Below are 85,585 nucleotides of genomic sequence, written 5' to 3' on the forward strand. Positions count from 1 at the left end.
CCAGAAGTAAGAGTATCCAGTAATGCTCGTACCTTACCTTCAATAAAGGGAAGCTTTAAAAAAGTTACCTTTAATTGTAGTCGCAATCGTTGGACCTAGTGGAGCCGGAAAGTCAACATTAATCGGAATGTTAGCTCGACTATATGACCCGACTTCTGGGAATATTATAATTGATGGTTACGATATTGGCGAAGTGTCGATCGATAGCTTACGAACACAGATGGCTTTCGTAACGCAAGAATCGTACTTATTCCATGCTTCCATCAAAGAAAATATAACTTTCGCCAAATGGAACGCAACCGATGATGAGATAATTGCTCATCGCCTATCCACCATATTAAAAAGCAGACAAAATAATTGTTCAGAGCTTTGGCTCAAAACACTCTATACTCTAAGTTGTATCAGACGCAATTTGGTGCGAGAGCATAACGATATGCAACGCAGTCGGGCAGAGAAACCATTCCTGCACGACTGCGTTGGTGGAGATGAGCTAGTGATCTTGACACATCATCAAGGTGTTGCCGTCGGGATCCTTGAACAGGAACCACGATACTTGCGGACCGTGATTGATCTCATGCGTAACGGCGAACCCCAGCTGTTCCACATGTTCCTTGGTACGATCAATATCCGATGTAGCAAGCTTCAACGACACAGGTAACCATTCAGGCAGAGGCCTGTCTTCCATACCATGGGCATCCAACGCGATCCCGTTAGGCAAGAAGTACAAGTGATCGAACAGCAATCCATCTTCCCTGACCGGATATCCGAACAACTGGCTATACATGGAGATGGCCTGCCTAATATTGCGCACGTAGAAAAAAAGACCGAGGGAATAAGGCTGCACTAACGATTCAGACGACCGTTCCTGTTTGTCTTGCCGATCCAGCAATTGATCGAGGGGCTGACCATTAATGACCAAGCCGGTTACATCGCAGTTAAACAGCTTCGCATTCGTGAAATCACAATCCGTGAACACCCCTCGCTTCATGTTAGTATTGGTGAATTGTACCGGTGCTCGCCCACTTTGTTCCGATTCCGGCTGATCTTTATCCGAATACCCGATATGTTGAAAATGTGCTCCGCCCCACTGTGCGCCGTCAATCGCCAGATTACTCAGATTAGCGTCTGAGATGTTCATTCCGGTCAAATTCACGTCGTTCAGTCGAATGCCGGTAAGGTTAGCGCATTGAATCGTAACTTCCTCTGCCCTAACATTTTTGAAGCTCGATCCCGTTACATCTGAATTGACAACCGTAATTGCTTTCTTATCATTTTCGATTTTCATTTGTTGTTCCTCCTATAAGGTAGTGGGTCTCATCTATTAGATGCCAGGAATGGGAAATATCTATCATCGTAACCAAACATTTTGTATTCTGACGCTTCTCCACTCCCTCTACCAACCCTCTCTTGTTCTTCTTTCTTCCATGTAGTTAAGTCTTCCATGCGACCTATTCCGAATTCCGAAATGCTGCAAAAGTGCAGGTTTTTCGCCCCACCCTGTGTCAAGGCTAATGAATTCCTGCAAATGCGCAATATTCTATCGACAAGATCCCGATTTCGCCCGAACTACGGCTAAAATGTTGCCTAGGAGCTTTCGCAGCAATAGGGAACTTTCGGATGCAAAAGGATCAAATATCATATACTTTTGCAGGATTCTTGCGAATGAGCTCCGCAACAATCGCTTTCTGCATAATGCCAACTTCACGAATCAAGACCAAGGATAAAAGAAAAACCCGGCCAATAGAGGCCGGGTTCGAGAGCACTTGAACTTTTTCGTTCTATTGCTTCATTGTTTTGACAAGCCGCTTCGCTTCGCCGTTCGCCGTCTGGATCGATTCGTAGATCTTGATGGTGAGCGGCCATTCGAATTGGTCCGTGCGCAAGTTCTGGAACATTAGATGCTGTGCCCCGCTGATCAATCGGTTACGTCCCGAGAACGGCAGCGTCTCGGAGGCGATTAAGCGACCGCGCGTATCGTGCAGTTCAACCGTCATGTTGGCGGAGCTGGCATCAGTGACGACGTCCTCGGCCGACTGAATGTCGAGATCCATCTTCAGCTTGTACGTGTACCCCGCTGGACTACCTTGGGCCGCTAGATCCCACAGATTCATCTTAACCGTATACGGATAGAACTTTAACGTATTGTCGTCTGTCTCATCAGTCATGACCGCGGTCTTGAATCCGCCAATCGGAATGTTATAAGGTGCAACGGTCTGATTATCGAGCAGCTTGAGCAGCAGGTTGTCACCTTTCTCAGATGACGGGACTGCGAATGCATAGTTGACCACATAAGACAGTTTCGGCTCCAACTGCTGCACGGTCGTCGTCTGACGACTGCCCGTATAGCGGAAGCCGTCCGCGTTCGTCAGCTCCGTCTGGAAGGATGGCAGCGGCACTGGGCGCTCGCCCGTGTTGCGAACGAGGAACTTCGCGACGACCGTATTGTAACCCGTGGACTCGGATTCGTTCAAGCTCAGGTCCACGAGGGAGACCGTCGTCTCCTTATCGATCAGCTTGCTCATCGGGTCGAATAAGATTCGGTCGCCGATCTTATAAGCCGGGAGTGTGGCTAGGTCGATCGTATCTTGTTGTGGCAGTCCTACGTTAAGCCGTCCTACATTATAGTTCACAACAACAGGATTGTTGTTCTCGATGTCCACGAACGTCTCTGGGGTAAGCACGTTCAGGCTGTTCAATGTCACATTATTATCGGACAGGATCCCGTAATGCAAATATTTCTTCTCACCTGGCTTCAGTTGCACGTTCGTCTGCACCCGTTGGCCAGCATATACGCGGCTGTCCGACTTCCCGTCGATGCGGAAGTCCGGCACCGTCTCAGTGCGCGAACCCTTGTTCTCGGCGATCAAGGTGACGACTGTAACCGGACCTTGTGGCGTCTTCTCCCGAATCAACGTAACCGGTGTATATTGTAGCTCGCTAGCCAAGCCGGGGATCGTGAAGGACTCGCCCCATCGTTTCACTGCCGCAGCGTCGGTAATTACCGATTCCGCTCCGCCCCATGATAATCCCGTCACCGGAATAGCGAGGACCGCTGTCTCCAGCCTAGGGTACACGTATTCATCCACCTCGACCCAGTTCAACTCCGTCAAGTCCAATGCCGCTCCGTAGTCCAACGTCAGCATGTAGCTAAGCTCTGCCTTCTCCCGAGGCTGGATCGACTTAGCATTCGTGACGCTCGAACGCAGGGTATACTCTGTGCCATCGGCCGTCTTGACCCGCAGCTCGTAGTCCGGCACTCGGGTAACCCGGTTGCTTCCATTATAGAGCTGGACGATGGCAGCGATCCGCGTCTCCTCTCCCACGAGTTCACTGACCACACTCTTGACGTCCGCGCGGATGGAAGAGGTAAGCATATATTGGCCGCGCGCATCCTGTGCGGCGACGGTGCCGTCGGCCGCCAGGATGCTTGCAGGTGCCGCCGTCATGACGAGCGAGACGGTAAGTACGGCAGCGGTCAACGATTTTTTCCATGTCGGTTTCACTGAATTTCCTCCGTTTCAATCTAATTTCGTTTATTTGGATTCCGCGAGCTGCACTTTCTCTTTATCCTTCAACTGATTCTGACCGGAGGTGACGAGCTGCTCGCCTTCCTTGACCCCGGACAAGATTTCCTGGTTTAATTCGTTCAGACGTCCAAGCTGTACCTTGCGCTTCTCCACCGTATCGCCTGCGAGGACGAACACGAATGAATCTCCGCCTTCGCGTACCACGCTGAGCGTAGGGATTACAGTGACTATTTGCTCGTCTTCGGTTGTCAATTGGATCTGTACCTTCGTGCCCGGTTTGAGCGCCCCATTAGCATTCGCCGTTTCGAGTTCCAGCTCGTATGTTTTGCTCTGAGCGTCCATGGAGCCGGATAAATATTTGACCTTGGCCTTAGCCTTCTCTGTGCTGCCAGGTACATAGTACACAAGCTCTTGCTTGCCGCTGACGAGCTTAGCCGAGTTCTCCGTCAGTTTCGCCTTGATCACGATCGGGTCGAGTTGCTCCACGTGACCTACCTTGATCCCCGGCTGAACTGTCATACCGACCACAACCGGCAGCTCAGTCAAGATACCACTCACCGGCGTTTTGATCTCCAGATTGGAGAGGCTGCGGTCCAGTTCTTGCATGGACAAGGAGGCCGACTGGATTTGGTTGGTTAGCGCGGACAAGTTATCCGACGTTTCCAGTGTCTTCTGTTTTTGCTTCAGCAAGTCTAGATCCATCGCTTGGTTTTTCCACAGCGTCTCGGCTTGATCTAGCTGAGGCTTCGCAATCAGTCCTTGGTCGTAATCGTTTCTCGCTTTGTTGTACGTTCGGGTAACTTCGAGCTGCGCCTGTTCCATCTTCTTAACGCTATTGGCCATCTCGGTCTTGCTGGTAGCCAGTTCCTGCTTAGCCTTGACCAGGGCGTCCTGGCTGCTCTGTAGCTGGAGCGAAGCCTTATTCCGTTGCAATTGCGTGTCGGCAGTATCTAACTTCAGGATGACGTCACCTGCGTTGACCCGATCTCCGCGCTTCTTCAGAACTTCCTTCACATCCCCACTTGCCTTGGACATGACATCCAATTGCATCACTGGGACCACATCAGCCACTTGCTCGAGTGGATCACCTATTTTTTGCTTGTTTATTTTTTGCACCTTCACAGTCTTGATCGTCGTCTGCTCCTGGGCAGCCGCCGGGGTTGTCGAACCGCCTTCCGCCGAACAACCGGCCGCGACGGCGACTATCAGGACGAGGGCCGTGGCTAATTTGACTCTGCCGATTACTGATTTGCTTTTCCGCCTGCTATGTCTCATCTTCGCCTTAACTCCTTTATAAGAAAGTTCGTTTTACGCGGACGTGGTGTCCAGGGATTGCGCCTGCTTCGATTTGCGATGAACCATCCGCGACATGCGGTTCTTGAACGAATGAATCAAGTCATAGACGACCGGAACGACTAGCAGCGTCAGCAGAGTCGAAGTGGTTAACCCGCCGATCACGACTACCGCCAAGCCCTTCGAAATAATGGTGCCCTTGGACAATCCGAGCGCGAGCGGCATGAGTGCGAATACGGTGGCGCCCGCCGTCATGATGATTGGTCTCATCCGAGTCATACTTCCTTCGACCAACGCGTCATGTACGGAGTAATTCTCCTCACGCAGCTGTTGTACGCGGTCGATCAAGACAATGGCGTTCGTCACCACGATCCCGATCAGCATCAGGAAGCCGATGAGCGAAGTGATGTTCAGCGATTCGTTCGTCACGAGCAAGCCGATGAGGCCTCCGATCGCTGCCAGTGGTAGCGAGAACAGGATCGCGAATGGTGCACTGGCGTTTCCGAATGCAAGCACCATGACAAGATAGACGATGAAGATGGACGCTGCCATCGCCATGAACATTTGACCGAAGCTCTCGTTAATATCGTCGGATACACCTTTTACTTGGCGACTCACGCCCGGAGGCAGTTCGACCGTGTCGAGTTCCGCCGACACCTTGGTCGAAACTCCCCCTTTATCGGCATTGTTGATTTTGGCCGTTACTTGCAGCACTTGGGTTTGTTTCTCCCGGCTGATCGAGATCGGGGCATCGAGCTCGCTTACTTTGGCAATGTCCTTCAGATTAATCGTGCYTGCTTGTGTTTGGAGCGGAATGTTGGCGATGTCCTGAAGGGAATCCTTGAAGGACCGGTCCATCTCCAATTTCGTTTCATACGTAACGTTGTCCAGCTTGATATCTCCAAGCTCTTCTTTACGAATCCATGCGTTGACCGTTCCCATCACTTGTGCTGGGCTCAGTCCGTAGACGCGCGCCTTTTCGGCATCGACTACCACGTCCACTTCCATCTTTTTCTCGCCGAGCGAGTCCTTGATATCGAGTAACTCGGGGAAAGTTGCCATCTTCTCCTTGATGAGCTTAGCCGCATACTCGAGATTCAACAGATCGTCGCCCTTCAGCATGTACGAGAATTCGACCCCACCGCCTCCATCTCCACCGAAGGAAATCAATTGGGCTTCGACCCTCGAGCCACTAGGCATGTCACTCAGGAATAGTTTCTTGTATTGCTCTAGCGCTTCCTTCGCATTTGTATTCACGCTAACTTCGGTGAAGAGGTTGGCTTTGTATGGAATGCGATCCTTCCCGAAGTCATATCCAATCATCGATTCGACGTATGTAAATTTCGGTGCACCTGTATGGTCCTTTTCACTCTGCATGAACTTCTCGATCTCGCCGACCTTCGCGTTCATCGTCTCCATCGAAGTTTCGCGCGGCATCTGCAGACTGAATAACATCTGGCGGTCGGCTGCACTTTCCGGCATGAACGTCTTGGCAAGCTGTGGCACGATCAGAATGACGGATACCACGAACAGTAGGAAGGACAGTAGCAGCATCTTGATCCGGTTCTTTAACGACCAGACCAACAGGCCTTTATAAGCCTTCAGTAGCTTCCCGACCTTATTCTCGTCGTGAACCGGTATGTTCTTCTGCTTCATGACCATCAGCTTGGCGAGCATAGGAATGACCGTTAAGGCGACGACTAGCGAGGATAGCAAGGCACAGGCCAGTGTCAGCGCGAACGGACGGAACACTTCCCCCAACATGCCGCTAACGAAGGCGATTGGAGCGAATACCCCTACAGTCGTAATTGTCGAAGACGTAATCGCGGCGGAAACTTGTTTCGTCGCCAACTTGATGACCGATTCGTTGCGCTCATGTGCTTTTTGCAGCTGGCTATAAATGTTCTCGATCACGACGATGCTGTCATCTACGACGCGCCCTACGGCTATCGCCATCCCACCCAGCGTCATGATGTTAAGCGAGATACCAAGTCCCGACATGAACAAGAGGGTGATTAGAATGGAAAGTGGAATCGAGACTAAAACGATAATCGTCATACGAATGTTTCTAAGGAAGATCAAAATCATTAGTGAAGCCAGAATGGCGCCCAGCCCGCCCTCGCGAACCATACCGTCAATGGAATGCTTAATGTCCGTCGCAGCATTGTAGACCGAGTGGAATTTCACGGACGGCAGCGTTGTCGACCATTCCTTCATCAGCTTGTCAGCGGAATTACCGAATTCAACCGCGTTCGCATCTTTCGTCTTATAGAGTAGAATGCCGATTGCCGGCTGGCCATCGAGTCTCGTGATGAACGGGGACTCACTCACCGAAGCTATCTTGGCGATTTGCTTCAAGAGTAGTGTCTCACCTTGCATAGTACGGAGGGGTAAGTTGTCCAAGTTATATACAGTGTCTATCTTGCCTCGGACCCGCACCATCTGGTTTCGGCCTTCGAATTCGACCGTGCCGGCAGGGCTCGACATGAGTGCCGCACGTATCATATCCGTCACTTCCGATGGAGACAGTCCGTATTGATTCAGCGCGTTCGCGTCCAGGCGGATCGACATCTGCGCTTCGTTATTGCCTACGGAGTCCACATGGTCGACACCAGATATGCCGTTGAAGCCTGGTAGAATGATGTCTTTATACAGCTTCTCGAGCTCGACCTGGTTCATGTTGTTCATCCCAGTGACGGCCAAGTAATAGACCGGCTGAGATGCAAAGCCGAACGTCGCGACATGTGCCTTCTCTGCGCTCTGCGGGAGCTTCACGTTCGCGACCAGGCTTTCTACTTCTTTCTTGGCATCCTCCAGCTTGACGCCCTGCTCCAGCTCAACCGTGATCGACGAGAAGTTATCACTCGAACTGGAGGTTAAGTTTTTGAGCCCCTTCGTTCCGGACAGTGCTTTCTCTAGTGGTTTCGTCACTTGATCAAGTACGTCCTTCGGGGGAGCTGAGTACTGGGTCGTTACGAACACCGCCGGGAATGTGATGTCCGGCATGCTCTCCACCTTAAGTTGCCCAGCCGAGAACGTTCCCCCGATGACTAGCAACACGACCAAAATGATGACCGCCGCTATGTTCTTCATAGAAAAATCGGTCAAGCGATTCATTCGGTTTCTTCCCTCCTTTACGAGCTGGCCGATTTACGATTCCGCTCGTTTTGTGTCTTTCATTCGAACAATGACCTGCCTCTTAATGGTAAAATCTAACGACTTCTTGCAAAACAGCCTAAGGGCGGTATTTTACCTAGACTTAAGTCCGGTATTGTTGAAGAAGGGCAAGTTTCTTCTCAACAATCTTTATTAACTCTATTAACGTTATCCTACTAATCGTACTCAAACGCGGACGTGCCCGTCAACATTTAAAGTACCAACAATCTAGTAGGCGTATGTACTTCACACACAACAACCATACGTACGAAAGCAGCATATGGTTTCTCTGTTTTGATGAGATTCGAACCACTCGCTCTTCTACACCCACTATACTCCCTCATGATAGCGTCCTAGCTTTGTCTCCTATTCGGGGTTTGCCTTCCATCCTCTAAACTAGCTACCAAACACACGAAAAGCCCACCGCTCGGAAGCGATGGGCTACAGGTGCACAAACCTTATTCAACATCATATCAGAACGGCCATTATAAGTCTATATTTTTCTGAATTTTCGTGCCACAATTTGACTGTAACTACAACAGCTCGTGGAGGAGGAAGATCAGTTGAGTCACATTGCTGTAATCCCGCTAGAGGCAGCACAGTTGGAGGAAGCGAGCTTACTTCTTGCCGAATACATGAAAGATTCATATGGCAAAGTTCTCAGTCAGGCACTATGTCGAGCAAACTTGGCTGCCCTACTGGATGTGAGCTACGCTCATGCGCTTCTCGCTTACACCAATGGCGTTCCTGCAGGATTCCTTACTTACAGCTGGGCATTCTCGACTTCGAGCGGGCGGCCACTCGTGCGTATTCAGGATGTGTTCACCTCAGCAACATCCAGAAGGCAAGGTGTCGGACAAGCGCTGCTGCAGCGTTGCGCGGACATCGGGCGGGCGAACGGAGCACATCGGCTTCAGTTGGAGACGGATACAGATAATGAGGCAGCACGTCCACTTTACGAGAAAGTAGGATTTCAGTGGATCCCGCAAAAGGAAGTGTATATGCAGCCGCTGAGTGCAGCTAGTCTTAGAGAGAAAGAGGCGCGAGGATGATGAGGCAAGCCACACCGGAACGGTTGACTGCTTTTCGAAGAAAGCTGCCCGTATTGGATGAAGTCGAGGATTGGCAGTTGCTGCGTAAGTGGGCACTATCCGAAGTATACCGGGCTACGATGCCTTCAGGGGAGACGAGGATTATAAAGTGGGGCGGCGATGATATGGCGCGGGAAGCCGCTGTATACTCCTCATTGTTAGTCCCGCTCGGGATTCGTACGCCAATCGTATATGCCTTCGCCCAACATCACGACAGCGGATTGATAGTAATGGAAGATGTAGGTCTGCACAACCTTGAGCAGCAGCATGAGAGCACTTACTTTCTGGAGGCTGCTCGAGAGCTGGCACGATTCCGCACTATGGCTACAGCCCAATTAACTCGAACAAATGATGCTGTACGCTGGCTGGACTCTTACGTCTTATCGGCTGAGCATTTCATTGAGCTGTTGAATGATTTGCTCCAGGTCGAACGTTTGTGTAACAATGCCACCCTACTACGAGCGGCTGAATATGTTCCCTTGCAATTCGAGCACCTGTACCGCATCATACCGCCTACCCTAATCCACCATGATTATCATGCTAAGAATCTGGTCATCCAAGGGGATCGCATCATGCCGATTGACTGGTCGATCGCTTACATTAGTCCGCATCTGGGCGACTTGTACTGTCTCCTGATGGAAGCTCGCGGTTGGTGTGACATGCCGGAAAGGGACGTGTTGGAAGCGTATCAAGCGGAGCTTGACCTGATCTCACCCAACAAGGCCGGGTTAGACATTTCCAGCTTGCAGTGGCAGGTTCAAATAGGCGGTCTGTGTTGGCTGATCAAATCGTTACGCTGGCTCGTATATGGAGGTACAGATACGATTCCTGGCTCTGAGGAATGGATTCCGGACTTGTTGGGGGATATGGAGCAGCTGTTGAACCGAAGCATGCAGAACTAGACTCTCCACCTACAGAAAGGATTAGCGGAAAAAAGTTCCGCTAATGCTGAGATGTCCATCACTAATCTCGAATTAACGGCAACTATTTCCGCTATTATCCTGCTTCATTAACCACTCTACGATTTAACTTGATTTAACGGAAAAACCTTCCACTAATCTAGCTGGTAAATCGGCTAGTAGGACAATAACGGAAAAAATTTCCGTTATCTACCTATCCTACAACATCAGCAAATACAAGTCTTCCTCTTGGCTCCCAGCTTGCCGGCTGCCGTTACTTTGTGAATATAGTCCGTAGCGAGCGGCACCTTGCAAGCGGTGTTGCCGACATCGACGCGAACCGCACCGATGCGGTCCGCCACTTCAAGCGCCTCCTCGTGCAGTTCCACTACATAGGACCCGACACAGATGACGAACATATTCATTGTATAGCGCACTCGGTTCTTCGCAGTATGAATGGTCTCCTGCATTTGATTCATATAGCGGCGGATCTCGTCTAAGTCCAACTGATCATCGGGTGTCACGGACAAGTGGTTGGCGTATGTGCTCCAACCACAGGTGGCAATATATTCATCGTCAGATGAAATCCATTCTTTGGCCAGCTCAAGTGCAAACGGGCTTTCCGCCGCAATATTCGCCACCGTATACTCAGCCAGCCCATAGCAATAGGCGGACTTGACCCATTCTTGAAGCCGAGATTTCGTCATGGCCTGCGGATCGACGGTCAGCCCGGCCAAATACATCGCATCGTAATTACCGGTGTCGAACAGCGCTAACGCAAGCTGCTGATCCTTCTTCACCGTCTTCACCAGCTTCTTCATATCGCCGATCCTCACCCCGAATATAGGCTCCATCGCTCCATGACGAATCAAGGTCATCTTCGTCTGTTCAGTGCCCATAGCCTCCAGCTCCTGCATAACTCCTTGCACGGCTTGCTGCATGTCTCGTTGCTGTTCTTGCTGAAGCATCATCAACCAACCCGCTTCCCATCTATAATCTAACCATTGTACCATACAATGGGTCGAGGTGTGATTGGGGCGGAATTGGGAGTGGGATTGGAGTCTATTCATGAAACAATTCATATCGATTAGCCGGCTTCTTCCCAAGCCTGAGTGGAAGATGCTTCCCCTCCGTCTCCAACGAACCTTGAACTTCATGTTCAATTGCATGTACCGCTGCTGCCGCTTCCAGCTGTTCACCATGCTCGGAGAGGTCAAGCGAGAATAGCAGGACTGCTTCTCGCATAGCATGAAAGTCGATTTCGGTTGATTCCCCTTCATACAGCACATAATCCAGCCCAATCGTTGCCCCGTCCTCGACGATCTCCCAGCGGAAAGCCATTCTTGTCCGAAACTCGTGGAACACAGGCAGCTCCTGCTTCAATTCCCGCTCCTCTATGTCGGTGAACAGCTTGAGCCAACGATCCGGGCAGCGAACGCCTTGACCATACCAGTCTGGCTCATACACAAACGGTTGTTCATCGGATATAAGCACAGCATCCCCGCTGTCCAGCAGGGCCAACGCGTAGTCCAACGATTCCCTGATCGGATGAACATACTCCGCATTCTTGATCGTGGTATGGTAGCCTGGACTTGAGAATGGTCGGCGCAGCTTGACTTGTAGTTGCTAATTATTCAATTGCACCTCTTCTCTTGGGTTAGGAAACGGCCAAGCGCTTCTCCGGATGCCCTTCTTATCCGAAATAAGCGCTTGGCCGTGCATGGCTTGACCAATTCCTTATTTAAAATCGCCTTTGTTCTTCTGATACCAGTCTTGAACTTGCTTATCCACGTTATCTCCGCCAAGACGCTTCCATTCCTTACGAAGCTCGGCCATTCCATCCTGTGGCGTCATGGACTTCCCGCCGGTAATGACTTTCGTCTCAATCTGAATGGCGATTGGTGAGAATGTAGCAATCAGCTGCGTGAGCTCCGGAATATCCGGGCTGTACGGAATATCTCTACGGTATTTGTTCTTCATCGCTAGCTCAAGCGACTTCGCTTTCAGCTTGGCATACACTTGGGAGACGTCGTCTTTCGCCGCCATAGCCGGAATCATCTCCGGTTTCAAAACCGCATCGATCATAAGCGCGTACTCACCGGCATACCCGACTTCCTTGGTGAATTTGGCCTGGTCGATCGTCTGCCGAACACCGTCAGCCATCTTGAAGTGTACGTTCTCCTCTCCATTTTTCAGAGGGACCCAGCCATCTTTCAGCATCCAGTCTAGGAATTGAATGGCCGTTTTGATCTGATCTTCCTTCATCTTGCTGTTGAATACGGTGAACACACTCGGCGGAGCTTCCTGATACAAGCCGTTCTTGCCATATTTGGTGCTGACCGATTCCATCGGAACCATCTTCGCCTCCGGCACATTTTTCAACAATTCGCGATATTGGGCGTCGATCCCATAGTTGCTTAGGGAGATGCCTGCTTTACCGGTAGTCAGCAGTTGGGTAGAACGTTGGAAATTGGTGTCGGTAATATATTCCTTATCAATCAAGCCTTCGTCGAACAACGTCTTCTGGAAGGCAAGCGAATCAGTATAGCGATCGAGAAGTCTGCCGAATTGCAGCTTGCCGTCTTCCAAGTACCACTGATTCTCCTGAGTGAAAAATAATGTACGGAATATACTGCTGGCACTGGTGCTTAATGCGATCGGTACGGTATCTGCCTTGCCATTGCCGTCCGGATCTCCGTCTCTGAATTTGCGGGCGACATCAAGAAATTCGTCTGCAGTAGTTGGCATCTTCAAGCCGAGCTTATCGAGCCAGTCCTGACGAATCCACATCCCATGGTTAGCAACTGTGTCTCGTGCGAACGATACCGCGTACGTCTTACCGTTAACGTTCAGGAATGGTTTAAGCTCCGGATGCTTCTCCAGATAAGCCTTGTACGTCGTGCTGTACTTGTTGATATAATCGCCGATCGGCTGAATGGCACCTTGATTGGCCAGTTGGCTAATGTAATTCCGGTCGTATTCCCAGATTAGATCAGGCGCTTCGCCGGAAGCGATCAAGGCGTTCAGCTTGGCCTGCGCCTGGTTACGGGCAACGGGAACCCACTTGACATTCACAGGCGCCTTCTCATTGATCCACTTCGTCCACCGGTTGCTCTCATACGTGCCTTCCTCAGTCGGTACCGTTCCACGATCGAACATCGATACACTGATTTCCTTCTTAGGCCCTGCGCTCGCTGCAGTGGTTGCGCTAGGTGAACTGCTTGGTTGATTTGACGTGGATTTGCTAGTACTGCAAGCGGCAAGCAGGGTCACAGACATCGTGGTGGCGAGAACCGCTTTTCCTACATGGTTCAACTTCTTGCTCATGGTTACATCCCCCTATTAATAAATGATAGTAACAACTCAACCCTTCACGGATCCGATCAATACGCCTTTGACAAAATGTTTCTGAAGAAACGGATATACGAGCAAAATCGGTGTAACGGCAATAACGATGGCTGCTGCTTTGATCGCTTCCGGAGTCAGATGAACCCGATCTGCCGCATCGTTGCCCCCCAAGTTGTTCAACAGACTGTCATCTACCTTGCTGACCATCTGATACAGCTTCACATTGACGGTCAGTTTGGTCGTCTTGGTAATATAGAGCATTACGTTGAAGTAGCTGTTCCACCAACCTACCGCGTAGAATAATGACAATGCAGCCAAGACGGGCTTGCAGAGCGGCATGAAGATTTGCATCAGAATCCGCCAATCGCCAGCTCCGTCGATCGAGGCAGACTCTTCAATTTCTTCCGGTAAACCTTCCATGAACGTTTTCATCACGAACATGTTGTACGTACTGATCAATCCAGGCAACCATACGGCCCAGTACGAGTTCATCAGCCCCAACGTCTTGATAAGAATGAAGTTGGGGATAATGCCGGCGACGAACAACATCGTAACCGTAATCAACATCAGAAGCCCATTGCGACCGACCAATCTTTTTCTGGAGAGCGGATAGGCGGCGAGAATGGTCATGACCATGTTCAGCACCGTCCCGACAATCGTAACGATAATGGTATTGCGCATGGCCACGAATAACTGACCGTCTTTAAACAAACTACGATACGCATCGGTAGTGAACTCGACCGGCCATAAGAACACTTCACCGGATGTAATCGCTCTGGTACTGCTGAAGGATGCCGCAATCTCGTACCAGAACGGGAACAAGGTTGCTAATGAGACAACGCCAAGGAAGACATAAGCACATACCATTGCCAATCGATTCGAGCCTTTTATATTCGTCGTGTTCATCGCTTACCACAGCCCCCGTTCCCCGGATAGTCGGATCAGTCGGTTAACACCGACGACCAGAATGAGGCCGACTATGGATTGGAACAGTCCGATTGCCGTCGTGTAGCTGTAGCTCATGTTCTGCAACCCGACCCTGTACACATAAGTGCTGATCACGTCCGCCACATTCAGCACGGCATTGTTTTGCAGGACAAGTGTTTGCTCCAGTCCAACATCCATCATGTACCCCATTCTTAGAATGAGGAGAACAGCAATCGTTCCACGGATGCCGGGTAATGTGATATGCCACATTTGCCTCAGCTTGGTCGCTCCGTCCATCTTGGCCGCTTCATACAGCTGCGTATCAATCGAAGCCATTGCCGCCAAGTACAGAATCGTTCCCCAGCCCGCTTCCCTCCAGATGCCCGCCACCGTATAAGCAATCGGCCACCAGAACGAATCGGCCATGAAGTAGATCGATTCCCCGCCGGATATCTTCTTGAGGATAAGATTCACGATCCCTGTGCTGGGCGATAAGGCTGCAACAACGATTCCCCCGAGCACCGCCCATGACATGAAGTGCGGAATGTACAGCATGTTTTGCACAATACGCTTGAACCCGTTCGAACGAACTTCATTCAATAGAAGCGCAAGGACAATCGGCACAGGAAATCCGAATACGAGGCTGTACAAATTAAGCACGAGCGTGTTTCTTAATATCCTCCAGAAATCCGGGCTTGTAAAAATCATTTGAAAATGTTTGAACCCCACCCATTGACTCCCGAATACTCCGTCCGCGAACCGATAGTTTTTGAACGCAATGATTTCTCCGACCATCGGAGCGTACTTGAACAGCAGATAAAAACCGATTACAGGCAGCAGCATCAAATATAAATGTTTATCCCGCCCGATCCTTCTCCATACCGGCTGCCTGAGCATTCCAGTCGTCCCCGTATGCGTCCCGGTCCGCCCTTGTGTCTCCGGAAGCCTCCCTTTCATACCGTATCACCCTTCCCTGTGTCGTGCTGACCACGCTATCGTTAGCTTACGATTTTGATTGTAGGAGAGGGAGCTCGGGATGGAAATAGACGTGTTATGTGTTGCGTGTCAATTCTTACAAAAGCGATGTTACATTTCTTATGGCACGTGCATTTATTTGTGGTGTAACCGCTGTGAAGCCTACTGGGATGCGGATTTCTCTTCTGACGCAAGCGCCCATTCCCTGTATTCGGTCGGCGTCATGCCGGTATATTTCTTGAACGTTCGCAGGAAACTGCGCGTATTCGTGTAGCCGACACCCTCGGCAATATCGTTGACTTTGCGATTCTTGTCCGCCAGCAGTTCCTTGGAAGCGTGGATTCGGATTTCAATTAAGTAATCGATGAAGTTCTTCTCTGTATGTTCCTTGAACAGCTTGCTGATGTAAGTTGGCGTGAGCTGGAACTCCTCAGACAACCGATCCAGGGAAAATCCGCTATCCTGGTAATGATGCTGAATAAAAGCGAGCATCTTCTCGATCACCTTGTGAGATCCCCGCTGACTGCGTCGTTCTTCCACCTTATCGGCCAACTGCTCCAGCACCGTATGCACGATCCGCTCAGCGTCCTGCCAATTGTCGCAGCGGTTGATCTGTTGATGGAGATTGCCCATATTACCTTGAGCTGCATCCATGTCTATGCCGGTAGAAGCGACGGCTTGCATGGATTTCATAATCAACTCATAGGAAAGCTGGCGGATCATATCGGGGGATACCCCGCCGCCTACCGCTTCCTGAAACACACCAGCCACATAACCTTTCAGCTTGCCATATTCCGACTGCTTCAGAGCTTCGACGATCCGATCGGTCATCTTGAGCATACGGTAGTAATCCTGATTGTCCGACCCGATCAAATCTTCGACGGAAATGACGGAATGGCTGCCGAATATCATTTTGTATTGCAGCGCTTGCCGCGACTCTTCATAGGACTTGGGGATGAGCTTCATATCCCGATAACACCGGCCCACGCCGATTGTCACTTGCAGCCCGAACTGCCGCTCCATGACGTCCAGGACAGATTCGAGTACAGCCAAGGCTCGCAGATGATTTTGTTCCTCGTCTCCTTCGGCGAAGCTGAACAGAATGGCCGCACAGCCCGCTCCCAAGTCGACGGCTACACCCGCATTCTCCATATGCATCATCTCTTCCGCTACATTGCACAACGCATATGTGTATAACGTCTCGTCCTTCGGACTGAACCCGCCCGTTCTCCCGATCTCGGCTGTACAGACGACGAACATTTCCGGAAACAACCGAATACCCGTGTACTCCAGCTGAAGATGAACCGATGCATACTCCGCTCTGTAGCCTGACAGCATGTCCATAACAATACGCCATTTCAACACGGGCTTTGAATCCCGGACCTGCTTCTCCAATTGTTCGCGGTCCATATACATTTGATCGAATACCGTCTCCAGATAGCCAAGGCCTGTTGCCTTTCTTACCGATTCGTGTTCCGACTGAGCCGTCTTGACCGATCCCGATATTTTCCCGATTAATCGGTCAAGTGGCTTGAACGTACGGCGGTTCACGTAGAAGAGAACGGACAGAGCTATGATCATCATGCCAACGGCTATAACGATCATTAATTTACGAGTCGATTCCAGCGGCTGATACACTTGAGATTCGGGAATAACACTGACGATTCGCCACCCTGTATTAGGGGACACTGTATAAAACACCGATTGCTGGATCCCATCCATCTTCATCACGAATTGTCCGCTGCCACTCTGACCCATAATCCGTCCGATGTAAGGGGCATCGCTCAAATTCATATACAATTGAGATTTGTCATCATGGGTCACGATGTTCGCCTGGTCATCGATAATGAACGTATGTCCGCCTTGTCCATCCTCATACACGTGCTTGATCATCTGATATAGAACGTCTTCATTGATATTGACGGCGACGAGACCTTTGCGGTATCCCGGGCTACTAATCGATGGATAGGAACGAATTAGCGTTACGACGTCCTGTTCTTTCACGCCATCCCATACTTTATGCGTGGTCACCCACTTGGAATACCCGATCATATTTTTGTGGTCAGACAACCAACTGACGTCCGAGGCATTTTTTTTGATATACGTTTTGTCCGTCAATATATCGCCGCTAACATCGGAATACAGGAAGACCGAAGAGAACTGTTCGTTCGCTTGGATTAACGTTTTGAGCTTATTGGATAAGGCAAAAAAATTCGCATATTTCTGAGCGGCATCGTCGTAGCTGTCATACATGAAATACACATTCTCAAGCTCCTGCGACATATTCAACAAATCTTTCTCCGTCTGACGGAATACGATCTGGATCTTATCATCGATCTGTTTCAACAACGCGATATGCGTATTCTTCAAATCCTGCTCCAGGCGCCCTACCGTTCCGGTGTAAGACAACCAGAAGGTCGTTATGATGATCGTGATAAAGACCAAGCTGTAAATGAACATGACCTTCCCGGAAATACTGAATTTCATATAAGACCTCCAATAAAATAGAAAGCCAGGGCGCAATCCCTCTGTCACCAGAATACAGGGATCGACCCTCGGCTTTGTATGCGTTTGCACATTCCTTTTCTTCCAATGTAACTGATTTAATGAAAATTGACTTGGTTTTCTGATTGTTTTTTATGGGGAATTGTCCAAACAGCTGACTCCCGTCCCCACACGTTATGATACAATGATACCTACACATTGAACAGCGGAGTTGATCGTATGGCGTTTCAAGCGGATACTTCCGAATTATATCTGGATACTGTAACGAATCAACTGCTGGACGATTTCCCAGTCCATTGTCATTTCCGTGACGGTGTAATTGGTCAAGATCACAGACATTCCCATCGCGGTTACGAAATTTATGTATGCTTGCAAGGTGAGGGCAGACTGCTGGTAGGAGACCGAGTGTACACGCTTCAACCAGGTATGCTCGTGATTATGAGGCCCCATGTACTGCATTGGGCACGAGTCTCCGGAACGAAGCCTATCCATCGTTTCGTACTCTCCATAGATGAGAACTATATCCATTCATGGGTCAATACGATGYCCGCCATAGCCGATTGCCTCCACAGTCTGTTCATCCAATCCGAGTCCGCTTCCTTGCACTGGCAGCTTTCTGTGTCTAAGGTATCCTCTATCCAGCATACGCTTGTTCAGCTTGCAAGAGAAATTGCCGATAAGCCTCCCTACTATGAGTCCGCCATGATCCATCTGCTGGGCGAATTGTTCGTTCTGCTCGCTCGTGAGCAGATAACCACCCAGAACGAGTACGAATCTAACACGGGTCCCCTGCATTTGGCGGAACGGATTCTTCAATACTTTGCCGACCATTATGCTGAACCAATCGAGGTCAGCCGGCTGAATGTACAGTTTAACGTCTCCAGATCCCATATGTACGTTCATTTCAAGCAATGGACCGGTCATTCCGTGAACCGCTACTTGACGCTGTTACGAATCGATCACGCCAAGCGGCTTCTTATGGATACGCCGCTCTCCGTTACGGAGGTCGCCTCYGCTGTTGGCTTCAACGACCTCTCGCACTTCTACCACACGTTCAAGACCGAAACCCGCATGACCCCGAACGAACACCGCAAGCGACACAGGAAGATCACTACCTTGTGAACTTGTGAGTGAGCAAGTTCGTGAGCGGCATGCTGAACTGTATCACTAATCACGGGAAGTTTATCGTGTTTTTACAATACAGGCCTTCGTGATTTTGTTACATTAGGCAAAGAACAATCTTGCCATTCTGTAGAGAGAGGTAGTGGAACCAATGAAGCTGTCGCAAATCAGATTGATTACCAATGATTTTCATAAGAGTGTGGCGTTTTACAGAGACGTGATGGAGTTTTCACTAGGAACGTACGTTGAGGGGATGCAGTTCGCATCGTTTCATACCGGCGAAACTAAAATCGAAATCTTTTCCCGTCAACAAATATCCGAAGTCATCGGCGAAAGAAATCTTCCGATCGACGTGGAGTCACAATCGAAATTCTTACTCAGTTTTGAGGTGGATCAAGTCGATGAGGTTTGCATCGGTTTGAAAAATAAAGGGGTATTATTCCTTAACGAGCCTTATGATCGAAAGGACTGGAATGCTAGAGTCGCTCATTTACGAGATCCCGATGGCAATGTGATTGAGCTATACAAACATCCGCTTTAATGGACCCTACCGTAGGAGGAGTTTTATTGTGGAAATAGCAACGGATATTCCTGAGAATCACAGACTATTGGCTTTTCCATCTTGTAGCAAAATAAATTGATTTACTTCTAACTTGAGTTGTTCGATTCGTGTGAAAAACGCTAATAAAGCTCGAAGAAATGTTCAAGTATGATCCTATACGTCGCCCACCGACCTGAATGGTGCATCACCCTGCTGCGCATGTGCTCAGCCGCGATCAGCCTATGGCTTCACCCTTCAGTCGATCGTAATACAGGGCTTGTGGAGCGAAAAAACTGCAATTGTACATCATTATTTTGTATTTTCCCTGTGTTTTGGGGACAATCCTGCAAATATACATGATTTCTGCTTGAATCGATCTTAGCGGGCGAATTCTGACTAAAATTAATGTACTATTGCAGGATTCCTCATAAAACTAACTAATTCGTTAAAAATGTTGCACATTCGCAGGATTTTTACATTTACAGGATTTGTGTACGTCCATTCATAGAAGACAGCCCTACAGCGGACCTTTGAACATTTGTAATCGCTCTACTAGTCGTTCATAAGCGGCCAGCGCGGCGATCTCCGCCTTCTTCGCCTCCCGCAGCAGCTCGGCCGCCGCATTTCGCCGCTCGGTGTCTGGAATCGGCCCGAACGGCTGCATCCACGGGAACATTTCGAACAATCGGGCGAAATGGCGGTGCAACCGTTCCGCTGCAGCAATCGCGGCGTCTAGTTCATCGGCGGCGTCAATGTCGCCGGTCAGTCGCTGCTTCGCTTCGAGCAGGAATTGCCAGGCGTGATAGCGTAGCTCCTGCCAGCCGTTGGCATGCAGGCCGAGGTACCAGCCATCCATCTTGCCCTTCTCCAGCGCATGGATGACGGTATCATACGCTTCCGCCGCCGTACGCATGCCAGGCTTGGCCCAGGGGCCGTCGGGTTTCGCGAACTCCACTGCGAACTCTAACGCGTCAAGCACGATGGTCCGCTCATCCGCAGGCTCAGCTGGACGAGACCAGTAAACCCGAACCTCTCCTTCCTCCTGGGGAGTCGTATAAGTACCGTGACGTTGAATGTGTTGGCAGCTATTGCAGCGGCAAACCGTCTTGACTGGGCCTTCTGTCCGCCAATCGTTACGTCGGATCGTGCACGGTTGGCACTGACATTGCCCTAATCCGTACATGTTCCATGGAATCGCGGTTGCGGATCGACCATGCCATCCGCTTGTGTAATAACCGTCCTGATCGTACCCGACGAGCAGCGCATACTCTCCACCCGAATGCTCGACAGAACGTCCGAAGCTGGCTAGACCGGCATCAATCGCTTCGCGAGTACCGTCCCATGCCCGGTGAAGCAACTGTTGGTAAGCCTTGCCTTGCGCCCTGCCTTCGATTCCATCAATCTCTAGTCCCAGATTGGCGAACAGTTGAATCATCCGCTCCTCAGGGATCGGCAAGCATATATCGTGAACATTAACCTGTTCCTGGATCGCGAACTGAAACGCCCGCCCGGTTGCCCCCTTCATCCACGATTCTGTGCAGGGGATATTGTAATATTTCAATACGCCCATGAACGTATTGAACATGGAGATGCAGCTAGTATAATGCACATTCAAGCCTGCTAGCTGCTTCTTCCCCGCTAGCTTCTCGGCTATTACGCCGAGCATTCTAGCAGCTTCTCGTTCTGCTTCAACAGCTTGATTCAGGTCAAGCTTGGCGAGTGAGTCCGCTGTAGACTGATACAATCGAATCGCCTCCTCCAACAGACCGGAGCACGAGTCACCGACATGTTCACTCTGTTGCTCGAGATAGTGCACAACAACAGAACGGGCTTCACACCAACTAGCAACTATAGCGGCTAGCGAACGTTCCTTGGCTTGCTGTGCATCGGGAAGTGAATCGGCAGGTGAGTCGATACGCGAGTCAGATAACCAAGCCCGATATAGGACCTCCCCCACTTCCGCGAAATAGTCAGCCACATGGCGGAATGTCTGAATCACCCCTTCCCTTGCCGACATCGGCGCAAGGGACCCGACCGCATACATCTGTACTCCGGCATACCCGGCAGCCTCTGAACTACTGACCCGCCGCCTCCGGCCACCGCTCTCCACCGTCAACTCCACTCCCGAAATCGCGGTAATTGCGGCATATCCTTCCCCCTCCGCAAGCTGGCCGAATACAGGCAATCCTTCGGCCAGTGCGCCACGTATAAAGGAAGCTATTCCTACTGGATCGCTGTCTGATCTGTCCGCTTTGGCTGTGACTACGCCTGATCCTGATCCTGATCCTGATCCTGATCCGTCCACTACTCCATTTGCCCCGCCTACTTCGTTCACGCCTGCCCAACGGATCAACTCCAGCCCAAACACACGAGCAAGCTCAATAGTCGATGGTTCGAGCATGTCGAACGAATCCTGCCCATCTAGCGCAGGAACCCGGAATGCAATCCCCAGTCCTCCGACGAGCGCTGCCCGGTCCGCATACCGGTTGTACGTTTGCATCGCGCCAAGTAGGCAGCCCACTGAGGACAGTGCTTCTGGCACAGCCTGATAGCCTTGCAGCACGATGACTCCCGGTACTTCCTCCCCCTCTCTAGCAACCGGGTAGCGCTCCGTGATTTCAAGCGAGCCGACCGACAAGTTCGCCCGCCAACCCGTGTGAATCCCGACTTTACCGGATAGCCCCCGGTAATTGCCCGGCAACAGGAAACGTTCTTCGCCATCAACAAGTAGGCGCATGACATCCTCCGCGATGATCCACTCGACGTAATGCCAACGCCCGACCGGGACATGCCCGGCCCCCTCTATATTGAAGATTTGGCCCGTAGCCGGGTGCCTTACATGCAGCAAATCCTCGCGCCGGTCCCAATTCAGAATGATCTTACCTTTGGCGTATACGAGACATATATTCGTACTGTCCGTCATCACAGTCGCTTCAATAGTCATAGGCGTCTTGTATTCCCGCTCCGTCCAAGCGGTATGAATACCGAACGAATCCGTGAATTGGATGCCATCGGGCGTTCGAACCGGGGTACTCGCTGGTGCTGCCATAAGCCGATCAATCGTCTGCCCCCCACTGAATACAGGAATATGGACGGGACCGGAACCCACTTCTGATTGTGCTGCATACTTATTCATAAACATTCACTCCTTCTCCAACTGGTGTAACAACCGTGCTAACGCTTCTATGCCTGCTTCTTCATGTTCCTTAAGCTGACATAACCATCGAACCGCCTCTCGAGCCGATTCACGATCCTTAAGATGGCCTCCCTGTGGAAAAGGAAACAGATGTGTCAATTGAGCCAAACAATTCGCCGCCTCATAATAATGCCCCTCCGCACGAAACAACAACGCATTCCGCTCCTTCCCCATACGGGTAGTTAATCGGCGCAAGAAACGGATCGCATGCTCTCTCGCGTCAGCAACGACGCGCAAATTGTACGCATTGCCCAGAGGATTTGCCGTTCCATCCACTATCGCCGTCTGCCACGCTTCATACCCGGCCAATCCGCCTATATAGCCTGGGAACGTCGGCTCCCCGTAAGCATGGGCGATGATCATCCGCAGTGCGCCCTGCAACGCTTCCTCCAAGGGAGGCTTCTTCGCTATCGGCCGCAGCATCATCACGAACAACCCACCAGCTCCGCCCCGCCCAAGCTGGTCGTAGGACAACGTATGCATTCCTTTGCCATCAACTCCCGTGAATTGCTGACTGTTGTCGTCGTACCCGACAAGCAGCCCGAACTCCGGCGAGCCCAAGTCCCAGGCAATAACCGGTATCCCCTCGCCAATCGCTTCTCGAGCGTGGGCAACGGCTTCGCCCAACATATACGCAGTTGGCGGCAGTCCGCCGTCCCCAACGTGCTGGAAGCGAAGCCCTAGTGGCTTGACCCCCTGCGCAAAAACCGGTTCCCAGAAATACATAAGCGGCCCAGATACATCGATTCGACCCGCCTCTAGATTCAATCGAAACGCCTGACCGGTCAAGCCTATCACATCACTCAAAACCCACTCGCTTGCACCGCGGTGAAGCAGCGATAGATGTACACAAGCTGCGAACGAGTTCAGTCTGGACGGCCACCCGTCCTTCGGCACACGCAGCGGAAGATGAACCTTCGCCTTATGCTCGGAATCCGACTCGTCGATTCGTTCACGCAAGTAATGGCGTACCCGCTCCATCTTCACCTTCTGCCGGGAGCGGGTCAGCAGCTTGTAGACGCCTCCCTCCGTCATATCGAACAAGTGAGCGATCTCTTGCGGCTTCAACTGCCCGAAGAAATGCGCTTCGAACACATCGCGTTCACGCTTGGACAAGCCTTGCATCATACTGCGCACAGCCACGAACAATTCCCGCCGCATGAGCTCCCGTTCTGGCTCAACGAAACTGCCCAGCTGCGGTTTCGAGCGCGTCATATGGTACAGGATATGGTCAAGATCATCCCAGTTCACATCCGAGGAAGCGCCACTCTCGGCCCCATCCTTCTGCCCTCTTTCTCGTCCAGCCATGATAGTAATCAGCATCTCCGGCGCCGAACGCTCCGTCTTCCTTACTTGCATGAGCGCCTGATTGCGGACAATTCGACTTAACCACGGCGCGAACCGCTCCACGTCCGTCAGTTGGGTGATATGCACGTAAGCCTGAAGCAGTGCCTCCTGTACGACGTCCTCGGCGGTCACCGGGTCCCGAACGATGCGCTTCGCAATTCCAAACGCCTTCTCCCGGTACAGCCGAACCAGCTGCTCGAACGCCTCGACTTCGCCTTGCTGAGCCCGTGCTGTGAGCTTATCTTCACCAAGTTCGTGGGGATCAAGATTCATACGTCCCTCCTTTTCTTCCGTCTATTAGGTTTGATGCTGACTTGAACTTTTTTTGGACATCGAAAGCAAATATTTATTGTTACATTACCGCCATTGCCAGCCGATAACTATTTTGCTAAAGTAAAGATATACATAATCATGATTTAAGTTACCTATTTCAAAAATAAAGGACTGACAACTTGACCAAGTCGAACGAGCAAACGAAAACGAAGCTATTCATTCCTAACCAAGAAGGCCAGCTCAGCCTTCTGCTAACTAAGGGCGGGCCTAGACCGGGAGCCGGACGGAAACGAATCGGAATCACGAAGAAAGTATCTATTACCTTGCCACAAGAAATGTGGGATGCCTTGGAACAGCGGGTCTTGGCTGAGCAATCTACCAAATCCGAAGTCATCCGAAAGATGATTGAACAGATCATGTCCAATTAATAATCCGAAAGCTAGGTGAAGTCGATGTTCGCCATCTTATCCCAACATGATCTACTGAAGGCGCTCCAGCATGTGACCAGAGCTGTCGAAGCTTCCAGTCCGCTCCCGATCCTAGCAGGCGTGTTGCTCGAAGCATATTCCGATCATCTCAGTCTAACGGCTAGCAGTACACGGATGCGAATTCAAGTCGATATTCCACTGGCAGTGAATTCCCATCAGAGGAGCCAGATAGTGGCCCAGCCAGGCCGTATTGTAATACCAGCTCGCTACATGTTGGAGATGCTCCGCAAGTTCCCTCACGGCGATGTTGTGATTGAATCCGATGAGCAGCTAATCCTGACCATCCGTTCCGACTCCACCATATACCGTTTGTGYGGGATGGAAGCTGAACAGTTTCCTGTCATGCCTCGACCCGATTCCTTCGATTGCACCATACAGCTTCCCAATCGTTTGTTGAAATCAACCGTAAGACAAGTGGCCTTCGCCGTCTCGACCTCAGAAGCTAGACCCGTCTTAACCGGGGTGCTATGCCGTGTAGATGCTGGCGCTCTTCGATTCCTGGCGACGGATGGCATCCGGCTAGCTTCTCACACCGTTGAACTCCCCACAGAGCCTGTTACTGGGTCGCCCATTCAAGTCGTCGTTCCTGGCAAGACGCTCTCCGAATTATGCAAAATGTTGGACAACGAAGATGAGGTAACCGAACTGTCGATCAGCCGTAATCAGATCCGGTTCAGCAATCCCTCCTTCCAACTGCTGTCGGTGCTTCTGGACGGAACGTTCCCTCCCACAGAGAAGCTCATACCTCAGTCGTGCTCGACCGAAATCACGGTGAGCTCTACGTCCATGTTGCAAGCGTTGGAAAGAGTTAGTCTACTGGCCGGAGAAGATCATCTTGTCAGGTTGTCCACCGTATCTGCATCCTTCTTGCGGATCAGCACCGTGTCCAGTCCCATTGGCGATGCAGTCGCTGAAGTTCCATTGCTGAGCATGAACGGAGAACCTGCAACGATTTATTTGAACAGCAAATATATGGCTGAAATTATGCGCGTGATGGAAGGCGTCGATGTACGCATCCGATTGGCCAGTAGCATGAGTCCGCTGGTCATTGTACCGGTTGGCGCCCAAGCGCCCTTGTATTTGCTTACCCTGATTCGTCATCGGGATGCACAGTCCGCTTAATTAGCTAATTCGTTCAACGGCGCTTTTTTCCTTCCACGTCCGCTTTTGATACAATACAATTAGGTATAGGTTTGTTCAAGATTAGGAGACCGATGCACGATGGCCAATAACCGCCGATTACTGACCGATCAGGATTTTCAGGAAGCGCTGGACAAGCAAGTGCTTGTCCGTGTGTTCCAGCACGATCATATTGTGGATTCCGGAGCGGTCATTACGCGCTTCGACGAGCGCACCGTTGTGATTCAAGCCGGGGTCAGCGACGTCTCCTACCATTCGAGGGAAGCTTGCGAATTTTTCGAGATGAAGCGAAAGTAGGAGCACACACAAAGAAGGAGCTTGACCGCATGGCGCGGTCGAGCTCCTTCTTTGCTACGAGAGTGGGGGCTAGAGCTATAAGCGACTCAATCGCCTTACAGCACTCCCTAACCCACTTTATTACCATGAACCAGCAATGCTACATATACAATTAATAACGTGACTGTAATGAAGCCCAACCCGATCGTTACGTACATAGTAACATCAGAACTCATAATCAATATTCCTGATAATAGTAATAATCCAATATTCTCTTTGTTGTATCTTTTTGCACCGTTCTTTATCAATCTGAAAATTACTATTGAACTAATGAATGTATAAACAATCATAGCAAAGGTTGTAATCATGTGTCCTCCTAAAATTCATCAGAGGTAGTCAGCCCGAATCCAGTAATGTTATTTCATTATAGCATGCAATTTAGCTCATCTCAGATAATAGGTTGAAATTTCTCTCCCTCCACGCGAACCTGGAACCCTGCTCCTCCATCTAATCCTTAGAATGCATTCGAAACCGCAACACGACAAGGAGGAATGCCTGTTTGCAGGAGCTAGTACCAGATATCCAGCTTGCCCGCAAAGGGGACAAGGAAGCTTTTATTAGACTGATCCGGGTGGCACAACACAGTCTCTACGGTGTGGCTCGATCAATCGTCAAGCATGACGAGGATTGCGCCGACGCCATTCAAGAAACGATTCTCAAAGCCTGGAAGGCGCTGCCTTCGCTCAAAGAAGCTGATTACTTCAAAACATGGCTGTTCCGCATTCTCATCAACGAGTGCAATCAAATATTGCGCAGAGAGAAGCGGACCGTCCCGTCGGACAATCTGCCGCTGGAAGTGACGACTGTCGACAACTACGAGAACATCGACCTGCTTGAAGCGGTCAATCGACTCGAAGAGACGCTGCGGCTCGTGGTGAAGCTGCACTATTATGAAGATATGCCGCTCAAGCAAATCGCGGAGGTGTTAGAAACGCCGGAGGGAACAATCAAGTCAAGACTTCACCGGGCTCGCTTGCTACTAGCCGAATACCTCCAAGGACCTGACGAAAGGAAGATCAGCTATGAATCCTGTTAACATAGATATAGAACTAACGAAGCTGCTGAGGAACAGTCCAGCCGAGATGCCGGAGTTAGTCCTGAGCCGGATCGATCAAACGTTGGAGCATCTGCCTGCACGGCAGCACAGCAAGAAACCGGTTCGAACGGTCCTATGGGCATCCACAGCCGCGGCTATGGTGGCAGGCTGCATCGTCGGATCGGCCTTCGTCTCTCCTAATTTTGCCATGGCTTTGCGACAGGTGCCCGGGTTGGAATCGGTGTTCCGCATCGTAGGCGATTTGGGGCTGAAGACGGCAGATGAGCGTGGCCTCGTATCGAACATTAACCAGTCGGTTACGGATCAGGGAATCACTCTGCGAATCTTGGAAACGATGTATGATGGGTCCCGGCTAACGGTCGGATATGTGCAGGAATCGCCTGGCGGCATTCAAGAGCTGGATGACGTGGAATATGCCATCAATGGGACGCCTATGCATTTTCCAGGCAGCGGCTCGGGCAGCCGGATTGACGATCACACGTATGCGGGCGTGCTGAATATAACGCCGGAGAAGGAGCTGCCTGACAAATTCCGGCTCACGGTAACCGTCCAACGCATCGGAACGACGGATGGTCGCTGGCAGTTCAGCTTCCCAGTTCGTAAGATGGCGTCCAGCAACAAAGTCGTCATTCCCATGACGACCCGAACAGCGGGCGACCTTACCCTGACGGTGAACAAAATAACGTTCACTCCGAGTGCAACCGAGCTGAATCTACAGATTAAGCAGCCGAAGCAAGTCCAGCGATTCATCGACTACGAGCTTGTGGACGACAAAGGTGCCGTGTTCGAACGCCGAGGAGGAAGTGGCGGTGGACGAACCGAAGGCGACGATGAAATCATGGACTTCAAGCAAATGTTCGGTCCGGTCCAAGACGTTCCCAAGACGGTCACGGTTCGACCTATCCTAAACACGCTTACGACCGAACCTCTGAAAGAAACTAGAGTTGCCTTGGAACAAGCACCCGATGAAAGCCACCCTCTCTTACTATCTCAAGGACCTAGCGGATCGCTGAAGATCACGCAGGTGGAGTATCGCAAAGACAAGACGTTGATCCATTACCAGACCGAAGGAGTCCAACCTTTCATGCAGAGTACGCAGCTATGGATGGAGGACGAATCCGGAAAGAAGCATATGCGGTTGGATAAGCCTACCGAGACGGTAGATCCGATCCACTACAAATTCATACGTGAATTTCCAGCCTTCCGCCCGGATCAGAAGCTCACTGTCGTAACGAGAGAGCTGCCTGTTCCGAATTATATCAAGGAATTGGAGATGACCATTCCGATAGCCCCGTAAGACGACAACGAGCTCAGCGCTCTCTTAGACATAAGAGAGCGCTGAGCTCGTTGTTTGTTTAATTAGCCATCCAGCATAGCTGCCTGGCGTTTATAGTGATCCTCAATTACAAGGCAGGCCATAGCTTCCACAACCGGAACAATTCTGGGGCATATACATGGGTCATGCCTGCCTTCAGTAACAATGACTCGCTCTTCCCCGTTCACCCCTATGGTTGATTGCGGAACGGTTATGGAGGAGGTCGGTTTAACCGCCACGCGGAACACAATGTCTTGACCTGTGCTGATTCCACCGATAATCCCACCGGAGTGATTGCTTATGAATCCAGAGGCATCCATGGCATCGTTATGTTCACTCCCGAGCATGCGGGCAGCCGCGAAACCTTCCCCGAACTCAATCCCCTTGATCGCTCCAATCGAGAGCATCGCCTTCGCCAAGTCCGCATCGAGCTTATCGAAGACAGGTTCGCCCAAGCCAGCAATCGCGCCTCTTATCCGGCATTCGACGATACCTCCGCAGCTATCCCCCTTGCTCGCGAGCGTTTCAATCATCGCTATCATCTCGTTCGCCGCTGCCGGATCGCATGCTCGGACCGCGTTACGTTCAATCTCATCCTCGTCAAAAGCAGTACATGCAATGCCGCCAATCTCTTGCGTATAAGCGACGACACTGATCCCTCGACGTTCAAGCAGCTTACGGGCCACTGCTCCAGCGGCTACTCTACCTGCCGTTTCTCTACCTGAAGCTCGACCGCTGCCACGATGATCCCGAATGCCGTATTTCTTCACATAAGTAAAGTCGGCATGTCCCGGGCGAAAAGCGAATTGGATGTCATTGTACGCCTCCGGTCTCATGTCCTTATTGTATAAGATAACGAACAACGGCGTTCCCGTTGTCTTCCCTTCATACATACCGGAGAGAATGCTTACAAGATCATATTCTTTTCTAGGTGAAGTAACCGAGGATTGCCCCGGCTTTCTTCGATCCATCTGCACTTGGATATAGGCAGGATCGAGTTCAACACCAGGCGTCACCCCATCGATAATGACACCGACCGCCTCACCATGCGACTCACCGAATGTGGTCACTCTGAACATCTCGCCGAATGAATTCCCGGCCATACGACCACCTCCTCTAGGGGACTTTTCCTTTTCTACTATCATAACGACTGCGTTGTGATAGTAGAAATTGAAATTCCCGATCCTAGCCATAGAGAGATTCTATGCCATCTAATGCGCAAAACAAAAACGAAGCAGTTCTCACCGCTTCGCCTTTCCATTCCCGCTATCATATTTGGCGCGCTTCTCCTTCAGCAGCCTGAACATCTCCAGACTGTCCTTCAGATGGTTCGCCTCATCTGGTGTGAGCTCCTCCATCTGACCGTCAATATACACTTTCGCTTTCCCGTACGGTTCATCCGATACCGGCTTCAGCTCGCCCAGGAGCAGCCAGTCCAGCGAAACATCGTAGAGTTGGGAAATTTTTTGCAGGGTATCGTTATCGGGTTGCGATTTATCATTTTCATACTTCGAAATCGTCGTAAAATTCAATCCGAGGATCTTTGCAACTTCGTGCTGCGTCATTCGTTTGCTGTTACGGGCTTTCTTCAATCGGGCGCCGAATGTCATGCCAGTCTCACCTCTGACCCCCAGTATAAAACATTTGAAATATCTTCAAAATAATGTTGAAGATTATTCTATTGTTAGGTTATAATTTGAAATATATGCTAGTATTATATGGAAATTCCTGATGGTTTCCATCAAAAAAGGAGAGCGCTCATGTTATTTATGTCTGTGAACGACCCCATGTTCAGATGGGTCCTACTCGCTGGCCTTCTGACATTTGCATTGTGCATCGTATTGGAAATTCGTATGAGACGCCAGCGCAAGCACAAGAGACAGCAGCCAGTTGAACGTAACAGACACCAAGATCCTACTAAGAGAATGTAGCAAGGTACGTCTTTACTATCCCAGTTAGGAGGACGATGCATGCGGTCAATCTTCGGTAATCAGGCCTTTGCATTCGCATGGTTGCGTAACTCGGCCCAGGACGATAGCGAGAGGCGTCAAGAGTTATTGAACTTGGAAGAAGCGATGAGGGAGGCACTTCATCAGAAGGATGTGCTCGAACTTGCATACGCATCAGGACATTGGACGGAGTGGGCCTTACCTGTTGTGAACCGGATTACATCAGTCGATATCGCCTATTCAGCGATGGACTATGATTTGGCAACGATTCCTGGTCACTACAATGCAGGGTTGGGGAATTTCTGGCTATCTCGAACTCCAGAGCTTCAGATTAGAAGTGTATTGAACGCTTTGCATGAACGGATCAGCTATGGAGCGACCGTCTTCATGGCTGACCAAGTACATGCAGATTGGAACGGAGGTGAATTGATACAACAAAGCTCGAATCCCTATGTGTTGGAGGATCAGCTGCTGGAATACTTCGGTCCTTATACGAAGGAACTTCATCTTCACATGGGCAAATGCTTCTGGTATGTTATTTACGAAGCATTCCCCTGCAAAGGGAGAAGAAACTGACGATCACTAAGGGCCGAGGAGAATACATACTACCATGACGACGATGGATACGCATGAAGAGCAACTTGATATTTATGATGAAAGTGGTGTTCATCTTGGTGTTGCCGCTCGAAGTGTTGCGCATGCCAAGGGTTACTGGCACCAGACGTTTCATTGCTGGATCTTGAAGCGTGAGCATGGCGAGGAATGGTTGCTATTTCAGAAACGGCACTCCAACAAAGATACGAATCCGAACAAATTCGACATCACATCCGCCGGACATCTGCTAGCTGGAGAAATGATAGCGGATGGTATCCGAGAGCCTCAGGAGGAGCTCGGCATCGATGTCACGATGGACGAGCTGATCCCCCTCGGTGTCGTGCGATATGAACAACAAACGGCCCATATTGTGGACCGGGAGTTGTGCCACGTGCACCTGCTGTTCTGCGATCTACCTTTCGAGGCTTACCGGCCTCAACTGGACGAAGTAGCTGGGTTGGTGCAGATCCGCTTGTCGGATGCGCTAGCTCTATTCCAGGGAAATGCGGACGAGGTGTTGGCTTCTGGAGTAGAATGGCAGGAGGACAGCGGAATACGTAGAGATGTACAGTACATGCTGCAACCAGATGACTTCGTCGCTCATGGCAGCTACTACGTATCGATGCTGGAGCAAATCTCTCAGTTGGCACAGAAGTGAAATAACGTCCTTCAATGCGCTCGGCGCTCGGTTTGGCGGATCGTACTTCAAGTTTATCGGAACCGTCGATTTGGAGTCGAATTATTCAAGAGGGAACATCATTCCGCTATCCTCCCAATTTCATTCGATTTCAACTCTGAGGAGGAACGTCATTCCGCTATGAGCTTGGTTTCCAGTCGAAATGTAGGTGAAAAGCCGAAATAGCGGAATGACGTTCTCTTCCGTCCCTCTTTTCGCACAAATTAGCATAACATAGGGGAATCTCGTTCCCATAAGCCAAGTCATCCTCTCCTGTTCCACAGAAGATCCTCTGGTACAGGCGTTTCGTTAGGCGCTTGGGGACACCCTTATGCAGGGCTCTAGGAACTTAAACTCTAATGATAAATGGACGGATTCGTAACCGAATCCGTCCATTTAGCTTCCTAACCGGATAACGTTGCCCGGAAGCTCATAGCTGCTAGCCTGCCACAACTCGCCTTGATTGTTCTGCGCAGCCAGCCGCTGATAGGCTTTCTCGGCCAACAGCTTCATCGGCTGCTCATACACCGTGATCGAGTAGTTCACCATCTCCGGAAGATAATCGATTGCGGACAATGCATTACCTTCGAGTCCCTGGTTGTGCAGATACTTGGCAGCAGCCAATCCGATCGGACCATTGCAACACAGTATCCCCGCGGGCAACACTTGCTCTTGCCGGAGCCGCTCCAACAGAAGGAACGTCTCCCGCTCAACCTCTCCTCCCCACGGGATCGTGTAGATGCGTCCTTCGCCTCCGCTCACTTCCTGGAAAGCCCGTTCCCTCATCAGCTCACTCGGAAGAGCCATCCCATGATACCCGATGAAGATGATATTCGCTTGATCGCGCGTTCGCATCTCCTCATACAGCGACACCACCGCATGATGATTATCTACGCAGACGATATCCGCGACATCGGTCTCGTACATCTGATCGAAGAACACCATATTCACGCCAACTGACCTCAACCGCTTCAGCAGAGCAAAGTCTATCTGTTCCGTCTGCGGCCAAAACACGATATTGCGGATGTTTTTCTTAACTAGCCGAAAGAACAGCTCTTCGGATTGAAGCGCACGACCTTGAAAATCCTGCTTGAATAAAACGAGGGAACCGTTCTCCTCTGCCGCTCGTTCGAAATGCTCCATAAAGGAGGAAAAAAAAGGATTGTGAACAGCGGCAACCAGGGCGATCAGATCGAGCGAGCTCTGGAATCCTCCCTTGCGTCGGGCAACTACAGTTCCCTGGCCTTGCACACTCGCAATGAGGCCTTCCTTCTTCAGTTCGTCCAATGCCTTGCGCACGGTCACGCGGCTAAGCTCGTAAGTCTCACACAGCTCATGCTCGGTCGGAAGCACGAATCCGTTCGTATACGTACCGGCTATAATATTTTTCAACAGTTGGTCTTTCAGTGTGAGATACAACGCCATCTGGCTACAACCAGCCTTTCACTCTACATGCTTCCTATTGGAACACAAATCGAAACTCAGCGCAACAGCCTCCTAACGGTTCAGGTCTAATCTGCGTCTTGGTTCTATACCTCGTCTGTGCTGCTGATATGATCCTCGGGCGACAATCTGGCGAAACGTTCGGTCGGTATGACCCCTTGCGGGTTATGCTGGAACTCGTCTACTCCGCGAACCAGATAAGCTTTGAACTGGGGAGCTTTTGACAGGTCACAGCGTACATTCGTACCGGAATAGCGGACCGTTAACCCAATTCTCCAACGATCCGAGGTATTGGCCGGAGAGCCGTGCACAATCGCATCATCGTGTAGCGACACTTGCCCGGCTTTAATAACAAGCGACTGGGCATCCGCTTCATTGAAAGTACCCTGCTCCAGCTCAAGCGTTAGCACGGAATCGCCGGATATACTCTTATGCTTGATCAGCCCCGCCTTATGGCTGCCCGGAATGACCTGCATCGCCCCATTGTCCAAACCTACATCAGTAAAAGCCAGCCAGATCGTTACCGAGTTATGAGGGTGCAGCGGCCAATAATAGGCATCCTGATGCCAAGCTACGGTGTCCTTCGTGTTCGGTGCTTTGGCAAAAAATTGTGAGCCCCACATATAGAAGTTAGGTCCGAGTATGCCTTCCACATAATCCAGAATCCGCGGATGCGTGCAAACATCGTATAACCAACGGCTGGACATATGCCACTCGCGGATGACCATCATTTTCTCGTCTCCTTGAAGATGAGCCATCAGCTCCTGCAGCTCTGCATTCAGCTTCACCATCTCGTCTTCACTGAATGCCGGCGGCAGTCCGATCAAGTAGCCTCTGTCTTTGTAGGATTGCTTTTGCTCTTGGGATAACTGGTAACGATCCATAAATAAGATCACTCCTCATAATTTGTATTATTATATAATACAAATTTATCATAAGTCATCATTTCTGTCTCGTCAATTGTTTTCAAGCAGGACAAAGAAACCTAGCCAACGATGACTAGGTTTCTTCGAATGCAGACGTAACCGCTAAGACATCCGGTACTCCCTTATTACATGCAGGAGCAGCCGATACAACCCGTATAACCCCAAATACGAACTTGCCCATAGAAACAGGCCGTTGTGCAATATCTTATGGACATCGGTCGTAAAAATAGTACCGTTAGCAATTGATTGTTCCACGACAAGTGCAATCTTCCCTGCCACAACAAAAGCACATAGTACCGCTAACACTTCCATCGCGATCTTGATTTTGAAGGAGAACCATTGCAAGCCTAGCAGAATGAACGGGAACACGATGGTGCCCGCCACGATCAGGAATGTCATGCCTATCACCTCGTTACAAGCATGGACACTTTTCCTCTCGCTAATACGGGTATGCTCCTGCGACTAGATCGGCCATTTCTCCAACCGATAGGCCATTTCCCAGAAGCTGTACTCATACTGGCTGCTGATGAGAAAATGACGCTTCATCCGCTCCCGATCGTATTCCGTGACTTGGGCAGCTATCGCATCCAGACGATCGATCTGCTCCTGCACGGTCTCCCGGAATCGCTCCGACCCATAAGTGCCAATCCATTCCCGATAGATCGGTTCATCAGGCGTCGCTCCCTTCAGCTTGTCGCCAATCTCCAGATACAGCCAGTAGCAGGGCAGCATGACGGCGACAATATCGCCTAGATGACCCGTATAAGCAGCTCGCAGCAAATGCGAAGTGTAAGCGTAGGCCGTCGGCGAGGGCTGGAAAGCCGCCTTCTCCTCCGACGTAATGTTCAGCAGGCGGGCGAATTTCTCGTGCATCGCCAGCTCCGTGTTGTATGTGCCCTGGATGTGCAGCGCCATCCGGCCTGATGTGTGCAGGTCATGCGCCTTGGCCGCGCCTAAGCCTTGCACTTGAGCGAAGACCGACAAGTAGTACGAGTCATTCAGAACGTAATAGCGAAAGCAATCGAGCGACAACGAGCCGTCGGCTATGCCTTGCACGAACGGATGAGCGAAGCTGGCTTCCCAGCTTGCATTCGCCTCTAGGCGAAGTTGTTCGGTGAATTTCATCTATGTTCTCTCCCCAATCTATGTGTATATTCGCTACCTATTCAACCAATTAACCCATTCAACCCGCTAACCGTTGTAACGAACGTCCGTTATCGACAAGAGTGGACTATGCCAACCTAGTTGAATCGCAATTGCACCAAGGACGAGCCAGTACACAACGAACCAAATATCAGCCTGTGAGAATCCAATCTTATAGTAATAGGTCCGGGCTCGAGCCGAAGTGAATCGCTTCGCTTCCATCGCCACGGCAATACGTTGGGCACGGCGGATCGCTTGGGCTAGCATCGGCACCGCGTACGCCTTCAGGGTTGCGAACGGCGCCTTCCAACTGCTGCGCGGCGGCACCCCCCGAACGATCAACGCGTGGCGCAGCGTCTGGAATTCCTCGAACATCATGGGCAGCAAGCGAAGGGCCGCCATGAAGCTGTATGCGTAACGAGCAGGCAGCCTCAGTTGCTGCATCAGCGAGTAGAACAACGCGACCGGTCTCGTCGTTAAGCCGAATAGCATGCCGATCAAGGCAAAGTGCAGGGACTTGAGCCCAATATGTAGCCCCCGATAGAAACTCTCTTCCGAGATACGGATCAGTCCCCATTCAAACCATGTCTTATCCCCTAAGCCATAGAACATCATGGAGGACATCGAAGATATGACCAGTATTATAGTCGGAAGACTGAACAACCCCAAGCGCTTCCCAGATTGACCGGTCGAGGTGACATATAGCAGCAGCGGAATGGCTGCTCCGTACAACAACACATTAATGTTGTGCTGAACGAGCACCGCAATGAAGATCGCCACCGCCGCAAGCAGCTTCAAGGAGGGATTGACCCGGTGCAGCCAGGTTTCACGATTCGTCCACTTTATGTCCATAGCTGCAGGCCTCCTTCTTGCTCGGTTAACGTGCTGGCATATTCGTCCACCAGCACATCCCGATCCAGTTGTCCTGCGCGAATCGTCCAGACTCTTGTAGAAAAGTGTGTGACGATATGCGGATCATGCGTGACCATCATAATTGTAGTACCGCCCTGACGGTGGCGTTCCAGCTTCTCCAGGATGGCGAATGTATTGCGCGCATCCTGACCGAATGTAGGTTCATCCAGCAGCAATACCCGGTGCTGCTTCACTGCGGTAGCCGCGACACTAAGACGTCGCTTCTGGCCGAGCGAGAGCTGGTACGGATGATGGTGACGGCGATGCGTAAGCTCGAACTCCTCCAGCGTCAGCTCTACTTGCTGTTCGATGATCGGCTTCGGGACATGAGCCGTCTGCAACGTATAGGCAATCTCCGCCTCGACGGAATTGGTGACGAACTGGTACTCCGGATTCTGGAACACGAGTGCCAGCTCACGAGCCGCAATGCCGGACTTGTGGGTAACGGCCTGTCCGAGCAAGCTATACGTACCTGTCGTATGAACGAGCTGGAGCATAGCGAGCAACAGTGTGCTCTTGCCCGCCCCGTTCTCGCCCACAATCGAGATCCACTCCCCTGAGTGTACGTGCGCTTCTTCCACGAATAGCTTCCTATTCTTCCCACGGTAAGCTGACCATTGATGAACGGATAATAACGGCTCAAGTGTAGGAATCTGATCTTGTCTACTCTGCATGAGCTGCCGATACCGTTCGCTACCCAAATAATCATCCCATATACCTGGCAGCCATATCCCATCCGTCGATAGCTCTCGCCTCATCTGCGCGAAGATGGTATCTCGAGCCCCGTCAGCGATGATCGTCGCATTCGCGTTGAACACAACGACTCGATCCACATAATCGGCTACTTCCTCGATCTTATGCTCGACGATTATCAGCGTCTTGCCCGCTGTCGCCGCCTTAAGTGTATCCCATACTTGCTTCGTCCCTGCTTCGTCCAGCAGAGCTGTAGGTTCGTCCACGAACCAGACATCCGGGTCAAGAGCCAGCACACATGCTATCGCGAGCCGCTGCTTCATCCCTTGCGACAACATCTGGATCGGGGTATGAATAGAATCGAGGCGCAAGCCCACTTGCGCAAGCAGCGCCTCGATTCTCCCTTTCATTTGGTCACGCGGCACTTGCAAGTTTTCCAATACGAATGCTAGTTCCTCATCGACATATGGCATACAGAACTGGGTATCCGGATCCTGGAATACGAAGCCCCACGAAACCGGGATCAGCTGACGCTCACTCTTGACAGGCATCTCTACTGAATTCGGAATAATCCCGGTCAACACTTGCAGCAGCGTAGACTTTCCGCATCCGCTCGGGCCGAGGAGCAGCACCTTCTCACCAACCTGCACCGACAGAGATAGATCATGGAACAAGAGCGACTCTCCACCGGGAAAAGCAAGCCTAAGTTTCTCGACTGCCGCTACTTCACTCATGGTCGATTAAGCAGATCGTAATCCGCTCGACTAGGGGGACGAACCAGATTCGTTACACCTGTCGCTTCCAGTGCTTTCACTAAGTAGTAGGCGAATACTCCACAGATCACGATGGAACCGGCCATTCGGCACACAAGAAGTAAGGTTACATTCCACACCGACAGATCGTCGATATAGTTATAGTACAAATCCATTAACAAGGAACCGACGGCCGCCGCGACTCCAGCCAGAGAAGCGACGCTGACGGAATACTTCCGATAACGAAAAGCGGCGAAGATGAGCTCTGCGAACAACCCTTGCAATACACCCGCCATGAACACGGAAACGCCCCATTCCGAACCGGTCACGAATTCGCCAGATGCAGCCGCAAGTTCTGCTAGCAGCGCTACACCTGGTTTGCGGATAATGAGGAAAGCGACCGTTGCCGCCATGAACCACATGGGGTAGATCAGTTGATCGAGTTGGAAGCCCAAGGGCTTTACCGCATAATACAGCGGGGACCATAATTTGTACACGATGCCGAACACGACGGCGATCACGATTGTGACGAGAATATCCGTCAACTTCAACTTCTTGGACATAAGAATACCGCTCCTTTGTAATGGGTTCATACGTGGTCATGGAGAGGGAACAAAAAAATCCACCTTCGCTAGAAGGTGGATGACTATTCGACAGCTGTTCGAATGAGTGCGTTCCACTTCCCTACGCTGGTACAAACCAGATCAGGTTCAAAGGGTCTAGGATGCGAGCATCCAGTCTCAGCCTTATTAGGCTCCCCCAGTGACACATTTATCTTAACATGCATTTTCTTTTTGTCAATTGCGTTGTACTAGTAATAAAATCTTATAAGTGCTTAGCCACGAAGCTCATCATAGCTTCCTCATGGAACGGGAGTCCTTCATGTCCATAATCGTGATAAATCTTAGTTTCTTTCACATCAGTTAACAGATGGTTATAGGCGGCAAAACAAGTAGAAGGCGGACAAATCAAGTCCTGCAGCGTAATCGCCATCAGTGTCTTCGCCTTAATCCGAGTAGCGAGGTTCATCCCATCGAAATAGCTGAGTGTGCGGTACACTTGCTCTTCCTTCTCATGCTCGGGGTCGTAACGGCGGAACCAGTCGATAATTTCTCTGTAAGGCCCGGCTCCGTGGTGGGCGACCGATCTTTGAAAATTACACAAGTAAGGGAACACCGGCATAGCTACCTTCGGACGAGAATCAAGCCCCGCTACGGCTAACGTCAATCCGCCGCCCTGGCTGTTCCCGCATACCGCAATCCGGGAAGCGTCGATCTCTTCACGCGAACATACGAAATCAATCGCACGTACGCAATCCAAGTAAGCTTGCTTGAAGTAATATTCATTCGGGTCCAGAATCCCTTTCGTCATATGCCCGCCTACACTTCCGGCACTGTAGGAAGCACGGTCCGGCGTGAGACCGGATTGACCGCGAGTATCCACAGTCAGCGAAGCATAACCCATAGCTGACCATTGCAGCAATTCATAGACTCGGCTGCGACTCCCGCTATAGCCGTGGTAACGTACGATAACCGGCATCGGCCGTTTTGCAAGCGCTTCCTTAGGCACGACATACCAGCCATGCACCTTCGTTCCGTCTGCACCATCATACACAATATCGTATCCGTCAACCGATGCGACCGGATAATCGATCCGAGTGAGCTGGGCATTTAATGGGATCGCGCTCGACTTCGCCAATTCCTGTTCCCAGAACGCATCGAAGTCCTTTTCTTTCGTCAAGCTAGGCTTGTACTCCCGTAGTTGTGCTAAGGGCATATCGACCAATGGCATACTAACAGCTCCTTATTCGTCCTTTTTTACAATTAGTGACAAGTTCTCATTCCATATGGTACTATATTCCTGATGTTTCGTAAATATTGATAAAAGGCAAACCCGTCCGAAAGGCGGGGACGCAAATCCACGGGTCTTCCGAGCCGGACGTCTGGTACAGACTTCAGGTTCTATGATAGCCGGGCTGCTCATTCGAGTCAGTCGCTGCCACCGGTAGCGGCTGTTCTTTTCAATGATGCCTGAGCGCAAGGGAGCCTTCTCGATGGATGAATTGAACCGGATCAAACATCTGACATTGTCGGTTACGAGAGAGCTCGTAGCCAACTGCCGATTCTGCGTTGAAATCGCCCTCGACCCCGATGACAAGACACCCATTCAATGCATCAAGTTTTCAGGAAACTCAACACCAATCAGCGTTAATGCTACAACTTGCCTTACTTGTAAAGAATACTTGAAGAAGCGATTGCCTGTTCCAGATGAAGGGTGGGCAAAAGTGGAAAATGACCTGTAGAAACAAACAGGTAGTACGACCCAGAATGGGTCGTTTTTTGTTAGGGTGCTTATTGATTTAGAGCGGCTTCTGTGTCAATATAAGGCTGATGAACTTACTGATACGAAGAAACAGGTGACTCCCAGCGAAAATGATGAATCAAGCCTTTTTCCGATTGTTAACCGAGCTATCCTCCCGAAAATGGATTTCCAGCATTACCGGTGCATTCGCCCAATCGAGCGTGAGCCGTCTGCTAATCCCCCGTTTCGCCAAGCTGTATGGTATTCGACTGGATGATGCAGAGAAGGCGGTGAGTGAGTATCGTTCGCTGAATGAATTTTTCACGCGGAGGCTGAAGCCAGGCTTACGGCCGATTCATGAAGCAGTCGACTCCCTGGTCAGTCCGGTCGATGCCTTGATTACCGGTATCGGACGGATCGAGTCCGGTCAACTCCTGAACGTGAAAGGGCAGGATTATACGATTGAGGAGCTGCTCAACCAGTCGCCTCGTATGGTGAACTACAAGAACGGATTCTATTATGTCCTCTACTTGAGCCCGACCGACTATCACCGGATCCATGCTCCTGTCTCGGGCCTTATATTGGAAAAAGAACATGTGCCGGGCAAGGTGTATCCTGTCAATGATTTTGGCTTAACGCAGATGAGACGCGTGCTGAGCCGCAACGAGCGACTGATCACCTACATCGAGCATGAGCACGGAGAGATCGCGGTCGTGAAGGTCGGTGCGATGAATGTGAGCAGCATCCGCTACTCGGAAGCGCTGCCTGATCGGCTCGAACGAGGCGGCGACCTTGCGTACTTCGAATTCGGCTCGACGGTCGTCTTGTTGACCGAGACCGGAATCTTGACCCCTCGAGCCGACTTGCAGGTCGGTTCTAAAGTCAAGATGGGCGAATCACTCGGTACTTTGCATGATAAGTAAGGCGGGCGGTGTGCGGATATTGAGGCTGTCGATTAACTGTTGATAGAGGCTAAGACGGCCGTTCCGAGTGAAAAAGGACCCTTAGTCATCCCCACAAAGTGAAGCTAAGCTCTGTAGTATTTCCGAGTACTTTGTGGGGGGCCCGGGTTTCAAACATCTTGTTTGAACCTCCTTGATTGTATAAGAGATTCAGCGGTGGGAGGTTCAAGCCAAAACTCGCCAGGGTCCTCTTTTTCACTCTCCACTTCCCTTGTCCACAGTTAATCGACAGCCTCATATTTCATGTTACAGCTCGCTCGGCACTGCCTTTAAAGACGAGCAGTAACATAAGTACAATCAGAAGCACAAATGCCATCGAACAAGCACAAAACGGTGCCATCCTGTACAGGGACGGCACCGTTTTGTGCTTGAAGTAGACAATTCATTACTTTCCAAGATGTGCTTCCGCTTGCCGATATACAATAGCCGCCACACGCATCCGTTCCACTCCCTCCTCAATTCGCTCTTCCGATAAGTGGGAGAATATGAAACACGCGCTAGCATATGCATTTTCGTAAAAGTAACTCCTTCCATCTCCCCATACAACTCCCGCCTGCTTACAATGTGTCTGGTATCGTTCGTAGCTGGCCTCGTCACCGCGCCAGCGGGCGAACACATGCAGACCGGCATCGGAGGGCACGACTTCGAACAGTGTGCCCAACTCACGATCGAGCAGCCGCCGGAACAGCTCGAATCGGCGACTATACACTCGGCCCATGCGGCGCATATGACGCTCGTAGCCGCCACTCCCCATGAATTGCGCTAACGCCCGCTGCTCCAGAAGGGATGCGGGGTACGGCTCATATAGCCGCAGCGCCCGAACAAACGGCTCCAGGAGCCGTTTCGGCAATACGGCGTAGCCGATACGCAGCTGCGCTTGCATCGTTCGCGAGAAGGTGCCGACATAGACGACGCGCCCGGCGCGGTCGAGCACCTTTAGCGGTTCAATCGGCCGCCCATGGTGGCGGAACTCGCTGTCATAGTCGTCTTCGACGATGACAGCGCCGCGCTCGGCGGCCCACTGCAGCAGCGCCTGCCGACGAGGCAGGCTGAGCACCGTCCCAGTCGGGAATTGCCGACTGGGCGTCACGAACGCGAGCCGGGCATCCCACGGCTCGATCACCAGCCCCTGGCCGTCCAATTGGCCAGGGACAGGCACGCCGCCGGCGGCGCGGACGGCCGAGACAATCCCGGTGTAACCGGGATTCTCGATCACGGCCGGCTCGCCAGCGTCCAGCAGCAGCTGCGCGGTCAGCGCCAGCGCTTGCATGGACCCATTGACGATGACGATCGCGTCCGCCGTCACCGTAATGCCCCGCGCCCGCTTCAAGTGGCGGGCAATTGCCTCGCGCAGAGGCAAATAGCCTTGCGTGGGGGCGGTCGCGCCCGGCGTTTCCGTCTTCTCGCGGACTTCCGCGTACAGAAGACGGCGCCATTCAGGCGCGGGGAACGGCACAGGCTCAACCTGGCCGAAATCGAACACTATGTCCCCGCTGTGGAGCTCTCGCACATGCTCCAACGGACTGCCACCCTGTTCTTCTTGCCTCAACCCAGTATCACCCGCCCGCCCCTCTCTTCGCGATGGCTGAGATAGTTGGCCAAGGCGGCTCCCCCAGTCTGACAGTCGAATGTGCATAGGATCCCCGACTTCCCCATCAGCGGCTGCTTGCCGGAACCGAATATACGTCCCGCTCCCCGGCTCCGCCTCCACATAGCCTTCAGCGGCGAGCCGCTCGTACACTTGATTGACAACGCCTCTAGACAACACATATTGACGACCGAGATCACGGCTGGACGGCAATCGGGTTCCATACTCCAATCGCCCGCTTGAGATCGCTTCCCGTAGTGCATAGTACAGCGCCGTCTGCTTGTAGCGGTGTGTCTCCAAATTCAATTCAAATGGGATATGAAATTCCATTCAATCCTCCCCTAACTTATCCGCCGCAAAAAGTGGTCCATTCAAATCCATCATAATTGGTGCTTTTTATTTGTCAATCCACTTTATAAGATAAGACAAACAAGGAGAGGGTGATCGTCGTAAGAAGAGAAGAATTTGATATGGCATCCATCGAGGAGACGGAGTCGTTCCTGCAAGAAATGAGCTTCGGGGTGTTGGGCTTGCACAATGGGGAGTATCCGTACTTGGTGCCACTAAATTTCGCCTATACCAATGGCAATATTTATGTATACGGCAGCAAAATCGGGCTTAAAATGGAGGCGCTCGGGGAAGATCTGCGTGTCAGCTTCAGTGTGGCCAAGGAATATGCAATAATCCCATCTTACTACTCGGACCCTGTATTCGCTTGCCCGGCGACAGCTTATTTCAAATCCGTTCTGATTCGGGGGAAAGCGGCGGTTGTGGTGGATTTGGCGGAAAAAGCGGAAGCCCTATCTGCTCTGATGGAGAAGCTTCAGCCAGAGGGCGGATATGACCCAATTGATCCAAACATTCCTGCTTACGCATCACGGGTAAAAGGTGTGGCCGTTGTGCGGATCACCCCCGAGCACCTATCGGCCAAGTTCAAGTTCGGTCAGAACCTGCCTGAAGCGAAAAATGAACATATCCGCAATGAGCTGCTTCAGCGGGACAAGCCGATGGATGCGGAAACCGCCGAGCTGATGGCCCGCTACTGCCCCGCACATCGTAGCAAAACCTAGCCTACTGCTGTCTAACTTCTCATCAAATCGAGGAATGTGCAGCGATATGGGGTCCAGATAGAAGACGATTCATGAACTCAAATAGTGGAAAATTCATCCGTTATTTTTATATTAAATCCCAAAAGCGAAGGCAAAAATAAAAATAAAGGAAAATTCATCCGTTATTTCAGGTAAAAAAACGATCTTCTCAGCAATAGCGGAAATTTTCTCCACTAATTTGCTATTCTCGCAATATTCGCGTACAACAAAAAGGCCAACAGGGAACTCAGTTCCCTTATTGGCCGTTCAGCCCTTCAGCCCTTCAGCCCTCCAGCCCATCGCCTCAGCTCAAGACTTATACCCCCGGCCCGTCACCAAGTGCGTGATCGCCGGAATTTCCTGCTCCAGCATAGCGAAGATGCCTTCCGGATAGACCGGCCGTTTCTTCAACTGAGATAGAGAGCGCCACACCAACTTAACCGAGGAATGCTCCTTGTGCCACAACGGTTCGGGAATATCGTTCGTAACCAGCAGCTCGCACCTGTGAATCAACGTAACCTGATGGTGCTCCTTGCCATAATATTGGAAAAAATGTTCGTTCACGACCAGCAAAGGCCCCACTACGACCTCAAGGTCATATTCCTCCATAAACTCACGGATTATGGCCTCGGATGCGGTTTCTCCGTACTCTACAGTGCCTCCGGCGAACCGATAGAACGATTCGTCCTCATCGCATTGCACGAGCACTTCTCGCTCTCCCGCTCGATCATTAGCCGAACGGCCTTGCCGGAGCATAATACCCGCCGCTCTAAGTTTCGGATTCATAATCGCATGCTCCCTTCGGACAAAAAGGACATAATCGAGGCTGTCGATTCATAGTCGATTGAGGCTATGACGGCCGTTCCAAGTGAAAAAGGACCCCTAAGTATACCCCGCAAAGTGAAGACAATGCTCTGTCGTGAATTCCTAGTACTTTGCGGGGGCCCCGTAAGTTCTAACATCTTGTTTGAACCTCCTTGGATCGGCTAAGGGGTCTAGCGGTATGGAGGTTCAAGCCAACTCGCCGGGATCCTCTTTTTCCATTTCCACTCATGTGTGCGCTATGTATCGACAGCCTCTAATCTCCTCTGTCATAATCCAACTTTTCTCTATTGTACATTACACGGGCACGGAAAGAAATTCCTGTTTGTTCTCTAATTGCTTGTATCGGTAAGTTTTCAGACTTCTATACATGAAGTGCACTCGGTGGTGACGCTCCTCCTCACAAGTGATATAATAGCGACATAAAGTCGAACTATACGATTGGAAGGATGACTTGATTCAAATGAACCCAATGGTGAAGCAGCTTAATGAAACGATTCAGAGAGAGAACACACATGTATTCGACATGCTATCAGGACTAGGCAAAGCGATTTATTTCCCCAAAGAAGGCATCTTGAGCCAATCGGCCGAAGCTAAGGTTAAGGCTAAAACCTATAACGCGACAATCGGGATTGCCCTCGAGAACGGTCAGCCGATGCACCTGAAATCCATTCAAGATACACTTAGCGCTTATTCGCCCAAAGATCTATACGAGTACGCCCCGCCTGCGGGCAAGCCAGAGCTTCGCAAAGCTTGGCGCAGCAAGATGATTACCGAGAACCCTTCCGTTCAAGGCAAAGGCTTCGGGAACCCGGTTGTCACGAACGCGCTGACACATGGACTGAGCATCATTGCCGATCTATTCGCCGATGCGGGCGATGCGGTTATATTCCCCGACAAGAACTGGGAAAATTACGAGCTGACCTTCGGCGTTCGCCGTGGAGCTGAGATCGTCAACTTCCCTCTCTATAATGAGCAGAATAAATTCAATTCCGATGCCCTGCGCGAAGCCATTCTGGCCCAACGCAATAAAGGCAAAGCGATAGTCGTACTGAACTTCCCGAACAACCCGACTGGCTATACGCCGACTCCGGCGGAAGGCAAAGAAATCGTCGCCGCCTTGCTCGCCGGTGCCGAAGCCGGCATCAACATCGTTGCCGTCACTGATGACGCCTACTTCAGCTTGTTCTTCGAAGATTCCGTCACAGAATCGCTGTTCGGCCAACTGGCCAACCTGCACCCGCGTATTTTGCCAGTCAAGGTGGACGGTGCTACGAAGGAAGAATACGTGTGGGGCTTCCGCGTCGGTTTCATCACATACGCTTCCGAGAGTGAGGCGCTCTTGAACGCGCTAGAGCAGAAGACGACTGGCATTATTCGTGCCACGATCTCGAGTGGCCCGCACCCCTCGCAGACGTTCGTCCTGCATGCGTTGCAATCACCGGACTTCGAAGCGCAGAAGCAAGAGAAGTTCGACATTATGAAAGGCCGCGCCAATAAAGTGAAGCAGCTGCTCGACAGTGGCAAATTCGAAGGCGCTTGGACCTACTACCCGTTCAACTCCGGCTACTTCATGTGTCTGAAGCTGACCACCGTTGACGCCGAGACGCTCCGCGTTCACTTGCTGAACCAATACGGGATCGGCACGATCGCCTTGGGTACGACCGACCTGCGTGTTGCATTCTCTTGCATCGAGGTCGAGCATCTGGAGGATCTGTTCAATCTGATCCACCAAGGTGTCAAGGATTTGGAGCAAGTCGCCGCCAAGTAAATCCCCACACAGTGTCGCGGGACCTTCCAAGAGTATTCCTATTACTTTACGGGGGTCCCGGACTCTAGCCCCACAAAGTGACGTGGGACCTTCGAAGAGTATTCCTATTACTTTGCGGGGACCCCGGAACTTACTAAAAAAAACGTCTCGCAAACCATTTTCACAATGGCTTCGAGACGTTCTTTATTTCCAGAATAGTCCTTGTTATTCCCGAGTAGTCCTTCGAAGTTCCAATTCTTTCTTCAGCGCCTTTTCAACAGAGGCAGCGAGAATATCAAATTTCTCGGAAATGGTGTACGCCAGGATTTCCCCACAATGAGAACAGTGTTGCTTCTGGAGTTCCGTCATTTTCGAGCAAGCCGTACACTTTATCATTCGGATGAATACCCCCATACTATCATGATCGCGCTCTATTCATGCATCGCCTTAATAATTATTCATCGTCAACTCCAAGTCAGTAGTTTATACCGAATATGGAGGAAGGGCAAAGAAACGAGGAGTTTATGAAAAGGGATAGCGTGGATCACGGAGGGCATGATTGGAACTTCCTAGAAGGACGCAGTGAACCGAAGGTTTTTTGGACGAGCACCCGATGATATGCAAAGCGGAGTTGCTGAGGCTCTAAAGAATAAGTATGCAAAGCGCTTTTATGGTCGCTATAATAAAGGAAATCATTAACGTAACGAATATGGAGGAGAAGCATGCGTGCGATAAGAGATGCCATCCAATCATTTCTCGCAAGAGGAATGTATTTCAGGAGGTTGCTGGGCTTCGGGATTGTTGCTCTATGCATCCCCATTCTTCTTGCCGCTTTTTTGGCATATGCGATTGTCTCCAACCATTTGGAGCGGCAGGTAAACGTGGCTAATCTCGAAATGATCGAACAAATTCAGGAGCGCGTCGACAGCGCTTTGAAATCCATATCGAAGTCATCTCGTGGGATTACGCTCGACCCAGGCGTGCAGCAATATTTGTACCAGACTGATAGACGCGATTTCGTCGAGATGATCGATCTGCTGGACAAGCTGACCGCAGCGTCAAGATCGATTGAGTTTACGAATACGGTCAATCTGTTTTTACCGGAAGAGCGCTTTGTGCTGTCCAGCGAGAAAGGGTATCAGAAATTAGACGCTTTGCGGGACAGCTACCCGTTCCTCAATGCGGTAGGATCCATGTCCAAGCCAAAGTGGATGTTGCTGAAGAAAGGCTCGAACGACGTCATTGCCTACGTGCAGCCGCTACCCATTTTTACCGACACGCCGCGAGCTTATTTGACCGTCGAGGTGGATGAAAGTTCTTTTCATTCGACCTTGCGTGCGGTGGAAAGGTTCAAATCGGGAAGCCTGATGCTGTTAGACGAAACGGGCGCAGTCATCTCCCATAATGATAAGTCTCAGCTTGGCTCCATCCTTGGAGATAGTCTGGACGGTTGGAAGAAGAAGCTGGATGCGAACGGGCAAGCAGGCTTTTTCAAGCATACAGGAGCCGGCATATACACGGTTTACGCAAAATCGAATTTGAACGGATGGATGACGGTTCTCAATGTTCCGCTTTCGGTAATGGGTTCGCCAAAAACGCAGGTTGCGCAAATGACAGCGCTCGTTTGTCTGGGTTCGCTCATCTTGGGCATGCTGCTCATCTACTTGAATTCGAGAAGACTTTATGCGCCAATCCGCAATTTGTTGAGGCAGGAAGCCGGAGCACCGTCTGTGCTGGGAGGAACGAAAATAGATGAATGGACGCTCATACGCAATCATTGGGGCAACTTGAAAGACGAGATCGGCAAATATCATGACGTATCGAGCAAACAGACGCTTTCTTTGCGTGAATCGTTTATGATGCAAATTATTTATGGGTATTACGATAACGAGCAGCCGGATCGGCTTCGGAAAATGGCTTTGCAGTATGGCATTCAAGCCGATGCATGGTGGGACGTCATCTTAGTAGAACCTGAAAACTACGAGCAGTACAACAGGTTTAAGAAGGATGACAGGCACCTCATTCTATTGGCTATATCGAGCATTTGCCAGGATATGATGAAGCAGCACAATGTAAATGGCTATTTCGTCTTCGGCCCGGATGCGGCCCGGTTGATTGTTGTCGCGCAAGTACCGATTGAGACGAAAGCGACGCAGTGCCGGACGGTCCTCAACCAGTTAGCCGAATCGGTACGGATTTCCGTAAGCACTTATTTGAAATTCGATTGCTCGATAGGAATTGGGACGATATGCGACCGGATGGAAGGAATCCGCCATTGTTATTTGGAAGCAGATGAAGCACTCGCGACGAGAGTCATGGTGGGTGGAAACCGGACGATCGCATTTGCGGATTTGCCGGCCTTACAGCACGAATTCGTCTATCCGTACGAGATCGAACAATCATTATTACAGGAACTGCAAAAAGGAAACCGGGAAAGATTCGGGCACCAGTTTGAACAGTTCGTTCAGGCCATTACGAAACGCAGCTATCCGGTTTCGGCGGTTTATGAATCATTTCACGCCTTGTTCGTGCAGATTTCGCACAAGGCACACGAGCTTTCACCCGAGCAGGCGAGGCTGCTGTCAGGAATGGAAGCGATGAAGCACATTTTATCCTGTCGGATGGCCGGAGATATGGTGCGATGGTTTGAAGAAAAGGTGTTCCCGGTTTTGCTGCCCATATTCGAGGATGCGGCGGACGACCGGGGCAAAATCATGATCGAAGCAGCCAAAGCATACGTTCTTGAACGGTTGGAGCTCGATCATTCGCTTACGTCGATGGCGGAATACGTGGGCGTCAGCCCTGCTTACTTCAGCAGGCTGTTCAACAAGCATACGGGCCATAACTTTATTCAACATGTGGCCGAGCTTAAGGTAGAACGCTCCAAGGATCTTCTACTGCACACCGATACGACGATCTCCGTAATCGCCGAGCAGGTTGGTTACAACGAACGAACGTTTCGCCGGGTTTTCAAGAAAATGACTGGTTATTCGCCGGCCAGTTTCCGCAATCAGCAATAAAGCGATGTGGAAGGCATGTATACGCACGTAATATTCCGTCCATTTGGGCGGTCATTTTTTTATCCGGACGAAGTTCCTGCAGTGTCGAAAATGTCCGGCGATGCTGAGAAAGCCTGATAGGACGCGTATTTTCGGGAGTGTCCACTGACGACAACGATTGAACCTATTCAGCCGCCCTGTTCCCGGATTAAGCTGTTTGTAGCCGGCTAACCAGAACGAAGGGAGAGAGGACAATTCGAAGCGCAGGTTCGCTAGAAACCGTTCCCGTTGCCGTCAGGCGAGATCAAACCAAGCGTCTGATGTGGAAGCGGATGAAACGGTACAAATACATCTACATGCTGGCGTTTCCGACAGCGCTGTATTTTCTCGTTTTTAAGTACGTTCCAATGTGGGGCATCTTGCTTGCTTTTCAGGAGTACAGTCCATTCCGAGGATTTTGGAACAGCGAATGGGTTGGCTTCGAGCATTTTGCCCATCTATTCGCGAGCAATCAGTTTTGGAACTTATTCCGGAATACGCTGCTCATCAATTTGTTTGGACTCGTGTTTTATTTTCCGCTGCCGATTGCGTTGTCGCTCATGCTTAACGAAGTCGGGCGAGAGTCGGTAAAGCGGGTTATTCAGTCGATCATTTATTTGCCACATTTCCTGTCGTGGGTCATCGTCGTCAGCTTTACTTATTTTTTTCTATCCGTTGATTTCGGGCTGGTTAACAAAGGGTTCGCCGCCTTGGGGTGGGACAAAATCAGCTTCATGTCGGAGCCGAACTACTTTTGGGGACTGCTGACCGCTCAAAGCATTTGGAAGGAAGTCGGCTGGGGGACGATCATCTTCTTGGCCGCGATCGCCGGGGTCGATCAGCAGCTGTATGAGGCCGCTTACGTAGACGGAGCGGGCCGTCTGCGGCGGATGTGGCATATTACGCTGCCTGCGATCCGCAGTACCGCCGTTATTCTGCTCATTCTCCGGCTTGGCCATATGCTGGACGTTGGATTTGAGCAGGTGCTGCTGATGCAAAGCCCGCTAGTGCTTCCTGTCGCCGAGGTGTTCGACACGTATGTATACAAGCGCGGGGTGCTTTCCGGTGAGCTGAGCTACAGCATAGCGGTCGGTTTGTTCAAATCGGTGGTCGGGCTGCTGCTTATCGTGTCGGCGAACCAGCTTGCCAAACGTTCCGGCGAAGAGGGACTTTACTGATCGGGAAAGGTGAAACCAATGATTGGATCAAAAACTACTGCCGTTTCGAGAGCAGCCGATGCTTTAATCTACATCCTTCTTATCGGGGGCGCACTTACGATGCTGTTTCCGTTCGTTTATATTTTGGCGGTTTCGTTCACGGATGAGAGTGTCTACGTAAGCGGGGAGCTCATGCTGCTGCCCACAAAATGGTCGCTGGATGCCTACCGGTACGTCTTGTCGACAGACAGCTTCTTTCATTCCTTTCGATCGACGGCATTCATTACGGTTGTCGGAACGGTTCTGAACCTGCTCTTTACAACGACATTCGCTTATGCGATGACCAAACAGGAGTTGCCTGGACGCCGCTTCCTGCTTCTGATGGTGTTGATCACCATGTTGTTCAGTGTGGGAATCGTGCCGAATTATTTGCTGGTCAAGGAGCTTGGGCTGATCAATTCGCTCTGGGCGCTTATTTTGCCAGGGCTGACCGGTGCGTGGAGCGTATTCGTTCTCAAATCGTTCTTTCAGAGCTTGCCCGCCAGCCTGGAGGATGCCGCCCAAATCGATGGCTGCAACGACATTCAAGTGTTCGTGCGGATTATTTTACCGCTGTCGCTGCCTGCGATCGCCGCTTTCTCGCTGTTTTTCGCAGTGGCATTATGGAATACGTATTTCAGCGGTTTGCTGTATATAAGAGATGTAACAAAATGGCCGCTTCAGGTGCTGTTGCAGCAAATCGTGCTCGAACCGAACAGCAGTATGGTCGGGGACGCTACGCAATTCGATTCGGAGGCCAAGCTGCCTCCAGAGACGATTAAAATGGCCGCCTTAATGGTCGTTATGATGCCGATTTTATTGGTGTATCCGTTTTTGCAAAAATATTTTACCAAGGGCGTTCTGCTCGGATCGGTTAAGGGCTGAAAAGGGATGCCCTTCTCATGGATCGAATGACGAATATCAAACAAAAAGGGGAGTAAAAAAAATGATACGTAGAAAGCGCATGTTGGCATTATCGATCGCAGGTTCGTTATCGCTCTCTTTGTTAGCCGGCTGCGGAGGGAAGAACAATACCCCTTCGGATATTAAAGGAAGCTCGCCGTCTCCAACTGCCGCCGCTATGAAGCAGGTGGAACCGGTCGCAATCAGCTTCACGACCCCGCTCTATAACGAGCCACCAAATTTCCAGAGCGACTATTACAAGGAGTTGGACAAACGGGCTAACGTTAAGCTGACGATCAAGGCGATTCCTTTTAATGCTTACAAAGAACAGCTGAACTTGGCGTTGTCCTCGAATGAACTGACTGATGTCGTCGTCAATCTGGAGTTGTTCGATCCCGTTACGATCGGTGCGGTACGCCAGGGGGCGTTTCACGATTTGACGCCGTACCTCGGGGATTTGAAAAAGTATCCGAATCTGGCGAAAATTCCGAAGCAGATTTGGGATAATTCCAAAATTGACGGCAAGGTATTTGCCATACCGCGTCCACGCGGACTGACCGATCAGTCGCTGCACATCCGTAAGGACTGGCTCGACAAATTGAATTTGAAGGTGCCTTCGACCGTAACGGAACTGCGCGACGTGCTGAAAGCTTTCGTCGAGAAGGATCCGGACGGCAACGGGAAGAACGACACGTACGGGCTGGCGGTGTTCGGTGCTACGCTCAATTCCGCAAGTGCGCCGCTCAGTTCCGCGTTCGGGGCCAATAAGCCGACGTTCGAGGGAGACAAGATGCTCATTCCGTGGATGACCACAGGCTACCGTGACATGCTCGAATATTTCAGGGGACTTTACGCAGATAAAATCATTACCCAAGAGTATTCCGTGCAGAAATTCGGCCAGGATACGGAAATGTTCCAGAGCGGCAAAGCCGGAGTCGTCGGCAGCTCGATCAACGGGGCTTGGGACATTTGGACGAATACGAAAAAGACGGATCCGAAGGCGGAAATTTTGACGCTGCCTCCGCTCAAAGGTCCGGGAGGAGACGGGAGCTTCCTGCCGTCGGGTTACTTGGGAGGCATCATGATTTCCTCCAAGGTGCCGAAGGATAAAGTCGAGATCTTGTTGAAATACCTGGATCAGTCCGCTTCCCAGGAGTTCGTCGATTTCGAGAGGTACGGCATCGAGGGCAAGCACCATACGAAAGAAAACGGCGTTCCGAAAGTGAACGACGAGATGTTCAAGAAGGAAATCGGCAACGCCAGCCTGATGGTCGGCTATTACGATCCTTACAACAAAGCGCTGCATGCGAAAGCGACGCCGGAGTTTAACGAAGTTCAGAAGAAAGTATCCGATCAATATGCGGCCAAAGGCGTGCCAAATCCGTTAGAAGGGCTCATCTCCGATACGAATGCGAAGCGTTCAGCAGATTTGTTCAAGGATCGTAACACGATCCTGACAAAGGTTGTCGTCGGCCAAAGCACAATGGAGGAGTGGGATGCGTACTTGAACCGTTTGAAGGCGGATCCTGACGTTCAAAAAATAATGAAAGAGTATGCCGATCAATACAAGCTGAAATTCGGGGAGAAAAAATAGCTTTGCAGGTACCAGGGAACAGTCTCACATCGCTAGACGAGGATGGCGGGACTTTTCTTTCCTGCGTATAGTAAACGTTTTCATGCAAGTGAAGAGAATCATGTAATGGAGGTAAACTTATGAAAAAAATGAAATGGTCTGCAATCGTAATGCTGATTGTTACATTCCTGATCGGCCTGATTGCTCCTACGCCGTGGTCGAATTTTCGGGTCGAAGCGTCAGGGGGCGCGAACATCGCTCCGAGCGCAACCGTAACGGCCAGTACATACGGAGCGCAGGACACGCCGGACAAAGCCACAGACGGGATTAAGGACAATAATGCGAGCAGATGGAGCTCCAAATGGTACGCAACGCCACCGGCAGGCACGCCAAAGACTCCGCAGTGGCTTCAACTGGAGTGGAATGCTCCCGTGAGCATCGATAACGTCCGGCTGTGGAGCGGCAACATGACGTCGCCCGGCTGGCAGCTCGTCGATTTCGAGATTCAATATTGGGACGACTCCAGGTGGGTGACGGCAGCTGCGGTTTCCGGCAATACTATGGACGGCAAGCTCGGGCAGTTCAACGATTTGACGTTTGCGCCCGTTCTGACGCAAAAGCTTCGTGTATATGTGACGGATGGCTGCCAATTCGATACAGTGGCGCGCATATTCGAGATCGAAGTGTACCAAAGCGGTGGACCAAGCCTGGAGACCGTACATATCAATACGAACGAACGGCACCAGACGATCGAAGGCTGGGGCGGCAATGTGTATCCGCAATTTATTCCTCTGTTCGCGGCGAACGATCCGAATTACATGAACAAGATGCTCGACGAGTTGAAAACGACGAATATACGCGTTCGCAGCTACTGGTATTTGATGGAGGAAGTGAACGACGATGGCGAATCGCAAACATTCAATTGGAGCGAGTTTCAAGCGGGAGACAAAGGCGATGTACATCAGGAACTGCTAGCCTTGCAAATGCTCTATAACCGGGGCGTGAAGCTGACGCTCGGTTCGTGGCGGTTCCCGAACTGGATGGCCGGCAAGCCGCCGGGGTACAACTGGTCTGGCGCCCAGATGACACTGCCGGCCGATATGGACGACGAATACGTGGAAAGCATGGCAGGCTATTTGCTATATGCTCGCCAGCATTACGGCGTGACGTTCGACTATATTGCGGTCGCCAACGAGCCGAACGGCGGAGGCGTTTATATCAACGGCATTACGCCAGCACGATACGCATCGCTTACGCAAAAGCTTAAACAGAAGCTGGAATCGAATGGCTATGTTGCTGAGTATTTGGCCGGCGATACGAATGCGGCGACCATATCCGCCGCGCAGTATGCGGAAAGCGTCTTGTTTGAAGACGCTTATGCGAATCCGGAAGGGCAAAGGCTTTTTAGCACTCTTTCCTATCACGCTTACGAGCGATCTGTCGCCGGGCTGCAGCGGTACGAGGAAGCGGCCCGGACTTACGGCGTCAAGCTGCATGTCGGCGAACAAGAAGACCAGATCATCGTAACGGACAAGGACAAATGGTCACGCGCGATGAATAACGCTGTAGCCATTCACGATTCGCTCACTTACAGCAGGGCGAATTTGCTGCAATATTTCGCGTATTCGGCGACGGATAGCGGAGGCTTGGTCATTTATAGCTACAGCGGTAAAACGTGGTATCCCGTCTATGACATGCTTAAGCATTTTTATGATGCGGCGCCGCCGGGCTCCGTCATGATCGGGGCTCATCCTGATGCTTCGTCGGCTTCCGATCTGTACACCGTCGCGTTCGAAAAGCCCGACAGAAGGCTGGAAATCGTCCTGATCAACTCCGTAGCCGAAACGCGCCAAGTGAAGCTTACCGGGGTCGGAAGCCGTATGTTTTCCGTGCGCAGCAGCGGCGAATTCGCACGGAACTCGCCGGGACAGGACATCGCAGGCTCTGCGGCCGGAGAGGTGACGGTTACGGTCGCACCTAACAGCATCGTTTCGCTTTCGGAGAAAGCTGGAGGGGGAACGGTCCAAGCGCTTAAACTGAGCGCGGTCTCTTCCGCTCCGTTAATCAAGGGAGATCGGGTTCAATTGTCGGTCGCAGCAAGCTATGATAATGGAACGGAAAGCAATGTGACGGACGACGTGCAGTATACAAGCAGCGACAAGGCGGTAGCGACGGTGACGCGTTACGGTTTGGTAACGGGATTAAGCGCGGGAGCGGCTGCGATATCGGCAACGTTCGGAGGAAAAACCACCGTCTACGAACTGACGGTCGAAGCTGTCGGGGGGCGGTTACTGCAGCTTAGTGGGCTTTCCTCTCCCGTTGACGTAGGCAGTGAGCAGCAACTGGCAGTAAAGGCACTCTCTTCAGACAACACATCTCGGGATGTGACGGCTTATGCCCAATTTGCGAGCAGCAGCCCACTCATAGCCGGAGTGGATGCTACGGGTAAAGTAACCGGCTTGTCGGCAGGTTCGACGGTCATTACGGCAACTTACAGCCATTTGTCTGTGGCTGTTCCTGTGACGGTGCAGAGCGGCAATTCCAGCACAGCTGCGTTATCGACGTTAACCGGCGCCGGGGATGTAAACCCGGGAAAGGAGTTTGCGGTACAGTTCGGGTTAAAGGGAGTAACAGATAGCATATACGCTCAAGACTTTATCGTCAACTTCGACCCTACTTTGTTGAAATACGTTTCCGTTCATTCTTTACGGGAAGGCATTAGTATTGTCAGAACCGTAAAGCAAGCTGAAGGCAAGCTGCGGGTCATAATAGCTAGCCAAGGGTCCTGCTGCGGGTTCACCGGCGATGGCGACATAATCGAGATCGTGTTCAATGCCAAAAACATTCAACAGACGGGTACAGCGAATATTACGGTATCGAAAGTAATGCTGGGCGATGCTCTGGGCAAAGAAAGTGAAGCGGCTTCTGCCTCGTTAGACATTCTCGTGGAACGTGTAATACCCGGGGATGTAAACCGGGACGGCAAAGTGTCCGTCGGCGATCTATCCGTTGCTTCCGTAAGCCTGGGCAAGGGTAGCAGCGATCCGGACTGGAAGCACATCAAACCGGCCGATCTGGATGGAGACGGTGTTCTCTCTCCTGCCGACCTAATCTTACTCGCGAAGCTGTTGGTGAACTGAGGGGATGATGCGACAAGCCGGCGGGATGAGATCCTGCCGGCTTTTTAGCTTGAGATTTTTTGTTATTCCCGACTATCTGATATGCGCCAGCTTCTCCGGATTTCGAACGATGTAGATGTTTTGCAGCAGTCCGTGCTTGATATGGAGAAATGTAACTCCCGTAATGATGCCTCCTTCTCGGAACACAATACCGGTCTGGCTGTTCATCGCTGCAAACTCGATGGTAGGGTCGACGCTCCCATCTAGTTTGCGGATGATACCGAATAGGAAGCGAGCCACAAGCTCCCTCGTCTCGATCGGACGAGCTGCAGCGGACACTTTACCTCCACCGTCGGACACGAGTACGGCATCTTCGGCAAGCAAAGACAGCACCGTGTCGACATCTCCCTGGGAGAGGGCAACGAGAAAGCTTTGTACCCATTCTTCTCCGACAGAGCCCGCACCGATCAATTCCTCTTCGGAGATTCCCATCTTCCCTCTGGCTCGGCTCATCAGTTTGCGGCAGTTCGTTTCGCTCTTGCCGATTAGTTCCGCAATGGCCGGATAATCGAAGCTCAGCGCCTCCCTCAGAACGAATACGACCCGTTCTGCGGGAGACAACCGTTCCAGTAGGGCAAGCATCGCATAAGAGAGCAAGTCGTTGCGGACGACTGCTTCGAAGCTATCGGTATCCGTCGTCGGAACAGGCTCCGGCAGCCAAGGGCCGAAATATTGTTCGCGGCGTTTCCTCGCCGATTTGAGCTGATCGAGACAATGATTCGTTATTATTTTGCACAGATACGCTTTCGGTTCCTCCAATCGTTCTGGGCTTATGCCCTGTATCTTAACGAACACCTCTTGTACGGCGTCCTCCGCATCAGATACCGAACCAGTTAATTGGTACGCCAGACGGAACAGCAGACCCTTATACCGTTCATACAACTCAATCATATCGTGTCTCCACCCTCTTTGGCGTCATGGCCCCTCATCCTCGTAGCATACTGGAAAATTCCCACAAGAATGTTTTGATTTTATAAGCGAGTTTACCGGTTAGGATCACATCCAGCCCCCATTTGTGCGCCCACATGACGCCACGATCCGGTCCCAAGCCTACTGTGAAGGACTCGATCACCGACTTATGTTGCGGAGCTGGACGGCCAGCCAAATCTGCACATATGATATTGCCTAGCCGCTGGGCTTGAGGTATTGCTTCCTTGCAAGTCATTCGGTCGGCCTTCCCGCTCGTCGGATCGACGATATGCGCGCAATCGCCAATACCGTATACGCCAGGCATTTCCCGGACACGATAGCATTCGTCCACGATCACCCGACCGTCCTTCGTTAGGGGCAACGCCATGCTGCGGAGAGCTGGATTCGGAACTAGACCAAGCGTCCATATCGTTAAGCCAACAGACAACGGAACGCCTTCTGCGAAAATAACCTTACCGTTGTGCTCACGTAACACATTACGCCGGTGATGGACTGTAACACCACCTTCAGCCAAGTAGTGTTCCAGCTTGCGGCCGACTTTGGCTGGCCCCTCCAGAAATAACCGCTCTTGCCTATTCAGAAGGTGGATTCGCACCGTTGCCGGATTGATTCCCATCAACGTAGCCTCAGCCCGAATGGCATAGGCCAGCTCTGCGGCCGTCTCGATACCGGTAATACCCGCACCCGCGACGGCTATAGACAACAAACGCTGCCTTTCATCCTCTGTGGCCGCTCCAGCGGCAAGTTTCAAATTCTCACGCCACTGTTCCCGAATGCGCTCCGCCGATTCCAAATCGGTCAACGCGATACCGCCCTGATCCGATTGCGGTTGCCGGAGGATGCTGCCGACCGCTATGACGAGAACGTCGTACTCCATCTGCTGATCATGTCCTGCGGCATCCTGGTACAGCAGGCGTTTATTCCGATTGTCTACATTTTGAACGGTTCCTTGCACAAAATGCGTCCCTTCCGGCAAGATCTGCTGCCAAGGGACTGTAATATTCTCTCCCCCAACAGCTGGCCGGAATAGCAATACCTTACGCAGGTGATAAGGCTGCTTATCGAGAAGGATCAGGCGAAGCTTGCGACCGTCCTGTTGTTCCTGGTACGCTTTCCGAATCGCCTTGACGGCGTGAATACCGGCGAATCCTCCGCCCACTACGGTACATGTCAACTCTTTCATTCTAACCCACTCCTTATTCGCGCATTTGCAAATATAACGAGGGGCGGTTGATTATTGTGACACGTTAAGACCGTCCACTTCCCAGCCTCACTTCGTCGATGATCGCCTTAACCCCCTCCTCGATTTGCTCAGGCCGCGCTCGTGAGATGCTGATCCGCAGAAACTTCTCGCGCGCTAGGTAATTGGACAAATAAAACCCTTTTCCGGATACAACGCTGACTTTTCTAGCGGCGAGCCGCTTCGTTAGGCGATCCAGGTTGACGGTCTGCGGCAGCTTGAATTGCACATAAATACCCGAGCGAACGTCCGATATTTCGATCAATCCCGCCTCATTAAACCGCTCTACAGCCTCATTCAGCGCGCGAATCCTTGCTGTGTACTGGCTGCATATGTTGCGCTTGTGGCGCTCGTACATGCCGTTGTTAATGTACACCTCGAGTGCAGCCTGGGATAATAGCGAGGTGTCGGAGTACTTTTTGTGTGCGTGGAACGTCTCAAGCAGCAGCTCCGGCAATACGGCTGCGCCCAATCGCAAGCCCGGGAAGATGATCTTGGAAAAGCTCTTCAAATAAACGACATGCGACGTTCTGTTGTACGCATATATGGGATCGAACCCTCGTTCCACACCCAAGTCGGCCATGTAATCGTCTTCTACGATATACACGTTATATTTGCTAGCCAAGCTGGCAATTGTTTTCCTCTCCTCCACGCTATACGAGGTTCCCAGTGGATTGTGGTATCTGGACATGATGTAAAAAAATTTAATCGTGCCGGTCTTGAACTTCTCCTCCAATTCTCGCAAATCGATCCCTTTCGCCGTACGGGCGATTCCGCTAACCGGTATGCCCTCTTTCTCGAGAAATCGCAAATAAATATCGTAGCTTGGCTGTTCGACCAAGATAACCGAGTTCCCATTCGGAAACGGCATTTTCGCCAAAATATCCAACGCCTGCTGCACACCCGAAGTCACCACAATCCGCTCCGCATTCGCAAACACCTGATCTCCTGCTAGGTGAGAAACAAGCGTATGACGAAGCTTCTCCAGCCCTTTGGAATCACCATAGGTGAACAACTGGTGTTTGTACAGATCAATCGCCTTGTTCAAGCAATGCTGGAAATCCAAATACGGAAACACGTTTACATCCGGCAGTACCGATGCGAAATCTATGATTAGATCTTCCTTGTCGTTAGGCCCTTCTCCCTGTCTTTCGACTACGTAATAGCCGCTTTGCGGGATCGAATAAACGACGTGCCGCTTTTCCAATTCTGCGTATGCATGTATGACCGTACTGATGCTGCATCCGTACAACTCCGCGGCGTTGCGAACGGAAGGCAGCTTTTGGCCTGGGCGGTATTGCCCTTCTACAATATGGCGTTCGATATCGGAAAGTATAGACAAATATTTTTTCATTTCATGCCACTCCCCCCGCCTTTCTCTACTCATTATATAAGACTTGGTCAACTGTATCGATACAGTTACAATAATTCGAACTTGTTCAGGTGATGATTTCGCTCTATCATTTCCAGTAACGGATACATGTTCGTGAACGTGATCCTGTATTCTAAATAAAGGAGGAAACCGTCATCTATCCAAAAGAACGTAAGCTTGCATACTTAGCAGCGATACTCAACTCAATCATAATCGGATTTTCGTTTTTGTTTACGAAGATAGCACTTGAACACGCCCAACCTATTGATACGCTGACGTACCGTTTTGCCATATCGTTCGCAGTCATGTCAATTCCGGTTATGTTCGGCCGAGTTAAGCTACACTACCGCGGTAAACCATTATATAAAGCGCTGCTGCTCGCAACCATGTACCCACTTGGTTTCTTCACGCTTCAATCATTTGGTTTGCAGCACGCCACCTCTTCCGAGGGAGGCATCTTGTATGCCTTCACGCCGGTCTTGACGATGCTATTAGCCGCCCTATTTTTGAAGGAAGCGACGAACGTCCTACAGAAGCTATCGATCTTCCTGTCCGTATTCGGCGTTGTATTTATCTTCTGGATGAAAGGCAGCAGTATCGATTTGTCGAACATGACAGGGATATTCCTGTTGTTCTTCTCGTGCCTGGCATTTGCAGGATACAGCGTGTTGGCCCGATCATTATTAAGAACCTTTAGCCCTGCGGAAATCAGCTATTTGATGCTAGGCATCGGCTTCGTCACTTTCCTAGTAATATCGCTTACGGATCATGCGACCGCCGGGACACTCGACCAGTTGATCGCACCACTCGCCAGCGGCACCTTTATCATGTCGATTCTCTACCTGGGTGTGATGTCTTCGCTTCTAACAGCACTGATGGCCAACTATGCCTTGTCCCAGCTAGAAGCTTCAACAACAAGCGTATTCTCCAATCTGGCGACTGTCGTCTCGATCATTGCTGGGGTGATGTTCTTCAATGAAGAAATCACGATGTATTCCCTTATCGGTTCGTTGATGATCATAATTGGGGTTATTGGAGCGACTCGATTAAGTCGAACAAAAAGCAAAGGCGCAAAAATGGAGGAATGAGTAATGAGTGAACTTAATACTTTATTTCGCAAAAGAATCGGTCTTTCGGTGAACGAATCTATTCCTTTCGAAGACTTGGATAACGTTCTGGAAAAAATGGCCAAAACTGTTCCTTTTGAAAATTTGCGTATATTAGACAATCAAACCAGCCTGATCTCCGAACAAAGCTTAGTGAACAAAATACTAGTCAATCAAGAAGGCGGACTTTGTTATGAACTCAACTCGATTCTCTATCTCTTCTTAATCGAAAATGGGTTTAACGCCGTTCTGACGCGTGCGGTTGTCTATAATAATGATACTGGGGCGTATGGAACAATTGGAAGAACTCATGTAACCATTCTTCTCACTCACGAAGGACAAACGTATGTCGTGGATACTGGATTTGGAGGGAATTTACCACTAAGGCCTGTCCCCTTAAACGGAGAAACCATAACTTCGGGTAATGGACAATTTCGCACCCAACCGGTGGATGGTGAGCTCGGAGACTATGTGATTGAAATGAAATTGAAACATAAGGATTCCGATTGGAGGATCGGATACGTCTTCGATTCCAAGAAGTCTTTAACCAGCATATCGGAATGTAATGCCGTCCAGAAAATTATCGTGGAACACCCGGAATCCTCATTTAATAAAAATCCGTTAGTCACAAGACTAACGGATGGTGGAAATCTAACCTTAACCAACACTACTTTCACACAATGGGAGGATGGCGTAGTTACCAAAGAGAACATTGACAGCGTGAGATACAAGGAGCTGTTGAATCAACATTTTGGGATGTAACGACAAGCTAAGTCCTATTCTCCACAGGACTTAGCTGTTATCATGCATATTCATATTGATCATTTGATGCTGCAAAGTCCAATTACGCTATTATCACAATATTGAATCGTAGTACCTTTTTCCATGCAAAATACGTCTGATCTGTACTACATCGCCCTTGACCACATAAAACACTAGATAGCTATGCACGGCTAAAACACGATAACCCTTCAATCGAAGCGTAGAATTTTTGATCAAAGGGCATCGAAACGGCAGTTCTCCAAGTGATGCAACCTGATCACTAATGTCATCGTATAGCTTGAATTTATCAAAAGATGATTGTTCGTTAAGATAATCGATGATCTCCTGTAAATCCCTCTTCGCGGCTGGGAAAATCAGCACCTTATATTTTCCCACGAATATTTGACCTTAACTTCCGAGACACTTCCATGAAGTCCTCTCCAACTGCGCCGTCTGCAATTTCAGCTTCAGCTTCGGACAACTTGCTATATAGTTCAATCAAGGCTTGCTGACGTTCATATTCTTCGATACTCATGACCACCATGTCACCAGTGCCATTCTTTGTTATAAATACAGGCTCCCGCTCCCTGTGGCAAAATTCGGATATTTCATTCGCGTTATTACGCAAATCTGAAATCGGGCGAATTGTAGGCATATAAGTACCCCCTCAACGATATCTTACGGGATCAATTATAGCACAATTACGAGTAAATTAACCGCCATATTAGGAGTAAACATCACCACAATAGATGATTGAGGGTAATTTCACACGCCGTATACCGCTTCCCGGCCCGGCTTCCCCCATCGGCGAATCGCACGGTCGATCAGCAGCCGGATTTTATCGTCCATCACGTTGCGGATTTCCGAGCTTCCTTTAAAGGAAATGACCAGAGATCCGTCAAGCTGCGACAAATATTGTTCGAACGCTTCCGCGATTGCAGGCCGTGTCTCCTCGTGGCAGTCTCCGATGGAAGATAGTGCTATCAGAGCATAAGAGACGTATTGGAAGCGCAAATCGTGCTCATCGGACAAAAACTCTTTGTTGCGGTCGATATAGGTAAAGCCTTGCCGCGTCTCCAATATTCGCAGCAGCTCGGGGACCGCCTCCTTGTCCGTCAGCTTGCCCAGCAGGTACACCGCCGCATATCCGCGTGCCTGATTATATTTCAAGCTCGTCAAGGGCACGAACGGATCGCGTTCCCGAACCATCTCCCGCAGCACGGGAGCCGCTTCCGGGGAATCCAGCAGCGCGAGCGCCATGGCGCTGTGCTTGCGCAGATGCTCCGAGTCGTCTCGGTCGATCCATTCCAGCAGGTGTGGCCGGATCGCCTCTCCCAGTCGCCGGGCCGACCAGATGGCCACGCCCGGCTTCGTGCCGGAGAGTCCGACCCGGATCTCCTCGACGTTTTCCTGCCATCGAATCGGACCGTTTGCTTTCTCCCCCTGGGCGAGCCTGTGCTCGAAGTACACTTCGTCGCGCTCCGACAAGCAGCCCGCTTCTCGCAGCAGCCGCGCCAGCTCCGGATACGGTACGTCCTTAAGCGGAATTTGGTTCGTGATGGCTACGGAAGCGGCGTAGGCGGCAGCTTCCCCGCATTTCTGCATATCCCGCTTCATGCGGACGCAGGAAGCCATGTCGTGGTCCACCGCGAGGCAGCGTCCCGCAGCCAGCAGTCCGTCGTAGCCTTTGGGGATAAGCGCTCCGAGCGGAATCGGCACGGTGAATTTCAATCCCCACAAGCTTGCGGCCACGGTCCAATCCCGCTGCAGCGCGCTTTCGAAGGCGACATCCTTGCTGTGGTTGTCCAGATTCGAGTAGGCCATGAACAGCGGTTCCCGGGAGTAGTCCTCCTGCAGAAATCCGGCCAGCGTAACGTTGTCTTCCCCGACGATAAACTGGCTCTCACGAACTCCGAGCTGCGGAGCGATTCGCATATAATGCTGATCCTCGTCGTAATGCGCCCTGAGATGGGTGGACAACAGAGCGGATTCCACGATTGCCGCCGACATGCTGTCCGGATTTTCCGGAAAGACGTACCCGGAATCGGTATAATAGGCGCGTACCCGCTCTCCATCCATCCCGAACAAGGCGTTCGAGAAAGGCTGCGCCTGACCGTCGAAGTCGCGGCCGCCGCGCAGCTCGCAGCCGGCCAACCGGCACACGTCCGCATTGCCCGTGCTGTCGATGACGACGCGGCTCTCTGCCGTATAGCGTCCAAGCTCCGGGGAGAAGCATTCCAAGCCGGTTACGGTCCTGCCTTCCATCCGTACGCCGACAACGGTCGTTTCGTAACGAATCGCCGCCCCGGCCATGACCGCCTCCTGCTCGAGTACATATTGCTTGCCTTCGGCATTGACGCCGAAGGAGGGGGTGTACACGCTTTTTTCCGTAGCCTGTACCTGGAAGTCGATTTCCTCGAATAAGCCCCCCCGGGTACCGAAATAGTAGCCGATCACTCCTCCGGCCGTACCGGCGCCTCCCATGCACGTATGCCGGTCGATCCCGAGCACCCGAAGACCTTGCCGCGCCGCCGCGATGACTGCGACAGCGCCCGCCGTGCCCAAGCCGACGACAATCACGTCATAGGTTTCCCGAGCAGGCCTGTCAGCCGGGACGCTCCTCTGCATATCCGTACTATTCGACTCTGGCCGCATCGCGCATTCCCTCCGCCGTTCTATAATAATCGTAGCCTTGATCGATCGCGGCCAATGGATTTGAAAGCGTTTCCGAAGGGAGCCATATCCATCGCTCACCCTGCCGATGCGGGCCGCCCGGAACGTCCGACTCGAATTCCCCCGCCACAGCCGCGATCGTCCATGGCGCCCATTGTGCTGGTCTCGCCTGCCAATATTGATGGAGCTTCTGCCTCGCTTGCAGCCAATCGTCCTCGGGAGCGACCGCCGCTTTCAGGATGACCTCGGAACGAAATCTTCCCCTGTAAACCGACATCGTTTCGTCGATCGGGTCCGGCATGGCCGCATTCCGGATATCCGAATGATGGAGATAAGCGTTTACCCGTTTGCGCTTCGGTACGACAAGACTCCCCGGAACCGTAAGACGCTGCGTCGACGTATCCACGATTCTCTCGGCGAACACCGGGCGGCATCCGGAAGCGTCATGCAGCAGCACTTCGTACCGTCCGCCCCGCTCGGAAACGCCCACAATCTCGGTCAGAAACTTGACCTTCAGCCCATATTGCTTGATGAGCAAGCACAATACGGGATGCACACCCGGCAGGTGAACCGGGCCGCTCTCCTCCATCAGATTGCGCCCGATCAGCGCTTCCCGGAACCGCTGTCCGAACTCCGTAGCCGGCAGCCCCCATCCGAAGCCCGGATTGAATGCTTCGATAAATTCCCGCCCGACCGAGGCGGTGCGCTCGACGACGATCACGTCCCGCTTCGCCTCCAGCGCGGCCACTGCCACGCCGAGGCCGGCTAACGTAGCGCCGCATACGAGCAATGAGCACTCTGTGCGATCCACCTGAACAACCTCCTCCTGTACCACTCGTTAATTGGGCCCAAACGTTCCTAACCTTACCCAAAGCCGTGCGAGCTACGCCTTCCTGTACTCCCGGGGCGGCATGCCCGCATGGCTCGCGAACACTCTGGCGAAATAGAGCGGATCTTGAAAGCCGACCTTCCGCGAAACTTCCGACACCGTCATATCGCTGCTCTGCAGAAGCTGCTTCGCCTTGTCCAGCCTGATCTTCGTAATGTACTGCGTCGGTGTGCAGCCCGCCACCTTTTTGAACATGATCGAGAAATAGCTCATGGACAATGCGGCTACTTCGGCCAGCTCCTCCCTTTCCAAAGGCTCGGCGTAATGGCTTTTAATATATTCCATGCTTTTGGTTATGGCGCGACGGACAAGGTCGCCTTCATTCCTTTGCAAGTACAGCTTGCGCACCTCGCCTACGATGTTCTGGAACATCAGTCTAGCCTGCCACTCGTAATCCACGTCCTTCTCGTGCCACAGATCGTACAGACGCTTCATATGAAGGGCAAAGCTCTCGATGTCGGCCGTTTGCGTTACCATCGGCAGCGGCAGGCTGTCTTCCTGCGGGTCGAGACAGGTGATGGAGTTTGCGTCCCACTCGATCAGCTTGTAGTCGTAATGCACGGAATAAAACTGTAGCGGCTGCTCCGACGTATACGTGAGCTGACATTTGCTGCTATGCGGAAAATAAAACACGGAACCGATAGACAGCGGATAATGGACGCCGTTAATGATCACCACCCCCGCTCCATGGGTGACAAACATGAAATTTCGCAGAGAAGTTTTCTCATACGTTACCGTACGAGTATGCTTGCCTTGAATCTGCCAAAATTTGCGGTCGCGCCACAACACGCCGATGACCCGAGGATGAAATCGCGAGAAGAAGGCATTGTCCATAAACGACCCTCCTGTTCCGTAACGTTATTATAGTTGCTACTCGATGCGGATAAAATGGAATTTAAAACTGATATATGGATTTATGTTTTATGATGCAGAGTTCAAACATTTGTCCATGTATCTATTTTTTTATCCATTTACTAGTGTTATCGCTTACATATACAGTGAAGCCATGGAAGGATAAGGGCTTTCCATACTTGTGAAACAAGAGAAAAGGAGATTGACCGACAACCTGCAAAAAAAATCAAAGGAGATCGAAATATGAAAAAGATACGGTTATGCACGATTTTATTGCTTGCGCTCTTGATGCTGCCCGCTTCATTTCCTCCGCTGCAAATGAGAGCGGTTTCTGCCGGCCCTGCGGCGCAGCTAGCTTCTCCAGACATTTTGCGCGGATTCATGACAAACGGAAAATTGACCGATAATGACTTCGAATCGATGAAAAGCTGGGGCGCGAACGGAGTACGCCTGCAAGTTTTGGTGCTAAGAGAAGCGGAAAAACTGAAGAAACCGTTGTGGGACGCTTGGCCGACCATTCTAGATATGTTGGAGCAGGAAGTCGTTCGCGCCCGAAATGCCGGGCTGAAAGTAGTGATAGACATGCATGGGCCCCCTTTGCCGAATGTCCAAGCCAATCAGCCGGAAATGTGGTCGAGCCCAGACCTTGTTACCGGTCTGAAGAAAGTATGGAAAGATATTGCACAGCGGATGGCTCCATATAGAGACTCTATCTGGGGTTATGATTTGCTGAACGAACCGCTCGATCGCACGCAGCTGCCCAATATGCCATCCCAGTGGCCGGCCATAGCTACCGAGATCATAACCGAAATTCGTACCGTCGATCCGGATACGTATATTATATTCGAGACAGGCCCGGGGTTTTATTTTACAGGCTTCCGCAATTTAACGCAGCCGCTGCCGGACCCGAAAGTCATCTACAGCGCTCATTTTTACGCGCCGAGTTATTTTACGCACCAAGGAATCCTGACGACGGACGTAAACCAGCATTATCCGGAATTGCGGCTCGGGGAGTTATGGGACAAACAACGGCTCGAGCTGGAAATGCAGGCAGCCGACGATTTTCAGGCGAAATGGAATGTTCCGATTTACGTCGGCGAATTAAGCGTCATTCGCTGGGCTCCGAAAGAAGACGCGCTGCAATGGCTGAGAAACGTGTTGGACCTTATCGAGGAACGGGGCTGGTCGTGGACGTACCATGCTTTCCGCGAGTTTAACGCGTGGAGCTTGGAGCACGATGAAACGTACTATAATTACAAAGACGCAAGCATCCCCTCGCCCCTGCCCGTAAATTATGAAACCGAACGCGCGAAAGTCGTAAAGGAGTATTTGCGCAAAAATAACACGATTAATACGACTTTGCAAGGGCCAAAATCGGTCGAGGCCGGCCGCAAGTTCGCGCTTCAATACGGTTTGCAGCAAGTGACGGGTCATGTCTACGGTCAGGACGTTGAAGTCGCTTATGACGAGCATGCATTAAAGTTTGATTCGGTCGATTCGCTGCAGAACGATTTCAAGATTACTAACGTACAGAAAAACATTCCCGGCAAAGTCCGTTTCTCCATTACAGGGAAAAGCAACCGGGATTCCGTATCGAGTGACGGAGTCGTCGCAAAAATCGAATTCAAAACGTTGGAGCCCGGCACGACTGATATCAAGGTCAACAGCGCGGTGCTGTCCGGCGGAGCCGGAGAAATGTGGCATGCGGGTTCTTCTTCCTTCCATCTCTATATCGAGGACGACGGCAACAATGCCATGGAATGGAACTTCAATCGTATAGGCGAATGGGAAGGCTGGACCGTGCAGCAGGATGCCGTCGGCGCCGTCAATATCGGAACGCTGGACTGGGCAACGAAGACGAGCGGGTTTATACAGTCGCCGGAACTTGATGATCTGCAAGCAGGGAAATTGTCCTATCTCAAAATGAATATAAAAAACAGCAGGCCGGCCAGCCACGCCAAACTGTATTTTATAACGAATTCGGACTCGGTCTGGAATGAACAAAAATCGGTAGGGATCACATTGATCCCATATAGTCAAGGGTTCGTCCAGCATACGGTAAACATGGGGGAGAACCCGCATTGGAAAGGGAAAATACGGCAGATCCGGCTAGTTCCGGAACCGTCCAACGGGACCCTTTACGTTGACTACATCCATTTGACACGCGATCGGGACGCGGATCGGGAAGCTCCGTCTGCCTTATCCGATCTTTCCGCGAAGGCGGTAACCCACAATTCCGTCCAGCTGTCGTGGACTGCACCCGGAGGAGACGGGAATACGGGGAAGGCCGCATTTTACGACATTCGTTTCGCCGCCCAGCCGATTACCGATGCCACTTGGGACAACGCGACTCATTTGACCGGCGAACCGCTGCCCGCCGCTGCCGGAACTGAACAGAATTACACGATTAACGGTTTGAGCGAACATACAACCTACTATTATGCCATTAAAGCGGTAAACGATCAGGCGAAGGTGTCCCCTCTTTCCAATGTGCTGACCGTTACGACGAACTCACGTCCGGAGATCATCAAACAATGGGAGTTCGATACGGCCGGCAGTACGGAAGGATGGACTTTGAACAGCCAACTCGGCGGCACCGTTTCTGGCGGAAGCTTGGCGCTCACATCGAGCGGTAACGATCCGTACCTGCTCTCTCCGGATAATTTGGCGATTGCCGATTCGCTTACGTACCGGAATATCCGTATCCGTTTGAAAAATGATAGTCCTTATACGAAATCGCAGTTGTTTTTTACAACGTCCGGAGATCCGTCATGGACATCCCAAAAATCAGTTACGTTTACGCTCACGGCTCAAGATGGGCAGTACAACGAATACGTCATCAATATGGGTCAAAATACGAACTGGAACGGAGTTATCCGCCGGCTCAGATTCGATCCGATTATCGGACAAGGTACGGTCCATGTCGATTGGATCCGAGTGACCCAGTAAGCTTAAGATCTATATTTGACAATCTAAGCGGCAACCATTTCTCCATGTATTCATTTTTTTCTCTATTTCACATAAGATACCGCTTACATATAATTAAAGTTACCGAAGGGTAAGGGCTTTCCTTACCTGTGAATCAGTATCCATATATAGGGGGAATGATCCGATGAATCGTACAAAAAACAAAACAAAACGAATGGTTCCATGGATGACCGTTGCCATATGTTTGGCGTTACTTCCTGCATGCTCCGGCAGCGGCTCTTCCGGCAAACCATCGGCGCCTGAACAAACCGATCCGGTCGAGCTGACCATCTTCTCCGGGGTCTCCTCCATTACCCAAGAAGAGTTTCAACGGACGATCGAGGCTCCCCTGCGCGCCAAATATCCGAACTACAAATTGAACTATCTCATCTCGGGGCCGCAGGCGAAGCTGGACAATATGGTGGTGACCGGAAGCGCGCCGGACATCGTCATCACCTCGATCGGCGGGTTATACAGCTCTGTAATCCCCTACCAACTCCAATATGATGTTACGGACCTGATCAAAAAGCATAAATACGATCTGGCGCGCATCGAGCCCTCCACGATCGATTCGTTAAGAAACGCCTCCGGCAACGGCGCCTTGTACGGACTTCCGAAATATACGAGCACTGTTGTGCTGTTTTACAATAAGGACATTTTCGACAAGTTCGGGGTCGCTTATCCGAAAAACGGGATGACTTGGGACGAGACGTCCAAGCTTGCCGCGCAGATGACGCGGACGGTCGACGGCGTCAATTATCGCGGCATGTCTTTTTTCTCCAGCAACATGATCGGGGATAACCAGCTTTCTTTGTCGCCGATCGATGCGAAGAGCGATAAAGCCTCCGTCAATAGTGTGGATTACCAGAAGTTGTTTCAGACGTACAAAAGCTTTTACGATATCGTGGGCAACAAACCGGCAGCAGCTTTTAATGGGGACAACGAGTTGAACTCTTTCTACAAAGACAAAAACATTGCAATGGTCATAGCCCCGTTGTCCGGGTACGGACGATTCGAGAACGACAAGGAGCTCAACTGGGACATGGTCGCCGCTCCTACCTTCCCCGACAAGCCCGGCGTCGGCTATCAAGCGAATACGATCTACTACTTCATAAGCAACACGAACAAAAAAGCGGAGCAGGCTTTTCTCGCCGTCACGCAGCTGCTGACAGACGAGGTTCAACTGATGAGCAACAAAGAAGGTAGGGCAACTATTCTGGTCAGTGAAGCGATACGCGCCACATTAGGGGAAGAGAGCAAGTCCAAAAACAAAAATTTCAAAGCTCTGTTCTACAACAAGTTCGCCACGACGCCGACTCCGAACACGAAGCTGGCCCCGCTCGTCAACGCCGGATCGATCTTGGACAAAGAATTCGGCGAGATGATCAAGAGCGGAACCGATGTGAATACGATGCTCCGGCAGGCCGAAGACAAAATCAACAAGGCGATTGGCGAAGCCATGAGCAAGTAAGCATGACTAAGTAACGTCCGTGAATCGAGATTCGCGGGCGTTTTGCTGTCTGCTCCGGTTGAACGGGACAGTCGAGACGATGAACAATCAGCGAAGTTATACTGAATCGTTAATAAAAAGGAGCACGAATGCCCCTTCACAGTCTTTCCCGCTATACTGTTACCGGCAATACTTTTCTCTCAAAGCCAGCGTATACTTGACGGATTGCTCCACGCCTCTCTCTTGATCTGCAATCATTTGCTCCAATAGTTCTTCCGGTGGATAATAATAATCGAGCGGTTTGATGACGGACAAGTCATAAGGCGGCTGCCCGACTTTAAACGCGCCTTCACCGACTTCGAATACTCCTCCGGCTCCCCGTTCTCTTTTGAAAGCAGTAGCGTATGGGAAACACATTTCCACGTTAATCCGGGTCAGGGTCGACTGCTCGACAAGAATTTTGAAAATTTGCTCCAAGTCGATGTTGCCGGTCCCGACAGGAACGCCGCATACCCGGTAATCGTCACCGTCATGAACGATGATGTGATCTTTGAAATGGGTGGTGAATGCATACGGCGCCAATTTTTTGACAGCTTCGACCGGATCTTCCCATGCCATCATGCTGTTTCCTACATCGCAATGCGCGCGTACCCAAGGGCTGCCAACTTCCTCGATGATACGGATAACCTCGCTTGTCAGCTCTTCCTCATGGTTTTCCACAGCCAGCTTTATTCTGTACTTCTGTAGCAGCGGCACGATTTGCTTAATGTTTCCGGGTGCAGCAAGCAGCCTGTTGGGGTCGTATGTCCCCATGCAAGTGTATGTCCGGATAACATCCGCCCCGATCTGGTGGGCGACATCGATCACTTGTGCCAAATGCGACGGGTCGGTACCGTTCGTATCGATTTCGGCAAAAAATCCGTATTTCTGAATTTCGGCCTTTACCCTTTTCAAATATTCGGGTTCGAACGATTCGAGTGTCCCCCATCCCGGCAGTTCGGGCCACTTCACAATATTGATCATGACCCCGTCCAAGCCCAGTTCGGCCGTCTTTCTGATGAACTGAAAAATATCTATTCTTCCTGTAATAAACTGCAGATGATAGCTCTCTGTTTCCAAACCGATTTTCATGCACACTCTCCTATCAGTCTGTCTGCCAGATCAACCGTCCGCCCTCCGCCACGATGTCTCCGACGGAACGGATCACGTGATCGGCACCCTCCAGCTCGGACCATCCGCTGACGCCGGATAGAACGCCAATGGCAAGAGCGGCCGAACCGTTTCTGGCAAACTGTATATCCGTCACGGTATCACCCGCTACGGCCACTTCTCCCGCACTCATATCGCAGGCCTCGCAAAAAGCGTGAATCATACTTGGACTCGGTTTCTTTTCGTAGCAGTCCGAAGTGCCGATAAAGTCGAAATAGGCTGATACACCCTCATGCTCCAGAAAAAAATTCGTCGATTCAAGATCGTCCGCCGTTGCAATGCCGATTTTAAGTCCGTGGCTGCGAAGCTGCCCGAGCAACTGATGCAAATCCGCGGTCGGCTTTAAATTGTGCCGATTCGATTGGGTCAGCCGGTAAAGCTCTTCAGTCAGCCAACCCTGCAAATGCTCCAGTTTATCCAGATTCACCTGTCTCTCTCTGAGCACTCGAACGAACGCTTCCGATAGATCCTGTGTGGTACCGCTGGCGAGAATCCCTTTCGGATCGACTTGATTCCCGTGCAAACCGATGGCGCCGAACAAGCTTTCTTTGGCCGAAGGATCTTCTTGCAAGCCGAAGTCCGCCAGCACACGATCGGCCATTTGCGTCGCCACCGGTACCCAGCCGGAATAAAAGTCGATTAAAGTGCCGTCTTTATCGAACAGAATACCTTTGATCGTTTTCAATGTAGGTTCACCCAGTCTATTGTTGGTTGTTTATCCGCACTCCGTAGTGTCCTCGTCCGCTATGATCCAATCGATGTTTTCAAGGTAAGGCTTCCACGATGGCGGCGCAGCCTGATCGCAAACGATCGCGTGTATGTGATCCAGCTGTGAAAATTTGCATAACGCTTCTATGCCGATTTTGGAATGATCCGCTAGAATGATCGTCTCTTTTGCGACCTGAATCATTTTGGAGGAAATCGAATAATCTTCCAGGCTGTACTCCGTAACGCCTGAAAGCGAAATGCCTCCAGGAGAAATGAACGCTTTGTTCACGCTGAACAGATCCATCATTTTCTCGCATACCGAACCTCTTGCCGAATATTGCTCCGCATCCAATTCTCCCCCCAGCAGAATCACCCTTCCATGGAACAAGCCTTGGTTTACGGAATCCATTAAGGCGTGGGCCGCAGGCACCGAATTGGTCAGAATGGTTACTTTATTCACTCCGCGTATGCAATGGGCCATTTCTAGGATTGTGGTTCCTACGCCCATCACGATCGTATCTCCGTCTTTTACCAGCTGCGCGGCTCTTATAGCCACTTTCTTCTTTTCTTCCAGGCGAACCTGTCTTCGCTGAACGAACGGGGGCTCCCCCAGCTGAAAATTGATTTTGACGGCTCCTCCGTGCACACGCTTGAGCAATCCTTCCTTCTCCATCACATCGAGGTCCCGCCGGACGGTTTCCATCGATACGTCAAGCAGGCGGGCCAACTCAGCCGCGTTCACCTTCCCGTAAGCTTGCAGCCGATCAAGAATTGCGGTTTTTCGTTCAACGGACAATACGGACATTGTGCTCTCCCTCTATTCCAATAAAGTACAAGCTTCTTCCGGAATTCGCACGCTAATGAACAATCCTTCGTCCAAAGCGCCTTTGTGCGGAACATTCAGTTCGTCGATCGTTAGAGTCACATCCTGAGACTGAACCTGGTAACGGCGCACATTGCCGCGAACGGTCGTGCTCTGAATGACCCCTTCCAGCCATAATCCGCGGTTCCGCAGTTCGGACTGCGCTTCTCCGTTCGGATAAAGCTCCATCACTTCCGGACGGACCGCATACGTTCCGGGCTTCACCGAATGTCCCGTCAACCGGAACAGTTCCCTATCTGTCCATACATTATAGCTGCCGATGAAACGGGCTACAAATTCGTTCTTCGGAGAGGCGTAAATTTGCTCCGGTTTGCCTTGCTGGACGATCTCGCCGCCATTCATTACAAAAATGCGGTCCGAGATCGTCATCGCTTCCTCTTGGTCATGTGTAACGAAAATCATCGTCATCTTCAAATCCCGCTGAATGCTGCGAAGGTCGCTTTGCAAGCTTTTTCTGATTTTGGCATCCAGCGCGCTTAACGGTTCGTCCAGAAGAAGGATGTCCGGTTCGGTGACAAGCGCTCTGGCGAGGGCGACGCGCTGCTGCTGGCCGCCGGAAAGCTGGTGCGGATAAGCCGACTCTTTGCCGGACAAGTGCACCAGTTCGACCGCTTGCTTCACCTTAGAGGCAATCTGTTCGCGCGCTAGCTTTTGCATTTTCAGCCCGAAGGCGATGTTGTCGAAGACCGTCATATTCGGAAACAGGGCGTAGGATTGAAATACCATGCCCACATTCCGGCGCTGCGGAGGCAGCTGGGAAATATCTTTCTCGTTTACGCGAATCGTCCCGCCGTCCAGTGTTTCGAGTCCGGCTATGCAGCGCAGCAGCGTGCTTTTGCCGCAGCCGCTCGGCCCGAGCAGGGTGACGAGCTCCCCTTTTTCGACGCTCAGGGATACCTGCTGCAGAACAGCGGTTTTCGCGAATCGCTTCAACGCCTGATCGATTTGTACGTAGCTCATGCCTCATTCTCCTTGATTTCTACTTTGTTCCGGAAACGTGTGCCCAGCCTCAGCATCAGCCAGGAAATGAACAACACGATCAGGAAGTATGCTATCACGATGGCACTCGATATATGGCCGTTTTCATTCAACCGCCGCATCAAATAAATTTGAATCGTTTCATAATGCCCGCCAATGAGAAAATTGGCCATCACAAACTCGCCGATCAAGATCGAAAACGATAACAGGGCCGAAATCATAATTCCGTTTGCGATGTTTGGCGCAATGACAAGCAAAAATGCCTTGATTTTGCTTGCCCCGAGTATTTCGGCCGCTTCCATAAGCTTTCTCGCGTCAATGGAGCGCAGGCTGTTTCGGATGCCTTGATACATATAAGGAATAACGAGCACGTAATACGCGCCTACCAGAATCCAGATCGTCCCCGACAACACGATGGGGCCGCTCGAGTACACTTTGATCAATCCAACGGCGGCTACTACGCCCGGAACGGCGAAAGGAATCATCGTAATGATTTGAAGCAAACGCTCAAGCTTCGGCACATACATGAAAACGACGAATACGGTCAGCGACATGGTCGTCACGCTCGCGGCAAGGGCGATGAGCGATACCGTCATCGTTCGCCCGACGGCCGACAGGAAGCGCGAATCCGTAAACAGATCCTTGTACCAGTCAAGCGTATAGGAGACCGGGAGAACCGTATGGCTCCAATCTTTAGCGATCGAGTACATGAACGTAGCCGCTAAAGGCAGCACAAGATAAACGATCGTAGCGAAAACGACAAGATACGAAATCCATTTTTTGTTCATGGCAAATCTCTCCTGAACCGCCGCATCAGGCGTTCGTTACACCACATGGCCCCGACCATCAGCAGTCCCAAAATGACGGCCAGCGCGCTTCCGAGCTGCGGCTGGGCGGCTACGTCTCCGGCTACCAAGGCGCCGATGCGGATCGTCAACAAGTTGTAGTTGCTTCCGACGAGTGCATAAGCCGTTGCGTAAGTTCCCATCGCGTTAGCGATCAAGATGCTGAATGTTCCGGCCACGCTTGGCAATAGTACAGGTATTCCGACATACCGCCAAAATTGAAACGACGACGCCCCGAGCAAAGCGGCGGATTCGCGCCAGTTCTTATGAATGCCCGAGTAGGCCGGGTAGAGCAGCAAAATGGCCAAAGGAATTTGGAAGTAAACGTAAACGGCCACAAGACCGCTCCAGCTGTACAAGTTGAACGACTCCGACACATTCCATCCCCATTCTTTGAACAGAAGTGTAAAAAGTCCGCTGTTACCAAGTAAAATAATATAGGCAAACGCAAGCGGCACACCGGAAAAGTTGGAAGTCAGATTGGAAAACGTAATCATGAACGTTTGAATCTTTTGGGGCATTCGCGTAATGGAATACGACGCCGCCAGAGCGATGACCATACCGATGACACTGGAATATAACGAAATGAGCAAGCTGTTGACTATGCCTTTTGAATAATAAGGACTGGTCAAAGCGGTTATATACTGCTCGAACGTATAGGTCCTGCCGTCGTCGGCAAGGAAGCTGTCATGGATCATGGCAATCAACGGCAGCATCAAAAATCCGGCGACGAGCAGGGCAAACGGAAGCAGCGTAACGACGACAAACAGCGTTACCTTGCGATTCATTCGGATTTATCCTTTCATAAAGCCATGTAAGCTAGTTGATGTGAATCAACACTTGTTCCTGCCACAGCTTCGGCAATTTTTTGGATGTCTCTCCCCAAGCGTTGTAGTCCTTGATCGGCCTTGCATTTTTGTACTGCTCAGCAGGAATCAGCTTCTTGGCGACATCCTCCGGCAACTTCACGTTTTCCCGGATCGGTCGGGCGTAGCCTTTGGCCAGATTGATCTGTCCTTCATCGCTCAAAATAAAATCGCGCGTAACCTTGGCCGCATTCGGATGTGGTGCGTACTTGTTAATAATGGTGCTATACCCGCTGACGACGCTGCCTTCCTGCAAAATGCTGACTTCAAAACGGTTCGGATCGATCTGGTCGCGGTAGCCCAAAGCGTTAAAATCCCAAAGCAACGCAACAGCTACCTCTCCCTTTTCCAAAACTCCGGTGTTGATTTCGAAGGAAGCCAATCTGCGCTGCTTGGCCAATTTCGCAAAAAAGTCCAAGCCGGGCTGAATGTTGCTTTCGTCTCCTCCGTGCGCGATTGCCGACGCCAATACGGCCATTTGTGCCTGCGTTCCTTTGGCTACATCCGTAATCGAAACTTTGTAATCCCCTTTAAGCAGGTCGTCCCAAGTTTTAGGTGGATTTTTCACCTGCTTCTTATCGGTAATTACCGCGATTGTACCTTGATACGCCACCATCCAGTGCCCGTCTTTGTCTTTTGCCCAGTCCGGGATATCGTTCCAGTTGGACGGCTTGTAAGGCATCGTTACGCCTTTATCCTTCGCAATCGGTCCGAACGAAATCCCTACATCCCCGATGTCGGCCGTCGGATTTTTCTTTTCTGCTTCGAATTTGGCGATTTCCTCCGCGCTCGATAAATCGGTATCCGTGTGGGATAATCCGTATTTCGTTGCGATATCGCTCCAAGTTCCCTTCCAGTTGGCCCAATTATCGGGCATTCCAACACTGACGACCTTCCCTTCTTTTTTGGCTTGCGCTTCCATCTCCTCTAGCGTCATTTCCTTCGCCGGAGCCGGGCTATTGCTTACCGCTGGTGACGATTGCTGCCCGGAGCCGCACGCCGATATTCCTAAAGTCATTACGCTGATTGCCAGAGCTGCTTTCCATGAGAGATGTTTTTTCACGATATTCTCCTCCATATTTTGGTCTTTTGTGTGTATATGTTGTTTTAAGGTACATTTTTATTATGCAATCGCAATGTTAACCACATATCAACTGCATGTGAATAGTTTGTAAAGATGAGGTGATTGTTTTCATCGGTTTGCAAAAAGACATTAAGAAAAACCCGACTTACGGCCAGGTCCTTGGTGGTTGTGTTCAGTTTGGTGTGTGGGGAGGAAGTGAACAGGAGGTTCCACCCGCTGTTGAAAACGATTCCTTTGATTGAAATGTTGTCGTGGTTAGGAATCGGTTTCAAAGGCGGACGCTTCGCTTCTCCACTCTCCTGCTCACTCCCTTTTTGTCTACTTTCCGTTAACTCATCCAGCCTACCGTTTCTGACTCCCTCCCAGCCAAGATAACCGAACCCCTTACTCCCAGGTCATCAGTTGAAAAAGGACTGCCTGAGGCGGCAGCCCTTATTTTTGCCAAACTCGTTCCATCAATCCGTTTATCAACTGTGTTGGTGTTATGAACTTCACATCCTTCGCCACCAGGATGCCAAGAACGACGTTTCAAATCGTCCAGCAAGACGAGGATAACCGCTTCCTTACTTGGAGTATTTAGGCAATTTCACACCGCAAATCTCCTTGTAAGTGGATAATAGATATTATTCCGATTTTCAGGAAAATCATGTATCACCAATGAAATCATATATTCCTATAAACGTACTGAAGAGCGTATTCCGGCTTACCCTAACATTCGTTTGGAAATCCATCCTGATCAATTCTTCGCAAAAAGCAGGCACAAACAAACTTCCGCTCTTGGAAATTTGACCGCCGATCACGATGGTGTCCGGCGCAAAAGCCCGGAGCGACGGGGTAACAATAGCGGCCATTCGTCTGCCGAACTCCTCAAACAGCCGAACCGAGGTCCGATCCCCTGACTTGGCTAAATTCGATAAATCATGAACGTCTCGACCCTCGAGTTCCAAGCCCATCTCTCCAGCTAATTGCAGAATCCCTCGTCTTGAGATCCAATCATCCGCAAGTTTGCCCTGATAGGGAATGTTGTACAGCCATCCTTGCTCCGGAACACCATCGCCACGCTTGACTAAACGTCCGTTCTCCAAGAAACAAGAACCCAGGCCGGTACCAATCGTAAGGCACACGGCTCTTTCGGAACCGCGCGCTTCGCCATAGCCGGCTTCACCGAGTCCGAATAACGCGGCGTCGTTCTCGAACCGAATTCCGAACGATGGGGCGAGCCGAGCTGCCAGTTCCCCGTTTGATCGAATGGCTTCCTCCAATCGTTTCCCAACGGAAAGACCGTACAGGGATTCAAATTTGCCCAATCCCCGGATGCCGCTGACCCCGTTCTCGTAATCGAAAGGACCGGGAAACGCCATGCCGAGTCCTCCGACCGGCAATTGTTCCCGACCTGCCTTCACGACCATATCAACGGCAATTGCCGCGAAATGCGCGATAATCTCCTCAGCGCTTCGATCTGCATGCGATTCGTAATGAGAGACCGTCGATTCGACGATTGATCCGCCGATAACCGCCGCAGCCTTGATCTGCGTTCCTCCGACGTCGAAGGCTAGTATGATGGCCCGATTCATGTCATCCGCTCCCCCTAAGCTCTTACATAAGCTTTGATGATGCCGATCGTCTTGCCTTGACTCGGACCGCTTGGCCGTATCCAATATGCGTTTACCGAAGCCGGTACGATGAACGTCTCCGCATATCGGACGACAAACGGCTCGAACTCTTCTGTCGGACTTTCGATAGTAGCTTCTTCGCCTTCGACCAGGTTCAGCATCTGAACGCTGCCGTTCGCTTCGTGCAATAGCCGCTCCGAAAACCAGTAACGACGGGTTTCAATAAACTGGAGCTCGTGCAGTCCCGTGCGCTMTTCCTTCCAGCCCTCCCCTTCCGCAACGGCCTCCACGCGGTCCACGCATTCGGAGGATATCCATTCGGTCGTCCGGTTCCATTGAATGACCTTGCTTCCATGCTCCAAGTGAACCGGACGCGGCTTTCCGTCGAGGCCGAGACGATCCCAGTCCCATAGCTTGAACGTGAAAATGTAAGGTGTAGCGCTAATTTCCAGTACCATGCAGCCCGATGCCGAGCAGTGCACCGTTCCGGCGGGAATGAGGAAATGGTCGTGCTTCGCCGCGGGATACACGTTAACATATTGCTCTGCGGGGAACGTGAAGCCCCCATCCTGCGCCTTACGCAAATCCGCCATCATCGCATCCGGATCAACATTGTCCTTTAGCCCCAGATACACTACCGCCCCCGGTTCGGCGTCGAGAATATAATAGCTTTCGTCTTGCGTATACGCCATACCGAACGTATCACGGATATATTCGGTCGTAGGATGAACTTGCAAGCTGAGGTTTTGCCCCCCGATCGTATCCAGAAAGTCGAACCGGATCGGGAATTCCGCACCGAAGCGCGAATAAACTTTCTCACCTATCAGCTTGACCGATTCGAAAAAGACAAGATTGATAGCAGGCAGTTCTACTCTGATCTCACCGTATTGAAAATAGAGGCTATTTTCCTCCGGAACCCCGTCGAAACCCCAAGCATACGGATGGTCCCRCTTGGGCAGGTCTATATTCGCTTCCAGCCATGTTCCGCCCCATACGCCAGGATCGAAATAGGGAACGAGTCGGAACGGCTGGCTTGCCGTTTGGGCGAATCCGGCGAACAGCGCTTGCTGGGTGATCATCTTCGGCTCATCTTTAACATTCGTGTCCAAATAATAATCGATTCGGTCGAATAACGATTTTTTCAGCCGGTCCGCCATTCGCCATTCGAAGAAGAACCCTCGCTTATAGAGGCGCAAAATATCGTTCTCAACATGATTCATCCGCCAGTTGCCGACCTCCTTCGCCCGATAGCGTTGTTGGATCTCCCAGCGGRCCAAGTCCGCATAGACGAGAATGTCGCCCTGGACGATCAGCGAAGCGCCGAACCCGATCACGACCGTAATCTCGTCCTCCGCCGTTCCCAAACGACGCCGCATCTCTTCGATTTTGCTTGAATCGTAAAATTCATCGATCACGAACGGCGCCATGTAACCGAATACCCGATCGTCCGTTATGTAGCGTTCGACTATACGGTCAACCTCGGACGGCTCCAAAGCTGCGTCTTCCGAATGGATCACCATTGCCGGCAGGAGCGAAGCGGTCAAGCCTGCCACAATCTCCTCCTGCCTGACACCCGGGTAACATTCCACGACGACGATTGCCTTCTGCCGTCCTTTTTTCTCAAGAGCTTCTTTTATCATCGAACCGATAGCCTCATAACCCGCCCAAACCTCGTTGTCCCAATGTCGTATCCGAATAAACGGATCTTTGTTGTATAATCTGCGCATTCGCTCCCAGGGCTCCTTTATGTCTTTTTTTATCATACACAATCATAATATATCATATATTAACATATATGAACACATTCTGTTCATTTAATCGGTATGTTCGGATAAGTCCGCGACCGTTCTTTCATAAATGATCAATAACGAAAAAAAGTCCGATCCTTGATCGACACTGTGTCGCATGTTTTAGTAACAACATGCTTCCACAACGGTTAATACCAATCAATACCGAACACCTTCTCCGTAGTCTGCGAATTTCACTCGCTATAGTATTGCAACCGACCAGCTTTACCTATGTCTACTGCAAAAGAAAAAAGCAGACCAAAACCGGCAATGCCGTCTTGGTCTGCTTATACTGTTATGTCTTACCCTGCGTCAGATCTTAATCATTGCGTGCGTGTCCGATCGTTATATTATTCTTCTCTCTCCCGCTCTCGGTGCGGAATCGTCTCCCTGCTGGCGCTCCTCTTCGCTAGCAGCCGGCACATTTGCCGCCGATTCCTCCCGCCAAAACTTGCCACACTCTTCTTTATTTTTGTTCGGCAAGAACTGCCGATGCGCTCAGAGCCTTGGCATCTTTAAATTTCTCTTGAATCTGTGCGACGATTTTCTCGGTCGAATCTTTTAGCGATATCGTCAACTTTTCTTGCCCCGATTCGGAAGCATAGATTACAACCGCTGTCTGATTTCCTGTTTTTGCTGCATTGTCCTTCAACTGATCAATGATTTGCGTGAGAACTTCACTCGGAGGAAGGCTTCCCGCAAACCCAATCGAGTTTTCGGCCGCTACTCCCGGCTCCAATTTTGCAGACGCACTTCCCTCGCTTTTCCCGGCTGAATTGCTCTTTTCCTGTTTTTGTTCGGCGGCAATTGCCGATGCGCTCGACTCCACAACACCTTTAGAGTTATCGACGACTGTTCCCGGAGTCAATTTTGCGGACGCCTCTGTTTTAGTGGCGCTCCCCAGAGAATTGGTGGCAGCATATGCGCTTAATGGGACGAGTGCGACTGCCAATACGGTTGCTCCTAACCAAACCATTTTCTTCTTCATCTTGAATTCCTCCATTTTTGTATTAAGGAAAATAAGTTTTTGATTTTGCTGATCTTATTTTCCTTTGACTACAATGTAACAGCGCTAAATGGAGTTGATATGCAGTTCATGTGAAGTCTGCGTGTATTTATCAGGAATGTCGGCGCTAAACAAAACGCCTTGCTCTGTGTTTTTCATCGAGAAATCGATCGATAGCGCTTCGAGTACCATTTTAACGATATACAAACCTAATCCGCTGCCTCCGGTATTCCGGTTTCTCGATTTTTCCAGCCGGTAAAAGGGCTCGAATATTTTTTCGATTTGTTCTTCCGGAATATGAGCGCCGGTGTTCAAAACGCGAAAATTCAACGCTCCGTGACCCGTCCTTTTTAATTGAACGATCACTTGTTCAGACGGATTCGAGTAAACAATCGCATTATGAAGCACATTGATGAACGCTTTTTCAATAAGATTCGGATCCGAATGAATAAATAGATCGGCTTCGATTTCACCTAAAACCCGAATATTCTTCTCGATTGCAAAATAGTCGAGTTTTTTGATCATAACGCCGATCCATGCAGATAGGTTTATTTTATCCAGTTTCGGAGAAATGATCTGGTGTTCAAATTTGGCCATGCGAAGAATTTCTTGTACCAAAGATTCCATGTCTTCCATGATCTTGTAAGACCTTTTCAAATACGTGTTCCGATCCTTATAGATCCCTATTTCCTGAATCATCCCGTCAAGCTGCCCCTTGACAGCGGTAATCGGCGACTTCAGCTCATGGGAGATGATACCGAACAGCTCCCGGCGTTTGGTCTCCAATTCCCGTTCCTTTTCAATGTCGCTTTTCAATTTCATATTCGCCGCTTGCAAGTCCTGCATCGTACGCTGCAATTTTGCCGACATTTCATTTAGACTGGCAGACAATTCGCCAATTTCATCCGTTGACTTGTGGTCGATTTTGATCGCGAAGTCCAGATTCGACATCTTTTTGGCAGCCCGATTAATCGCAAGCAGCGGTTTGGATAGGATTCTTGAGTAAACATAAGCCCCGCTTACCGAAACTATGATAATAAAAAGGCCAATATAGGGAATCAGCATGAGCAATACTTGCGAAGCTTCATTAATCGGCTGCAACGTTGCATTCACCCTGATAGTTAATTCCTTATCCTTAAAAACAATCGGTGCCGTAATGACATATCCTTGCGGAAAATGATCCGGAATAGACTCGCCAACCGATGCTGAATCGCCAGAACCATTGACAACAGTGGCAGAACCATACGAAACACTCATAACGGGATAAACGATTTGCCCATTATCATCGATTAAGACCGGGGAAGCGTTCATTTTTAGCGCAAATTGATCGATGCGCGACTTCCCGTCCTGAAAAGATAGACCGCGAGCGTCAGCTACCAATTCCTTGACTCCGGCATCCAATTGCGTCTTTTTCACATTTTCGTAGAACATCGGCAGAAAAAAATACAGCGTAGAATAAATAATCGCCGCAGATAGAAATAAAAGCAGCGAGGTTACGGCAAAGATTTTAAATGTTATGCTTCTCCGAACAGCCCGTATTTGCAGTTTATTGATCAACCTTGTAACCCACCCCTTTAACCGTTTTGATGTACGGAACATTCAATTTTTTTCTTATATTTTTAATGTGGGTATCGATAATGCGCGTATCCCCGTAGTAATCATAGCCCCAGAGCTTGTCCATCAGGTTTTCCCTGGTCACAAGCTTCCCTTTGTTTTCGAGCAGCGTCTGAACGATTTCGAATTCTTTGGTGGTCAGCGCCACCTCGTCCGCATTCACGTATGCTTTATATCGGTCGCAATCAAGCTCAAGCTCATGAAACTTGAGGACGTTCTGATTCTCTTTGGAATAGCTTCTCCTCAGAACCGCTTCGACTCTTTTAATAAATATATGAAAAGAAAACGGTTTGGTTATATAATCGTCAATGCCAAGTTCAAACCCCTTTACTTGATCCTGTTCTTCTTCGAGAGCGGTCAGCATGATGATCGGAACATTCGATTTGCTTCGTATCATTTGGGATACCTGATAGCCGTCCATATTCGGCATCATGATGTCTAAAATAACCAAATCAATTTCCAGCCGGTTAAACTGTTGGATCCCTTCCAAACCGTCAGAGGCAACATGTACAATATGATCTTGAGCTAGTAAAAACTCCTTGATTACTTCCTGTATATCTTGGTCATCTTCCACAACCAGTATTCGATGCGGCATGCTCTTCCCCCCTCCTATGAAATTATAGTAAGGCAATCTGGAGTTTATATGAAGTGGTAGATTCTCCGGCTGATTGTGTACGGAAGAATGCCCTCTGAAAGTCGGGATTGATACGTGATGTGCGACAAGAAGCTTTCGACCTTCTCCGTCTCTTTCTCCACGATGACGTCGTTGGGGGCAGGGCGGTCTTTACATTTCCATGTTGACTGCATGCAAATCAAAATAAAATTCGACTCCACCCTTTTGCGTGTTAACGCCATAGTTGCTGTGGTGAAGGTCCAAAATTTGTTTTACGATCGCCAGACCCAGGCCAGTCCCGCCAAATTCTTTGCTTCTTGATTTTTCTATTCTGTAAAAAGGATCCCAAATACGTTCGATATCTTCATCTGAAATATAAGCATTTTCGTTTTTTATTTTGAACGTATAGGTGTTTGCCAGGGCGTTATAGGTGATGTTGATATATATATGGCTTTGCTGCGGCGTATATTTAATGGCATTCGTAAATAAATTCGTAATCACTTGCTCGACTCTTCTCGCATCCCCTTTTACATAGGCTTCATCATCGATTTCAAAATGAACCTTCAACGCTTTTTCATCAGCCACCGCTTTGAATAGGTCATATACCTTCAAAAACGAATGCCATAGATCGAATGTACTCTCTGTGAGATGAAAGGTAGGGGACTCCAGTTTAGAGATATCAAGCATTTCTTGTATCATGTCTGTCATGCGATCGACTTCTTGTAGAATAATATCATAATATTTCGGTGCATTGTCCGTATATACGCCGCTCTTGATCCCTTTGACATAACCATTGATTACGGTTAACGGCGTTTTCAACTCGTGAGAAATGTTGGCAACGAACTCTTTTTCTTTTGCTTTCAATTTCATCTGCATATCATAATCTTGTGCTAATTTTACATTTGCATGAACTAAGTCCGTAATTTTCTGTTCCAGGTTTGTTGAAATTTTGTTAAGAGCCACACCCATTTGACCCAATTCGTCATTGGACTTGACGATATATTTACTACTGAAATTTTGATTGGCGATCTGATTGGCAATGGCGCTCATTTTGATCAATGGCTTGGATAAAGTTTTAGAATAGACAAAAGCTATAATTGTTACGATGATCATTGTAAAAACAAATAAAATAATATAGTACTGGTTCAAATTGCCGATCACCTCGTTTACAGATTGTAGCGGGGTAACGGCCAGTACGATCAGATCAGTTCCTTCGATATTCTCGATGAGCATCAAATTATTTATACCCGTTTGTGTATCCCGAACTGTATAGATCTGTTTGGGTATCGGTTGTTTCGGCTTTTTGTTGAAAAAGTCAACCATTTCCTTGATGAGGACAGTCTTTTGCGCAGAGAAGGAATTATTTTCGGTGTGAGTGGAAATAATGCTGCCTTCAATAGTGATGGGCTTAGGCTCCATGATGCCCTGCTCTTGACTAAATCTGAGTGTTAATGCGAAGGGTGGGGTGAGTTTAGATTGAATAACTTGATTACCGACCCTGATTGTATTTGGGATAACTAAGGATTTCATATCATCTACAAGAAATCCCTCGATGGATACGTTATCTTCGTTCATTCTGATATTCTCTTTGAGAATATCATCATAAATAATTTTATACTCTTGATTTTTTTTCGTCCTGATCACAAAATACGAGTAATTATTGTTCAAAGACGATCCGTAGAGATGCTGCATGTTGAGATCGGTAACTGTTACGATGGTGTTGTTCTTCTCTGATAGTTGAGCGATATATTGATCGATAGAATCAATCTTTTCATGATTATTAATTTTAGATTGGATTTCATTTGCAATATTTTTCAGGTTTTGCTTTTTTGTATGAACATAGAACGGTTCTAAATATATCGATTGAAAGACAGTTTGAATCATAAATATCGCGGCAAACAGGACGACATGAAATAAAAAAAGCTTATAGGCAATCCTTCTATTTCGCATTACTCCACCTCGAATTTATATCCTAAACCAAATAAGGTTTTGATCAGATAGGCTTTATGCTGCAAGTTTTTTCTTAGTTTTTTGATTTGCGCGTCAACCACTCTGGTGTTTCCGAAATAATCGTAACCCCATACTTCATTCAGGATTTGATCCCTGGATAAGAC

Annotated in this window: 70 protein-coding genes, 1 pseudogene and 2 riboswitches; of the genes and pseudogenes, 25 read left to right on the forward strand and 46 right to left on the reverse strand. The window is 50.5% G+C overall.

The features are described from left to right. Positions 1–127 precede the first annotated feature (127 nt). Positions 128–253, forward strand: a pseudogene (locus tag AC1DWB_RS08915) (hypothetical protein); the annotation flags it as partial. Between the two features lie 237 nt (positions 254–490). Here AC1DWB_RS08915 and AC1DWB_RS08920 read toward each other — a convergent pair. The 4 genes from AC1DWB_RS08920 to AC1DWB_RS08935 all read right to left on the reverse strand — a co-directional run bounded on the left by AC1DWB_RS08920 (position 491) and on the right by AC1DWB_RS08935 (position 7,937). Beyond that, on the reverse strand, positions 491–1,285 hold the full coding sequence (locus AC1DWB_RS08920) for a pentapeptide repeat-containing protein (protein ID WP_477540699.1): 795 nt from the start codon (positions 1,283–1,285) through the stop codon (positions 491–493). Positions 1,286–1,778: 493 nt separating this feature from the next. Next, positions 1,779–3,503 (reverse strand): hypothetical protein, encoded by a 1,725-nt coding sequence (locus AC1DWB_RS08925; RefSeq protein ID WP_477540700.1) that lies wholly within the window; start codon positions 3,501–3,503, stop codon positions 1,779–1,781. 30 nt (positions 3,504–3,533) lie between these two features. After that, positions 3,534–4,802: an efflux RND transporter periplasmic adaptor subunit gene (locus AC1DWB_RS08930; protein ID WP_477540701.1), complete on the reverse strand. Its 1,269-nt coding sequence runs from the start codon at positions 4,800–4,802 to the stop codon at positions 3,534–3,536. 33 nt (positions 4,803–4,835) lie between these two features. Further along, positions 4,836–7,937 (reverse strand): efflux RND transporter permease subunit, encoded by a 3,102-nt coding sequence (locus tag AC1DWB_RS08935; protein WP_477540702.1) that lies wholly within the window; start codon positions 7,935–7,937, stop codon positions 4,836–4,838. Positions 7,938–8,539: 602 nt separating this feature from the next. On the opposite strand from AC1DWB_RS08935, the gene AC1DWB_RS08940 reads away from it, so the two are divergent. Next, the gene (locus tag AC1DWB_RS08940; protein ID WP_477540703.1) at positions 8,540–9,028 is read left to right on the forward strand and encodes a GNAT family N-acetyltransferase; all 489 of its coding nucleotides are present in this window, start codon (positions 8,540–8,542) and stop codon (positions 9,026–9,028) included. Next, positions 9,025–9,969 (forward strand): phosphotransferase family protein, encoded by a 945-nt coding sequence (locus AC1DWB_RS08945; RefSeq protein WP_477540704.1) that lies wholly within the window; start codon positions 9,025–9,027, stop codon positions 9,967–9,969. Before AC1DWB_RS08940 ends, AC1DWB_RS08945 begins: the two co-directional genes overlap by 4 nt. Before the next feature lie 224 nt (positions 9,970–10,193). Here AC1DWB_RS08945 and AC1DWB_RS08950 read toward each other — a convergent pair whose 3' ends face one another. The 6 genes from AC1DWB_RS08950 to AC1DWB_RS08975 form a co-directional block, all read right to left on the reverse strand. Next, on the reverse strand, positions 10,194–10,937 hold the full coding sequence (locus AC1DWB_RS08950) for a DNA alkylation repair protein (protein WP_477540705.1): 744 nt from the start codon (positions 10,935–10,937) through the stop codon (positions 10,194–10,196). A gap of 91 nt (positions 10,938–11,028) precedes the next feature. Next, on the reverse strand, positions 11,029–11,499 hold the full coding sequence (locus AC1DWB_RS08955) for a hypothetical protein (RefSeq protein ID WP_477540706.1): 471 nt from the start codon (positions 11,497–11,499) through the stop codon (positions 11,029–11,031). Between the two features lie 204 nt (positions 11,500–11,703). Next, positions 11,704–13,293, reverse strand: a complete 1,590-nt coding sequence (locus AC1DWB_RS08960; RefSeq protein WP_477540707.1) for an extracellular solute-binding protein — start codon at positions 13,291–13,293, stop codon at positions 11,704–11,706. 36 nt (positions 13,294–13,329) lie between these two features. Beyond that, positions 13,330–14,220, reverse strand: a complete 891-nt coding sequence (locus AC1DWB_RS08965) for a carbohydrate ABC transporter permease (protein ID WP_477540708.1) — start codon at positions 14,218–14,220, stop codon at positions 13,330–13,332. Positions 14,221–14,223: 3 nt separating this feature from the next. Beyond that, positions 14,224–15,198: an ABC transporter permease gene (locus AC1DWB_RS08970; protein ID WP_477540709.1), complete on the reverse strand. Its 975-nt coding sequence runs from the start codon at positions 15,196–15,198 to the stop codon at positions 14,224–14,226. A gap of 180 nt (positions 15,199–15,378) precedes the next feature. Beyond that, positions 15,379–17,703: a helix-turn-helix domain-containing protein gene (locus AC1DWB_RS08975; RefSeq protein ID WP_477540710.1), complete on the reverse strand. Its 2,325-nt coding sequence runs from the start codon at positions 17,701–17,703 to the stop codon at positions 15,379–15,381. A 237-nt stretch (positions 17,704–17,940) separates the two neighbouring features. Here AC1DWB_RS08975 and AC1DWB_RS08980 point away from each other — a divergent pair, with 237 nt between their 5' ends. After that, entirely contained in the window at positions 17,941–18,843 is a 903-nt protein-coding gene (locus tag AC1DWB_RS08980) for a helix-turn-helix domain-containing protein (RefSeq protein WP_477540711.1), read from the forward strand. A gap of 151 nt (positions 18,844–18,994) precedes the next feature. Further along, positions 18,995–19,384: a VOC family protein gene (locus AC1DWB_RS08985; protein WP_477540712.1), complete on the forward strand. Its 390-nt coding sequence runs from the start codon at positions 18,995–18,997 to the stop codon at positions 19,382–19,384. Between the two features lie 517 nt (positions 19,385–19,901). On the opposite strand, the gene AC1DWB_RS08990 is transcribed toward AC1DWB_RS08985, so the two are convergent. Beyond that, a complete protein-coding gene (locus AC1DWB_RS08990; protein WP_477540713.1) occupies positions 19,902–22,520 on the reverse strand; it encodes a hypothetical protein in 2,619 nt (872 codons plus the stop codon). 6 nt (positions 22,521–22,526) lie between these two features. Beyond that, entirely contained in the window at positions 22,527–24,200 is a 1,674-nt protein-coding gene (locus AC1DWB_RS08995) for an RNA polymerase sigma factor (protein WP_477540714.1), read from the reverse strand. Between the two features lie 179 nt (positions 24,201–24,379). Here AC1DWB_RS08995 and AC1DWB_RS09000 point away from each other — a divergent pair, with 179 nt between their 5' ends. From AC1DWB_RS09000 to AC1DWB_RS09020, 5 genes are all read left to right on the forward strand, one after another. Beyond that, the gene (locus AC1DWB_RS09000) at positions 24,380–24,628 is read left to right on the forward strand and encodes a ribbon-helix-helix domain-containing protein (protein ID WP_477540715.1); all 249 of its coding nucleotides are present in this window, start codon (positions 24,380–24,382) and stop codon (positions 24,626–24,628) included. Positions 24,629–24,652: 24 nt separating this feature from the next. Next, the gene (gene dnaN / locus AC1DWB_RS09005) at positions 24,653–25,810 is read left to right on the forward strand and encodes a DNA polymerase III subunit beta (protein ID WP_477540716.1); all 1,158 of its coding nucleotides are present in this window, start codon (positions 24,653–24,655) and stop codon (positions 25,808–25,810) included. A gap of 99 nt (positions 25,811–25,909) precedes the next feature. After that, positions 25,910–26,125 carry a hypothetical protein gene (locus AC1DWB_RS09010; protein WP_477540717.1) on the forward strand — a complete coding sequence of 72 codons (216 nt, stop codon included), beginning with the start codon at positions 25,910–25,912 and terminating at the stop codon, positions 26,123–26,125. Between the two features lie 538 nt (positions 26,126–26,663). Continuing rightward, complete coding sequence (locus tag AC1DWB_RS09015; RefSeq protein ID WP_477540718.1) at positions 26,664–27,200, forward strand: sigma-70 family RNA polymerase sigma factor; 537 nt, start codon at positions 26,664–26,666, stop codon at positions 27,198–27,200. Beyond that, positions 27,187–28,518: a DUF4179 domain-containing protein gene (locus AC1DWB_RS09020; protein ID WP_477540719.1), complete on the forward strand. Its 1,332-nt coding sequence runs from the start codon at positions 27,187–27,189 to the stop codon at positions 28,516–28,518. The genes AC1DWB_RS09015 and AC1DWB_RS09020 overlap by 14 nt, the downstream gene beginning before the upstream one ends. Positions 28,519–28,580: 62 nt before the next feature. On the opposite strand, the gene aroC is transcribed toward AC1DWB_RS09020, so the two are convergent. Then, positions 28,581–29,639: a chorismate synthase gene (gene aroC, locus AC1DWB_RS09025; protein ID WP_477540720.1), complete on the reverse strand. Its 1,059-nt coding sequence runs from the start codon at positions 29,637–29,639 to the stop codon at positions 28,581–28,583. Positions 29,640–29,777: 138 nt separating this feature from the next. Continuing rightward, complete coding sequence (locus tag AC1DWB_RS09030; protein WP_477540721.1) at positions 29,778–30,146, reverse strand: helix-turn-helix domain-containing protein; 369 nt, start codon at positions 30,144–30,146, stop codon at positions 29,778–29,780. 360 nt (positions 30,147–30,506) lie between these two features. Here AC1DWB_RS09030 and AC1DWB_RS09035 point away from each other — a divergent pair, with 360 nt between their 5' ends. Beyond that, positions 30,507–31,061, forward strand: a complete 555-nt coding sequence (locus AC1DWB_RS09035; RefSeq protein ID WP_477540722.1) for a hypothetical protein — start codon at positions 30,507–30,509, stop codon at positions 31,059–31,061. A gap of 34 nt (positions 31,062–31,095) precedes the next feature. Next, complete coding sequence (locus AC1DWB_RS09040; protein WP_477540723.1) at positions 31,096–31,737, forward strand: NUDIX hydrolase; 642 nt, start codon at positions 31,096–31,098, stop codon at positions 31,735–31,737. A 414-nt stretch (positions 31,738–32,151) separates the two neighbouring features. On the opposite strand, the gene AC1DWB_RS09045 is transcribed toward AC1DWB_RS09040, so the two are convergent. The 8 genes from AC1DWB_RS09045 to AC1DWB_RS09080 form a co-directional block, all read right to left on the reverse strand. Beyond that, complete coding sequence (locus tag AC1DWB_RS09045) at positions 32,152–33,180, reverse strand: GntR family transcriptional regulator (RefSeq protein WP_477540724.1); 1,029 nt, start codon at positions 33,178–33,180, stop codon at positions 32,152–32,154. Positions 33,181–33,284: 104 nt separating this feature from the next. After that, positions 33,285–34,082, reverse strand: coding sequence for a phytanoyl-CoA dioxygenase family protein (locus AC1DWB_RS09050; RefSeq protein ID WP_477540725.1), 798 nt, complete (start codon positions 34,080–34,082; stop codon positions 33,285–33,287). Between the two features lie 144 nt (positions 34,083–34,226). Continuing rightward, positions 34,227–34,523 (reverse strand): hypothetical protein, encoded by a 297-nt coding sequence (locus AC1DWB_RS09055; protein ID WP_477540726.1) that lies wholly within the window; start codon positions 34,521–34,523, stop codon positions 34,227–34,229. A 63-nt stretch (positions 34,524–34,586) separates the two neighbouring features. After that, entirely contained in the window at positions 34,587–35,249 is a 663-nt protein-coding gene (tenA, locus tag AC1DWB_RS09060; protein WP_477540727.1) for a thiaminase II, read from the reverse strand. A gap of 66 nt (positions 35,250–35,315) precedes the next feature. Further along, a complete protein-coding gene (locus AC1DWB_RS09065; protein ID WP_477540728.1) occupies positions 35,316–36,119 on the reverse strand; it encodes an energy-coupling factor transporter transmembrane component T family protein in 804 nt (267 codons plus the stop codon). Then, a complete protein-coding gene (locus AC1DWB_RS09070; protein ID WP_477540729.1) occupies positions 36,110–37,606 on the reverse strand; it encodes an ABC transporter ATP-binding protein in 1,497 nt (498 codons plus the stop codon). Before AC1DWB_RS09070 ends, AC1DWB_RS09065 begins: the two co-directional genes overlap by 10 nt. Further along, positions 37,603–38,187: an ECF transporter S component gene (locus AC1DWB_RS09075; protein ID WP_477540730.1), complete on the reverse strand. Its 585-nt coding sequence runs from the start codon at positions 38,185–38,187 to the stop codon at positions 37,603–37,605. Before AC1DWB_RS09075 ends, AC1DWB_RS09070 begins: the two co-directional genes overlap by 4 nt. Before the next feature lie 101 nt (positions 38,188–38,288). After that, a riboswitch (TPP riboswitch) is annotated at positions 38,289–38,395 on the reverse strand. Between the two features lie 54 nt (positions 38,396–38,449). Next, a complete protein-coding gene (locus AC1DWB_RS09080) occupies positions 38,450–39,415 on the reverse strand; it encodes an acetylxylan esterase (RefSeq protein ID WP_477540731.1) in 966 nt (321 codons plus the stop codon). 85 nt (positions 39,416–39,500) lie between these two features. After that, a riboswitch (cyclic di-GMP riboswitch) is annotated at positions 39,501–39,607 on the forward strand. A gap of 70 nt (positions 39,608–39,677) precedes the next feature. Here AC1DWB_RS09080 and AC1DWB_RS09085 point away from each other — a divergent pair. Next, positions 39,678–39,926: a hypothetical protein gene (locus tag AC1DWB_RS09085; protein WP_477540732.1), complete on the forward strand. Its 249-nt coding sequence runs from the start codon at positions 39,678–39,680 to the stop codon at positions 39,924–39,926. 133 nt (positions 39,927–40,059) lie between these two features. Then, complete coding sequence (gene asd / locus AC1DWB_RS09090) at positions 40,060–40,848, forward strand: archaetidylserine decarboxylase (RefSeq protein WP_477540764.1); 789 nt, start codon at positions 40,060–40,062, stop codon at positions 40,846–40,848. A gap of 424 nt (positions 40,849–41,272) precedes the next feature. Here asd and pdxR read toward each other — a convergent pair whose 3' ends face one another. Continuing rightward, a complete protein-coding gene (gene pdxR, locus AC1DWB_RS09095; RefSeq protein WP_477540733.1) occupies positions 41,273–42,805 on the reverse strand; it encodes a MocR-like pyridoxine biosynthesis transcription factor PdxR in 1,533 nt (510 codons plus the stop codon). Positions 42,806–42,918: 113 nt separating this feature from the next. Here pdxR and AC1DWB_RS09100 point away from each other — a divergent pair, with 113 nt between their 5' ends. Then, the gene (locus tag AC1DWB_RS09100) at positions 42,919–43,545 is read left to right on the forward strand and encodes a pyridoxamine 5'-phosphate oxidase family protein (RefSeq protein ID WP_477540765.1); all 627 of its coding nucleotides are present in this window, start codon (positions 42,919–42,921) and stop codon (positions 43,543–43,545) included. A 327-nt stretch (positions 43,546–43,872) separates the two neighbouring features. On the opposite strand, the gene AC1DWB_RS09105 is transcribed toward AC1DWB_RS09100, so the two are convergent. Then, the gene (locus AC1DWB_RS09105) at positions 43,873–44,352 is read right to left on the reverse strand and encodes an NUDIX hydrolase (protein ID WP_477540766.1); all 480 of its coding nucleotides are present in this window, start codon (positions 44,350–44,352) and stop codon (positions 43,873–43,875) included. A gap of 496 nt (positions 44,353–44,848) precedes the next feature. On the opposite strand from AC1DWB_RS09105, the gene AC1DWB_RS09110 reads away from it, so the two are divergent. From AC1DWB_RS09110 to AC1DWB_RS09135, 6 genes are all read left to right on the forward strand, one after another. Then, the gene (locus tag AC1DWB_RS09110) at positions 44,849–46,156 is read left to right on the forward strand and encodes an aminotransferase class I/II-fold pyridoxal phosphate-dependent enzyme (protein ID WP_477540734.1); all 1,308 of its coding nucleotides are present in this window, start codon (positions 44,849–44,851) and stop codon (positions 46,154–46,156) included. A gap of 701 nt (positions 46,157–46,857) precedes the next feature. Then, the gene (locus AC1DWB_RS09115; RefSeq protein ID WP_477540735.1) at positions 46,858–49,155 is read left to right on the forward strand and encodes a helix-turn-helix domain-containing protein; all 2,298 of its coding nucleotides are present in this window, start codon (positions 46,858–46,860) and stop codon (positions 49,153–49,155) included. 311 nt (positions 49,156–49,466) lie between these two features. Then, positions 49,467–50,351 (forward strand): ABC transporter permease, encoded by an 885-nt coding sequence (locus tag AC1DWB_RS09120; protein ID WP_477540736.1) that lies wholly within the window; start codon positions 49,467–49,469, stop codon positions 50,349–50,351. Positions 50,352–50,369: 18 nt separating this feature from the next. Next, entirely contained in the window at positions 50,370–51,254 is an 885-nt protein-coding gene (locus AC1DWB_RS09125; RefSeq protein ID WP_477540737.1) for a carbohydrate ABC transporter permease, read from the forward strand. 61 nt (positions 51,255–51,315) lie between these two features. Beyond that, a complete protein-coding gene (locus AC1DWB_RS09130) occupies positions 51,316–52,866 on the forward strand; it encodes an extracellular solute-binding protein (protein ID WP_477540738.1) in 1,551 nt (516 codons plus the stop codon). 119 nt (positions 52,867–52,985) lie between these two features. Continuing rightward, positions 52,986–55,985 carry a cohesin domain-containing protein gene (locus AC1DWB_RS09135; protein WP_477540739.1) on the forward strand — a complete coding sequence of 1,000 codons (3,000 nt, stop codon included), beginning with the start codon at positions 52,986–52,988 and terminating at the stop codon, positions 55,983–55,985. 72 nt (positions 55,986–56,057) lie between these two features. On the opposite strand, the gene AC1DWB_RS09140 is transcribed toward AC1DWB_RS09135, so the two are convergent. From AC1DWB_RS09140 to AC1DWB_RS09150, 3 genes are all read right to left on the reverse strand, one after another. After that, positions 56,058–56,915 carry an RNA polymerase sigma-70 factor gene (locus AC1DWB_RS09140; RefSeq protein WP_477540740.1) on the reverse strand — a complete coding sequence of 286 codons (858 nt, stop codon included), beginning with the start codon at positions 56,913–56,915 and terminating at the stop codon, positions 56,058–56,060. Between the two features lie 34 nt (positions 56,916–56,949). Beyond that, on the reverse strand, positions 56,950–58,137 hold the full coding sequence (locus AC1DWB_RS09145) for an NAD(P)/FAD-dependent oxidoreductase (protein WP_477540741.1): 1,188 nt from the start codon (positions 58,135–58,137) through the stop codon (positions 56,950–56,952). Between the two features lie 64 nt (positions 58,138–58,201). Then, a complete protein-coding gene (locus AC1DWB_RS09150) occupies positions 58,202–59,548 on the reverse strand; it encodes an aminotransferase-like domain-containing protein (RefSeq protein ID WP_477540742.1) in 1,347 nt (448 codons plus the stop codon). Positions 59,549–59,721: 173 nt separating this feature from the next. Between AC1DWB_RS09150 and AC1DWB_RS09155 the strand changes: the two genes are divergently transcribed. Then, positions 59,722–60,654 (forward strand): DMT family transporter, encoded by a 933-nt coding sequence (locus AC1DWB_RS09155; protein ID WP_477540767.1) that lies wholly within the window; start codon positions 59,722–59,724, stop codon positions 60,652–60,654. Positions 60,655–60,657: 3 nt separating this feature from the next. Beyond that, the gene (locus AC1DWB_RS09160) at positions 60,658–61,434 is read left to right on the forward strand and encodes an arylamine N-acetyltransferase family protein (protein ID WP_477540743.1); all 777 of its coding nucleotides are present in this window, start codon (positions 60,658–60,660) and stop codon (positions 61,432–61,434) included. A gap of 93 nt (positions 61,435–61,527) precedes the next feature. Here AC1DWB_RS09160 and AC1DWB_RS09165 read toward each other — a convergent pair whose 3' ends face one another. The 5 genes from AC1DWB_RS09165 to AC1DWB_RS09185 all read right to left on the reverse strand — a co-directional run bounded on the left by AC1DWB_RS09165 (position 61,528) and on the right by AC1DWB_RS09185 (position 65,830). After that, entirely contained in the window at positions 61,528–61,830 is a 303-nt protein-coding gene (locus tag AC1DWB_RS09165; RefSeq protein ID WP_477540744.1) for a type II toxin-antitoxin system RelE/ParE family toxin, read from the reverse strand. Next, complete coding sequence (locus AC1DWB_RS09170; protein ID WP_477540745.1) at positions 61,817–62,089, reverse strand: type II toxin-antitoxin system Phd/YefM family antitoxin; 273 nt, start codon at positions 62,087–62,089, stop codon at positions 61,817–61,819. Before AC1DWB_RS09170 ends, AC1DWB_RS09165 begins: the two co-directional genes overlap by 14 nt. Before the next feature lie 110 nt (positions 62,090–62,199). Next, complete coding sequence (locus tag AC1DWB_RS09175; RefSeq protein ID WP_477540746.1) at positions 62,200–64,089, reverse strand: FAD-dependent oxidoreductase; 1,890 nt, start codon at positions 64,087–64,089, stop codon at positions 62,200–62,202. After that, positions 64,070–64,918 carry a hypothetical protein gene (locus tag AC1DWB_RS09180; protein WP_477540747.1) on the reverse strand — a complete coding sequence of 283 codons (849 nt, stop codon included), beginning with the start codon at positions 64,916–64,918 and terminating at the stop codon, positions 64,070–64,072. Before AC1DWB_RS09180 ends, AC1DWB_RS09175 begins: the two co-directional genes overlap by 20 nt. 72 nt (positions 64,919–64,990) lie before the next feature. Next, the gene (locus AC1DWB_RS09185) at positions 64,991–65,830 is read right to left on the reverse strand and encodes a helix-turn-helix domain-containing protein (protein ID WP_477540748.1); all 840 of its coding nucleotides are present in this window, start codon (positions 65,828–65,830) and stop codon (positions 64,991–64,993) included. 261 nt (positions 65,831–66,091) lie between these two features. On the opposite strand from AC1DWB_RS09185, the gene AC1DWB_RS09190 reads away from it, so the two are divergent. Beyond that, positions 66,092–68,797, forward strand: coding sequence for a cellulase family glycosylhydrolase (locus tag AC1DWB_RS09190; RefSeq protein ID WP_477540749.1), 2,706 nt, complete (start codon positions 66,092–66,094; stop codon positions 68,795–68,797). A gap of 163 nt (positions 68,798–68,960) precedes the next feature. Further along, on the forward strand, positions 68,961–70,286 hold the full coding sequence (locus AC1DWB_RS09195; RefSeq protein WP_477540750.1) for an ABC transporter substrate-binding protein: 1,326 nt from the start codon (positions 68,961–68,963) through the stop codon (positions 70,284–70,286). 159 nt (positions 70,287–70,445) lie between these two features. Here the strand turns inward: AC1DWB_RS09195 and AC1DWB_RS09200 are convergent, their stop codons facing one another. From AC1DWB_RS09200 to AC1DWB_RS09265, 14 genes are all read right to left on the reverse strand, one after another. After that, a complete protein-coding gene (locus tag AC1DWB_RS09200; protein ID WP_477540751.1) occupies positions 70,446–71,396 on the reverse strand; it encodes a sugar phosphate isomerase/epimerase family protein in 951 nt (316 codons plus the stop codon). Positions 71,397–71,409: 13 nt separating this feature from the next. After that, entirely contained in the window at positions 71,410–72,159 is a 750-nt protein-coding gene (locus tag AC1DWB_RS09205; RefSeq protein WP_477540752.1) for an HAD family hydrolase, read from the reverse strand. A gap of 30 nt (positions 72,160–72,189) precedes the next feature. Continuing rightward, entirely contained in the window at positions 72,190–72,987 is a 798-nt protein-coding gene (locus AC1DWB_RS09210; RefSeq protein WP_477540753.1) for a DeoR/GlpR family DNA-binding transcription regulator, read from the reverse strand. Positions 72,988–72,999: 12 nt separating this feature from the next. Beyond that, on the reverse strand, positions 73,000–74,025 hold the full coding sequence (locus tag AC1DWB_RS09215) for an ABC transporter ATP-binding protein (RefSeq protein WP_477540754.1): 1,026 nt from the start codon (positions 74,023–74,025) through the stop codon (positions 73,000–73,002). Next, positions 74,022–74,831 carry an ABC transporter permease gene (locus AC1DWB_RS09220; protein WP_477540755.1) on the reverse strand — a complete coding sequence of 270 codons (810 nt, stop codon included), beginning with the start codon at positions 74,829–74,831 and terminating at the stop codon, positions 74,022–74,024. Before AC1DWB_RS09220 ends, AC1DWB_RS09215 begins: the two co-directional genes overlap by 4 nt. Beyond that, a complete protein-coding gene (locus AC1DWB_RS09225; RefSeq protein ID WP_477540756.1) occupies positions 74,828–75,676 on the reverse strand; it encodes an ABC transporter permease in 849 nt (282 codons plus the stop codon). The genes AC1DWB_RS09220 and AC1DWB_RS09225 overlap by 4 nt, the downstream gene beginning before the upstream one ends. A 31-nt stretch (positions 75,677–75,707) precedes the next feature. Continuing rightward, the gene (locus AC1DWB_RS09230; RefSeq protein WP_477540757.1) at positions 75,708–76,817 is read right to left on the reverse strand and encodes an ABC transporter substrate-binding protein; all 1,110 of its coding nucleotides are present in this window, start codon (positions 76,815–76,817) and stop codon (positions 75,708–75,710) included. 665 nt (positions 76,818–77,482) lie between these two features. After that, a complete protein-coding gene (locus AC1DWB_RS09235) occupies positions 77,483–78,412 on the reverse strand; it encodes an ROK family protein (RefSeq protein ID WP_477540758.1) in 930 nt (309 codons plus the stop codon). A 14-nt stretch (positions 78,413–78,426) separates the two neighbouring features. Continuing rightward, on the reverse strand, positions 78,427–80,178 hold the full coding sequence (locus AC1DWB_RS09240; protein WP_477540759.1) for a class I mannose-6-phosphate isomerase: 1,752 nt from the start codon (positions 80,176–80,178) through the stop codon (positions 78,427–78,429). A 526-nt stretch (positions 80,179–80,704) separates the two neighbouring features. Beyond that, entirely contained in the window at positions 80,705–81,226 is a 522-nt protein-coding gene (locus AC1DWB_RS09245) for a hypothetical protein (RefSeq protein WP_477540760.1), read from the reverse strand. An 84-nt stretch (positions 81,227–81,310) separates the two neighbouring features. Continuing rightward, the gene (locus AC1DWB_RS09250) at positions 81,311–82,801 is read right to left on the reverse strand and encodes a sensor histidine kinase (protein WP_477540761.1); all 1,491 of its coding nucleotides are present in this window, start codon (positions 82,799–82,801) and stop codon (positions 81,311–81,313) included. Continuing rightward, entirely contained in the window at positions 82,791–83,453 is a 663-nt protein-coding gene (locus tag AC1DWB_RS09255) for a response regulator transcription factor (protein WP_477540762.1), read from the reverse strand. The genes AC1DWB_RS09250 and AC1DWB_RS09255 overlap by 11 nt, the downstream gene beginning before the upstream one ends. Before the next feature lie 189 nt (positions 83,454–83,642). Then, a complete protein-coding gene (locus AC1DWB_RS09260) occupies positions 83,643–85,421 on the reverse strand; it encodes a sensor histidine kinase (RefSeq protein ID WP_477540763.1) in 1,779 nt (592 codons plus the stop codon). Then, on the reverse strand, positions 85,421–85,585 hold a 165-nt coding region (locus tag AC1DWB_RS09265), incomplete at its 5' end, for a winged helix-turn-helix domain-containing protein (protein WP_477540768.1). The genes AC1DWB_RS09260 and AC1DWB_RS09265, both read right to left, overlap by 1 nt.

It is taken from the genome of Paenibacillus sp. P4_E11 (genome assembly GCF_056401635.1).

Bases quoted from the DNA above. Each gene is read 5' to 3' on its own strand.
- asd (WP_477540764.1), top strand. From the start codon at position 40,060: ATGAATCAAGCCTTTTTCCGATTGTTAACCGAGCTATCCTCCCGAAAA.
- AC1DWB_RS09050 (WP_477540725.1), bottom strand. From the start codon at position 34,082: ATGGATCGTTACCAGTTATCCCAAGAGCAAAAGCAATCCTACAAAGAC.
- AC1DWB_RS09255 (WP_477540762.1), bottom strand. From the start codon at position 83,453: ATGCCGCATCGAATACTGGTTGTGGAAGATGACCAAGATATACAGGAA.
- AC1DWB_RS08950 (WP_477540705.1), bottom strand. From the start codon at position 10,937: ATGATGCTTCAGCAAGAACAGCAACGAGACATGCAGCAAGCCGTGCAA.
- aroC (WP_477540720.1), bottom strand. From the start codon at position 29,639: ATGGCCGGGAATTCATTCGGCGAGATGTTCAGAGTGACCACATTCGGT.
- AC1DWB_RS09260 (WP_477540763.1), bottom strand. From the start codon at position 85,421: ATGCGAAATAGAAGGATTGCCTATAAGCTTTTTTTATTTCATGTCGTC.
- AC1DWB_RS09185 (WP_477540748.1), bottom strand. From the start codon at position 65,830: ATGGACAATGCCTTCTTCTCGCGATTTCATCCTCGGGTCATCGGCGTG.
- AC1DWB_RS09055 (WP_477540726.1), bottom strand. From the start codon at position 34,523: ATGACATTCCTGATCGTGGCGGGCACCATCGTGTTCCCGTTCATTCTG.
- AC1DWB_RS08965 (WP_477540708.1), bottom strand. From the start codon at position 14,220: ATGAACACGACGAATATAAAAGGCTCGAATCGATTGGCAATGGTATGT.
- AC1DWB_RS09220 (WP_477540755.1), bottom strand. From the start codon at position 74,831: ATGAACAAAAAATGGATTTCGTATCTTGTCGTTTTCGCTACGATCGTT.
- AC1DWB_RS09235 (WP_477540758.1), bottom strand. From the start codon at position 78,412: ATGAATCGGGCCATCATACTAGCCTTCGACGTCGGAGGAACGCAGATC.
- AC1DWB_RS08920 (WP_477540699.1), bottom strand. From the start codon at position 1,285: ATGAAAATCGAAAATGATAAGAAAGCAATTACGGTTGTCAATTCAGAT.
- AC1DWB_RS08960 (WP_477540707.1), bottom strand. From the start codon at position 13,293: ATGAGCAAGAAGTTGAACCATGTAGGAAAAGCGGTTCTCGCCACCACG.
- pdxR (WP_477540733.1), bottom strand. From the start codon at position 42,805: ATGGAATTTCATATCCCATTTGAATTGAATTTGGAGACACACCGCTAC.
- AC1DWB_RS08990 (WP_477540713.1), bottom strand. From the start codon at position 22,520: ATGAATAAGTATGCAGCACAATCAGAAGTGGGTTCCGGTCCCGTCCAT.
- AC1DWB_RS09075 (WP_477540730.1), bottom strand. From the start codon at position 38,187: ATGTCCAAGAAGTTGAAGTTGACGGATATTCTCGTCACAATCGTGATC.
- AC1DWB_RS09125 (WP_477540737.1), top strand. From the start codon at position 50,370: ATGATTGGATCAAAAACTACTGCCGTTTCGAGAGCAGCCGATGCTTTA.
- AC1DWB_RS09135 (WP_477540739.1), top strand. From the start codon at position 52,986: ATGAAAAAAATGAAATGGTCTGCAATCGTAATGCTGATTGTTACATTC.
- AC1DWB_RS09035 (WP_477540722.1), top strand. From the start codon at position 30,507: ATGCGGTCAATCTTCGGTAATCAGGCCTTTGCATTCGCATGGTTGCGT.
- AC1DWB_RS09210 (WP_477540753.1), bottom strand. From the start codon at position 72,987: ATGTCCGTATTGTCCGTTGAACGAAAAACCGCAATTCTTGATCGGCTG.
- AC1DWB_RS09085 (WP_477540732.1), top strand. From the start codon at position 39,678: ATGGATGAATTGAACCGGATCAAACATCTGACATTGTCGGTTACGAGA.
- AC1DWB_RS09110 (WP_477540734.1), top strand. From the start codon at position 44,849: ATGAACCCAATGGTGAAGCAGCTTAATGAAACGATTCAGAGAGAGAAC.
- AC1DWB_RS09225 (WP_477540756.1), bottom strand. From the start codon at position 75,676: ATGAATCGCAAGGTAACGCTGTTTGTCGTCGTTACGCTGCTTCCGTTT.
- AC1DWB_RS09200 (WP_477540751.1), bottom strand. From the start codon at position 71,396: ATGAAAATCGGTTTGGAAACAGAGAGCTATCATCTGCAGTTTATTACA.
- AC1DWB_RS09070 (WP_477540729.1), bottom strand. From the start codon at position 37,606: ATGAGTGAAGTAGCGGCAGTCGAGAAACTTAGGCTTGCTTTTCCCGGT.
- AC1DWB_RS09145 (WP_477540741.1), bottom strand. From the start codon at position 58,137: ATGAAAGAGTTGACATGTACCGTAGTGGGCGGAGGATTCGCCGGTATT.
- AC1DWB_RS09160 (WP_477540743.1), top strand. From the start codon at position 60,658: ATGAGTGAACTTAATACTTTATTTCGCAAAAGAATCGGTCTTTCGGTG.
- AC1DWB_RS09080 (WP_477540731.1), bottom strand. From the start codon at position 39,415: ATGCCATTGGTCGATATGCCCTTAGCACAACTACGGGAGTACAAGCCT.
- AC1DWB_RS09195 (WP_477540750.1), top strand. From the start codon at position 68,961: ATGAATCGTACAAAAAACAAAACAAAACGAATGGTTCCATGGATGACC.
- AC1DWB_RS09115 (WP_477540735.1), top strand. From the start codon at position 46,858: ATGCGTGCGATAAGAGATGCCATCCAATCATTTCTCGCAAGAGGAATG.
- tenA (WP_477540727.1), bottom strand. From the start codon at position 35,249: ATGAAATTCACCGAACAACTTCGCCTAGAGGCGAATGCAAGCTGGGAA.
- AC1DWB_RS09245 (WP_477540760.1), bottom strand. From the start codon at position 81,226: ATGAAGAAGAAAATGGTTTGGTTAGGAGCAACCGTATTGGCAGTCGCA.
- AC1DWB_RS09130 (WP_477540738.1), top strand. From the start codon at position 51,316: ATGATACGTAGAAAGCGCATGTTGGCATTATCGATCGCAGGTTCGTTA.
- AC1DWB_RS09140 (WP_477540740.1), bottom strand. From the start codon at position 56,915: ATGATTGAGTTGTATGAACGGTATAAGGGTCTGCTGTTCCGTCTGGCG.
- AC1DWB_RS09010 (WP_477540717.1), top strand. From the start codon at position 25,910: ATGGCCAATAACCGCCGATTACTGACCGATCAGGATTTTCAGGAAGCG.
- AC1DWB_RS09150 (WP_477540742.1), bottom strand. From the start codon at position 59,548: ATGAAAAAATATTTGTCTATACTTTCCGATATCGAACGCCATATTGTA.
- AC1DWB_RS08985 (WP_477540712.1), top strand. From the start codon at position 18,995: ATGAAGCTGTCGCAAATCAGATTGATTACCAATGATTTTCATAAGAGT.
- AC1DWB_RS08970 (WP_477540709.1), bottom strand. From the start codon at position 15,198: ATGAAAGGGAGGCTTCCGGAGACACAAGGGCGGACCGGGACGCATACG.
- AC1DWB_RS08930 (WP_477540701.1), bottom strand. From the start codon at position 4,802: ATGAGACATAGCAGGCGGAAAAGCAAATCAGTAATCGGCAGAGTCAAA.
- AC1DWB_RS08995 (WP_477540714.1), bottom strand. From the start codon at position 24,200: ATGAATCTTGATCCCCACGAACTTGGTGAAGATAAGCTCACAGCACGG.
- AC1DWB_RS09175 (WP_477540746.1), bottom strand. From the start codon at position 64,089: ATGCGGCCAGAGTCGAATAGTACGGATATGCAGAGGAGCGTCCCGGCT.
- AC1DWB_RS09190 (WP_477540749.1), top strand. From the start codon at position 66,092: ATGAAAAAGATACGGTTATGCACGATTTTATTGCTTGCGCTCTTGATG.
- AC1DWB_RS09040 (WP_477540723.1), top strand. From the start codon at position 31,096: ATGACGACGATGGATACGCATGAAGAGCAACTTGATATTTATGATGAA.
- AC1DWB_RS09065 (WP_477540728.1), bottom strand. From the start codon at position 36,119: ATGGACATAAAGTGGACGAATCGTGAAACCTGGCTGCACCGGGTCAAT.
- AC1DWB_RS09045 (WP_477540724.1), bottom strand. From the start codon at position 33,180: ATGGCGTTGTATCTCACACTGAAAGACCAACTGTTGAAAAATATTATA.
- AC1DWB_RS08945 (WP_477540704.1), top strand. From the start codon at position 9,025: ATGATGAGGCAAGCCACACCGGAACGGTTGACTGCTTTTCGAAGAAAG.
- AC1DWB_RS08975 (WP_477540710.1), bottom strand. From the start codon at position 17,703: ATGAAATTCAGTATTTCCGGGAAGGTCATGTTCATTTACAGCTTGGTC.
- AC1DWB_RS09170 (WP_477540745.1), bottom strand. From the start codon at position 62,089: ATGCCTACAATTCGCCCGATTTCAGATTTGCGTAATAACGCGAATGAA.
- AC1DWB_RS09215 (WP_477540754.1), bottom strand. From the start codon at position 74,025: ATGAGCTACGTACAAATCGATCAGGCGTTGAAGCGATTCGCGAAAACC.
- AC1DWB_RS09020 (WP_477540719.1), top strand. From the start codon at position 27,187: ATGAATCCTGTTAACATAGATATAGAACTAACGAAGCTGCTGAGGAAC.
- AC1DWB_RS09030 (WP_477540721.1), bottom strand. From the start codon at position 30,146: ATGACATTCGGCGCCCGATTGAAGAAAGCCCGTAACAGCAAACGAATG.
- AC1DWB_RS09120 (WP_477540736.1), top strand. From the start codon at position 49,467: ATGAAACGGTACAAATACATCTACATGCTGGCGTTTCCGACAGCGCTG.